Consider the following 109,665-nt stretch of genomic DNA (forward strand, 5'->3'; position numbering starts at 1 on the left):
CTGCGGTGGAGATCCTGCACATTCTGGGATTCTGCGCGCTGGTGGGAGCGGCGGCCCTGTTCGATCTACGGCTGTTGGGGGTCTCCAGACAGATTCCCGTACAGCAGATGGCCGCTCACCTGCTGCCGGTGGCCTGGGTGGGCTTTGCCCTGGCCGCGCCCAGCGGTTTTTTGCTGCTTCTGTCCGACGCCCCCAGCATTGGGGTCAGCCCGATCTTCCTGAGCAAGCTGGCCCTGATCGGGCTGGCGGGGATCAACGCGTGGATCTTTCATTTCCGCACCGCACGAAGCCTGCCAGCCTGGAATCAGCACACCCACCCCCCGCCGGCGGCCAAGCTGGGGGCGCTGGTTTCGCTAGGGGTTTGGATAAGCGTTATTGCCCTGGGCCGATTAATCGCCTATTACGGATAAAAAGACGGCTCCCCTCGAGCCGCCCAGATTGCCCCGGAAGGTGTGCTTTGAACGGTGCGGTTCGGAAACACCTCCCCTCGAGGCTACCCGACCCAAACACCTCCGAAGGATGCCTCCAGCCTAGCAAGAGAAACACCTGGGGATTGGTAATTTGACACTTTACCCACCTCCTAGCTGTGTCCTCGCGGATTTGTCACCGCATAGCAACAAGACAACCCGGCATACCAGGCCATCTGTTCCCACCTACTCCCAACAAACGCGTTCCATAGGTGGTTTGCGCAGGGGCTATTGCATTTCAGAACCGAATGTGCTAGAACTATGGTCACAATAATTGCAAACGATTGCAAAAAAGTGCGCCCGCAACCCTTCTTGTAATCGCTTGTTCCTGGCATGGAGCGGCTTTTTTGTAAATCCTGCACTGCAAACGATTGCATATGGTCAACCTTGATGACGTCGCCAAACTCGCGCAGGTCTCCCCCGCCACTGTGTCGCGGGCGCTATCCCGCCCAGAGATGGTGGCCGAAGCCACCCGCAAACGCATCCTGCAGGCGGCCCAGGAGCTGGGCTACCAGCCCAATCAGCTCGCCCGCAGTTTGCGCCAGCGCAGCAGCCAGACCCTGGGGCTGATCATCACCGATATCCTCAACCCCTTCCACGCCACGCTAGCCAAGGGCGTACAGGACGCCGCCGAAAAACACAACTACACGGTCTTCCTCTTCAATACCGACGAAGATCCAGAAAAAGAGCGACGCGCCCTTAACGTGCTGCGCGGGCACCAACCTCGAGGCCTCCTAATTGTGCCCAGCCCCCAGGCCAAAGAGAACCTCAAGCTCGTAACCAAGCTACCCATCGTAGAGCTGGATCGCACCAGCGGAACCCCTGGCATCCGCACGGTCATGGTCGATAACGTGGGTGGGGCCCGTAAAGCCGTGCAGCACCTGATCGATCTGGGCCATCGGCGCATCGGCATGATCGTAGGGCGCCTGGACATCTCCACCGCGGTCGAGCGCCTGCAAGGTTACCGTGAGGCCTTGCAGGCCGCCGGCATCCCCTACGACGAGACCCTGGTGCGGCTTGGCAATCACCGCGAAGCCGATGGCCGCGCGGCAGCCCAGGCCCTGCTGTCCATGCCCCCCGACAAACGGCCCACAGCCTTATTCGTGGGCAACAACGAGATGACCGTGGGCGCGGTGCTGGCCTTGCGCGAGATGGGCATCCGCATCCCCCAGGAGCTATCGGTGGTCGGATTTGACGATTCCCGCTGGGCTGCAACCATCGAACCAGCCCTCACCGTGGTGGCCCAGCCCACCTACGAGCTGGGGTTCTTGGCCTGCGAAACCCTGCTGAGTTCGCTTAGTCGCGGCCAGGACACCCTGCCCACCAGCATCCGGCTGGACACCAGCTTCATTCTTCGGGAGTCCACCGCCCCTCCGGGCGGTCGCAAAAATGGGCTCAAAAAAAGGAGGCAGAGCTAGAAAAAAACAAGTCGGGTTGAGGTTGCGTTTTAGTCAAGGAGGAGAAGCTATGCGTAGAGTGCTCGTTATTACAGGTTTGTTGGCAGCAGGCATCGCCGCGCTTGGACTGGTAACCGCCCAGGACAAGACCCCTTACATCGGACTCATCACCAAAACCGAGTCCAACCCCTTCTTCGTCAAGATGAAGGAAGGGGCCCAGAAGGAAGCCCAGCGGCTGGGCGCCAAGTTCATCAGCGCCGCAGGAAAAACCGACGGTGACAACGCCGGACAGGTGGCTGCCATCGAAAACATGGTGGCCGCCGGGGTCAACACCATCCTGATTACCCCCAGCGATGCCAAAGCCATCGTGCCCGCCATTCAAAAGGCTCGAGCCGCCGGGGTGCAGGTCATCGCCCTGGATAGCCCCACCGATCCCGAAGATGCGGTAGACGCCCTCTTCGCCACCAACAACTACCAGGCCGGGGTGCTGATCGGTGAGTATGCCGCCGCGGTCATGAAGGGCAAAAAGCCGGTCATCGCCACCCTCGACCTCTTCCCCGGGCACCCCGTGGGCGCACAGCGTCACAACGGCTTCCTGGCCGGCTTTGGGCTGCCAAGCCTGCCGCAGGAAAGCAACGAGCTGGCCAAGCCCGCCGAGGTGGTCTGCATGGCCGATACCTATGGCGACCGGGCCAAGGCCCAGACCGCCATGGAAAACTGCCTGCAGAAAAACCCCAACATCAACCTGGTCTACACCATCAACGAACCGGCCGCCGCAGGGGCCTATCAGGCGCTCAGGGCAGCCGGTAAAGAGAAGAACGTCATCATCGTCTCGGTGGACGGCGGGTGCGAGGGGGTGCGCAACGTCGAGCGGGGCATTATTGCAGCCACCTCGCAGCAGTACCCCTTGAAGATGGCCGCGCTGGGTGTGGCGGCTGGGGTCAAGTACGCCAAAACCGGCCAGAAGGCCCGCGGCTATGTGGACACCGGCGTCACCCTGATCGCCAAGAACCCCGTGCCGGGCGTCGGCAGCAAGGATGTGAAGTTCGGTCTGGCCAATTGCTGGGGCCAGTAAGCGGAGCCGGGGAGGGGGTGCTGGCCTCCTCCCCATCTCCTACAAGCTCGAGCGGGCGTGCACACCAGACCGCTTTTCAAAAAAACCCTACCCAATAACACCAAACCAAGCCGGACTTTGAGACCAGGCGCTTGATACAATAAACCAGAGCAAACAATCAAAGCGAGGAGAGCATGTCGGAGCAGTCAGGTACCACCCAAAAGCCTCGCAGCCTTCTGGACAGGCTGCCCAGCCTGACCATCATGGGGCCGCTGGTGGCGCTTTTGCTGGCGGTGGTGTTTTTTAGCTTCCAGTCCGAGCGGTTCTTAACCGGTCAGAACTTTTCCCTGATTTTGCAGCAAATTTCGGTGGTCGCGGTGCTGGCCATCGGCCAGACCCTGATCATCCTCACCGCGGGCATTGACCTATCGGTTGGGTTTGTGATGGCCCTGGGCACCATGGTCATGGCCAAGTTTGCTGTTGAGCTGGGCATGCCACCCCTGCTAGCCATCCTGTGCGGTATGGCCGTGACCACTGCTTTCGGCTTTTTGAACGGCTTTTTGATTACCCGTTTTAAGCTGCCCCCTTTCATCGTCACCCTGGGCACCATGAACATCGCCTTCGCCCTGACCCAGATCTACTCCAGGGCCCAGACCGTGAGCGGTCTGCCGGAGGCCCATCTCTTCTGGGGCAATACCTTCAAAATCGGCGAGACGGTCTTCACCTATGGCGTTGTGCTGATGATTGTGCTGTACCTGCTGGTCTGGTTTTTCCTGAGCGAGACCGCCCCCGGCCGCCATCTATACGCGGTCGGCAACAACCCCGAAGCCGCTCGTCTGATGGGGATTCCCACCCAGCGGGTGCTGCTGCTTACCTACACCATCGCCGGCTTCTTCTATGGCATCGCCGGATGGCTGCTGATCTCCCGCACCAGCGTGGCCGACCCCAACGCTGGGCAGACCGAGAACCTCGAGACCATCACCGCAGTGGTGCTGGGCGGCACCAGCCTGTTCGGCGGGCGGGGGATGATCCTGGGCACCCTCCTGGGGGCCATCATCGTGGGGGTCTTCCGCAACGGCCTGACCCTGACCGGGGTCTCCTCGGTTTACCAGGTTTTGATCACTGGCATTCTGGTAATTCTGGCCGTGACCGCCGATCAACTTTCCAAACGCAGGAGCTAGGTCTATGGAAACCAATGTCAACCCCACCCCAGTTCAGCCAGCGCCGGGCTTCCATCCCGGCCCCAACACCACAAAGCCCCGCATCGTGCTGGAGGCCCGCAACCTGGTCAAGCGCTACGGCCATGTGACCGCCCTGGACGGCACCGACTTCGAGCTGCGCGCAGGCGAGATTCTGGCCGTCATCGGCGACAACGGCGCGGGCAAATCCACCCTGATCAAAGCCCTCTCGGGCGCGATCATCCCCGACTCGGGCGAGATCTACCTGGACGGCCAGCGGGTGCATTTCCGCAGCCCCATTGACGCCCGCCGGAACGGCATCGAGACCGTTTACCAGGATCTGGCCGTGGCCCCGGCCATGACCATCGCCGAGAACCTTTTCCTGGGGCGGGAGATCCTGCGCCCCGGCTGGTTTGCCCGGCTGATCCGCTGGATTGACAAGAAAAAGATGCTCGAGGAAGCCATCGCCGACATGAAAGACCTTAAGATCGGCATCCGCTCCATGACCCAGGCCGTGGAGACCCTTTCCGGTGGGCAGCGCCAGGGGGTCGCAGTAGCCCGCAGCGCGGCCTTTGCCCGGCACGTGGTCATCATGGACGAGCCCACCGCCGCGCTGGGAGTAAAGGAAGGCAATATGGTGCTCGAGCTCATCCGTAGGGTGCGCGATAATGGTCTGCCGGTGATTATCATCAGCCACAACATGCCCCACGTCTTCGAGATCGCCGACCGCATCCACATCCAGCGGCTGGGTAAGCGAGCTGCGGTGGTCAACCCCAAAACCATCAGCATGTCCGATGCGGTGGCGGTGATGACCGGGGCCAAAAGCGCAGCCGAGCTGAGCCCCGAGGCGCTGGCCCTGTAGGGCCTGGCGTCTTGTGGGGTGGATCGGTATGCTGCTGGGCCTCGACCTGGGCACCGGATCGCTCAAAGCCCTCCTGCTGGATTTCAACGGACAGGTGCGCGGGGAAGCCAGCCGCCCCTACCCGGTAGCGGCCCCCCATCCCGGCTGGGCCGAGTCCGACCCCGAGGACTGGTGGCGGGCTGCCGCCGAGGCCACCCAAGCCGCTGTCGGGCCGCTGGCCTCACAGGTGGTGGCGGTTGGCCTGTCCGGTCAGATGCATGGGGTGGTGCTATCGGATCCAGCGGGCCAGCCCCTACGCCCGGCCATCCTCTGGGCCGACGGCCGGGCGGTGCGGGAACTCAGTGCGCTCAAGGCCCTCCCCGAATCGCTGCAGCACAGGCTGGCCAACCCGCTGGTGGTGGGCATGGCGGCTCCCAGCCTGCTCTGGCTCGAGCGCAACGAACCCCGGCCCTACGCCGAGGCCCGCTGGGCCTTGCAGCCCAAGGACTGGCTGCGCCTGCGCCTTACCGGCCAGGCCGCCAGCGAGCCCTCCGATGCCTCCGGTACCCTGCTGTACGACCTACTGGCCGATACCTGGGCCTGGGAGGCGCTCGAGCGGCTGGGCCTGCGCGCAGAACTCCTCCCCCCGCTCCTGCCCTCCGGCACCGTTGCCGGACACCTTACCCGCGCCGCCGCCCGCTGGCTGGGCCTGCCGGAAGGCCTGCCGGTGGCCGCCGGAGCCGCTGACACCGCCGCAGCGCTCCTGGGCAGCGGCCTGGCAGTCGGCCAGGTGCAGCTTACGGTGGGTTCCGGCGCGCAAATTGCGGTTCTGCTGGACACCCTTCAGATAGACCCCACGCTGCGCACCCACCGCTACCGAGCCACCCGGCCTCAGCAGTGGTACGCCCTGGCGGCTATGCAGAATGCCGGACTGGCGCTGGAATGGGTGCGCAACATGCTGCACCTGAGCTGGGAGGAAGCCTACCGGGAGGCTCAGCAAGCACCCGCAGGCTGCGAGGGGCTTTGTTTCCTCCCCTATCTGACCGGCGAGCGCACCCCCCACCTGAACCCCCAGGCCCGCGGGGTCTGGGCCGGACTCAGGCTAAACCACCAGCGCGGCCACTTAATGCGCGCGGCTCTGGAAGGAGTCGCCTACAGCCTCCGTGAAGGCCTCGAGGCCTTAGGTGCGGTGATCCCCCCCCAGGCTCCGCTGCGCCTGTCGGGGGGTGGCAGCCAGGAACCCTTCTGGCAACAGATGCTCTCCGACGTGCTGGGCCGCCCCCTGGTGAGCACCCCCACCCCCTCGGCCTCGGCCAGAGGAGCGGCCCTGTTGGCCGGCATGGCGGTGGGTATAACCCTCGAGGTCGCCAGAAGCGAAACTCCTGTCGCCGAACCACAAAGCTCCGTCTACGAGGAGGGCTACCAGCGGTATAAGCAGTTGTACCGCCAGCTCTCGAGCTGGTTTTGAACTGGGATAAAATCCTACCGATGGAGCTACTGAGCGAGGCCGAGGTGCGGGTGCTGGGCACCCTGATTGAGAAGCAATACGCCACCCCCGACCACTACCCCCTGACCGAGAACGCCGTCCGGCTGGGAGCCAACCAGAAAAACAACCGTCAGCCCGTTACCAACCTGAGCGAAGCTGAGGTGCGCGAGGCCCTGGACGCCCTCCAGCGCAAACGGCTGTGCGGCATGTTCCGCGAGTACAACGCCCGGGCTCCCAAGTACCGGCAGTTTCTGGATCGGGAGTTTAAGCTCGAGCCCCCCGCCACCATCCTGATGGCCCTGCTGATGCTGCGCGGCCCTCAGACCTTAGGCGAGCTGCGGGCCCGGGCCGAGAGCATGAACCACAAGTTCGCCTCGCTGCAAGAAGTGGAGGCGGTGCTAAAGGAGCTTATCAACCTGGCCCCCCACCCCCTGGTGGCCCCGCTCGAGCGCCAGCCCGGTGAACGCGAGGTACGCTATGCCCATCTGCTGGCCGGAAAGCCAGCCCCCTTTGTGCGCACAGAGGCCAGAAGCGAACTCGAGCAGCGTTTAGAGGCCCTAGAAGCCGAAGTACACGACCTGCGAACCCAGTTAGAAGAGCTCAAAAGGATGCTGAGCTGATACCAACGCCTGTTCAGGGAAGATCCTGTGGGCGGTTGGCGTTTAGGAATAAATAAGAACCAAAGCGGGCCTCGAGCGCACGTTTATCCAGGGCCATCAGGGGAATGTCATGTAGCAGCGCCTGCATCTTGAGGTTCCCCGTCTCAAGGCGACGCAGAACCTCACCCTCCAGCGATTTGTGATACAGCGCCCCCAACGGTTCATATAAATCGTTCAATACCGCTACCACCGCCTGGATATCGGCCCGGGTGTGCTCGAGCATAAAGCACCAGAAATCCCGGCTCAGGAAAGGTTGATCGCAGCCTGCCACCGCCACCCAGTCCTGCTGGGCGTGCGCGAGCGCTGCGTGCAACCCCGACAGGGTATCCCCCCCGCGCCAGAGGTCGGGATAGACCTCGAGGCCTGGGTAGGGGCGGTTGGCAATCACCAGGCGCTCAGAGGCCCCGGCCATCGAGTCCAGCACCCAGGCAATAAGGGGCTTGCCTTTGTATATGTAGAGCGCCTTGTCCTGACCAAACCGGCTGGATGACCCGCCGGCCAAAACCGCTCCACTCCATTGCATAACCACCAGCATAGCTGGCAGTAGAAACTCCCGCAGCACATACCAAAATTCCGCTCATCATCAGTTTTTTATGGTTCTTCTGACAATACCCTGACATAAGGCTGACAAGCTATTCGGCGGAGCGCGGCACCAGGCTTGTGCCGCAGAGTCCAACACCAAGGAGGCCCTTGATGAAGAAATTCCTGATTGCAACTACCGCCCTGCTAGGCTTGGCCGGCCACGGTCTAGCCCAGGTTAGCCTTACGGGGGCTGGAGCCACTTTTCCCTTCCCAGTCCTGTCGAAGTACTTCGACGAATACCTGAAAGTGACCAACAACCAGGTTCGCGTTAACTACCAGTCCATCGGCTCGGGTGGGGGTCAGCGCCAGTTCATCGAGCAAACCGTACACTTTGGCGCCTCCGATAACCCCTTCAACGACCAGCAAATGGCCGAGATTCGCAGGAACACCGGCTCCCCTGCGCTCAACATTCCCTTTGTGCTGGGTGCGGTCGTACCCACCTACAACCTGCCCGGCGTAACCCAACGCCTGAACTTTACCGGTGAGGTGCTGGCCGATATCTTCCTGGGGAACATCAAAACCTGGAACGACCCCGCCATCGCCAGGCTGAACGAGGGGGTTCGCCTGCCCCCGCTGCCGATCACCGTGGTGCACCGCTCTGACGGCTCGGGTACCACCTATGTCTGGACCGACTACCTGACCAAAGTATCGCCCGAATGGGCACAGAAGGTGGGCCGGGGCAACAGCGTCAACTGGCTGGCTCCTAACAAAGTGGGCGGCCGTGGCAACGAAGGTGTTGCCGGCGTGGTGCGCAATACCCCTGGCGCCATTGGTTACAACGAAGTAACCTACGCGGTGCAGAACCGCATCCTCTTTGGGGCCGTACAAAACCGCGCAGGCCGCTTTATGGTGGCCGATCTGCCCGCCATCGCTGCGGCTGCCAATGTGGTGCTGCCAGGGGACGCCCGGGTTTCGCTGACCAATACCCAAGCGCCCGACGGGTATCCGATTGCCAGCTTCTCCTACCTGCTGGTCTACGAACAACTTGACAAAAACAAGGCTTTCAAGAGCGAAGCCGAGGCCAGGGCTTTCGTACAACTGCTCAAGTGGATCGTAACCGAAGGGCAGAAGTACAACGAGCCGCTCACCTATGGCCGCCTGACCGAAACCGCGCAGGCCCGTGCCCTGGCCCTGATCTCGCGCATCACCTATCAAGGAAAACCCATCGGCCGGGAGATTGTTGGCCGCTAAGCTTATTTAGAGGCGGGGGCCTCGAGGCTCCCGCCTCTTTTGTAAACTAGAGGCGTGCGCATGCAACAAGCCCCCGTACAACCCTCCATTATCAAACATCAGCCCTCCGCGATTTACCGTGTGTTGGGCGATCGCATTTTCCTAGGCGTAGTTTTGCTGCTGGCGCTCAGCATCATCGCCCTGACCGTGGGGCTGGGTTACTACCTGTACCTGGGCGGCTCGCAGGCTATTAACAAAGAAGGTTTTTTTGGCTTTCTGACCGGAACTACCTGGGATCCGGCCTTGAAGCTCGAGTTTGGCATCTGGCCATACGTTCTTGGAACCATCATCACCAGTCTGGCCGCCCTGGTTTTATCGGTTCCGGTGGCCCTGGCAGCGGCTATTTTTACCGCTGAGTACGCCCCTCGCTGGCTGGCCGGGTTCATCAACTACCTGGTAGACTTGATGGCCGCGGTGCCAAGCGTGGTCTACGGCATCTGGGGCATTTTTGTGCTGGCTCCGTTTTTGCGAGAGGTCTTTTATATGCCCTTCTTTTTGTGGGCCGCAGAAAACGCGCCCTGGTTGTCTCGCTATCTGGGAAACCCAGCCGGATACGGTATGTTCACGGCCATTGTGATTCTCTCCAGTATGGTGATCCCCTTCACGGCTGCACTTTCGCGCGATGCCATTGCGCTGGTTCCGGTCGCCCAGCGCGAGGGGGCCTATGCGCTGGGAGCAACCCGCTGGGAAGTCATGCAAACGGTCATTCTGCCCTACGCCAGAGGCGGCATATTTGCCGGGGCTATGCTGGCGCTGGGCCGCGCACTGGGTGAAACCATGGCGGTAGCGATGGTTATCGGCAACGGCAACATTCTGCCTTACACCCTCTTTGGCCCTGCTTCCACAATGCCCGCAGTGATTGCGCTCGAGCTCAAAGAGGCCGTGGAAGACCTGCACTACTCAGCCATTATCGGGGTGGGCTTTTACCTGTTCTTGATTGCCTTCATCGTCAACGCGGCGGCCAGCTACCTGCTCAACAAACTCAAGGTAGGAGGCCAACGGGCTTAGAGGAGAAACCATGCGCAATCTTCGAGCACGTTACACCCGCGATCGTCTAATCCTCATCGTGGTAATTATCGGCACCATCCTGGCAGCCCTGCCGCTTACGCTGGTGCTTGGTTACGCTTTGGTCAACGGCTTCTCTTCACTTAACTGGGACTTCCTTACCCAGGGCCCCAAGCCTCCGGGCGAACTGGGCGGGGGCATGGCTCCGGCCATTGTGGGCACACTCATCATCACCGGGGCTGGCTTGCTAATGGCAACCCCCTTCGGAATCGGAGCCGGTATTTTGCTGGCCGAGTACCCCGATAACAAACTAAACCCTACCCTGCGCCTGCTCTCCGACACCCTCAACGGAATGCCCGCTATCCTAAAGGGACTGCTGGCCTACGTGCTGGTTGTGAAGGCCCAGGGTTCTTTCTCAGGCTTGTCGGGGGCGCTGGCCATGGCTTTTATCATGATTCCCATCATCGCCAAGACCACCGAGAGCGTGCTCAAGCTGGTGCCCTGGAACATTCGTGAAGCCGGACTGGCCCTGGGCCTACCACGCTGGCGGGTCATCATGTCGCTGGTTTTGCCGGCGGCTAGGGCAGGGGTGGTCACTGGGCTGCTACTGGCAACGGCCAGGGCCGCCGGCGAAGCAGCGCCGCTCATCTTTACTGCCTTTGGGAACTCCTTGCTCACCTACAACCTTTTGCAGCCCATGGATGCCCTGCCGCTGCGCCTGTATGCCTATGCAATCAGCCCGTACGAAGACTGGCACCGGCAGGCTTGGGCCGCAGCGCTGGTGCTGCTGGCTTTAATTGTGCTAACCAGCCTGGTGGCCCGCTGGGTAACCCGTGGGCGTTAAGGGAGTTGATGATGAGCGAACTGAGACCTACAGCCAATTCCGCACAGAGCGAGGTCATGACCCTCGATCCCAGCCTTAAAACCCGCATTGAAGCCCGGCGCGTGACCGTAATGTACGGTCAAAAAGCAGGTGTTAAAGACGTAGATATGCCGATCTACGCCAACAAGGTAACCGCGCTGATTGGCCCCTCCGGTTGCGGGAAAACCACTTTTCTACGCGCCTTAAACCGGATGCACGACCTAACCCCCAGCGCCCGCGTAACCGGTGAGGTTTTGCTGGACGGCATTAACGTCTATGCCCCTGGGGTAGACCCGGTGGAGGTGCGGCGTAAGATCGGGATGGTTTTTCAAAAGCCCAACCCCTTTCCGACCCTCTCCATCTACGGCAACGTGGTAGCAGGCCTGCGCCTGGTGGGAATTCGCAAAAAGTCCATTTTGGACGAGGCGGTTGAGCGGGCCTTGAGTCAGGCTGCTCTATGGGATGAGGTCAAAGACCGTCTCAATGCGCCCAGCATGAGCCTTTCAGGGGGGCAGCAGCAACGTCTGTGCATTGCCAGGGCGCTTGCAGTGGAGCCCGAGGTCTTGTTGATGGACGAGCCCACCAGCGCACTGGATCCCATCTCAACCCAGTCCATAGAAGACTTGCTGAACGAGCTGAAAAACCACGTCACTATCGTTATTGTCACCCATAACATGCAGCAAGCTGGCCGGGTATCGGACTTCACTGGCTACTTCCTGAACGGCGAGATGGTGGAATTTGGCCCCACCAGCCTTTTGTTCACCACCCCCAAAGACAAGCGCACCGAGGCCTATATTACAGGGCGCTTCGGTTAGGCCAGGTCGAGCTTCAGGCCGTTGTACTTTTTCTGGGCGGCCTCGAGGCCCTCGGTCGCCCAGAGCTTTGCCGCTTCGGCAGCGGTAGAAATCACCTTGTCCATAATCGGCACCACCTCGGGATGAAACCCCGAGAGCACCCAGCCCGCCCCCGCCTCGGGCGAAGGGGGCTTGCCGATACCAATGCGCAAGCGGTGGAAATCCCGTGTACCCAGGTGGGCGGTAATGGATTCCAGGCCGTAGTTGCCCGCGTTGCTCCCACCGGCTTTGAAGCGCAGCCGGCCAGGGGGCAGATCCAGCTCGTCGTGAACCACCAGGATGCGCTCAGGGGGCACCCTGTAGTAGCGGGCCAGCGGGGCTACTGCCTCGCCGGTGGCGTTGTAGAAGGTGGTGGGTTTGACCAGCAAACCCGAAACCCACTCACCCGACGGCCCCTGAAGCTTTATTTCGGTTACCAGGGCATGGCCTTTGGGGCGGAAATCTGAGCCAAGCCGATCCAGCACCCAGAAGCCCACGTTGTGTTTGGTGCGGGCGTATTGCAGGCCGGGGTTTCCCTGTCCCACAATCAAAAACATATCAATGCCTGGAATTCAGCCTCTGAAACCTCAAAAACTAAAGGCCGAGAGACCCCCTTGGCTCCCGGCCCATTAGCCCACCACCGGAGGGGGCTACTTCTCTTCCTCGGTCTTGCCCTTCTTGATGACCTCAACCTCAGCCGGGGCTTCTGCAGCCTGGGCTTCCAGCTTCTCAACGTCCTCCGGTGGCACAATGGCCACGATGGTATCGCTGGGGTTCATGGCCAGGGTTACGCCCGGCGGAAGCCTGAGCTCATTGGCATGGATGCTATCACCAATGCGCAGATGACTTACGTCAACCTCGATGTGTGGGGGAATGGCCTTGGGTGAGACCTTGACCTGAACATCGTTGTTAACGAGTTGCAGCACACCCCCCTCGCGCACGCCCTGCGCGGTGCCCTCAATCTTGATTGGAATCCACATCAGCACGGGCTCATCAGAAAGAGCGTAAAAGTCGACGTGGTCAGGGCGGCGGCGGCGCTTATCGAGGTTGACCTGGCGCACCAGGGTATCTACGGTCTTTCCGTTCTCGAGCTCGAGGGTAATCACGTGGTGAATCCCCGCCGCCAAAAAGACCTTGTTGAACTCTTTAAGATCCACCACAACCTTATAGTTCTCCTGGCGGTTGTAGACCACGCCAGGCAGCTTGCCAGCGTCGCGCAAGGCCGCGGGCTTTTCGTTCCCGCGGGTTTGGGCTTTGATGCGGTATTCCATTCCCTTCCTCCGAAACTTTTCCTTTGCCAGATGCTCATTGGCGCCGGATTTTTACTGACTCACACCACCCCAGCCGTGCGGGGTTTAAAACACAAGCCTTCAAAGTCTACCATAACCATGGCCCACCCGAAAAGCCTATCCTCCCAGCATTTGCCAAAAACCACCCCATACGCCGCAGACATAATCCAGGCGCTGTCGAGGGAAGCGAGCCAGCACCTGATAAAGTCCTGGTTTACAAAAAGCTTCGTTTGAATTGGGCTTTACTTGATTGTTTGTGAGCACTGGACAAAACCCGCATTATGTTGTAGCCTTAACCTATCCGATTTGGTACAACCAAACGGGGGAAGGAACAAAACGTAAAAGAACCGAAGAACTGACCGCAACGCACCCAAGACGAGCCGACCGAAACCCCAAGCCCCTACCCAGCGCGCCCCTGTGGCGCAGACCGTAACGGACGTGAAAGATGAATACGCTCGAGAATCCCCCACCCCCCTGCCAGGCCTAACCCCCCTAGGTTCTTATGACCTGGCAACAAGTCTGCATCTCAAACCCCAAACCCCCAGCATCTGACCGTAACGTACAAGGAGAAGCAACCATGTCCACCAACCGAGTCTTTATCAGCGGTGTTCTGAACAAACACGAGCTGCGCTATACCCCCAAAGGCACCCCGGTGCTCGAGGTCACCCTCGTCGGCAAGCGGGCCGTGGGCGACAACCACCTCTTCTTCCGCGGTGATCTGAGCTTCTATGGCAAGCAGGCCGAAAACTGGGCTCAGCAACTGGTAGACGGGCAGGCTTACCAAGCCATGGGCCGCCTGGTCTACGAGGCCTGGGAGGCCAACGGGCAGAAGGCCTCGCGCTTGCGCATCGTGGGCGAGGAGCTGTTCAGGCTGGAAAAAGCCGATGTGCGTGAGGAGGAACAAGGCCCCATCCTCTATGGTGCGGAGAACCGGGTGATCCTGTCTGGCGGCCTGACCGCCGACCCCGAGATCCGCCAGACCCCACGCAAGACCCCGGTAGCCAGGGCCAGACTGGGCTTCTCGAGCTGGGACGCTTCGACCAAGCAAGCCAAGAATCACTACATCGAGCTGGAAGCCTGGCGCGAGCAGGCCGCACCGTTCGCCAGCCTTAAGAAGGGCTCAGCGGTGCTGCTAGAAGGTGCGCTCAAAACCGAGGTTTGGGAAGACAGGGAAACCAAAACCAGGCGCTACAAGCGGGTGCTGGAAGTCCAGCGCGTGACCCCGCTGGCCCGCCTTTGCCCTGCCGAGCGGGATCAAGAGGCCCCCACACAGGCTGAGCCCCGCACCAAGTCCAAGCAAAAGACCAGGGCTGCATAACGCAAGGGGATGGCGAATCCCCCACGCCTGTTTGGTGGCCTCATACGCATTTCGTCACTGTGGTAAGCCTAAACGATACTACTCCCTTCGGTCGGCTTGAATCCTTCACCTCTGACTACACAGGGCGGTGAAGGATTCAAGCAAAAATGGTATCAGGGCCCAGTTTTCAAGGGTAGTGTTGGTCGGGGTGGCCACCCCCATTTTCAAGCAGCGCAGCGTTGTGCCCAGGGCCGTCATCAGGGTGGCAGGGCTGGGTTGAACGCCATGAAGGGGCGCTCATCGAGATATCGCCTTACAGCACAGCTCACCCGCCTCGAGCGGCCCTGGGCGGGTGGCTATGCGGGTGCTGAATTTTAGGCCAGCCGCTCGTAGGCCGGCAGGGTCAGGAACTCCTTGAACTCCGGCTGCAACACCAGCTCGTCCAGGAGCTGGGCGGCCTCTTCCAGGTTCCTCAGGCCGGCCAGCTTGGCCATTTCTTCTTGCTTGAGCTGGGCGTATAGCTCCCTAGTAAAGGTGCGGCCATCGTCCAGCCGGGCCCCTTTACGCAGCCACTGCCACAGTTGCGAGCGGGAAATCTCGGCGGTGGCGGCGTCCTCCATCAGGTTGAAAATAGCCACCGCCCCGCTTCCACCCAGCCAGGCCGCCATGTACTGCAGCTCCACGCTGATGTTGTTGCGAATCCCCGCCTCGGTAATCTTGCCACCCGGCACCTCGAAGTTAATCAGATCTTCGGCCTTAATCTTGCCGTCCACATCCTCGCGCAGGCGGTCTTTCTGGTTGGGTTTATCACCCAGCACCTTATCGAAGACCGCCATGGCCACCGGCACCAGGTCGGGGTGGGCCACCCAGGTGCCGTCGAAGCCGTCGCCCGATTCCCGCTCCTTATCTTTGGTAACCTGCTCGATGGCCTTGGCGTTCACCTCGGGGTCTTTGCGGCTGGGGATGAAGGCCGACATCCCCCCAATGGCGTGGGCCCCACGCTTGTGGCAGGTGCGCACCAGCAGCTCGGTGTAGGCCCGCATGAAGGGTACAGTCATGGTGACCTGGGCCCGGTCGGGGAAGAGCACCTCGTGGGTGGCGAACTTTTTGATGCAGCTAAAGATGTAGTCCCAGCGCCCGGCGTTGAGGCCGGCGGCGTGTTCGCGCAATTCGTAGAGGATTTCCTCCATCTCGAAAGCGGCCAGGATGGTCTCGATGAGCACCGTGGCCCGGATGGTGCCCTGGGGAATGCCCATATAGCTCTGGGCAAACTTGAAGACGTCGTTCCAGAGGCGGGCCTCGAGGTGGTTCTCCAGCTTGGGCAGGTAGAAGTAGGGGCCGCTACCGCGCTTTAGTAGCTCGTGGGCGTTGTGGAAAAAATAAAGCCCGAAGTCGAAGAGGCTTCCGGACATGGGTTCGCCATCCACCAACACGTGCCGCTCATTCAGATGCCAGCCCCTAGGGCGCACCACCAACGTGGCAATTTTCTCGTTCAGCCGGTACTCCTTCTCGGGGGTGCTCAGGTGAATGGTACGGCGTACCGCATCCATCAGGTTTTGCTGACCCTGCACCACGTTTTCCCAGGTGGGTGAGAGCGCGTCCTCGCAGTCAGCCATGAAAACCTTGGCCCCGGAGTTGAGGGCATTGATCATCATTTTGCGTTCGGTGGGGCCGGTAATCTCGACCCGGCGGTCGTTGAGGTCGGGGGGGGCGGGGGCCACCTTCCAGTCCCCTTCCCGAATAAACCGGGTGTGCTCGAGGAAAGCCGGCTTCTCACCAGCCTGAATGCGCTGGGCCACCTCGGCGCGGCGCTGCAACAAACCCTTGCGCACCGCGTTGAACTCGCGCTGAAGCCCAGCCAGAAAAGCCAGGGCCTCAGGGGTCAGCACCGTATCGGAAGCGGGGAGTTTGGGGCCTATAATTTGCACGCCTTTGGGCATTTCGCTCATAGCAGTCTCCTGTAAAACCACCGGGTGCACGGCTTGCTCAAAGCCTAGCCGCAGTCGAATCATTTTGTCAATCTACGAGATTATTTTCCATTTATTGAAAAAATACCCCGGCTCCCCTATGCTGAGGCCATGAACACCAAACGCCGCCCAGGACGCAGCCGTTCCACCGAGGTGGGCGAGGTGCGGACGCTCGAGCGCGGTCTGCACCTGCTGGAAGTTCTCTCTGAGGCCGAGACCCTCTCCCTTTCAGAACTAGCCCGCAGAACCGACCTCTCACCCAGCACCGCCTACCGGCTCCTAGAGACCCTGCGCCGCCGGGGTTTTGCCGACTGGGATGAGTCCAAGGGCCTATGGAAGGTGGGGCTGCGGGCTTATCAGGTGGGTTCGGCCTTCCTGACGCGGGGTGGACTGATTGATGCTGCCATGCCCGAGATGGAAAAGTTGGTGGACGAGCTGAACGAAACCGTCAATCTGGCTGTGCTAGACGGCAACGAGGTTATCTATATCGCGCAGGTCGAGGGGCGACAGCTCATTCGCATGTTCACCCGCATCGGCGCCAGAGCCCCCATCTACTGCACCGGGGTGGGCAAAGCTCTACTCATGGAACACAGTGAGCCGGAGATCCGCCGGATTGTGGGCACGGGGCCCTTCAAACCCTACACCGCCAAGACCATCACCACCCTGGAAGGCTTCTTGCAAACCCTCCAGGAAGCCCGCCAACAACGTTATGTGCTGGATGACGAAGAGCGCGAAGACGGGGTGCGTTGCATCGCGGCCCCCATCCACGACAACCGGGGCAAGGTGGTCGCCTCCATGTCGCTTTCGGCCCCCACCACCCGCGTTCCCAACGAACGCCTACCCGAGCTCGGCGCGCGGGTGCGCCAGGCCGCCGATGCCGTCTCAGCCCGGCTGGGCTGGTCGGGTTAATTCCGCCAGCTAGCCGATGCGGGCCTCTATATACTCCCGCTCCCCGGCCGCAATCTGCCGGGCCAGCTCGAGGTCCTTGGGGTACTCCTTACCCCGGTTAATCAGGTAGGTCTCGTAGCGTCCAATCTCGAAGTACTCCACCACCCGCCTGAGGGCTTTGCCGAGATCGAATTCCTTACAGGAAAAAATGTCCACGCTAATAAAACGCTCGCTGGGGAAGGTGTGGATGGCAATGTGGCTCTCGGCGATGATCACCACCCCCGTAATCCCCTCCGCATGACCGGGAAGCGCCGGGTAGCGCTGTACCACCGGCGGCAACACCTTGGTCATCTCCATCTCTTCAGGAAGCTGATCCAGAACCTGCCGAACAAGTTCAAAATCAGCCAGTTTTTCAGGGTTTGCATGGTAGCCGTCAATCATTAGGTGCGGGCCAAAACCAAACAGTTCCAACCTCGTATCCTCCATAAGCTTGCGGCTTTCAAACACACCGCAGCGCTTTGTCAGACGGCCACCCAAGGGGCGTCTTAACAGCCCACAATTATGGGCTCGAGGGCCCAGAATGTCAATCCAGCGCCCCAAAGCCCGCCCTGGTGCTATCCAGCAAAGGGTGCTAGCGGCATAACTTGGAATGAGTGTTATTAATTACACCAGTGCAGCTCCACGACCAATGTGGCCTACCGAGGTTTCCATACCTGCTCATAAACCGTTATAGTTTAGTAGAAATGAGTACGAAACCTGTTACAGGTATAGAATCTCGGAAAACGGATCGGCAGGACGCCTGGTGGATCGAGCCCCTCTTCACGGTGTTGAGCCTGGGCTTGTTTGGCCTCTACGCCTTTTGGGTCGCTTTAAACCGGCAACACTATGAGTATGGGCCTTACCTATCACCGTTCTACTCCATACCCATCCCTGGCGTGCACGCCAAAGACCTGGACTGGCTGGCCATTTCACCAGCCTTCTTAGTGCTCTGGATTCCGCTGGGCTTCCGCGCGACCTGCTACTACTACCGCAAAGCCTACTACCGGGCTTTCTTCTGGGATCCCCCGGCCTGCGCCGTGCCGGAGCTGCGCAAAGCCTATACCGGCGAGCGGGCTTTCCCCTTTGTGCTAAACAACCTGCACCGCTACTTCTGGTATCTCTCGGTGCCGGTGGTGGCCTTCCTCTGGTACGACGCCATCAAGGCCTTTTTCTTCGAGGATGGCTTTGGGATTGGCGTCGGGAGCCTGATCATGCTGGGCAACGTGATTCTGCTCTCGTACTACACCTTCTCCTGCCACGCCTGGCGGCACCTGGCGGGCGGCTGCCTCAACTGCATGTCCAAACACAAGACCCGCTACACCCTGTGGCAGCGCATCAGCCGCATCAACGAGAGCCACGGCTTCTGGGGCGTGGTTAGCATGCTCTCGGTGTGGTTCACCGACGTCTACATCCGCCTGTGCTCCATGGGCACCATCACCGACATTCGCCTGTTCTAAAGGGAGCCAAGTATGGAATCCTATACAATCCACGATTATGACGTACTGGTAATTGGCGCCGGCGGCGCCGGTCTGCGGGCTGCCATCGCAGCCATCGAGCAAGGGGCCAAGGTAGGGGTGGTTACCAAGAGCCTGCTGGGCAAGGCCCACACTGTGATGGCCGAAGGGGGCATGGCCGCTGCCATGGGCAACGTGCGCCCCGAAGACAACTGGAAAGTGCATTTCCGCGACACCCTCAAGGGTGGGGGCATGCTCAACAACTGGAAGATGGTGGAGAACTACACCAAAGAAGCCCCCGACCGGGTACGTGAGCTCGAGCAGTGGGGCGCCGTCTTCGACCGTACCCCCGATGGCCGGATTAACCAGCGCAACTTCGGGGGGCACTCCTACCCCCGGCTGGCCCACGTCGGCGACCGCACCGGCCTCGAGCTCATCCGCACCCTACAGGATCACGCGGTAAAAATGGGCATCCACGCCCACATGGAAACCACCATCTACCGCCTCCTGACCGATGCCGGTCGGGTGGTGGGGGCCCTGGGCTTTAACCGCCAGACCGGGGACTTCCTGGTCTTCCGGGCCAAGGCGGTGGTGCTGGCTACGGGCGGGCTGGGCCGCATCTACCAGGTCACCTCCAACTCCTGGGAGTGCACCGGCGACGGCTTCTCGCTGGCCAGCATGGTGGGCGCCGACCTGATCGATATGGAGTTCATCCAGTTCCACCCCACCGGAATGGTCTGGCCGCCCAGCGTGATGGGCATCCTGGTCACCGAAGGCGTGCGGGGTGAGGGAGGTGTTCTCAAGAACAGCGAGGGCCGGCGCTTCATGTTCGACAACGTGCCCGAGCGCTACAAAGGCGAGTTTGCCGAAACCGAGGAGGAGGCCGAGCGCTGGCTCCAGGGTGACCGCAACGCCCGCCGCCCGCCGGAGCTGCTGACCCGCGACGTGGTGGCCAGGGCCATCCGCAAAGAGGTCAACGAAGGCCGGGGCAGTCCCCACGGCGGCGTTTTCCTGGATATCGCCAGCCGCCGCCCCGCCGACTACATCAAAAAGAAACTGCCCAGCATGTACCACCAGTTCATGAAGCTGGGCAACCTGGACATCACCAAAGAACCCATGGAGGTGGGCCCCACCTGCCACTACGTGATGGGCGGGGTGCGGGTCGACCCGGACACCCAGGCCACCAACGTACCGGGGCTGTACGCCGCAGGCGAGGTGGCGGGCGGTCTCCACGGGGCCAACCGCCTGGGGGGCAACTCCCTGTCCGACCTGGTGGTGTTTGGGCGGCGGGCCGGCCTGGCTGCCGCCGAGTACGCCGCCAAACAGACCGGCTCCTACCAGGTGGATGAGGCCCAGGTGCGGGCCTACATCGCCGAGGCCCTGCAACCCTTCAACAACCCCCAGGGCGAAAACCCCTTTGCCCTCATGAAAGAGCTTCGCGCCACCATGCAGAAAAACGCTGGCATCATGCGCGAAGAAAGCGAACTCAAAGCCCAGCTCGAGATTCTAGCCAACCTCAAAAAGCGGGCCTGGAACACCTCGGTCTCAGGCAGCCGGGCCTACAACCCCGGCTGGCACACGGCTTTGGATATGCGCCTGATGGTGGAGATTTCCGAGGCCGTGGTGCTGGCCGCCCTGGCCCGCAAGGAAAGCCGGGGGGGCCACGCGCGCCTCGACTACCCCGACCCCGACCCCACCTTTGCTAAAATCAACCACATCATCCGGCGCAAAAGCGATGGAACCCTTACAGTGGTGGCCGAGCCGCTACCCGAGATGCCCGAGGAGCTGCGCAAGATAGCCGAGGCCAAAGACCTCAAAGAGCTCAGTGACAAGGTAGGTGCCTGAGATGTCGACCGTCACCTTCAGAATTTTCCGGGGGGATCGCAACGGTGGTGAGTTGAAAGACTACACCATCGAGGTGCAAGAAGGCATGGTGGTGCTGGACGCCATCCACCAGATCCAGGCCGAGCAGGCCCCTGACCTGGCCTGCCGCTGGAACTGCAAGGCCGGCAAGTGCGGCTCCTGCGGGGCCGAGGTCAACGGCAAGCCCACCCTAATGTGCATGACCCGGCTGGACACCATCGACACCAGCAAGCCGGTCACGGTGCGGCCCATGAAAACCTTCCCGGTGATCCGTGACCTGGCCACCGATGTGAAGTGGAACTACGAAGCCAACAAAAAAATCAAGCCCTTCACCCCAGCGCCCAACACCGACTGGATTATGTTCCAGGAGGACGTGGATCGGGTGCAGGAATTCAGGAAGTGCATCGAGTGCTTCCTGTGCCAGAACGTTTGCCACGTGCTGCGCGAGCACGACGAAAAAACCGGCTTTATTGGGCCGCGCTTGCTGGTACGCACCGCCAGCCTCGAGATGCACCCCCTGGACGTGGAAAACCGCCTGGATATGCTCAAAAACGAAGGCGGCATCGGCTACTGCAACATCACCAAGTGCTGCACCGAGGTCTGCCCCGAGCACATCCACATCACCGACAACGCCATCATCCCGCTTAAAGAACGGGTGGTGGACGAGTATTACGACCCAATCCTGGGCTTCTTCCGGCGGTTGTTCGGTAGCAAAAAGCAGGCACAGACCCCTTCCTCCGGCCAGGCAGCCGACGACTAAATTCATACCAGGTCACACCAAAACACCAGCCGCCAGCGGCTGGTGTTTCTGGTATCCAGCCGATGAACCCTTCCAGGCCGGCCGCCCGCTCCCCTCACAAATCCTGTCCTGGTAGACTTACGCCGTGCAAATGCTTCGTGGGTCTGCGCTCAAAAACTCACTCGGCCATCGCCCCACCCTGGTGCTCGGCCTGGCGGTGCTGCTGGCCCTGGTTCGGCTGGCGGTGGCGCTCGAGCTGCTCCCCCCCGGGGCCTATGGGATGGGAGCCATCCTGCTCTTTGGGGTGACCCTCGAGGCCATGCTTAGAAGCTTCCGACCGGCCCTGCTACCAGGCCTGGGGCTCCTGCTGGCGGGGCTCGGACTGGGGTACAGCACCGCCCCCGCTGTGCTGCTAGCCCTGCTTGGGGTGGGCGCTCTTTACTGGGCCTGGGCGCCCCGGATGAGCGAGCGCGAACAGGCCAGCTTCTGGGGCTGGGTGCTGGTCTGGCCTGCAGTGGGGCTGCTCTTGGTCTGGCAGATCATCCCCAGCCTGTACGCCCTGTGGCTTTCGTTTTTGGATCGGTTTAACTTCATCGGCCAGAGCAGGTTCGCGGGGCTCCTTAACTACGAAATCCTGCTCACACGCGATCCTCTGTTCTGGAAAGCGATGGGCAACACTTTCTGGTTTGTGATTTTTACAGTTCCCCTGGGGATTCTGCTGGCGACGCTGGTGGCCATTTTACTCAACGAAAGGGTGCGCCTGCTGGGCTTCTTCCGCACGCTCTACTTCCTGCCCTACATTACGGCGCTCACCGCTGCCGCTGCGGTATGGGACTGGATCTATCACCCCGAGTTTGGCTTTCTCAACTGGGTGCTGGGCACGCCGGGCCTGGACTGGCTCTCTACCCCGCAGGGCATCTTTGCCCTGGCCTTGGCGCCCCTGGGCCTCGAGCTCAAGGGCTTCTGGGCCGGGCCCAGCGTGGCTTTTGTGGCGATTATGGTGATGAGCCTGTGGCACCTGCTGGGCTATCAGGTGGTGGTCATTCTGGCCGGGCTGCAAAACATCCCCAAAGAGTACTACGAGGCAGCCCAGCTCGATGGCGCAAGCTGGTGGCAGCAGCAGCGCTATATCACCTGGCCCCTGCTCTCCCCTACCACCTTCTTCCTCTCGACGCTGGGGCTGATCGGTGGCTTTCAGGTCTTCACCCAGGTGCTGATCATGACCCCCACCGGCGGGGTCTTGCAAGACACCCTGACCATCACCCTATACCTGTACAACAAGGGCTTCCGCGACTCGGATTTCTCCTATGCCAGCGCCATCGCGGTGGTGGTGTTCGCCGTTATTTTGGTGCTCACGCTGGTGCAGCAGCGGGTGCTCGAGCGCAAGGTGACCTATGAAGCTTAGAACTGGTTCTGCAGCAGATCTTATGCCCCCAGGTGGGCTGGTAGCCCGAAGGCCTGGGTTTGTGCGGGTTGTCAGAAAGCTGAAGGCCCAAGACGTGGCCCTGAGTACCCCGGAGGGCGCCCGATGACCCTTGGCTCTATTCTGGGCCGCTTGCTCATCTACCTGGTTTTGAGTCTGGGGGCCGTTGCGATGGCCTTTCCCTTTTACTGGATGCTGGCCACCAGCCTGAAAAGCCCCCAGGAAGCCCAGCAGGCCCAGCCTGTCTGGATTCCCGAGCGGCTCAAGCCCGTCAACTGGATGGCCGCGGCCCGGCTGGGCGCCCAGGGCGGAAGCCCCCTGTGGGGCGGCTACGAGGATGGCCGCACCATCACCCTGCGAATCCATACGGGCGAGATGGGGCCGGAGCCCCAGGTCTTTATTCCTACGGCCGTGGGCGCTTTCAGCGACCCCGGGCCGAGGGCACCCAGATTCGCACCCGTTACCAGGAGGATCACTGGGAGATCACTTTCACCAACGCCTCGGGCGAGTCTTTCCGGCTGCTCCCAGTGGTGGTGCTGCTCTCCAAAAGCTACCCAAGCCACCAGCCCGAGCTGCCACCCGATGCGGTGCGCTCGAGCGGCGATGACTGGCGGCTGGAGTGGGTCAACCTGGCCCCCGGCGTGCTGGGGTATGTGTTCCACAACTACCGCGAGGCCTGGCTGGCCGCCCCCTTTGGGCGGTATTTCTTCAACAGCTTCTTTACCGCGGGAACCCAGGTGCTGGTGGGCCTGCTGCTGGCTGCCATGGCCGCCTTTGCCCTGGCCCGCATCGAGTTCCCCGGTAAGAACCTGGTCTGGCTCGTGATCCTGGCGACTCTGATGATTCCCGGCGAGGTGCTGCTGATTCCCAGCTACATCCTGCTCTCGAGGCTCGAGTGGATCAACACCTACTACGCCCTGGTGGTGCCCTGGCTGGCCTCGGTGTTCGGGATTTTCCTGCTGCGGCAGTTTTACCTCTCGCTGCCCAGGGATCTGTTCGATGCAGCCCGGATTGACGGGGCCAGCTACTGGACGCAGCTCGTGCGCATTGCCCTGCCGCTCTCGATACCAGGGCTGGTCACCTATGGCATCTTTACTTTTTTAGGCGCCTACAACGCCCTGCTGTGGCCCTTGATCGTGACCGACCGGCCCGAGATGTACACCATCCAGCGGGGCCTGCAGGTGTTCATCGGAGAGGCCGGCAGCGACTACGGGGCTCTGATGGCCGCCTCAACGCTGGCTATTTTGCCCATTGTGCTGGGATATTTTTTGGCTCAGCGGCAGTTTATCCAGGGGGTGGCCCGCAGCGGAATCAAGTAGGCCTACCATAAGGTAATGTAGTAGGTGACCTGACCCTTAGCTGACGTTGTTGTGGGTATAAACAAACGAGAAGGAGACGTGAGATGAGATATCTAACCATCGCTTTTTTTGCTTTCCTGAGCCTGTCCCTAGCGCAGCAGCGGCCCGAGGAGATCATCAAGAGCCAGTGTGAGAAGGCCGGCGTGGTGGCCGAGCTGTGGCACGGCTTTACCGGTGGTGCCCCCAAGACCGCCCTGGAAAACCTGGTGGTGGAGTTCAACCGAACCCAGAACGGCCAGGTGTGCGTGCGCCCCATTGCACAGGGCAACTACCGCGATCTCTCCACCAAGATCAAAGCTGCCTTCGCCAGCGGCAAGGTGCCGGTGATGGCCCAGGCCTTCGAGAACAACATGGCGCTGTACCTCGAGTCCGACGCCCTGACGCCCATGTCCGCGCTGGGTATAGACCTGAAGGGGGTCAACCCCCTTTTTGTCAACGCAGTGACCTTTAACAAGCAGATCTACGGGGTTCCCTTCAACAAGAGCATCCAAATTCTGTACTACAACCGCGACCTGCTCAAGAAATACAACGCCAAGGTACCCACCACCATCAGCGCGTTCATAGCCACCGCCAAGCAAATTTCCCAGGGGGAAAAAGCCCCGGTCTACTTCTTCCAGCCCGACACCTCGACCTTCTCGTACTGGTTCTTCACCCTGGGCGGAAGCTACCTGCAAAACGGCAAGCTGGTGCTTAACTCGCCTAAGGCTGTCGAGGCGCTCGAGCTCTTGGTGCAGGGGGTCAAGGAGGGCTGGGCCCGGCCCATTACCAGCGGCTTCATCAACGCCAACTTCGGTGTGGGGCCCTACGCCTTCTCCACCGACACTTCGGCGGGTTACAGCTTCTATCTGCAGGCTGCTAAGTTCGACCTGGGTGTGGCCCCGCTGCCGGGCCGCACCGACAAGCAGCCCGGTTTTGGACTGGTGCAGGGCACCAACCTGGTGGTCTTTAAGCGGGCCGACGAAAAAGAGAAAAAGGTCGCCGCCGACTTCCTAAAGTTCGTGATCTCGCCCAGGGTGCAGGCGGTTTTCGGGGTCGCCACCAACTACGTGCCGGTCAACCTGGGCTCGGGTGCCGATCCCGTGGTAACCCGCTACATCAAGCAGAACCCGGGCTTTGGCGTGGCCATCACCCAGGCCCGCTACGCCAAGTTCGAGCCGGCCCTTTCCGACTGGGAGCAGATCCGCTTCGACATCCTGGGGCAGGCCATCAAAGAGGCCGTGCTGGGCCAGGCCACCCCCAAAGCTGCATTGGACAAGGCCCAGAAAGCCGCTGAGGACTTGCTGGCCGGTCGCACCCGCTAAACCTTCCGCGGCTGGGCTCAACCAGGGGTTTTATGCTGCGCCTCACAGCAGTGAGGCGCGCTTTTTATACGCATTTCGGTAGCATCGTTCACTTTAACAAGCCTAAACGATACGACCGAAATGCTTTTCTGCTCCCGGTGAAGGATTCAAACGGAAACGGTATTATTGCATTTCGCAAGCAGTGTCCATCCAGCCTCACAGCCATATACCTCTATACCTCTGTGAAACCAGATCGCGCTAAAAACTAAGCTTAGCCAAAACACCCGGTGCTACAACCTCGAGGATCGCGTTTAGTCTGGTTGAGGTATAACCAGGCTGAAGCTGCGAAAAGACCACCAGCGCGGTGTGAGCGTAATGCTGGGCCATGCACGCAATGGTTCGCTCTACATCGCGGCCTACAGCAGCATCCAGCATCGCTCGGTGTTCAGCTTGGCGCAGATAGCCTCGCTCAGGACGTGCGCGGAAAAAAGCAACCCGGTAGCGTTCAGCGTGATCGAAGAGCTGCCCGATCTCCTCGAGCCAGCGGGGCCCTGCGGCGCGAACCAGACCCAGGTGGAAGGCCCGGTGCGGCACATCCATGCGCTCAAAGTCCTGGGTGCGCATGTAATGCTCCATCTGGGCGTAGAGGCCCTCGAGTTCGGCCAGGTCTTCTGGGGTCAGGGTAGGTACGGTCATGCGGATGGCGGCAGCCTCGAGGGCAATGCGCATGGTATAGATCTGCTCGGCATCCGATATTGATAGCTCGGCAATCCGCACCCGCCGGTTGGGTTCCTGTACCACCAAGCCCTCCCGCTGCAGCAGCCGCAGCGCCTCGCGCAAGGGGGTGCGGCCCACCCCAAGGTCGCGGGCCAGCTCGAGCTGGCTGGTGACCTGACCCGGAGCCAGACTTCCTCGCAGAATCGAGTGCCGCAGCAGGTCATGGATCAGTAGCACGTTTTGTCCATCGCGGCTGGCTTCTTCCTTCATCATATCGCCTCAAACTGTGGACAATATACCTCTATTGACATTAAAAGACAAAAGTGTATATAGTTTGCTCATCTGTAGACATAAGTGCGGCTGGGCTCGAGGCTCAGGAGTCGAGTTGGGTCGCCCGCAAGGAGGAGGTATGAGGAGAATCGGCTTGTTTGGCGCTTTTGTTCTGGGGGTTGTGGTGCTGGGATCGGCCCTGGCCCAGAGTCCCATCAAGGTGGGGTTCATCGGGGGGATGAGTGGGGGGTTCATCCAGCCCGAGCCGGCCAAAATACTCAAGGCCTACTTCGATAGGCTGAATGCCCAAGGGGGCATTGGGGGGCGGAAAATTGAGTTCTACGCCGAGGACGATAGAACCAACCCGGCTGCCGCCAGCCAGGCCGCCCGTCGGCTGGTAGACGACATCGGCGTGGTGGCCCTTGTGGGCAGCGCCAGCGCTCTGGAGTGCAGCGTCAATGCCGCTTATTACGTACAAAAGGGCGTGGTCTCGATCCAGGGAACCGGGGTGGATCCGGTCTGCTTTAACAGCCCCAACATCTCACCGGTGAACACCGGGCCGTTTACCGCCAGCACCCTGGTCTTACAGTACGCGGCGCTCAACCTGAAGAAGGAGAAAATCTGCGCCTTTTTCGCCCAGCTACCCGGCCTCGAGCCCGCCTACCGTCAAGCCGTGGCCGACTTTGAGCAGATCACCGGGAAAAAAATACTGATACAAGACTACAGCTACAAGCCCGGCGACGACCCTACACCGTTGGTTTTGCGGGCCCGTCAGGCTGGTTGTGAAGCCACGTTGTTTGCTGGCAGCGATGCTTTTGCCATCTCCTGGATGAACGCGGTCAAGACCCAGGGGCTTCTGAAGGCCAGCCAGTGGCTGTTCCTCCCTTCAACCTACACCGAAGCCTTTGCCAAGGCCATGGGCTCGAGCGCCAATGGGGTGCTGGTATCCTCTGAACTAGAACCCTACTTAGGCAACAACCCCATCCTCAACGACTGGCGCGAACTTTCTCGCCAGAACAACATCCCCCTCACCGCCTTCAGCCTGGCCAGCTACCTGGCTGCTCAGATCTTTGTGGATACCGTCAAAACCATCAGGGGTGAGATCACCCGTGAAAGCGTGACCGCAGCGTTCAAAAGCATGCGTCCCTATCGCACCCCGCTGATGGGCAATGCCTATACCTTTGGCAACGCCCAGGCCCACCGCTCCAACCAGAGCATCAAAGTGCTCGAGCTGCGGGACGGGCAGTACTTCCTGGCCTATCCGGGCTGGATCCGGCTGCAAGCACCCCAGCGCTAACCCGCCCAGGAGCCCGCGATGATCCAAGCCGCGATCGCCGGTCTGGTCTCTGGTGGTGTATACGCGCTGCTAGGGGTCTGCGTGGTGCTGCTATACCGCATGGTGGGGGTGCTCAACCTGGCCCAGGCGGCCATTGGGGTGTTCGGAATGTTTGTGGTGCTGGTCTGCTACGAAAACCACTGGCCGCTGGGGCTTGCGGTGGCCAGCGGGCTGCTAACCTCAACAGCCCTGGGGGGTTTGTTGGGCGGGGTGATGGCCCACTGGTTCTCCGAGGCCTCTTTACAGGTGCGTTCGTCGGTGACCATTGCTTTTCTGATCGGCATCCTTACGGTGGGCCTGTGGATTTTTGGTAGCGATCCCAGGCCGGTGCCAAATCTGGTGGGCACCGGCAGCCTGTGGGTGGGCGGTCTGGTGATTCCTCACCTGGCGCTGGTCATCCTTGGCACAGCACTGCTGCTGGCTGGGGGCATCTCACTTCTCTTGCAGCGCACCTTGCTGGGGGTCTGGCTGCGGGCCCTGGCCGAGCGGCCCACCGCTGCTGAGCTGCTGGGGGTTCCAGCCCAGGCCCTTACCGTGGGAGTCTGGGCAGTGGCCGGGGCGATCTCCTGCCTGGCAATTCTGCTCATCGCCCCCAGCCGTTCACCGGAGTTTCCAGTGTTATCGCTGCTGGTGCTTCCGGGAATGGCCGCGGCTTTGCTGGGACTTTTCAAAAGCTTCCCCCTTACCATTCTGGGCGGCTTGGGTATCGGGCTCATCGAGGGACTGGCCTCGAGCCTCCCCGCCGTGGCCCCTTACCGACAGGCCCTGTGGTTCCTGGTAATGCTGGCCGCGTTGCTGTGGATACAGCGCAAGGAGGTCTGGGATGCTGCGCGCTAGCCCCTGGTTCCTTCTGGCGTTGGTTGCGCTGGCCCTTCTGCCCCTGCTGCTGCCCAACTACTGGCTTTTTTTGCTAACCAGCATGCTGATCTCAAGCATGGTCACCCTGAGTGTGGGGCTGGTAAGCGGTATGGCCGGGATGATCTCGCTGGGGCAGCTTTCTTTTGCCGGGGTGGGGGGGTGGATGGTGGCCTACTTTAACGCCAACAATCTACCCATTCCCTTTGTCCTACAGGTTTTGATTGGTGCGCTGGTAGCCGTGCCGCTGGGCATCGTCATCGGCTTACCGGCTCTGCGGGTGCGGGGGGTGCATCTGGCAGTGGTCACTTTTGGCTTTGCAGCGGTGGCCGATCTGTTCTTTACCATCCTGAACTTTCCCGGTGGGGTGATGGGAAAGCCGGTGCTGCGGCCCGATTTTTTGTCCCACGACCGCAGTTATTACTGGTTTTGCCTGTTCCTTTTTGTACTTCTGGTGCTGGGGGTAAACGCCCTGTACCGCAGCCGCCTCGGCAGCGCCTGGCTGGCGGTCAAGCACAGTGAGCGCGCCGCAGCAGCTATGGGTCTGAACGTGGCCGCTACCAAGCTGTGGGCCTTCGCCATGAGCGCTTTTATAGCCGGTCTGAGCGGAGGGCTTCTGGCCGGGCAGGTGGGCTTGCTGAGCGCCACCAACTTTTCACCCACCGCTTCACTGATTCTGTTCGCCAGCGCGATTATGGTGGGGGCGCGCTACCCCGCCGGGGCCGTGCTGGCCGGGGTGATGGCCTGGCTGGTGCCCGAGGTGCTGGGCCGCTTGCATCTTTCGCAGAACCTGGGCAACCTCATTTTTGCCCTGGGCACGATTGCTGCTCTAAAAGCCGGAGGGGGCATTTTCGAGGTGGCAGCCCGGCAAAAAAAGCCCGCTGCGACACCACCGCTTCCACCGCCAGCGGCCCCGGCACCCGCCGCCCACACCCCCAGCGACCAGGTGGTGCTCGAGGTTCAAAACCTTTGCGTAGCCTACGGGCAGGTGCTGGCCCTCAACAAGGTGAGCTTCAGCCTTAAGGAAGGCCAGGTGCTGGGGCTAATAGGGCCCAATGGTGCAGGCAAATCGAGTCTGGTAGATGCCCTTAGCGGCTTCACGCCCTACCAGGGACGCGTGCAGCTCGAGGGGCGAAGCCTGGAAGGGTGGAGCGCCGCACAGCGGGCCCGCGCCGGGCTGCGCCGTAGCTTCCAGCAGGATCGCACCATCCCCGAGCTGAGTGTGCAGGCCTACCTGGAGCTCTCTGCCGGGCGTGCCCTGCCGAAGGAAGAGCTGGCCTGGGCCCTGGAATTTGCCGGGTTGACCGAGTTGGGCCTGGAGTTGCACAGCCTAAACATGGGTACCCGGCGCAGGCTCGAGGTGGCCGGCATCCTGCTGTCTCGACCCAAGGTGGTACTGCTGGACGAACCAGCCGCGGGGCTCTCGAGCGAAGAAAGCCTACAACTGGCCCGGCAAATTGCCGGTATACCAGCCCGCTACGGCTGTTCGGTGATTCTCATCGAACACGACATGGAAGTGGTACGGGCCGCTTGCAGCGAGGTGGTGGTGCTGGACTTCGGTTGCTTGATCGAAGCAGGCCCCACCACCAGGGTGCTATCGAGCCCGCGGGTGGCCGCGGCCTATCTGGGCGAGGAGGTGCTGGCATGAGCTTGCGGGTTGAGGGGCTCTGTGTAGCCCGTGGGGAAGCAGTGGTGGTGCGCGGGGTGAGTTTTAGCGTGCCACTGGGTGAGGTAACCGTGCTACTGGGCCCCAACGGAGCCGGCAAGACCAGCCTGCTCGAGGCCCTTTCTGGCATTCTTCCCATCCAAGCAGGCCGCTTAGAGCTCTGCGGTCGGGAGATGAGCCGGGCCTCCAGGGTGGTTCGCGCACGAGCCGGGCTATCCCATGTGCAGCAAGGTCGGGTGGTCTTCCCTACCTTGAGCGTGGAGGAGAACCTGCGGGTGGGCGCGCGGGATGGCCTCGAGGAGGCCTTTCGCCTCTTCCCTGAGCTAGAAAAACGCCGCCATACCCCCGCCGGTCAGCTTTCTGGAGGTGAGCAGCAGATGGTGGTGCTGGCCCGGGCCATTCTGAGCAGGCCGCAGGTGCTCTTGGTAGACGAGATGTCGCTGGGACTGGCACCGCTGGTGGTCAAGCGACTGCTGCCGGTGCTCAAGGGTCTGGCCGAAGGGGGGGTGGGGGTCTTGCTGGTGGAACAGTTTGCCAGGCTGGCCCTCTCCCTGGGCCACCAGGCCCTGGTGATGAACCAGGGGCGGCTGGTGTACAGCGGCCCGGCCTCGGCTTTGCTACGCCAGCCAGAGCTGCTGCAATGGGCCTATCTAGGAAGGAGTGCTTGATGACCCGCGACCGCTACGACGAGTACATCCGCCGTTTCAACGCGCAAGACCCAACGGTTTTCGAGGAATTTCTAACCCCCAACGTCTACGTGCTCAACGGCACCCTCGAGCTCCGCGGCATCGAGAGCATGCAGAAACACTACGCCCGCATCTGGCGCACCTTTCGCGAGACGCTGCACATCAGGCGCTTTGTGGCCAACTCGACTGGGCTGGCTGTGCAGATGTGGGCCCAGTTCATGGCCCTCCAGGAAGATCCTGTTTCACCCTTCGGCGCGGTGCGCGCAGGTGAGCGCTTCGATTTCCACGGCCTGATTTTGTACACCCTGGAACAGGGCCGCTTCCGCGAGATCTGGGTAGCCTACAACCGCTTCGTGCGCACCGACCTGGAGGGCCAGCAGACCGAGCTGGGCATACCCCATTAAAGGAGGACTGAGATTGAACGAGGTTCTGCACAAAAGTCGTTCTCAACGTCTGGCCGGTAAAGTGGCCCTGGTCAGCGGGATTGGCAGCGGCATTGGTCAGGCCTGCGCCTTGATGTTTGCCCGGCATGGGGCCTGGGTGGTGGGTTGCGATCTGGATGCCTCCGCAACCCAGGCCACCCTCGAGGCAGCCCGCTCCGAAGGCCTCGAGCTGGCCAGCCTCCACCCCTGCGACCTAACCCGCCCGGCCGAGGTACAGCGTTGGGTCGCGTATGCCCTGGGTCTGCACCAGCGCCTCGATGTGCTGGTAAACGCCGCCGCTGCCGCTGTTTTCAAACCCATCGAGGCGCTGAGCTTTGCCGAGTGGAAGCGCACCCTGGAGGCCGAGCTGGACACAGTCTTCCTGGTCTGCCAGGCAGCCTGGCCCTACCTCAAGCAAAACGGCGGCTCTATCATCAATTTTGCTTCAGCCAACGCTTACGGCGTGCTCGAGCGGAGTCCGGCCCTGGCCCACTGCGCAGGCAAAGGGGGGGTGCTGGCCATGACCCGGCAGCTAGCCCTCGAGGGAGCACCCTATGGCATCCGGGCCAATACCATCTCGCCGGGCCTGGTGGTAACGGGGGCTACCGCTCCGGTCATCGCTGACCCAGAGATCCGTGCACTGTGGCTCAAGAAGCACATGCTGGGCCGCTTCGGCCAGCCAGAGGACGTGGCCTGGATGGCGGTGTTTTTGGCGTCGGACGAGTCCAACTGGATCACCGCCTCCGATTTTGCGGTGGATGGAGGAACTCGAGCTTTATGAAATTCAAAGGTGAGATCTTCTGGCAAGGGGATGCAGGCTACGAAGAAGCCCGTGTGGGGCGCATCTTCAACGGACGCAGACCCGCGCGCTACCCAAAAGCAGTCCTCTTTGCCGAGGACGAGCAGGATGTGGTGGCCGCGGTGCGGCTGGCCAAGGAACAAGGGCTTAAGGTGGCGGTGCGCTCCGGAGGACATAGCTGGGCGGCCTGGGGCCTGCGTGATCAGGCAATCTTGCTTGATTTATCGCGGATGCAGACGATGGCCTACGACGAGGCCACAGGCATTGTGCAGGTGAGTCCAGCGGTTAAGGGGGGCCAGACCCTAGCCCCTTACCTCGAAGCCCGGGGCCGCATGTTCCACGGGGGGCACTGTCCAACGGTAGGCCTGGGCGGCTTTCTCTTACAGGGCGGGATGGGCTGGAACTGCCGGGGCTGGGGCTGGGCCGCTGAAGCCATTGTAGCGATGGATGTGGTGACCGCCCAGGGTGAGCTGGTGCGGGCCGATGCCCAGCACAACCCCGACCTCTTCTGGGCCGCTCGCGGGGCAGGGCCGGGGTTTTTTGGGGTGGTGACCCGGTTTTACCTGCAAACCCGGCCTCTGCCCAAAGCCCTCACCCAGAGCACCCAGATCTACCCGCTGGACTGCTGGCAAGAGGTGCTCACCTGGCTTCAGGAAACCCACGCAGCGGTGGACACCCGGGTGGAGCTGGTAGCGCTCAGCCTGGTACCCCCGGGCATGGATCGCCATGCCCTGGTGGTGCACGGCCTGGCCATGGTGGACACCCCGGAGGAAGGGCGCGAAGCCCTGGCCCTGCTCGAAACCTGTCCGGTGCTGGAGCGGGCCCTGGTGCACCAGGTGGCCCAGCCCACCAGCTTTGCCCAGGAGCGCCAGGAGCAGCTACGACAAAACCCCGAGGGCTGCCGTTATGCGGTGGACAACGCCTGGCTGCAAGGAAGCCCAGCGGAGGTGGTGCCCCGCTTGCACGAGGCTTTCACCCAACCACCGACCGCCAAAACCTTCACCCTCTGGTTTAGCATGGCCCCCTTGCGACCCCTGCCCGATATGGCCCTTTCGCTCCAAAGCGAGATTTATCTGGCCATCTACACCATCTGGGAGGATGAGGCCGATGATGCGCGCTGCCGTAGCTGGCTGGCTCGGCAGATGGCCACCCTCGAGCCCGTCACGTTGGGGCAGTACCTGGGCGACTCCGACTTCACCACCCGCTCGCTCAAGTTTATGAGCGATGCGAACTGGGCCCGGTTACAGGCCATCCGAGCCCAGCGCGACCCCGAAGGGCTGTTCGTCTCCTACCTAACAAGCAACCCCCTCACCCTCAACCAAAACCCCTGGGAGGTGCACCGTGTTTGAGCTGCGCCCGCACCATGTGGGCCTGAGCGTGCCCGACCTCGAGGCCAGCCGCCGCTGGTACAGCGAGATGCTGGGCTTCGAGCCAGAAAAAGAGCTGTTCATTGAACAGATTCCAGCCCGGGTGGCCTTTTTGCGGCGGGGGGCTTTCCGCCTCGAGCTTTTCGAGGTCGTGGGGGCCCAGGCCCTGCCTGAGGAGCGGCGGCAGCCCCATACCGATTTGCGCACCCACGGTACCAAGCACCTGGCCTTTGCCGTGCCCGATGTGGATCAGGCCGTGGAGGCCCTGCGCGCACGGGGGGTGCGGGTGCTGCTGCACCAGCGCATCGGAGGCGAACCCATGGCCTTTATCTGCGACAACGCAGGCATCCTGCTCGAGCTCGTACAGGCTGCATCTTTTGGCGAATAGGAGGTTGTATGGCAAAAATCATCAAATCGGGTTTATCCCAGCAAGCACGCTTCCAGGCCGATCTGGAGATACAGCGCACCGTCGAGCAGATACTGCGCGAGGTGGAAGCCCAGGGCGATGCTGCGGTGCGGGCCTACTCCGAGCAGTTCGACCATTGGTCACCCCCTTCCTTCCAGCTCTCTGCTGAGGAAATTGAAAGGGCCATGGCCAGTCTGCCCCCGCAAGTGCTGGAGGATATCGCCTTCGCCCAGGAGCAGATTCGCAACTTTGCCCGCCACCAGCGCCAGACCTTGCAAGACCTCGAGGTCGAGACCCTGCCGGGGGTGGTGCTGGGGCACAAGCATATACCGGTAGATAGCGTGGGCTGCTATGTGCCCGGCGGGCGCTACGCCATGGTGGCCTCGGCCCATATGAGCATCGTGACCGCCCGAGAGGCTGGGGTGCGGCGCATCGTGGCCTGCACACCTCCTCTCAAAGGTCAGCTCCCCGCGGCCACCGTCGCGGCCATGGCCATGGCCGGGGCCGACGAGATCTACTTGCTGGGCGGGGTGCAGGCCGTGGCCGCCATGGCCCTGGGCACACAGAGCATGGCCCCGGTGGACATGCTCTGTGGCCCCGGCAACGCTTATATCGCCGAGGCCAAACGCCAGCTTTTTGGTCGGGTAGGCATTGACCTCCTGGCCGGCCCCACCGAGGTACTGGTCATAGCCGACGACAGCGCCGATGCCGAGATGGTGGCCACCGACCTGCTGGGCCAGGCCGAGCACGGCCCCACCTCCCCGGCGGTGCTCATCACCACCAGCAAGGCCTTGGCCCAGGAAACCCTCCAGGAGATCGAGCGGCAGCTACAAACCCTCCCCACCGCCGACGTGGCCGGGGCAGCCTGGCGCGACTACGGCGAAATTATCTTGGTCGAAAACGAGGAAGAGGCGGTGCTTGAGGCCGACCGCATCGCCAGCGAGCACGTGGAGGTACTGACGCGCAACCCCGAATACTTTTTGCAGCGCTTGCGCAACTACGGGGCTTTGTTCTTAGGGCCGCAAACCAACGTGGCCTATGGCGATAAGGTAATTGGCACCAACCATACCTTACCCACCCGCAAAGCCGCGCGCTACAGCGGTGGCCTCTGGGTGGGTAAGTTCCTCAAAACCGTAACCTATCAGAAAGTAAGCCCCGAAGCCAGCGCCCTTATTGGCACCTATGGCTCCCGCCTGTGCGCGCTGGAGGGCTTCTGGGGGCACAAGGCCCAGTGCGACCTGCGGGTACGCCGCTACGGAAAGGAGGTGGCCATCCACTAATGCAGGGGCAGGTGGTGGTGATCACCGGGGGCACTGGCGGCATTGGCAGCGCCATCTGCCACCGCCTGGCCCAAGCCGGGGCCCAGGTGGTGGTGCTCTATCGCAGCGACCCCCAAAAAGCAGCCCGCCTGCTCGAAAGCCTGCCCGGCGGAGGCCACCTCAGCCTGCAGGCCGATGTGACCCAGAGCCCGACCCTTGAGCAGGCGGCTCGGCGCGTGGCCGAGCAGTACGGCCGCCTCGACCTGCTGGTCAACAACGCCGGTATCACCCGGCCTGTCCCCCACGACGACCTCGAGGCCCTGGATGACGAGCTGATCGACCAAATTTTTCGCACCAACTGGCGGGGGGCCTTTGCCACAGTACGGGCCTTCCGAGGCCTGCTCGAACAAAGCCCCGCGCCGCTGATCGTCAACATCTCCTCGGTAGCGGCCCAGACCGGCCTGGGCAGCAACATCGCCTACTGTGCCAGCAAGGCCGCCCTCGACTCCCTGACCCGCTCGCTGGCCCGTGCCCTGGCCCCCCGCATCCGGGTGGTCTCGGTCTCACCGGGCTGGGTGCTGGGGGAGTACGCCAGCCGGATGGATCCGGCCTTGCTCGAGGCCCAGCGTACCCGCACCCCCCTGGGCCGCCTGGCCACTGCCGAGGACGTAGCGCAAGCGGTGTACGCCGCTGCAGTCCACCTGCCCCACACCACCGGGGCTGTTCTACCGGTGGACGGGGGCCGGCCCTTAGGATAGCGCACCTGCGCGGAAAGGAAGCACCATGCCCAAGTGTTTGTTAGCCCAACTCATCCACGTGGAACTCATCACCCCTAGGCTCGAGGAGTCCCTGCGCTTTTTCACCGGTATCGGTGGGTTGTACCTGGTGCATCGAGAAGAGCAGCGCGCGTACCTGCGCTGCTGGGGGGACTACTACACCTACAGCGTCATTCTGAGCGAGGGCCCCCATGCCGCCCTGGGCCATGCGGCCTGGCGTACCTGGAGCGCCGAAGACCTCGAGCAGGCTGTACAAAACATCGAACGAAGCGGTATCCAGGGCGAGTGGATCCCGCACAGCTTCGGCCATGGGCCGGCCTACCGCTTCCGCTCGCCCGGCGGGCACCTCATCGAGCTGGTCTGGGAGGTTGAGCGCTACAAAGCCCCGCCCCATCTGGCCTCCACCTTTCCCGAACGGCCCCAGCGCTTTGCCGGAGGGGGTTTGGAGCCGCGCCAACTTGACCATGTGACCGTAGCCACCGCCGACGTGATGCGCGATGCCCAGTGGTTCCGTGAGGTGCTGGGCTTCCGCTTTATGTGCTACAACGGCCTGGAGGAAAACCCCGATTTCGTAGTCTTCGCCATGGTCACCACCAACGAGAAAAACCACGACCTGGCCTTTGCTAAAGATATGTCCCCCATCCCGGGCCGGCTCCACCACCTGGCCTTCTGGGTAGACACCCGCGAGGCACACCAGCGGGCCGCCGACCTGCTTCTAGAGGCCGGGATTCCCCTCGAGTACGGCCCAGGCATTCACGGCATGGGCGAGCAGACCTACCTCTACTTCCGCGAACCCGGCAGCGGCCTGCGCCTCGAGGTCAATACCGGCGGGGTGCGCAACTACGTGCCCGACTGGGAACCGGTGCGCTGGCGGCCTTCCCAGGGCTCCAACACCTTCTTCCGCAACACCGCCATGCCCGACTCGATGCTGGAGTCCTTCCCCCTCATCGGGCCGGAGCTGGCCGCGGCCGCCGACATCGACCTGGTGCCCGACACCCAGCAGCACAACCCCTGGGGCAAGCGGGGGCAGGGTTAGGAGGCACGGGTGGCACGCTTCATTGACCTATCGGCCCCGATCCAAAACAGCCACCCCGAGGTTCCGGAGTTTCAGCGTATCCGTATCGAGTTCTCCGATCATACCCAGGGGTTAGAGGAGGTGAAGCGGCTTTTTGGAATTGGCCCCGAGCTGCTGCGTAACGGCGAAGCCTGGGCGGTGGAAACCATCGCCCAGCTCGGCACCCACAGCTCCACCCACCTCGACGCCCCCTACCACTACAACTCCCAGATTGGCGGGCGGCCTGCCCAGCGGATCGACGAGCTTCCCCTGGAGTGGTGCTTTGCGCCAGGGGTGGTGCTGGAGTTCCGCCACAAGGCCGACGGCGACGCAGTGCGGCTTGAAGAGGTTCAGTCCGAACTGGCGCGCATCGGCCACTCTCTGAGACCGCTGGACATTGTACTTATCCGCACCGGACGGGATGCCTTCTACGGCCAGCCCGACTACTGGAAACGGGGGCCGGGGGTGACGGTGGAGGCCACCCGCTGGCTCTTTGAGCAGGGGGTGCGGGTGATGGGAATTGACGCCTGGGGCTGGGATCGCCCGCTGTACCTGCAGGCCCAGGAAGCCCTGGAGCAGCAGCGTCCCGGCATTTTCTGGGCCGCCCATCAGGCCGATCTGCCCTACGCGCAGATCGAACGACTGTGCAACCTGGGAGCCCTGCCTCAGACCGGCTTCAAGCTTTGTTGCTTTCCCTTGCGCATCGTGGGAGCCAGCGCCGCCCCAGCCCGGGTAGTAGCCATCTTGGAGTGAACATGCCTCGACTGGATCTCCATGGACACCTCGAGCCGCCTGCCTACAGCACCCAGGTGGCTCAGGCTCTTGGCCCGGCCCCTGTGCCCCCCTGGACAGTGGAGGCGCAGCTCGAGATGATGGCGCAGTACCAAATTGCAGCCACAGTGGTTTCGCTGCCCCCGCCGGGGGTATTTCTGGGTGATCAGGCCCAGGCCAACGAGCTGGCCCACCAGGTCAACGAGTTCTACGCTGCTTTGGTACGGGAGCACCCAAAGCGGTATGCCGCGCTGGCTGCCCTACCACTGCCCGATGTGGAGGCTGCCCTTGCCGAGCTGGCCCATGCCCTGGATGTGCTCCGGCTGGACGGGGTGGCGCTTTTCACCCAGACCGCTGGCCTTTACCTGGGCGATCCCCGGTGGGAACCCCTAATGGCTGAACTCGATCGGCGGGGGGCTTACGTTTTTGTGCACCCCACCCTTCCCCCTTATACCAACCCGTTAGCGCAAACCCCGGTCTGGGTACTGGAGTTTCCCTTCGAAACCACCCGGGCCATCACCCACCTGCTCTACTCGGGTGTCTTCCATCGCTACCCCCGGATCCGCTTCCAGTTTGCCCATCTGGGGGGGGCTGTTCCCTTTTTAGCCCACCGGCTGGCCTCCCTGGTCGAGCGGGCCCCAGGGCTCAAGCTCACGGGGCAGGTGCCCGAGGGGCCGCTGGCCTATCTGCGCCGGCTATACTACGACACCGGCCTTTCTAACCACGCCCCGGCCCTGGCCGCCACCCTCGAGGTAGCCGACTGCAGACAGGTGGTTTTTGGCACGGACTGGCCCTACGCCCTGCTACCCCCCGGCCACGACCCGGCCCCTGGTCTGACCTATCTGGGCGACCGGCGCCACCAGGTGGAGTTTGAGAACGCTCGAGCCCTTGTCCCACGTTTGTTTGCAAAGGAGATCGCATGAAAATTGCCCGACTTCGCTACCCCAGTCCAGATGGCCCCGAGGTTCGCATTGTGGTCGAGGCCCTGGGCCATCCGGGCCGTTGGGTGGACGTGCGCACCACAGCCCGCCGGGCCTTCGAGCGACGGGGGGCCACCGCCGGTGCTGCCCTGCAACTGGCCTGCACCCTGGTTCCCGGCAGCCTGAGCCGGGCCCTCGAGAACGGCGAGGCCTTCCTGGAGGCCCTGGCCCAGGCTGCCGCCGATACCAGCGGGGAAACCCTGGCAGCGGAAGGAGGCCAGTTCGTCGCTCCCATTGACCCCAGTCTCTACCGTGACTTTCTTTCCTTTGAGGTGCACTTCACCAACGCCGCCCGCCTGAATAACCACGGGGTGAGTCCGGTGCTCTACGAGATCCCCATCGGTTATATGGGCAACGCGCTGTCATTCATCGGCCCCGATGAGGAGGTGCCCTGGCCCTTTTATGCCCAGGAGCGCATGGACTACGAGCTCGAGCTGGGTATCGTCATTGCCCGTGGAGGACGGGACATCCAGCCCGAACGGGCCCGGGAGCACATCCTAGGCCTGACCATCCTCAACGACTTCAGCGCCCGCGACATCCAGCTCCGCGAGATGCAGGGTCGGCTGGGCCCCTCCAAAGGCAAGCACTTCTGCAATGCGGTGGGGCCGGTGATCGTAACCCTGGACGAACTGCCCGCCGGAGGATTACAGATGAGCGCACGGGTCAACGGCGAGGTCTGGTCGAGCGGCAACAGCGGCAGCATGTTGTGGTCGCTGGAAGAGTTGGTGGCCTGGGCCTCGGCCGGTGAGCCCTTACCGGCGGGCGCCCTGTTGGGCTCGGGCACGGTGGGTTTCGGCTGCGGGATGGAGTTGCAAAAGTACCCTCAGCCCGGTGACTTGATCGAACTCGAGGTCGAAGGCATCGGGGTGCTGCGCAACCGTCTGGGTCAGCGACCTGCCCAGGGCTGGCTACCCAGCCCCAAGACCCCCACCATTCAGGTTTGAAGGAGGCAGTGCATGAAGCCTTTTCATCTGGGAACCTTTAGCGCCGGGGGCGGCCCTGCCTTTGCAGGGGTGGTGATCGAAGGGCAGGTGATCGCTGCTGCGGCCCTGGCCCCGCTGTGCGCCCGGCTGGGGTATGAGCTGCGTCAGCCCGAGCAGGTGCTGGGCTTGCTGGAAGACTGGCCGCGCAACTTTGCCGCCTTGGCCGCAGCAGTAGAGGCCATCCGCAACGGACAGGCAACCGGCCTGCCCTTCATCGCAGAGTCGCAGCTCCAGGTGTTACCCCCGGTGCTACCCCGGCAGATCTTCTGCTCCGGTGCCAACTACAAAAAGCATGTGGTGGACTTGATTGTGGCCCAGGGAGGGCCCCACCTCGAGGGCAAAACCCCAGAGGAACGGCGGGTTTGGGGCGTACAGCGCATGGACGAGCGGGCCCAGCGAGGCAAACCCTTCGTCTTCACCAAGCTGCCCTCCAGCATCATTGGCCCCTTCGACCCCATCACGCTGCCCCCAGAGATCCAGCAGGCCGACTGGGAGCTGGAACTAGGGGTCATTATGGGCCGACCAGCCCGCCGCGTACCGCGCGCCGCTGCTCTCGAGTACGTGGCCGGCTATGTGGTGGTCAACGACATTACCGCCCGCGAACTGGTCTACCGGCCCGATATCCCCGAGATGGGCATGGACTGGCTCATCTCAAAAAGCGCCCCAGGGTTTTTGCCGGTGGGCCCCTACCTGACCCCAGCCGCTTTCGTCCCCGATCCACAAAGCCTCACCGTCACCCTCAAGCTCAACGGCCAGGTGATGCAGCATGAGTCCACTGCCGACATGATCTTTGGGGTGGCCCATCTGATCGAGTACATCTCGGCGTATGTGCAGCTCTGGCCCGGCGATCTGATCTGCACCGGCTCGCCCGCAGGCAATGGGATGCACTACAACCGCTTCTTGCGGGAAGGGGATGTGCTCGAGGGCAGCATCGACGGGCTGGGCACCCAGCGCAATCGTTGTCAGTTAGAGACCCTGAGCCCTGCGGCCTTCGGAAGGGGGGTCAGGGTCTAGGTTGGGGGGAACCATGCCAAGCGTAGAAAAGATACTGATTGTAGGGGGCGGCATCGCAGGCTTATGCACCGCCGTGGGTCTCAAGAATAGCGGCATCAAGGCCGAGATCGTCGAGCTCAACCCCAAGTGGGATGTCTACGGGGTGGGCATCATTCAGTTAGCCAACGCGCTGCGGGCCCTGGCTGCTCTGGGCTTAGCCAAAGAAGCCATCGCGGAGGGGTTCCCCATGTCCTCGCTGGTAATGTGGCGGCCGGATGGCGAGCCAATCGCCACCCTTCCCCAGCCGCAGATTGCGGGGCCGGATTTTCCTCCTCAGAACGGCATTGCTCGGCCAAAGCTGCACAGTATTCTACAGAAAGCGGCGCAGGCTGCTGGGGCCAGGGTGCGCCTGGGGCTTACGGTAGCGCACCTCGAGCCCACCCCTCATTCGGTCAAGGTTAGCTTCACCGACGGCAGCCACGGCGAGTACGACCTGGTGGTAGGGGCCGACGGCCTGCGCTCCAGGGTACGCCGATTGGCTTTCCCCGGCGCACCCGAGCCCCAGTACGAGGGTCAGGTGGTCTGGCGCTACAACCTGCCCCGCCCAGCGGAGGTGGACAATATCTGGATGTGGATGGGAGATCCCAAGGTGGGCATCGTGCCGCTGGGCCCCAACCTGATGTACATGTTCATCACCGACGCCGCACCCGGCTCTCCTCCGCGCTTCCCGGAAGCAGCCCTGGCCCAGGAGATGCAAAAGCGCCTGGACGGCTACCGCCATATCCCTTTGCTGGCCCAGCTACGCGCACAAATTACCGACCCCAGCAAGGTGGTTCTGCGTCCCTTCGAAACGATTTTGGTTCCCGCTCCCTGGAACCAGGGCCGGGTGGTGCTGATAGGTGATGCCGCCCACGCCATGACTGCCCACATCGCCCAGGGAGCCGCTATGGCCATCGAGGATGCAGTGGTGCTCACCGAAGAGCTGCGCCGCCAGACCAGCCTGGAAGCAGCCCTGCAGGCGTACAACCACCGGCGTTTTGACCGGGTACGCCAGATGGTCGAGATGTCACGTCAACTTTGCATCTGGGAACGCACCCACGACCCTAAAGCCGACCCCGTGGGGGTGACCATGGCCTCCGTGCAGCTAGCTGCCCAACCAATATGAGCAGGAATCCCCTTCATGGCTTTCGGGTCGAACGCACCCAGATCGGTTTTATCGGCCACGACCTGCAGCGCCCTGAGTGCATCCTGGCCGAACCCGACGGCACCCTGTGGGTGGCCGATGCCCGGGGGGGCGTGGTGCGGATTGCCCCCGACGGAAGCCAGCAGATCATCACCCCGCTGACCCAGGAAAAGGCCCTGGATGCCTCCTTTGAAGCGCGCTATGTGGAGGCCAAAGGTTCGTTGCCCAACGGGCTTTGCTTTGCCGAGAACGGCGACTTTATCATCGCCAACTGGGGCACCAACGCCCTGGAGCGCATGACCCGCGCAGGCCACCTGCGTACCCTTTATACCGAAATCGAGGGCCGGCCGCTGGGCAAGGTCAACTTCCCTTTACGCGACTCTAAGGGGCGTATCTGGTTTAGCGTGACAACCCGTGAGGAGCCCTGGACCAAGCAGGTCAACAGCAAGGTTAGCGATGGCTACATTGGGTTGATAGACCAGAAAGGCATCCGCATTGTGGCTGAGGGTTTTTGTGGCACCAACGAGATTCGCTTCGATGCGCGTGAAGAGTGGCTTTATGTGGTGGAGAGCACTGCCCGCCGCATCACCCGCCTGCGCCATCGCAACGGCGAGCTGTACGAGCGCGAGATTTACGGGCCCAGCGAACTCGAGGGTCACCCCGACGGCTTCGCCTTCGATGCGTTTGGCAACCTCTGGATCACGCTGATTTTCCTGGACAAGCTGATCGCCATCACCCCCGAGGGTGAGGTGCTCGAGCTGCTCGACGACAGCAACCCTGTTGCCAACACCGTCTACGAGCAACACTTCCGGGCCGGAACCCTCACCCCAGAGATCATGGCCGCCAACCACGGCACCCTCTGCCCCTGGATGGCCAGCCTGACCTTCGGGGGGCCGGATCTGCGCACGGTCTATCTGGGCAGCCTACGCGGCAACCGTATTCCCTACTTTCGCAGCCCGGTGCCGGGCCAGCCCATGATCCACTGGAGGCGTTGATGCACCCCCTGTTCGACCTGAGCGGCACGGTGGCGCTGGTGACCGGCGGCAGCCGGGGCATCGGGCTGGCCAGCGCCCGACTGTTGGCCGAGCTGGGAGCTCAGGTAGTGCTCTCGAGCGAAGACCCCAAAGCCTGCGCCGCTGCCGAGGCCGAGTTGCGCGCGCGCGGGATGGCAGCCTGGGGTCTTCCTTGTGACGTGGGGGAAAAACCACAGATTGAGCGGCTGGTGGAGCAGACCCTGGAACGCTTCGGACGGATTGATGCCCTGGTGGCCGCCGCAGGGGTGGCTCCGCATTTCGGCCCCGTGCTGAGCGCTTCCGAGGCCGACTGGGCAACTACCATGCGGATTAACTTGCAAAGCAACCTCTGGTTAGCTGGTCTGGTGATCCCCCAGATGCTGGGCCGCGGGGGTAGCCTGGTGTTTATCACCAGCTTATCGGGTTTGCGAGGCAACCAGGAGATAGGTTTGTATGCTATTTCTAAAGCCGGATTGGCCCAACTGGTGCGTGATCTGGCTGTGCAGTATGGCCCCCAGGGGGTGCGGGCCAACGCGGTGGCACCGGGGCTAATTCGCACTGCGTTTGCCCGACGCTTATTAGAAAACCCGACCTTCATGGAGCGCCGGATCGCCCATACCCCTCTACGCCGGGTGGGCGAGCCCGAGGATGTTGCCGGGGCCGTGGCTTTTCTGGTGAGCCGAGCCGGAGCCTTCGTAACCGGCCAGACCCTGGTGGTGGATGGGGGCACCCTGATCTCCGATGGGAGCGGAGCATGAGAGTTCTAGTTACCGGAGCCAACGGCTTTGTGGGGCGCTGGCTGGTACGCCTGCTGCTGACCAACAATTCCCTCGAGCCCACCCAGCTCCTCCTGCTTGACCGAAAGTTCAACATCGCCCATACAGATCCTCGGATCCAGACCCTAGAGGGCGACTTCTTCCAGCCACAGGTGCTCGAGGCAGCCTTAGCCAAGCCAGTGGGGGTGGTGTTTCACCTAGCCAGCATCCCTGGCGGCCTGGCCGAGCAGGCCCTCGAGCTGGGCCTGGAGGTTAACCTGAAGGGCACCCTGGCCCTCTTCGAAGCCCTGCGTAAGCAGCCCAGAGCACCGGTGGTGGTCTTTGCCAGCAGCATCGCCGTGTACGGCTCGCCCCTACCGGAGCGGGTGGATGCCCAGACCCCTCCCAACCCCAGCAGCAGCTACGGTACCCAGAAGCTCCTCGGAGAGTATCTCCTGCTGGACTATTCGCGGCGGGGCGAGCTCGATGGCCGGGCCCTGCGCCTGCCGGGCATCGTGGCCCGCCCAGCCGAGCCTTCGGGGCTGGTCTCAGCCTTTATGAGCGAGGTCATGCACCGCCTCAAAGCAGGCCAGCCCTGCACCGCACCGGTTTCCCCCCAGGCCACCATGTGGTGGATGTCGGCTCACTGCTGCGCAATAAACCTGATTCACGCAGCCACTTTGCCCAGCCAAGCGGTCTATCCGCGGGTCACCCTGCTACCTGCATTGCGGGCCAGCCTGCAAGAGGTGGTGGATGGGCTGGCAGCGTGCTATGGCTCCAACCGGCGCCACCTGATCCGCTATCAGCCCGATGAGGCCATTGAGAGCCGGTTTGGCCGCTTTCCCAGCCTTGATGCCAGCGTGGCCGAAGCAATGGGATTCCGCCACGATGGCGATGTAAACTCGCTCATCTTCAACGCCCTGGAAAGGGCATAAAGACCTCTACTACACGCGTGCACACGCCTCAAGCCAGGCCGCTGACCTCGAGCACAAACAACCCGTACATCACCAAAAACAGCATCCCCTCCCAACTCGAGATGCGCCGATCCTGCACCAGCAAATAGAACAAAAGCGAAGCCCCCACCGCAAAGGGCAGGGCGAATCCGGTTAGTTCGGGCGTCGCTTTGACGGTGCCGTAGATCGCGCTGACCCCCACCACCACCAGCGCATTGAAAACGCACGAGCCCAGGATGTTGCCCACCGCCATGGAAGCCTTCCCCTGGCGCGCGGCGGTGAGGCTCACCACCAGCTCGGGCAGGGTTGTGCCCAAAGCCAGCAGCGTAACCGCCACGATGGCATTTGGCACACCCAGGCTGGCTGCCAGTCCTTGCAGACTGCGCACCGTCCAGTCGGCCCCAACGTAGACACCCACCGCGCCCAGTCCCACAATCAGGAGGTCGCGCAGGGCCAGGGGGGCTCGAGCCTGCCCGGTCGCTTTACTGCTGCCTTCCCTGAGAAGATAAACCACATACACCCCATACACCGCCAGCAGGCACAGGCCCTCCACCCGGCCCACCTGCCCGTCGAACATCACCACCCCCAGCACAAACGCCGAGCCCACCAGAAAGTGCAGGTCAATGGCGATATACGCCTCGCCCAGATACACCGGGCGCAGCACCGAAAACACCGCGCTCACCCCCAAAATGAGCAGCAGGTTGGATACGTTGGCCCCCAGCACATTGCCGCCCACAATCTCCGAAACCCCCTGGTGCACCGAAAAAAGCCCGGTCACCAGCTCGGGCAGTGAGGTGCCCACCCCCACGATGACCACGCCCACCATAAAGCTGGACAGCCCCAGGGCGAGGCCTATGCGCTCCGATGACTGGGTGAGTAAGCGGGCTGCCCCCAGCAACACAGCCAAGCTGGCAAGCAGGGTCAGAAGCGGAACCGTCATTTTAGCTTAGCTTCCACGGATACCCAGCGCAGCGGTCGGGTAAGCTGAACGATTATGGGAAGCGTGAACAACGCAATTCCCGGACTTTACCCACTCATACCCGCTGCCACAAGCATACCAGACTCAAGGTAGGGGGGTTTTGGGTGGGGCGGTCGATCCCCGCACCACCAGCCGGCTGGGAAATTCCAGCAGTTGGTCTCGCACCGGGTTGCCCTCGATGGCCTCGAGCAACAAGCGCACCGAGGCCTCGGCGATATCGCCAATCGGATGGGCCACCGTGGTAAGCCCTGGTGGGATCAGGCTGGCCAGCGGGCTATCGTCGAAACCGGCAATGGAAAGATCCGCCGGTACCTGCAACCCGCGCTCCTGTGCAGCTTCCATCACCCCAAAGGCCATCAGGTCGCTACCGGCAAAAATGGCCGTGGGCGGTGAGGGCAGCCCAAGCAGCGCTCGAGCCCCCTCCAGGCCCTTTCTTCGGGTAAAGTCGCCCGGCTGTACCAGGGCCTCATCCCATAGACCCGCCGCCCGCATCACCTCCCGGTAGGCTCGGTAGCGCTCCTTCGCCTGCCCTGAGTGCTCCGCCCCACCAATAAAGCCAATCCGCCGGTGGCCCAGCGCAAGCAGGTGGTGCAGGAGCGCCACGGTGCCCTCGTAGTTCTCACCCCGCACCACCGGAAGGTGGGTGGCTCCGCCAAAGTAGTTGATCAGCACAATGGGCACCTGGCTTTGCTCGAGCGTACTTAGAAATTCACCAGCGCCAACCGGCACCACCAGCAACAACCCGTCGGCCATACCACCCAGCAAACTCTGAATGCGCTCACGCTCCCGCTGTGGGTCTCGAGATGTGGTGAACAAGCCCAGGTCGTAGCCGCACCGGCCCGCCGCATCGGCGGCGGCTCGAGCCAGTTCTGCAAAGTAGGGGCTGACCAGCTCTGGCACCACCATTCCCAAGATGCGGGTGGCCCCCCCCCTGAGCCGGCGCGCCGCGGTGTTGGCCACATACCCCAGCAAGGCCGCCGCCCGCTGCACCTTTTCCTGGGTCTCCGGGGAAATGTGCCCTTTGCCGTTCAAAACCTTCGAGACTGTAACGGCAGAAACCCCTGCCAGCCGGGCAACATCCACAAGGGTGGTTCGGGCGCGACGTCTCATAAACGCTAACTCAATATATTTTTACTTTTCTGTATTGACAAGTTTTTTATATTTAGGTTATCGTTTACCTAACTACATCAAACAGGAAGTCGGCATGGCTTGACTACCCGGTCATCTACGGCTCGAGCTGGTTCTTGCAAGCAAAGGAGGCACCATGAAGAAGCTGGCTTGGTTTTTCCTCGTGTTACTGGTCACAGGCGGTCTGGCCCAGGGAAGCAACCCCACCTACACCCTTCGCTACAACCACGTTCTGGCCCCCACCCATCCGTTCCACGCCGCGTTTCAAAAGTGGGCCCAGCGGGTGGCGGCCCGCACCAAAGGCGATCTGCAGATTTTGGTTTTCCACAGCGCCCAGCTAGGGGTTGAAGAAGACATCATCGAGCAGCTCCGGCGGGGCATTCCGGTCGGACAGAACACCGATGCTGCGCGGATGGGCAACTACATCCGGGAAATGGCGGTGATCAACGCCCCCTACTTTTTACAGGATCCTGCCCAGGTAGAACGCCTTAGCAAGACCCCGTCGGTTCAGCGCTGGATCGATCAGCTCGCCTCGCAGTACGGCATCCGGGTGCTCTGTATGAACTGGGTGCAGGGGGCGCGGCACTTTATGACCAACCGACCCATCCGAACCCCACAGGATCTAAGGGGCCTGCGCATCCGCACCCCTCCCGCCCCCATCTGGCAGGAATCGGTGCGGGCCCTGGGGGCCACCCCGGTTGCCCTGGCCTTTGGTGAGATTTACAGTGGGCTACAACAGCGGGCCATCGACGGCGTGGAGCTGGTCTACCAGAACATCCTGGACATGAGCCTGAACGAGGTGCTGCGTTATGTGAACGAGACGCAGCACATCCTGCTGGTCAACTTCCAGGTGGTGGGGGAAGCCTGGTTCCAGCGCCTGCCCAAAAACTATCAGCAAATCCTGGTAGAAGAATGCGAGAGCGCTGGCCGGGGCGTCACCCTGGACATCCAGGTGCAGACCGCTAAAGCCCAGCGGGAGGTGCAGCGCAGGGGTATGACCATCGTAACCAATACCAACCTCGAGGCCTTCCGGCAGGCCGGCCAGGCCGCCTACGAGCGCCTGGGCCTGCTGGATGCCCGCCGCAGACTCTACGAGGAGATGGGCTTGCGGTAAAGCCAATCGCCCGGGCCGGCAGCGGCCCGGGTAAGCTTTGGGGGCTGTTGTGAGCACAGTACATCGACTCGAAGAATCGCTGGCCCTGGTCTTCCTGACCATCGCCACCTCGATGGTCTTCCTCAGCGGCATCAGCCGCTTTCTGGGCCAGCCCCTCGGATGGAGTATCGACCTGGCGACCTTTTGTTTTGCCTGGGCGGTTTTTTTAGGGGCCGATGTGGCCTTCCGCCAGGATCGGCATGTGAGCGTGGAAATTTTTGTGCAGCGGCTCTCCAAACCCTGGCAGCGGGCCATCAAACTGTTCAACCTGTGCCTGATCGCTTTGTTCTTGTCGGCGCTGCTGGTCTACGGTAGCGAGATGGCCTATGCCACCCGCTTTCGCACCTTCCAGGGCATCCCAGAACTCAGCTACGCCTGGGTCACCCTGAGCGTACCGGTTGGCAGCCTGCTTTTACTGGCGACAACCGTAGGCAAAATTAGGCAGCTTCTCAAGGAGAATCCAGCGTGATCGTGTCGCTTCTTATTTTCCTTGGGCTGTTGCTGCTTGGCATGCCGGTGGTGTTTGCTATTGGCATTGCGGGCTTCGTTTTTTTCCTTCTCACGCCCGGCCTGCAGCCGGTTATGCCGGTTCAACTCGCGCTCTCGGAAACCCAGAATTTCGCCCTCCTGGCCATCCCCACCTTCATCCTGGCCGGCAATCTGATGAACGAAGCCGGGGTCACCCGACGACTGGTGCAGTTCGCCACCCTGCTCACCGGCCACCTGGCCGGCGGCCTGGGGCAGGTCAGCGTGCTGGCCAGCACCTTGATGGGAGGGGTCTCGGGGTCGGCCATCGCCGACGCCAGCATGCAGGCCCGGGTGCTGGGGCCCGAGATGCAAAAAAGAGGCTACACACCTGGCTTTATTGCCGCGTTGCAGGGGTTTACCGGCCTTTTAGCCGTAATGATTCCCCCCAGCATAGCCCTTATCTTGTACGGCAGCATTGGGCAGGTTTCCATTGGCCGCCTGTTTGCCGGCGGGATCGGCATAGGGCTTTTGTTGGCTTTGGTATTTATGCTGGTGGTGGCTTTTCTAGCCAAAAAACGCCGGTACCCCCGCGAACGGGCCAGCCCAGCCCCCACGCGCGAGATTGCCTCGGCTTTTCTGGCCAGCTTTTGGGCGCTGATCTTCCCCCTGATTCTGCTCATCACACTGCGGGGCGGGGTTTTCGTGCCGTCGGAGGTGGGCGCGGCTGCCTGCGTTTATGCGCTCATACTGGGCAGCGTGGTCTACAGGGAGCTGGGAAAAGCCGGCCTGGTACGCGCCCTGAAGCAATCGGTGGCCGATATTGGCATGGTCTCCTTCCTGATCGCCTGCTCGGCCTTGATCGGCTATGCCATGAAGTGGGAGATGTGGCCCCAAAAGCTGGGGCAGTTTCTGGCGGGGCTGCAGCTCGAGACCACCCTGGTCGTTCTGGCGGTATTACTGGCCCTGCTGGTGCTGGGAACCGTGCTGGACTCCACCGTGATGATTATTTTGACCACCCCCATACTGGTGCCGGCCATGAAGGCCCTGGGGGTCGATCTGGTGCACTTTGGGGTGCTGATGGCCCTAACCTGTGCCATCGGCCTGCTAACCCCGCCCGTGGGTCTTTCGATGTACGCCGTCTGCTCGATTATGCGCTGTTCGGTTGCCGAGTACCTGCGCGAGGGCTGGCCGCTGCTGGTTGCAGTACTGGCGACCATCCTCGTCGCCCTCTTGTTTCCCCCCTTGGTGACCACGTTACCCAACTTGCTTTTTCACAGGTGAGGTATGTCGCGTAGAATCGCCCTTGTCACCGGAGCCGCCAGAGGCATCGGGAAGGCCATCGCCGAAAGGCTCGCAGCCATGGGCCACCACGTAATTGTGGCCGACCTGAACCTCGAGGCCGCCCAACAAACCGCCCAGGCCATTGGCGGCAGCGCAGGCCGCCTGGATGTTTCTAACTACCTCGAGGTGGAAGCCTTTATGGCCCAGGCCCAGGCCCAGCACGGGCGGCTGGATATCCTGGTTAACAACGCCGGCATCATCCGCCGTGGCAATCTGCTCAGCGTCAGCGAGGATGACTGGGATAGGGTTATTGCCGTAAACCTCAAGGGCGCTTTCAACTGCGCCAAGCACGCCGCGCCGTACATGATCAAAGGGGGCTGGGGGCGCATCGTAAACATCGTTTCGATCGCGGCCAAAACGGGGGACATCACCTCCGCACCGGGCTATGGCTCCTCCAAGGCGGGGGTGGTCAACCTCACCAAAACCCTGGCCCGGGAGCTGGCCCCCTACGGCATTACCGCCAATGCCGTGGCCCCCCACGCCATCGAAACCGAGATGAGCGCCCAGTGGAGCGAAGAAACCCGCCAGCGGGTGCTATCCGGAATTCCGCTGGGAAGGCTGGGCAAACCCCAGGAGGTCGCGGCGGCCGTGGCCTTTTTAGTCTCCGAAGAAGCAGGTTTTATCACCGGAGCCACACTGGATATCAACGGTGGGGCGCTTATGGACTGAGGAAGCAACATGAAAGAACTGTTTGAACTCAACCAACGGGTGGCTCTGGTGACCGGCGGTACCGGGGGGTTGGGCCTGGAGATGGCTCGAGCCCTAAGGGAAGCCGGTGCCCAGGTCGCCCTTTTAGGCCGCAACCAAGAGAGCCTGCGCTGCTGCGCCCGCGAGCTCGGGGCGCTGCCCGTGGTGGCCGATGTCACCTCTGCCCAGGAGGCTCAGGGTGCGGTGAAGCAGGTTTTGCACGAGCTCGGGCGGGTGGACATCCTGGTTAACGCCGCGGGCACCCATGTGATTAAGCCCTCCCTCGAGCTAAGCCCTGCCGAATGGCAGCGGGTGCTCGAGGTCAACCTGAGCGGCAGTTTCTTCATGGCCCAGGCGGTGGCCGAGCCCATGCGCGCCCAGGGGTATGGCCGCATTATCAACATCGGCTCGGTAATGAGCGGACGTGGGCTACCCCGCAGGGCCGCCTATGCCGCCAGCAAGGGCGGGCTGGTTACCCTCACCTACACCCTGGCCCAGGAATGGGGGGCGTGGGGCATCCGGGTCAACGCAATTGCCCCCGGCTTCTTCCACACCCATATGACCGATGCACTTTTTCAAGATGCCCTCTGGGTCGAGCGCCTGGAACAGCGCGTCGCCGTAAGGCGGGCCGGACAGCCTCGAGACCTGGCTGGTGCGGTTGTGTTCCTGGCCTCTCCAGCCTCCGAATACGTTAACGGGCACGTGCTGTACGTGGACGGTGGCTTCACCACAGGAGAACCCTGGTAATGCAAGGCATTCCTGTGCAACAACTGCGCGAGCGGGTGGAGCAGATTCTAATAAACCGGGGCTTTACGCTGGAGAATGCTCTACCCATCGCAGAATCCCTGGTGCTGGCCGAGATGCGGGGGGTTGCCTCGCACGGCCTGATCCGACTGCCCATCTACCTCGAGCGCGCCCGACTGGGTTCGGTAAAACCCCAGGCCCGGCCCGTGCTGCTGGCGGATTATCCAGCCCTGGCCCTGCTGGATGCCCAGGATGGTCACGGCATCCCCTCCGGCTTGAAAGCGATGGAGCTGGCCATTGAAAAAGCCCAGAAGGTGGGCCTGGCCGCTGTGGGGGTGCGGCGCTCGAGCCACTTTGGCCTGGCCTGGTACTTCGTGCGCAGCGCAGTGGAAAAGGGGCTGGTCGGCGTGGCACTCTCCAACGCCGATGCGCTGGTGGCCCCCTGGGGCGCCCGCAGCCGCTTTCTGGGCACCAACCCCCTGGCTGTGGGCATCCCGGCCATGGAGGAACCCCCCATCGCCCTGGACATGGCCACCAGCGAGGCCGCCCACGGCAAAATTTTGCTGGCCAAGTCCAGCGGGAAAACCATCCCCCTCAACTGGGCCCTCGATGCGGAGGGGCGGCCCACCGACGACCCCGACCGGGCCCTGGCCGGCGCCCTGCTGCCTTTTGGGGGGCCCAAGGGATCGGCCATCAGCCTGCTCATTGATGTGCTGTGCGGCCCACTCGTGGGCGCTCTGATTGGCCCCGAGATCGCCCCGCTCTACACCGAGCCCGAACGGCCCCAGGGCCTGGGCCATTTTTTTATGGCCCTGAACCCGGGTGTTTTTGGCGACGCCGAACAGTTTAGAAAGCAGGTCGACGCGTACATTCGCAGGGTTCGCGCGCTGCCTCCCGCCGAAAACGTCGATCGGGTTCTACTGCCAGGCGAACGCGAGTGGCGCCTCGAGCAAAAAGCGCTACAGGAGGGGGTGTCTCTAAGCCCAGAGGCCGCTAAAGCGGTGGGCCTTTAAGGTAGGTTGCTGCCGAACCCAGGAGATTGGGAAAAGGGTGTGTCAAGGTCTCTAGCTGGCCGTGAGGGCTCGAGGCTGGAACTGATTGTAGAGGGCCCGGGTGATAAAACCCCCGCCCAAGAGCCGCTCCCCCTGGTAGAGGACCGCCGACTGGCCTGGAGTCACGGCGAACTGGGGCTCCGCGAGCCGGATGACCATCCGCCCAGCTTCCATGGCCTCCACCCGGGCCGGCACCGGCCTGGTGCGGTAGCGCACCTGCACCTCGAGGCGCTCGGGTAAGTCCTGCGCCTCAACCAGCAGGTTGACCTCACGAATCTCGAGGCCCCCCCACATACAGGCCTCCCTGGGCCCCACGATCACCTCGTTGGTGGTGGTGTTCACCTGCACCACGTAGCGCTCGAGGTGGCTCTTCCACAGGCCCAGGCCCTTTTTCTGGCCCACCGTGTAGAACTGCGCCCCGTTGTGTTCGCCAATCTGCTGGCCGGTCTCGAGGTCAATCAGCGGCCCCGGACGGGCCGAGAGGTGCTGGGCCAGGAAGTCCTTCAGGTCGCCCTGCACAAAACAGATGTTCTGGCTCTCGGGCTTTTTGGCGGTGGGCAGACCAAACTGCTCGGCCAGGGCCCGCACCTGGGGCTTTTCCAGGTGGCCCACCGGAAAGAGCATATGGGGAATGGCCTCCTTGGGCGTGCCCCACAAAAAGTAGGTCTGGTCTTTCTTGGGGTCGCCCCGGTACAGCCCCCCATCGCGGTTTATGACGTAGTGCCCGGTTGCCACATAATCACAGCCCAGCATCCGGGCCTTCTTTAAAAGCGAGTCAAACTTGACCCGGGTGTTGCAGTTCACGCAAGGGTTGGGGGTCTCCCCTTGCTGGTAGCCTGCAATAAATGGGTCAATGATCTTTTCCTGAAACTCCTCGCGGTAGTCGAGCAGGTAAAAAGGAATACCGATAATATCGGCGACCCGCCGGGCCTCGTAGGCTGCGTCAGGCGAGCAGCAGGTCTCGAAGCAGTCGTCCTTTTTGTTGTCGGGCCAGAAGCGCATCATGGCCCCGATGACCTCGTAGCCCTGCTGTTTAAGCAAAGCGGCGCTCACGGAGGAGTCCACCCCCCCGCTCATGGCCGCCAGTACACGCTTACCCATATCAAAGGAGCCTCGAGGCTCCTACACCAGTGTACCCCATGACTTTAGGAGTTAAAGCACACTTCCCCTGGCCTTGTTGACAGCTTGCAGCGCCTATGTTAACCTACAGGACGCATTTGGTGGTGTTCACCGGTGCACAGGGGCGCGTAGCTCAGTTGGATAGAGCGACTGACTACGGATCAGTAGGTCGTGGGTTCGAATCCTGCCGCGCCCGCCAATCCAGACACGGGGCTCGCCGCCCCGTGTTTTTATTTTCGCCACTCCTCCAGCCGCTCGCGCAGCTCGCGGGCGTAACGGGGGTTGCGCCCACCCCCCAGGGCCGCCAGTGCGCCAATTAGCACAAAGGCCAGGCTTACCGGGATGGGCTTGATCAGGAGCGCCGCCAGCACCGCACCCACCAGCAACCCCAGGCCCACACGGGTGCGCCCGGCCAGCAGGCTGCGCACCGACAGGAAGGCCAGCGCACCGGGGAGCAACCACAGCAATAGCCGTAGCAACAGCACCGCGCCTTCGGTCATGGGTCAATGGTAACAGGCTTTAGGAGCTAATGCCCCAGACCAGCAACGCCCCCAGATCTTCTGCGGGAACCGGCCAGCCCAGGATGTGACCCTGACCGTAGTCGGCCCCCAGTTCTTTCATGCGGGTAAGCTGGGACTGTTCCTCCAAACCTTTGGCCACCGCCTTGGCGCCTATGGCGTGCACCATATCGATGACCGCTTTAGCCAGCATGGCGTTTTCCGAAACCGATAGCACCGGGTTGAGCTTGATCCAGTCGATGGGCAGGTGCTTGAGCTGGGTGAGCGGGAGGGGGTTGGAGCCAAAGTTATCGAGGGCGATGAGAACACCCAGGTGCTTGAGGATCTCAAGGCCACGGCTGGTGGTCTCGAGGTCACTCAGAATGGCCTCCTCGCGCAACTCCACAATAAGGGCATCGGCTGGGAGGCGCTTGGCCGAGAGCATCTCTTGCAGCAGACTGGGGAAGTTTGGATCAATGAGGGTCTCGGTGGAGACGTTGATGCTGAAGCGGGCGTTCACCCCGGAAGGCCTCCACAAGGCGGCCTGCTCAAGCACCTTCTCCAGCGCCCAGCGGTCTTGCATGCTCATCAAGCCCACCTGCTCGGCCAGGGGTAAAAACTCCCCAGCCTGGTGTAGGCCTTTGGGTCTGGGCCAGCGGGCCAGCGCTTCCACCGCCACCAGCTCGAGGTCGCTCAGGTTGAACACCGGCTGAAAGTGTAGGGTTAGGCCGTCTTGCGAAATGGCTTCTTGCAATTCGGTGACCCCAGGGGTCAGCAGCCGAATGCCCCCCCCGGCCTCAACGGCCAGCTGGCAGGCCTGCTCAGCCTGATTCCAGAGCCCCTCCACGGTGGTGGCGTCTTGTGGGTACATGGCAATGCCAATGCCCACTTTTAGGCCCGATAGCGCGGCCCGTAGACGGCCCAGCAGGCGGTGCGCCACCCGGCTGGCCCCAGCCGTCCAACGCACCTCGGAAAGCAGCAAGGCAAAACCCTGCTCCCCCAGGTAGGCCAGCGAGTCGCTCTGGCGTAGGGTGTAGGCAATCTCCCGGGCCGCCCGTTCGGTCTGGGCTTTGTTCATGCCGTCGATCCGGATGCGCATCAAGGCCAGTGAACGCTCATACCGCTGGGCCATCAAGAGGGCCTGGGCCAGATTGAGCTCGAACTCGCTGCGCTTAACCGCCAGCGATTTGCGCTCGGGGATCTGGATTTTGACCTCGTCTTTAAGGGGGCGCAGAATACGCTCGAGCACCTGGGTTACAGCCAGGGCCAGGGTCTCGTCGGCATTGCTCCACTTGCGGGGCTGAAGGCTTTCGATCCACATCACCCCCCGCACCCCCCCTTCCCCATGCAAGACCGCCTGCAAAACCGCCCCCAGACCACGCCCGATCAGGATGTCGCGCAGCTCGTTCATGCGAGCATCCTGCCGAGCATCGTCGGCTGCGATCAGCAGGTTGCGCTCGAGCACCTGAAAATAAACCGGGTGGCGCTCGGGCTGCAGCTCTTCGGGCGGAGCGGCTTCGGGGTACTGCCCCGCCGGTTTGAGGGTTCGCTCATTCCCATCGCGCAACCACAGGCAGATACCCTTAAAGCCCAGCGAGATCAGCATATCACCCAGCTTGGGCAGGGCCTCCTCTACGCTGGCAAATCGCTGCTGGGTGATCTCGAGCAGCGAGCGCTGCCAGGTTTCCTTGGGCATGGGGTTGACGGCCACCCCCTGGGACTCCACCAGCAGCGACTGAAGGGCTTCAATTAAGGCCAGCTTGGCACGTTCGTTTAAGTTGTAGCCCTTTTGCCCAATGTGCAGGCGGGGCGCAGCCCAGACCAAACGGCTGCTCACCCAGGACTCCCCGGTGAGCAGGTTGAGCAAAAGCTCCTGGGCTTCCTGGGGTTTGAGCACCACGCCCCCCGCCCCCCCCAGGCGAATGGCCATACCGGAGGGCAAATCCTGGTGCTCAATCAGAAGCGTGGCCCCTTCGATTGAGAGCGGTGCGAATAGTTTCCAGCTAACCTCGTTCACCAATTCCAATCCTTTCTTTGGGGGCTCTGAGAAGCCGCAATTCTAATGTACCAAGGGGTGTGCGGGGGCGTATGGTTATTCGTCACCAAAACGGCCGTTAACAAGCCCGTGCAGATTACGCCCCAGACTGAACCACCCGGAGTCCGCCCGGAATCATCTGCACCCGGTACTCGTGGCTGGGCTCGAGCAATTCCCCGTCGGAGTGGGCCGGAACCGGTCGGTCGAAGCGAACCACGAACTCGGTGCCATGAAAGAAGTGCAGCCGGGGGTGGTGCACGTGCTTGCCCATCAGCAACTGGGGTAGAATCCCCACCACCCCCAGGCGGCTGAAAGAGCCGGCCACCGCTGCTGAAATCAGTCCATCGGTGGGCAGCGCATCCGGTACGATGGGTATACCCCCGCCGTAGGTCGAGCCGTTCATGAGCGCCACCAGCAGGCTGGGCCCCTGGTAGAGAACCTGGTTGCCCTGGATGAGCTCGAGGTTGGGGAGCTCGAGTTCCCTCAGCACGGCAAAAATCGAGTACAGGTAACGGGGCATTCCTCGCAAAAAGGTGGGCGCGGAAAGCGCTTTTCGGGCCACCGCCGCGTCGAAGCCGATACCCAGGCTGGCTCCGAAAGGCCGGTGATTGACCACCCCCAGATCCACGCTGCGAACCGCGCCATACAGGGCCGTGCGCAGGGCCGCCTCGAGGGGCAGTTTGTGTAGCCCCACCATGCGGGCAAAATCGTTGCCGCTGCCAATGGGCACCACCCCAATGGCCTTGTCCGATCCGGCGATGCCGCGCAGCACCTCGTGCACGGTGCCATCCCCTCCCACCGCAACCACCCGGCTGCCGGGCGCGGCGCGCTGGGCGATCTGGGTTGCATGGCCCGGGGCCTGCGTAACCACGATTTCTGCATCGGAGGACTGGGCGTGCCGGACAATAGCGGCCTCGAGCTGCCGCAACATCCGGCCCACCCGCCCCCGCCCTGCCGCTGGATTGATGACAAAGGTCGTATGGTTCTTCATTGTGTTTCCCCTGATTCTAGCAGAGGCCGGCGTTGTACAATACGGGTATTCGAAGGAGGTTTTCAGGCAGCGGCCCCCACGCTGCTCGCAAAGGAAGGTTCTATGAACCGGCCCGTGGCACAATCCCATCTATCGCAGCTCGCCGAGTTGCTCTGCTGGATGGACGAGGCGCCCGAGCGCCGTTCGCTGGCCCCCGAGGCCCGCACCCCCGAAGGCTTGTGGTGGGAGGTGCTGGCCGGTGAGGACGAAAAAGCCTGGGTCTGGCTTGAGGCCGGCCGGGTGCAGGGGTACGGTGCCCTGGTTCCCTTCTGGGAAGGGGCGGCCCTGGAAGGGCCCATCATCCGCGGGGGCGACGGCAGGGCACTGCTGGAGCATCTGGTCAAAAAAGCTCGTCAGGAAGGTTTTTCGACCCTCTACGCCTTTCCCGAGGCCTGCAACCGCCAGGCTCGAGCCCTGCTGGAACAGGTGGGATTTTCCGCCGAGCACACCACCTACTTCTACTGCATCCAACGCACCGATCTGGCCTATCCCGTTCCGGTCGGCTACAAAATCGAGCGGGCCGAGCCCTGTGACCCCCAGGTCTACCGCGACCTGTACAGCCGCGCCGAGGATGGTTGGAGCCTGCGGCTGCACTGGACCGATGAGGAGCTGCGGCAGCACTTTATTGGTTCGGAGGTCGAGCTGTTCATGGCCTACACCGACGCCACCGGAGAACCTGTGGGTATGGCCGAGCTCGAGCTCGACGATGCCCGGGCCGAGATCGCCTATATCGGGGTGGTGCCGGAGGCCCGGGGCAAGGGGCTCGGACGGGCCCTGCTGGGCGCAGCCGCCGAATGGGCCTTTGCCAATCCGCACATCGAGACCCTGCAGGTGCGCGCCCACGACCACGAAAAAGCCGCCCAGGCCCTTTACGAGCACTTGGGCTTCAAACAGACCAGCACCGTTGTCACCTATGCCCTCGAGCTCGATTGATCCGGATCCTCGCCCAGAGCTCTGAGCCGGGCCTCAACCAGGGCCGCCCGGCCCGGGCGCTGGAGCTGGTTGTACAGCGCCAGCAGAAACCCCAGCGAAACCACCGGGATGCTAAAGGCCCAGGTAATCAACCACGGTGCGCTGGTGCCGGAAATCGGGGGCAGGGCTCCAGCGCCCCTCCGGGCTCTGGAACTCCAGGCCGCCCATAACCTCAACCTCGAGGCCTTGAATTCTGAACTGGGCCAGGTACGAGCGCACCAGGCGCACCCCCAGGTGCAGGCCCGGCGGATGGGTGAGGTACTCGGACAGCAACAGGGCTATCTGCTCGGCCCCCAGGCGGTCGGTCTGGAGGTCTATATCCTTGGGCACCACTGGCAGGCCGTGCAGGGCCAGGGCCAGGCTGCCGCTCACTGCCCACTCCACGCCAGCATCGTTCAAAATGGGGCAGACCAGCCGCAGGGCCTGGACGATCCGTTCGGGAAGCAAAATGGTCGTCATCACCGTCGCGAGTTCAGAGCAAAGCGCTCAAAAGCCTGCGGGTCAAAGCGGCACTGGGCCAGGTCTTCCCAATATAACCAGCCTTCCTTGAGCGGGGGAAAGCTACAAAAACCCCCTTCGGCCTTGAGGTGGAAGGCCAGCTCACAAGGCTCGCTCACCCCTTCCTGAAAAGCCATCAGAGCGGTCTGGTAGGCCCCAAAGCTGGAAAGGGCCTGTGAGCCCACCATGGCCTTTTTACCTTCGGCGCGGTTCAGGGCCAGCATCTGCAGGGTCTGGGTGTAGCCGGTGCGGGCGGGTTTGAGGTTCAGGATATCGAAGGTATCGAGCTGAACCTCGCGCCACAGATCGCGCGGCGTGAAGGCCGAGTCGTCGGCGATCAGGGGCAGGATGGCCGCTCGGCGCAGGCGCTGACGGGCCTGCACCTCGGCAATGGGCAGGGGTTCCTCCACGTACAGAAGCCCGACCTCGGCCCACCTTTGCAGATAGGCCGGGGCCTCCTCAGGGGAGAGGGTCTCGTTGGCATCGGCGTACAGGGCCACATCGGGGAAACGTTCCTTGAGGGTCGCTATACGCAGCAGATCGCCTTGCAAATCGCGCCCCACCTTGACCTTAAGCACCCGAACCCCAGCCGCGTAGGCAGCGTGGGCATCGGCCAGCATCTCAGCCTCGTCGGCAATGCCCAGGATGTAGCTGACCCGCACCCTGGGGTGGTGCGGCTCGAAGACCTGCCACAGGGTCTGCCCCTCGCTATGAGCCCAGGCCTCCCACAACGCGATGTCCAGCCCCGCTTTGGCGGTGGGGTTGTTGGGGAAATTGCCCAACACCTGCTGGATGGCCTCGGTATCCTCGACCTCGAGGCCCACCAGCCGCGGCGACAGGTAGTCCAGCGCCGCCAGTACCGTGCCCAGGGTTTCGCCGTAAATGGTGGGCCGGGGTGGAATCTCCGCGCGGCCTATCGAGCCGTCGGAAAGCTCGACCTCGAGCAAAACGTGCTCCAAAGCCGCCAGCTCCGAGGCCCGGCCCCAGCGCAAAGCCCCCCTCAAGGGCAGGCGAAACGGACGGGGAAGTATTCGCCGTATGCTAGGCATGGATCTGCTCCACAAAGGCCCGGATGGCCGCTGCTTCTTCGGCCAGGCTAAGGGTTTCGGTGTTCAGAAACAGGGCCCTTGGCGAGCCCTGGAGTGCCCGGCGAACGCCGTCTGGGTTGTAGTTTTTGCGCTCCTCGACCACAATCTTGAGCTTGGCGGTCAATTCTGACACAGGCACGTTCCAGCTCAAAGCCTCTTCCAGCTCATCCTCGTTCAGCACCCCCCGGGCCAGCTCACGCAGGTTGGTCAGGTCATCCCGCTCAACCCGCACCCGGTCGAAGGCATCCCCCCTTGTCAGGAGGCGTGAAAGACGGGTCAGGTCGCGGGCCTCCAGCACCACAAAGCGGCTTTGGGGTAGGTGGCTCAAGGCAAAGCTGACCTCCGCTTCACCACGCAAGCCATCGAACAACAGGGGCCAGGCGGGCAAAGCACGGCTGCCCAACAGAATCTCCGCCACCCCGCCGGGGTGCTCCTGGCGAAAGCGCCGGGTAAGGGCAAAGCGTTCACTGCGGTCAAGCTGCTTTTCCGCATAGCCGTACAGAGGAAACACGTAGCGGTCAACCAGCTCTCTTCGGTCGGGCAGGGTGGGGTAACCCAGGTGCTCGAGCAGGCTGGTTTTGCCCACGCCGGTCAGACCCACCAGGATCAGCAGGGGCATCTCGGCCAGTCGGCGACTCTGTTCAGGCGCGTCCTGGCCCGGCAGGTATAGGTTGGCTCTGGGGATGCTCTTGCTCATGCTGTTCTAGTCTAAGCCGAGTCGGGTAGCATGGAGCGGTGGATGTTCTTAACCTTTACAAAGAAACCGGGGCTTTATTGGAAGGCCACTTTCTGTTACGTTCGGGCCGGCACTCCCCCAAATTCCTTCAATCCACCACCCTGCTCCAGCACCCCCTATACGCCGAGGCGGTGGGGCAGGCGATGGGTGAGCTTTTCGACACCCTCGAGCTCGACTTTGTAATAGGCCCCGCCATGGGGGGCGTCGTTCTGGCCTTTGTAACCGCCAAGGCCCTGGGCGTGCGGGCCCTTTTCGCCGAGAAGGACGGCCAGGGGGGTATGCGGGTGCGCGAAGGGCTGACCATCCACCCCGGTGAACGCTTCCTGGCTGTAGAGGACGTGGTCACCACCGGGGGCTCGGTACAGCAGGCCATCCGGGCTGCCGAGGCCAAAGGCGCACGCTGTGTGGCCGTAGGGGCCATCGTAGACCGCAGCGCGGGCCGGGCCGAGTTTAGTGCGCCCTACCGCTCCTTGGTACAGCTCGACTTTCCCACCTATGCCCCCGAAACCTGCCCGCTGTGCCAGCGGGGTGAGCCTTTACAGGAAGTCTAGGCAGACTTGGTAGGCTAAGGCATATGCTGCGACGCGTTGCTTTTCTTGTATCACCCCCCATTGGCAGATGGCTGCTGGCAGCCGGGCTGTTGTTGGGGCTAGCTATGGCTCAGTCCAATCTGGAGCTGGCCCGTCAGGCCGTGCAGGACTGGCAGGCGGGCAAATACCAGGTAGACCCCTCGCAAGCCCTGGGCAAACCCGCCGAGGAGGCCATCCGGTTGCTCGAGCGGAGCCTGGCCTTTCCTCCTGCCCCCCAAGAGCTATTGGTAAACCTCAACGAACCCATCGAGGAGCCCATTCCCAGCGGCAGCATCGTTAAGTTCCCCGCTACCGTGGCTGGGCGCGGCGGCGAGGTGCGGGTCACCATCCGCGAAGGGGTGGTAACCCGAATTGGGTTTGCCCCTGAAGGCGGGCTGCTGCCGGGCTGGCTCAAAAGCCCCCTGGCCTGGGTGCTGTTCGTAGCCCTCTCGCTGGGCTGGTTGGCGGCCCTGCGCGGCAACAGCGCCCTGGCCCGCTGGTGGGCCGAAGGCTGGGCCCTGGTACGCCAGTACCGGGGGCTGTACCTGGGCACCAACATCGGCCTGTATGGCCTGTTTGCCCTGGGCGGGCTGGTGGCCTATACCAACCCCCAGATGGTGCGACTGATGCAGGAGCTGGTGGGTGGGGCGCTCGAGCAGATCGGCCTCGGCAGTGCCCTGGCTGGGGGTGTTTTGGGTCTTGCCATCGTGATCTTTTACTGGAACTTTACCAACGGCCTGCTGCTGACCACGGCCGTACCGGGCTTGTTCCTGGGCATTCCGGCGCTGTTATTCAACGCGTTGCGCTATTTTGTACTGGGCTTTGCCCTGAGCCCGGTGGCCCTGCCCACGGTCAACTACCTGCTGCACCTGCCCACCATTGTGGTGGAGCTACAGGCCTATATTCTGGTCACTTTTGGTGGGCTGGTGTTGATGCTCAAAACCCTGCGGGGTGAGGGCTACCGGGCTGGGCTGCGGGCCCTGGGCCTCACGGTTTACCTGGGGGCCTTCTTCCTGCTGGTAGGGGCCTGGTACGAGGCCTTCTCGATCCTGGTTCTAATGCGCCCATAGAGCAATCACGGGCCCCACCCCCTACCTGGCCTAAAAGCAATTGGACAGATACAGAATTGGCGCAGTGTTATGTCCATCTCGTCTGGTGCATCACACCCGCAAAACCACCACACCCACCCAATCGCCGTGCTGGGTGCCGGGGCTTGGGGCACGGCCTTGGCTTTGCTGGCCTCGTCCAAAGGGGTTCCGGTTTATCTCTGGGCCCGCCGACCCGAGCACGCCCAGGCGATGCGGCTCGAGCGGCAAAACCGCGAGTACCTACCCGGCGCGGCCTTCCCTGAACGGCTTTACCCAACCGCCGACCCCGAGGAAGCCTTACACAAAGCCCAATTCGCGGTTGTGGCCGTCCCCTCCAAGGCCCTGCGGGAAACCCTGGCCCAGTTGCCCAGGGCCAGAGCCTATGTTTCGGTCATCAAGGGGTTGCAGTTTACTGACCAGCACCTGCTGCGTATGAGCCAGGTCATCGAGGAGGTGACCGGGGTTTCGCAGGTGGCTGTGTTGTCGGGGCCCAATCTGGCCGAGGAGATCGCCCAGTTTTTGCCCGCTGCCGCGGTGGTGGCGGCCCAGGAACCGGGGCTGGCCCAGCGGGTGCAGCAGGTCTTCTCGGGGAAGAGCTTCCGGGTCTACACCTCAACCGACCGGGTGGGGGTGGAGCTGGGTGGGGCGCTCAAAAACGTGATTGCGCTGGCTGCAGGCATGGTGGATGGTTTGAAGCTAGGCGACAACGCCAAAGCCGCCCTGATTACCAGGGGGCTGCGCGAAATCATCCGGTTTGGGGTGGCCCAGGGGGCTCAAGAAGCCACTTTCATGGGTCTTTCAGGCCTGGGCGATCTGATTGCCACCGCCAGCAGCCCTTATTCGCGCAACCGCACCGCCGGGGAGCAGATCGTTAAAGGCCTGAGCCTGGCCCAGCTCGAGGCCCAGAAAACCGTGGTAGAGGGCATCTACACGGTCAAAGCCCTGCATGCCTGGGATCAGGCCACCGGGGCCGACCTACCAATTACCGAAGCTGTGTACCGGGTCGTCTACCAGGGAGCCGATCCCATGCAGGAGCTTATCCGCCTGATGAGCCGCGAGGCCAAACCGGAGTAATCACAATTCGTGGTACCTGAAAAACACCCTCATCCGATGCACATTATGTGAAGTCAGATCAGTGGGAATAAATGAGGCGACCCTCCCGCTGAACATACCGCAGTGGAATTTTTGGGTTGTTGATGTCTTTGCCTCCTTGAGCCCGCCACTTCCGCTCCCAATCACTGAAAAAGCGCTCAAGCTGCTGGGGCTCTAGGCAATATATCTCTTGTAGCTCTATGTTACGGTAAACGGCAAATATCCATCTAACTCGCCGATATTTGTCTAAAATGCTTGGGTTCAGGTGATGGTGTGTCGAAAAACTGCGGGTAAGTTCCACATTTACTGACTTGATTTCGTACTCCTGACCTTGCTCATCCACTGCATCATTACCTTCACGCCCAGGCACAATCTTGAGCCCTGTACGTATGAGAATTTCCAGCAACTTACCCCCATTGTCCTGAAAAATATCAGCAATTCCATAACGGCTGGCAAGTATCTGATACCGTCGAATATAGGGAAACAGAGCCTCAAGAATTGCGATATCCGTTGTAGAAAAGCTGTTAGGCGAGACAAGCTTCGCTGCTTCAACTTGGAGAGCATTAGCCAGACGTTCCAAATTATCCAAGCTCAGATTGCGCTTGCCTCGCTCAACTTCGCTAACATAGGTACGGTGAAGACCTGCTAGGTCAGCTAAATCTTCTTGGGAGAGTCCTCGCTGATAGCGCAAAGTCCTGAGATTTTGCGCTAGTAGAGTGCGCAGTGTAGACATGGCACAAAAAGTTTGATAACAATGTAGATTAAACGTCTACAGACTATGAGTGACATCTGCTATACTTTTGACCGTGCTGACCTCTTCTATACCGGCCTACCATACTCGATTAGGCGCAATGTATTGCGGCGATGCGCTCGAGCTTCTACCTCAGCTTGAAGACCAGAGCGTACACCTGCTCCTAACCAGCCCTCCTTTTGCCCTGCAGCGGCCTAAGGTTTATGGGAATAAGCCACAAGTTGAGTATGTGGATTGGTTATTGGAATTCATGCGCATAGCCTATGATAAATTACATCCCTCAGGCAGCCTTGTGTTGGACTTAGGGGGTGCCTACGAGCAAGGTGTGCCGGTGCGTAGCCTATACAATTTCCGCCTACTGGTGCGCCTATGTGATGATATAGGTTATTTCCTGGCTCAAGACTTCTACTGGCATAACCCTTCAAAACTGCCAAGCCCTATCGAGTGGGTCAATAAACGCAAAATTCGTGCCAAAGATGCAGTTAATACAGTCTGGTGGTTGAGCAAAAATCCCTGGCCTCAGGCTGATTTAAGTCAGGTTCTAACGCCATATAGTGAGCGTATGAAGAAACTCCTGCGCAATCCAGAAAAGTATTACCAGCCTAAGGAACGTCCCTCAGGGCACCAAATAAGCCGCGCTTTCGCCAAAGATAACGGCGGTGCACTACCCTCCAATCTGCTCTCCATTCCCAACTCCGGGTCGAACGACCCCTACCAACGGCGCTGTAAAGCTCTAGGACTCAAACCTCATCCAGCCCGCTTTCCTGCACAGTTACCTGAGTTTTTCATTCGCTTACTAACTAAACCCAACGACTTAGTACTAGATATTTTTGCAGGTTCGAATACAACCGGATTTGTAGCCGAAGGGCTAGGCCGCCGCTGGATCGCTTTTGAGTTAGATGCTCACTTCACAGCCACCTCAGCGCTGCGCTTCCTACCGGAGGAAGCAAGCGGCGCTTGGCAAGAGGTATATAAGGACATTTACGCAGGAAAAACAAAGAACCTGTCCTATCTGCGAGAACCCTTATTTACGGCTGGTTAGGGCTGCAGCGCCACTGGGTTTTTCTCAGCCAGATACAGCCAGGTTTCCAGCACGCTGTCGGGGTTAAGCGAGATGCTCTCAATGCCCTGCTGCACGAGCCACAGGGCAAACTCGGGGTGGTCGGAGGGGCCCTGGCCGCAGATGCCGATGTATTTGCCCATGCGCTTGGCGGTGCCAATGGCCCGCTCGAGCAGGAACTTCACCGCCTCGTCCTGTTCGCTAAACAGATCGGCCACCAGCCCCGAGTCGCGATCCAGCGCGAGGGTGAGCTGGGTCAGGTCGTTGGAGCCAATCGAGAAGCCATCGAACAACTCCAGGAACTGCTCAGCCAGAATGGCGTTGGAAGGCACCTCGCACATCATGATCAGCTTGAGGCCCTCCCGGCCGCGCTCGAGGCCATTGGCTTTCAGAATTTCGATAACCGCCCTGGCCTCCCCTACCGTACGCACGAAGGGTATCATCACCCAGACGTTGGTAAGCCCTTTCTCTTCGCGCACCTCCCGGATGGCCCGGCACTCCAGCGCAAAGGCCTCGGCGAACTCCGGGCTGCGGTAGCGCGAGGCCCCGCGGAAGCCAATCATGGGGTTTTCTTCCTTGGGCTCATAGCGGCTGCCCCCCAGCAGATGGGCGTACTCGTTGGATTTGAAGTCCGACATCCGCACGATGACTGGATTGGGCGCAAAAGCTGCCGCAATCATGCTGATGCCCTCGGCCAGCTTTTCGCGGTAGAAGTCCACCGGGCTTTGGTAGCCCGCGCTGCGCCGAATGATTTCGGCTTTGAGGTCTTCGGGCTGCTGCTCGAGCTGCAAAAGGGCTTTGGGGTGGACGCCAATGGTGTTGTTGATGATGAACTCGAGCCGCGCCAGACCCACCCCAGCGTTGGGCAGGTTGGCAAAGCTGAAGGCCCGCTCGGGCGAGGCCACGTTCATCATGATCTTGGTGGGGATGGGCGGCATGTTGTCCAGCTCAACCCGCTTCACCGCGAAGCGCGGACTGCCGGCATACACCCGACCGGTATCCCCCTCGGCACAGGAGACCGTCACCGTATCCCCATCGCGCAATACCTCGGTGGCGTTGCCAGTCCCCACCACCGCCGGGATGTTCAGTTCACGGGCTACGATGGCCGCGTGGCAGGTACGCCCGCCCCGGTTGGTCACGATGGCCGCGGCTTTTTTCATCACCGGCTCCCAGTCGGGGTCGGTCATATCGGCCACCAGCACATCGCCGGGCTGCACCCGGTTCATCTCGCGGGGGTGGTTGATGATGCGCACCGGGCCCACCCCGATGCGCTGTCCCACCGCCCGTCCGGTCACCAGCACCGGTGCGCGCTCGAGCATCTCGAAGCGTTCCAGCACCCGTCCCGAACGGCTCTGCACGGTCTCGGGCCGGGCCTGCAGGATGTAAATCTGCCCGTCCAACCCGTCCTTGGCCCACTCGATGTCCATGGGCCGGCCATAGTGCTGCTCGATCAGGAGGGCTTGTTTGGCCAGTTCTAGCACCTCGGTATCAGACAGCGAGAAGCTGCGGCGCTCCTCTGCGGAAGTCTCCACAGCCTGCACCCCCCGGCCCTCCGGGGCGTACACCATCTTCTGTAGTTTGGTGCCCAGGGTGCGCTGCAGGATGGTGTTGCGCCCCTCGGCCAGGCCTTTCTTGTACACATAAAACTCGTCGGGATTGACCGCGCCCTGCACCAGCAACTCCCCCAGGCCATAGGTTGAGGTGATGAAGATGGCGTCACGAAAGCCTGACTCGGTATCCAGGGTAAAGGCCACCCCCGAGGCCCCCAGGTCGCTGCGCACCATGCGTTGCACGCCCGCCGAGAGGGCCACCTCCTCGTGGGCGAACCCGTGGTGGACGCGGTAGGCGATGGCCCGGTCGTTGTACAGTGAGGCAAAGACTTTCTTGATGTGCTGCAGCACGCTATCTATCCCACGCACATTCAAAAAGGTCTCCTGTTGACCGGCGAAGCTGGCCTCGGGCAGGTCTTCGGCGGTGGCGCTCGAGCGCACCGCAACAGAAAGCCCGCCCTTGGAGGCGGACTCGAGGCGGATATAGGCGTCTACGATGGCGACCTCTAGGGCCTTGGGTAGCTCGGCGTTCTCTACCCAGCCGCGAATCTCCGCCCCCACTCGAGCCAGCTCGTCTACGTCGTCAACGTCCAGGCCTTGCAGAGCCCCGGCAATGCGTTGATCTAGGTGATTATGATGCAAAAACTCACGGAAAGCCGCTGCGGTGGTGGCAAACCCACCCGGCACCCGCACCCCGGCCTGTGAGAGATTGGCCATCATCTCGCCAATGGAGGCATTTTTTCCTCCTACCACCTCGAGGTCTTTCATCCCCAGCGTCTCGAACCAACGAACGTATGTCATACGCGCACTCCGTTGAAGTCGATGGTAGTTTGTGCGGGGGTTGAAATGGAGTAGGCCGTTTCGGTGTAGGTATAGCCCGGATTTCGGTGTAGTAGATGCTACACACATAAACTACACTGTTATCTGAAGGATTCGCGGGAGCACACCATGCAACGAACGGTTTTTATCGTCTCAGACCATACCGGCCTCACGGCTGAATCGGTGGCCAGGAGTTTGCTGGCCCAGTTCGAATCGGTCTCGTTTCGTTATGTAACGCGGCCCTTCACCGACACCGAAGAAGAGGTACACAACCTTGTATACGAGATCAATTCGACATTTGAGCGCGAGCAGATACGGCCCATCGTGTTCTCCACCCTAGCCAATCGGGCGCTGTATAACCAGCTCAAAACAGCGCCCGCCCTGCACTTCGACCTTTTTAGCACCTACCTTGGGGCGCTCGAGCGCGAGCTCGGCCAGCCCCCCACCGGCCGGGTGGGCCGGCTGCACAGCATAAACGACAACGGCTATTTCACCCGCATCGATGCGGTCGACTTCGTGCTGGCCACCGACGATGGCATCGGTGAGCGGCATTACCAGATGGCCGACGTGATTCTGATTGGGGTCAGCCGGGCCGGCAAAACCCCTACCTGCTTGTTTTTGGGCCTGCAGTATGGCTTGCGGGCCGCCAACTACCCCCTGGCCGAGGGCGACTTCGAGCGCGACGCGCTGCCCGAGCCAGTCAGGGCCTATAAAGATAAGGTGTTTGGCCTGACCATTGCCCCAGGCCGGCTACACCAGATTCGCACCCAGCGCAGGCCCAACAGCCGGTATGCCTCGCTCGAGCAGTGCGAGTACGAGGTACGCCGGGCTGAGCAGCTATTCAGACGGGTGGGGGTGCCGTACTTCGACACCACCAGCGCCTCCATCGAGGAAATTGCCACCAACATCGTACAGAGCGCCGGCCTACAGCGCCGCATCGGCTGATAGGAGCCGTCCCCTCTACGCTTTGACCAGCTCGATGGCCCGCTCGAGCCTTTTCAGCACCCGTTCCTTGCCCAGCAGCTGCAGGATATCGAACATACCGGGGGTCTCGAGGCTCCCCGTAAGGGCCGCGCGCAAAGGCTGCATCACCGCGGCGGCCTTGACGCCCCTGGCCTCGGCAAAGGACTTGAGCAGGGGCTCGGTGCTATCTGGCAGCATATCCGGCAGCCTGGATAGCTGCTCGTAAAGCTCGGGTAGAAAAGCCGCCCCCTCGCGCAGCTTGGCCAGGGCTTTTTCCTGCATGGGGTAGGCCTCGGAGAAAAAGTACAGGGACTTGTCCACAAACTCCTGCAGGGTCTCGAAACGGGCCCGCATGGCCTCGAGCACCTGCTTGAGGTAGGTTTCGGAGGGGTAGGCAAGCCCGGCCCGCTCGAGGAAGGGCTTGACCCGCTCGGCCAGGTCGTCCAGGGTCAGAACCTCGCGAATGTACTTGCCGTTCATCCATTTGAGCTTGTTCAGGTCGAAGACCGGCCCGCCCAGGCTGATGCGCTCGAGGCTAAAGTGCTCGATCATGTCTTGCAGGCTGAAAATTTCCCGCCCGTCGGGCATGCTCCAGGCCATGGTGCCCAGGTAGTTGAGCAGAGCCTCGGGTAAATAGCCCTGGGCCCGGTAGCTGTCTACACTGGTGTCCATTTTGCGCTTGGAAAGCTTGGACTTATCGGGGTTGCGCAACAGGGGGGTATGGCACCAGACCGGCTCGGCCCAGCCAAAAGCCCGCAAAATCAGGATGTGAAAGGGGGTGCTGGTAATCCACTCCTCGGCCCGGATCACGTGGGTCACGCCCATCAGGTGGTCGTCTACCATGGCGGCCAGGTGGTAGGTAGGGTAGCCATCGGCCTTCAGAATCACCTTGTCGTCCAGGGCGGCGTTATCGAACTCGATGGGGCCGCGTAGTAAGTCGTGGACGATGGTCTTGCCCTCGAGGGGCACCTTGAGCCGCACCACATGGGGCTCCCCCGCCGCGGCCCGGCGCTCGGCCTCCTCGACCGGGTAGTCGCGGTAGCGCCGGTTGTAGCCCTGCTCTTTGTGGCCGGCTCTTTGCGCGGCCTCGCGGGCGGCGGCCAGCTCTTCTGGGGTGTCAAAAGCACGATAAGCAGCCCCTTTTTCCAGCAGTATCTGCACGTGCTGCCGGTAGATGTGCAGGCGCTGCGACTGCACATAAGGGCCGTTGGGGCCGCCTTTGATGGGCGACTCGTCGGGGGAAAGCCCCAGCCAGTCCAGCATCTCCAGGATGCGCCGCTCGGAGGTGGGGTTGTAGCGGGTGCGGTCGGTATCCTCGATGCGAACAATAAACTTGCCGCCGTGCTGTTTGGCGAAAACGTAGTTGAACAGGGCCTGGTAGGCCGTCCCCACATGGGGGTCGCCAGTTGGACTGGGTGCAATACGGGTCACAACCATAACCGATAGCTTATACCAACTCTGCGCGTGGGTGGCGCGCCAGGTTACCTCTCACAGCCGCCTAAGTGGGGGGTGCTACCCTAGAGTGGTAAATGGAAGCTGCATTGCAAACAGACCCCAGCCCTATCACCGGTTCCACCACCCGCCTCGAGGCCATCGGTTTGGTCAAGCGCTACGGCAGGCGGGAGGTGGTGCGGGGGGTGAGCCTCGAGCTCTCCCGCGGCGAGATTGTGGCCCTATTTGGCCCCAACGGGGCCGGCAAAACCACCACTTTTTACATGCTGGTCGGATTCATCGAACCCAACGCGGGGCAGATCCGCCTGGGTGGGCGGGACGTCTCCCGGCTGCCCATGTACAAGCGGGCCCGGCTGGGGCTGGGCTACCTGCCCCAGGAGCCCTCGGCCTTTCGCCGCATGACCGCCCTGGAGAACCTGCTGGCGGTGCTGGAGTTTCAGCCCCTTTCCAAAACCGAGCGAGCCCAGCGGGCGGCCGAGCTTCTGGAGGAGCTGGGCATTAGCCACCTGCGCGACAAGTACGCCTACACCCTTTCGGGCGGCGAGCGGCGGCGGCTGGAAATTGCCCGCGCCCTCTGCACCAACCCCGATTTCATCCTGCTGGACGAACCCTTCACCGGCGTAGACCCTAAAAACGTCCACGACATCCAGAAGCTCATCTCCGAACTGCGCGAACGGCGCGGGGTGGGCATCTTCATCACCGACCACTCGGTGCGGGAGACCCTGGCTATTGCCGACCGCATCTACCTGATGTACGACGGCCAGGTGGCCTTCCAGGGTTCACCTGAGGAATTCGCTCGAGACGCAGGGGTGCGAACCCACTACCTGGGCGACGCGTACGAGCTTTGACTTTTTCGCCGCCTCCATCCATTCCCTATGACATTCTGGGCCATTCTCATCCTCCTGGTGCTGGTGGCCGGTCTGGTCGCCTACGTGGGCGATCTGGTCGCCAAACGGGTGGGCAAGCGCCACTGGCGTTTTCTGGGCCTGCGTCCCAGAACCACCGCCGCCCTGGTGGCGATTGGAACCGGGGTGCTGATTGCCCTGGGGGCCTTTGGAACCTTCTTCCTGTTGGTGCGGGACGCCCGCGAAACCATACTGCAGGCCGAGGCGGTGCGGCAGGAGCGCGACCGCCTGCGCACCGAAGTGGAACGACTGGAAAACCGCGCAGCCAGCATTTTTAGCCAGTACGAGCAGCTCAAGCTCGAGCGCGACGAATTTGAGAAAAACAACACCCTGCTGGCCCGGCAGCTTGCACAAAACGCCGAACTCCAGCGTCAAACCCGCCAGGATCTCGAGGATGCCCTGGTCGAGCGGGAAAAGCTGCGCCAGGAAGTTGAAGAACTCCAGGCCGCCAGCGCCGCTCAGCGCGAAGCCCTCGAGCAGCTCAAGCAGATTCGCCTCAGCCTGTTGCAAGAGAAAGAGCAGCTCCAGAAGGAAAAAACGCAACTGCTGGCCGACCGCGCGACGCTGGTGGCCCAGGCCCACAAGGCCGAGCAGCAGCTACAAGCCTTTGAAAGGGCAAGCCGCGAGGCCAGAACCCGCTTGAAAGCCCTGCAGACCCGCACTGCAGAGCTCGAGGCCCGCCTGCGCCAGCTCGAGGCCGACAAGCGCAACCTCGAGGGGGATATCGCCGTGCTGGTAAGCCCTCAAGCCTCAGCCAGTGATAACAGCCACCAGCTCGAGGCCCTCCAGCGCGAAAACAGCGAACTTAAAAGCAGCCTCGCCGAGGCCCAGCGCGAACTCCAGTTGCTGCGTGAGCGCAATCAGATGCTTGCCGCTAGCCTGGATAAAAGCCTGCGCATGAGCCTCCTGACCGAGGAACCGGTAGAGCCGGGCAACGAACAGCCCGCCCTGAGCGAGATCACCCGACGGGTTGATAACCGCATCCGCCTGCTTGGATTGCGGGGGGTGGATGTGCTGATCAAACCCATCCCCACCAGCCCCAAACCAGGCCTGTTACTGGCCCGCATCCAGGGCATTGGCGCCGATGGGCGGGTGCGGGTGGTGATCGAGTACCGGGCCCGTGAACAGGCCTTTTCTCAGGGCGATGTCCTGGCCTCCACCTACCTGATTCTGCCGGCCAGCCAGGCCGAGCTGCGCCGGCGCCTCGATACCCTTAGCCAGAGCGCCGAAAATCGGCTTAGCGAGGCGGGCTGGGTGCCCGAAAAGCTGGCCAAGGGGGGGATCGCCCTCGAGGAGTTCGTCACCCTGGCTACCCAGCTTTCGGGTAGGCGGGGCGGGGCGCGGATCGTGGTGGTGGCGCTGGATAACCTCTACCCCACCGAGCCGCCCCGGCTGGGCCTCAGGCTGCTGCCGTGACACCGCGCCTGGCAGAATTGCTCCAGGCCCTGGGGCATATTAAGGTTTCTTGAATGCTCCCCCAAAACCTCTCTTGCACGGTTTCCTCCGCCTGCTTGGGCAAAAGCGTTTTTTGTACTGGCCAGGGATAGCTATTGATAACTCCACACCGGCATATGAGAATGGAGAAGGTTTGTTGACGATGCGCATGGTCATTCTATTGGTTCTGCTTACCCTCTCACAGGCCCTGGCCCAGGCCCCCCGCCTCACCACCCCCGAGGAGGTGGCCCGGGTAGAAGTCATCCGCCGGGCTTTGCCCGCGGTGGTCAAAATTTCCGGCATTTTGCGCGACCCCCAGACTGGCAACGAAGGCCCCACCAACGGCTCCGGCTTTTTTTACGCCCCCAGCCGTATCATCACCAACTACCACGTGGTGCAGGATCTGCGCGATATCAGCGTGGAGTTGTTCGACGGGCGCTCGTTCCCGGCCCAGGTATTTGCAGTGGATAAAGGCATTGATATCGCCATCCTGACCGTGCAGGGCGTGACCGCCCCGGCCCAGCTTTCCTTTGGCAGTTCGCAGAACCTACCGGTGGGCATGGGGTTGGTGGTGATCGGAAGTCCTTTCGGGCAGCGCAACCTGGCCTCGTATGGCATCCTGGCCGGCGTTGGCCCCACCTCGGCCGAGAAAAACGACCTCGACCCCGAGATTGGCGCGGAAATTGGCGACCTGCTCTTTACCGATGCTCGAATCGTGCAGGGCAACTCCGGTGGCCCGGTGCTCGATTTGCAGGGCCGGGTGGTGGGGGTGGCCAACGCCACCCTGGGCGACCTGAGCGGCGTGGGCGGGGTGGGGGTGGCCATTCCGGGCGACCTGGTGCGGCAGAGCGTGAGCGACCTCGAGCGCTTCGGTGTCCCGCAGCGCGGCAACCTGGGGGCCACCCTGCTCGACCTAGGGGAGCTCGACCCCATCCTGCTGGGGCGGGTGGGTCTGCTCTCCACCCGTGGAGCCATGATCGAAAAGGTGCAGCCCGGCAGCCCCGCCGCCCGGGCCGGCCTGCGCCCGGCCCAGCGCGACCAGCGCGGCAAACTGGTCAGCCTAGGTGACATCATCCTGGCCGTTAATGGCCGCACCATGCGCAACGCCAGCGAGGTCACCCAGACCATTGCCCGCTACCGCCCCGGCGACCGGGTGAACCTGACCATCTGGCGCAACGGGCGGCGGCTGGATGTGGCCGTGACCATGATCGCCCGGCGCTAACCTGCCCCCCACCACCCGCCGGCGCACACCTGTTCCGGCGGTCTAAACGGTTTTTGCCCCAGTTTGTCAAGACTTCCGCTTTGGGAGTTTAGCTCTTAGCCTAAGGCAGATGTATATCGCGATTGAAGGGGTCATTGGCGTAGGCAAAACCACCCTGGCCCGGCTGCTGGCCGAGCGGCTGGGGGCCGAAAGCCTGCTCGAGGTGGTGGAAGAAAACCCTTTTTTACCGCTTTTCTATCAAGACCCCGTCCGCTACGGCTTCAAGGTGCAGGTCTTCTTCCTGCTCTCAAGGTACAAGCAACTGCTACCCCTGGCCCAGCCCAGCCTGTTTACCGGTGGGGTGGTGGCCGACTACCTCTTCGATAAGGATGCCATTTTCGCGGCCATGAACCTCTCCGGGGCCGAGTGGGATCTGTACAACGACCTCTACCGCAGCCTGGCCCCCAAGATCCCCACCCCCGATCTGACCATCTACCTGCGGGCACCCCTGCCGGTGATTCTGGAGCGCATCCGCCGCCGGGGGCGGGTCTTCGAAAAGCAGATGGAACCGGAGTACCTGGCCCGGCTCCACGAGTTCTACGAGCACCACTTCGCCACCTACCCCCATGCGCTTTGGACCCTCGAGACCCAGGATCTCAACTTTGCCGAGCTCGAGGCTGACCAGGACTGGGTGGTGCGGCAGGTACAGGAACGGCTCGCCCAGAAAACCGCCACCCCGTCCGCATCCTAGGATCGCCTCGAAGACACAAGCACTATGTACATCGCAATTGCAGGCAACATCGGCTCCGGCAAGTCTACCCTGACCGGGCTGCTGGCCCAACGCTACGGGCTTTTGCCGGTCTACGAGACCGTGGACGAAAACCCCTACTTAGCCGACTTCTACGCCGACATGGGGCGCTGGGCCTTTCAGTCCCAGGTGTTTTTTCTGGCCAAGCGGCTCCGGCAACACCTCGAGCAGATCAACCCCGCCCAGCACGTGGTGCAGGATCGCACCATCTACGAGGACGCCTTTATTTTTGCCCAGAACCTGCGGATCTCCGGCCACCTGGCCGAGCGCGACTGGCAGACCTACCTGGCCCTCTACGAGGGCATTGCACCGGCCCTGCGCAAGCCCGACCTGCTCATCTACGTGCGGGCCTCGGTCGAGACCCTGCAAGCCCACATCGCCCGGCGGGGGCGGGCCTACGAGCAGCGCATCCCCCCCGCCTACCTGGCCTCACTCAACCGCCTCTACGAGGCCTGGATTGGGGCCTATAACCTCTCACCGGTGCTGGTGATCTCCAGCGACAACATCAACTACGCCGACGACGCAGAGGCCCGCGAGCTGATGTTCAGGATGCTCGAGGCCTACGGTCTGAGCAGGCCGCTGGTCTAGTCGGCCGCCACCCCCACCTTCTGCGCGATCTCGGGGATGCGGGCCAGGAAGGCGCCGGTGGGGCTGTTGGCCTGGGCCACCTCCTCCGGGGTGCCTTCGGCCACAATCTGGCCGCCCCGCGCGCCGCCCTCGGGCCCCAGGTCAATCACCCAGTCGGCGGTCTTGACCACATCCATGTTGTGCTCGATCACCACCACGGTATTGCCGCCGTCTACCAGGCGGTGCAGCACCGCGAGCAGCTTGGCGGTGTCCTCGAAGTGCAAGCCGGTGGTGGGCTCGTCCAGGATGTAGAGGGTGCGCCCGGTGGAGCGGCGGCCCAGCTCGGTGGAGAGCTTGATGCGCTGGGCCTCGCCGCCCGAGAGGGTGGGCGAGGGCTGGCCCAGCTTCATGTAGCCCAGGCCCACATCCACCATCAGCTGCAGTTTGCGGGCGATGGTGGGGATGTTCTCAAAAAAGCCCAGGGCCTCCTCCACCGTCATATCCAGCACATCGGCGATGTTTTTGCCCCGGAGTTTGACCTCGAGGGTCTCCTTGTTGTAGCGCTTGCCCTTGCAGACCTCGCACTGCACGTACAGGTCGGGTAGAAAGAGCATCTCGATCTTCTTGGTGCCGTCGCCGCTACAAGCCTCGCACCGCCCACCTTTAACGTTGAAGCTGAAGCGCCCGGCCTCGTAGCCGCGCTTGCGGGCCTCGGGGGTCTTGGCGAACAAGTCGCGGATCTCGTCAAAGATGCCGGTGTAGGTGGCCGGGTTGGAGCGGGGGGTGCGCCCGATGGGCGACTGGTCAATCTCGATCACCTTGTCGAGGTGCTCGAGGCCCTCGAGGCCCTCAAAGCGCCCCGGAATGGTCTTGGCCCGCATCAGGTCGCGGGCCAGCGCCGCATAGAGGATGTCGTGCACCAGCGTGGACTTACCCGAGCCCGAGGGCCCGGTGATGGCTACAAACTTACCCAGGGGGATTCGCAGGTTGACGCCTTTTAGGTTATGCTCGCGGGCCCCCTTGACCACCAGCCACTTCCCGTTGCCCTTGCGCCGGGCCTTGGGAACCGCGATGTGCTTGCTGCCCCGCAGGTAAGCCCCGGTCAGGCTCTCGGGGTGGGCCAGGATGTCCTCGAGCCGGCCCTGGGCCACCACCTCACCCCCATGCACCCCGGCCCCCGGCCCCATGTCCACAATCCAGTCGGCCTCACGCATGGTCTCCTCGTCGTGTTCCACCACCAACAGGGTGTTGCCCAGGTCGCGCAGCTTCTTGAGGGTGGATAGCAAGCGCTGGTTGTCGCGGGGGTGCAGACCGATGGAAGGCTCGTCCAGCACGTAGAGCACCCCGGTCAGGCCGGAGCCCACCTGGGTGGCCAGGCGGATGCGCTGGGCCTCCCCGCCCGAGAGGGTGTTGGCCGAGCGATCCAGGGTCAGATAGTCCAGGCCCACATCCTCCAAAAAGCCCAGGCGGCTATGAATCTCGCGCCAGATGGGGGCGGCCACCTGCATCTGGAACTCGTTCAGGTTACGGTACTCGGTCGGCTCGGCCAGGCCCTCGAGGCGGATGCGGTAGGCCTCGAGCGCCTCCCCCACCTCCACCACCCGGTTCTGGGCCAGCGCCTCGAAAAACAGCTTGGCCTCGCGCACCGGCAGGTTGGAGACCTCGGCGATGTTGAACCGCCCCACCCGCACCGAGAGCACCTCGCGCTTGTAGCGCGTACCCCCGCAGGCCGGGCAGGCCTTGAGGGTCATGTAGGCCTCCAGGGCCTCGCGCAAGCCTTCCGACTCGGTCTCGTTGTAGCGGTTCTCCAGCCAGGGAATCACCCCCTCGTAGCTCACCATAAAGCGCATGGTCTCGCGCCCGTTGCGGCGGAAGACCACCTCGAAGGGCTCGGGCAGGCCATACAGCACCGCCCGCTGGGCCTCCGGCGAGAGCTGCTTGAAAGGGGTTTTCATGTCGAAGCCCAGGTGCTCCGAGAGGGCCCGCAGCCGGTCCCACAGGTAGCCCTTGCCGTTGTCGCGACCCTTGCTCCAGGGGATGATGGCCCCTTCGGCCAGCGAAAGCTCGGGGTTCACAATCAGCTCGGGGTCGAAGACCTGGTTGTAGCCCAGGCCCGAGCAGTCCGGGCAGGCCCCGTAGGGGGCGTTGAAGGAGAAGAGGCGGGGCTCGAGCTCCTCGAGCACACTCCCATGCTCCGGGCAGGCAAACTTCTCCGAAAAAAGCTCCTCGGCGCCGCTGTCGGGGTAGAGCACCCGCATCAGACCCTCCCCCCGCAACAGCGCCAGCTCCACCGACTCGGCAATGCGCGCGCGCTCCTCCGGCTTCAAAACCACCCGGTCTACCACCAGGTCAATGTCGTGCTTCTCGTACTTCTCCAGCTTCAGGCCCAGGGCCTCCTCGAGGGTGTAGATCACCCCGTCCACCCGCACGCGGGCATAGCCCTCCTTCTGGAGCTGCAAGAACTCCTTGCGGTACTCACCTTTGCGCCCGCGCACCAGAGGGGCCATCAGGATGGCCCGGGTGCCCTCGGGCTGCCGGAAGAGCCGGTCGGTGATCTCCGTGGCCGACTGCCGCTCGATGGGCCGCCCGCAGTGCGGGCAGTAGGCCGTGCCCACGCGGGCAAACAGCAGGCGCAGGTAGTCGTGCACCTCGGTCACGGTGCCCACTGTGGAGCGCGGGTTGTGCGAGGTGGTTTTCTGGTCGATGGAGATGGCCGGTGAAAGCCCTTCGATGCTCTCCACGTCGGGCTTTTCCATCACCCCCAGAAACTGCCGCGCATACGACGACAAAGACTCCACATACCGCCGCTGCCCCTCGGCGTAAATGGTGTCGAAGGCCAGGGTGCTCTTGCCTGAGCCCGAGACCCCCGTAATAACGATGAACTGCCCCCGGGGCAGTTCAACGGTAATGTTCTTCAGGTTGTGCTCTTTGGCACCGCGGACGATAATCCTGTCCATCCGTGGAGTATAACACCGGCCCTTGGCTTATGTAAATAACATATCCACACGCCGCAAATGGTGTATGATTGAGGTTTTATCGCACAATCAAATCCGCCACCCAGACGATCTCACAGGCCCCGTTGCCGGTGTCGGTACGAACGGTGGAGGTGCGCCAGAAAAAGCCGTTGGGGCCGGTTACGTTAACCAGGTACCCCTTGATCCAGACCAGGTGACCGGGTTTGAGCCGCTTTAAGCGCAGCTCAATGTTGGGGTTGGCGGGAATCAGGTGCATGTTGGCGCTGTTTGTAACAATTTCGCCCAGCGGGATGGGGGGCTCGCGGAACCAGGCGTAGAAGTAGAAGCGATCCGACTGCCAGATTTTGAGTTTCCGAAGCACATCGGTATCGGACATGCGGCCCCAGCCCAGGGCCAGATCCACCGGCGAAATGACCGAGGCCGCATCGTAGCGGTAGAGGCGCTTGGAAAGCACCCGGGCCTCGAGCTCAAAGGAGGCCACTGGCTGAAAGCGGTAACCGGGCTTTTCCAGGTGCGGCGCATCGGCGGGTGCCAGCGGCTGCTGGAGGGGTGCGCGGGCCACCAGCACCCCCGGCGGGCGTTCGATGGGCCGGGTTTGCACATAGCGGATCAGCCCAAAAGCCCCCCCAAACAGCAGCAAAATCAGCCAGAACAACCGCACCTTTGCAGTTTAAGCGGCGGCGGCCTCGAGGCCGGTTCAAATCTCATCCTTGGCCAGGTCGTTGAAGCGCACGTGCTGGGCGTGGAACTGTAGCTCCACCGTGCCGGTGGGGCCGTTGCGCTGCTTGCCCACGATAATCTCGGCAATGCCAGCTTTTTCGGAGTGGGGGTTGTAGTACTCGTCGCGGTAAATGAACATCACCAGGTCGGCGTCCTGCTCAATGGAGTTGTGCACGATGATGTTGTTGGCTATGAAGTTGTGTGGGCCGGGAACCGTAAGGTCGAAAACCTCCTCCTGGCCCGCGGCCTCGATGGAGCGCACCGTATCCCAGTAAATATCGCTATCGGCCAGGCGCTCGAGCGCCTCCGAGCCCAAAGCGCCCGCCATGCGCCGGGTGCGTTCACGGCTCAGGTTCTGCCCGAAAAGGGTCGCGCCGGAATAAGCCATCCCCAAAGCCCGGTGCAGCTCGCGATGGCTCATGCCGATAACGGCCAGGCTGGCTCTGGCTGGCTGAAGCCACAGCTCGAGCGGTATTACATCGCGGTTGGTATTCTCCTGGCGGCCCGTCAGATAGGCTTCCACTACGGCCAGCGCGCTTTGCTTTGAGCGTCCCACAGCCCCTACCTCCCGCACAAAACGCAGCAGGTCAGACTGGCCGCTCAGCACCACGTGGAACTGATCCCGCCCCTTGCCTTTTTGCGGTACACGCTTAAGCCTGGCGTTGATACCCAGATACAGCAGCAGGGTTTGCACATCCTGCGCCAAGCCCTCGCTGCTACTGGCGTAGTACACGGCAGGGTAAGGGGCCTTGCCCTGGCGCAGGGCAACACAGCCATCGGTAGACCACAGATGCCGTAGAAACCGGGCAACCGCCGGGGCTGGCTGGGCAAACACCTGCCTGGGGATGCGTTTTTCATGCGAACGTAAACCCCAGACCCCCAGACCCTCGAGCCACACAGCCACCGGGTTGCGCTTGCCCCAGCCCAGCCGGTGCGCCGCACTGAGGTAAACCTGCAACCATCCGCGCTCGGACTTGATTTTGGGAGCGATGGATTCGCCAAACACCACCCTGGCCAGATCAACCACAGTTTGCGCCAGATCGGGGTCGCGTGTGGTGTACTGCAAGCTGTGCCGGGGCAGGGTACAGCCATCGCCGATGAGGTGGCCCAGCAGGGCCAACTCCTCGTCGCCGAGGCTCTGTTGCTGGGGCGAAGCCAGCCGCCTTGGCAGGGCCAGGTAATCCCCCACGGTCAGTTCGTCCAGCCGCTTCCAGCCTCGAGCAGTGAGGAACTTGTGGTTGGCCGTGGCACGAATGCTGCGCCCCAGCCGGGTGGTGAGGGTAAACACCGGCTTCACCCCCGTCGAGAAGGCACGGCTAACCCTGGCAGGCACCAGCTTTTGTGTGGCCTCGTCTAAAGCCAGGACTGCAAAACCGCTTTTTCCAACCAATCCGCGGATGGGCTGCCTCGAGCCATCCGCCATCTGTACCAGGCTATCGCCGGTCAGGCAGCCTGACTCCCTCAGGTCGGAGAGCATGGGCCGCTTGTTGGGACGCGACTCCACCGCCCGCGAAAGCTGCGAAAGCGCGATCACCGGCACGTCCAGCTCGCGGGCCAGGCCCTTGAGGCCGCGGGAGATCTGGGCAATCTCCTGCTGGCGGTTCTCGCCGCCGTTCTTGCCCCCCCCAGGGCCGGACATGAGCTGCAGATAGTCAATCACGATCAGGCCCAGCCGGTGCTGGGCGTGCAGGCGACGGGCTCGAGCCCGGAGTTCCATCAGGGTCAGGTCGGAGGTGTCATCGATCAGGATGGCCGCCTCGGAGATGCGGCCCGCCACGTCCACCAGGCGCGAGAAGTCGCGGTCGGTAAGCTGGCCCTGCCGCAGGCGGTTCATGTCGATGCGGGCCTCGGAGCAGAGCATCCGGGTAACCAACTGCACCGCTGGCATCTCCAGCGAAAAGATGGCCACCGCTGCGCCCTCGCCCCGCAAGGCCACGTTTTGCGCAATGGTCAGGGCGAAGCTGGTTTTGCCCATGCTGGGCCGGGCCGCAATGATGTTGAGCGAGCCGCTAGTCAGGCCCCCAATCATGCTGTCGAGTTCGCGGAAACCGCTCTTGACCCCGTCTACCTGGCCCTTGTTCTCGTAGAGCATCTGGATGTGTTCGAAGGTCTCGTGTACGAGCTCCTTCATGCTCTGGAACTCAGAGCGGGCCCCCTGGGTGGAGACCTCGAGCACCTTGCGCCCGGCAGTATCGAGGATGTCCTCGAGGCTCCCCTCCTCGTCGTAGGCCATCTTCATGGCCTCGCCCGCCGCGGCAATCAGCTTGCGCAGCGTCCACTTCTCGGCCACAATGCGCCCGTAGTAGTCGGCGTAGGCCGCCGTGGGGGTCTGCTCCGAGAGGCCCACCAGGTACGAGAGGCCTCCCACGTTCTCGAGCTCCCCGTTCTGGCGCAGCTCCTCCGAGAGCGTCACCAGGTCAACCGGGTCGCGCCGGGCCCGCAGCGCCACCATGGCCTCCCAGATTTTGCGGTGGGCTTCCTTGTAAAAAGCATCAGCGGCCAGCAGGCCCTCGAGCCGGTCTAGCACCTCGCTGTCCAGCAGCACCGAGCCCAGCACACTGGCCTCGGCATCCAGGTTATGGGGGGGTACGCGGCCCTCGAGCGGTGTGGTTGCCATAGCTACATCTCCTAAATCCAAAAGCCTTATTCAGCAAGTTCCTACTCTATTCAATCCCGAAAAGTTTGGCAAAGCGCTTGCCAAGTCGGCCATGCTCTGTTATATTCTTACCTGCCAAGAGCGCTTCGTTCCGCGATAGCTCAGTTGGTAGAGCGCTCGACTGTTAATCGAGTGGTCGCAGGTTCGAGCCCTGCTCGCGGAGCCAAAAAAACCCAGGTTTCCCTGGGTTTTTGCTGTTTTACAGCCGCCCCGCCTCGATAATGCTGGACAAAAACTGCTGGGTGCGCTCGTGCTGGGGGTTGGAAAAAATCTGCTCTGGGGGGCCTTCCTCATGCACCACCCCACCGTACATAAAGCAGACCTTGCTGGCCACCTCCCTGGCAAAGCCCATCTCGTGGGTAGCCAGAATCATGGTCATGCCCTCGCGGGCCAGCTCACGCAGCAGGTTGAGCACTTCCGAGACCAGCTCGGGGTCGAGGGCCGAGGTGATCTCATCCAGAAGCAAAAGCATGGGCTCCATGGCCAGCGCCCGCGCAATGGCTACGCGCTGCTGCTGCCCGCCCGAGAGCTGGTCGGGGTAGGCCTTGGCCTTGTGCTCGAGGCCAATCCGCTTCAAAAGGGAAAGGGCCTTGGCCTGGGCTTCAGCCTCGGGCATCCGCAGCACCTGGATGGGGGCCAGGGTGATGTTTTGCAGCACGGTCATGTGGGGAAACAGGTTAAAGCTCTGGAAGACAATCCCCACATCGCGGCGCAGGGCGTTGAGGTCTACCCCCGGCCCGGTGATGCGGTCGCCGTGCAGGCGAATCTCACCCGCCTGGATTTCCTCGAGGCCATTGATGCAGCGCAGCAGCGTGGACTTGCCACAGCCCGAAGGCCCAATCAAGCAGACCACCTGGTGCTCCTCCACCGTCAGGTTGATGCCGCGCAGCACCTCATTGGCGCCAAAGCGCTTGTGCACGTTGCGGATTTCCAAAAAGCTCATAGGTCTTCTCCCTGGGCCCATGCTACGACCCCTGCCGGAAGCGGGCCCGGTCGCGCTCGACCAGCCGGTCTACCAGGCGGGTCTGGGGGATGGTAATCAGGATAAATAGAATCGCCACGGTGGTCACCGCCGACAGGTTGAAGTCGTTGGAGGCGATGATGCGGGCCTGGTTGAAGGCGTCAATCACCCCCACCACGTTCACCAGGGCGGTGTCTTTCTGCATCCCGATAAAGTTGTTGAGCAGGGGCGGGATGATGCGCCGCACCGCCTGGGGCACCACCACGAAGCGCAGGGTCTGCCCATAGGACAAACCCAGGCTGCGGGCCGCAGCCCACTGGCTAGGGTGAATGCTCTCGAGGCCCGCGCGGTAGACCTCGGCCATGTAGGCCCCGTAGGTCAGGGTCAGGGCCAGCACCGCCAGGGCCTCCAGGGGCAGGTTGCGGAAAAAGCCAATGCCGGTGAGGGGCAGGCCAAACCCGATCAGATAGATCACAATGATGGAGGGCAGGCTCAAAAAAGCATCGGTGTAGAAGGTCGCAATAAAACGGATGGGCTGGGCCGGTTTGCCAGGCAGCAGCTTGGCAATGGCCACCACCAGGCCCCAGATGAGGGAAAAAACCCCGGCGAACAGAAAAATGACCACATTTACCCAGAAGGCCTGCAAAATGAGGCCAAAGGAGTTGCGGATGAGCTCGAGCTGAAAAAAGGTACGCCCAACCGCCACATTGTTGGCGATAAAGAACAGCACAAACAGCAAAAACAAGACCAGCGCCCCGGCATAGCCCAGGGTAAACCAGGCCCAGGTGTGGGCTTCCGCGCTGTGCACCCTGGCTGCAATCAGGTTTTCGCTCTGCAAAGCCTGCCGGGCCAGACGCGCCTGACCCAGGCCTCGCACCGCCGGCCATAGAAGCCCAGCGGGTAGCAACGTAAACAGCACCAGTAAAGCATCGGCCCAGAAGGCCTGGAAGCCGTTGGCCGTCATGGTCTGCTTTACCAGCCACATCACCCAGGCCGTTGCCAGCCACAGGGCCACCGCCAGGATCAGGGCCAGCAAGGCAAACCCCAAACCATCCTTGGGAGGGATGGGCTGACGACGTCGCAGCGCTTTTGAGTTTGGTTCGGTCATGGGTAAGTGATTTTACACAAAGCCAACACCGGGAGTTTGCACCCCCGGTGTGAGCACAGCACAGGACAGCGCCGGGTTATACCTCAACAATTGAGCTACTTCACCAGCTCAACCACGGCCAGTTGGGTTCCATCCCCCCGGCGGCGCTCCGCCAATTTGAGCACGCGGGTATAGCCCCCCGGCCGATCCGCATAGCGCGGGGCAATCTCCTCGAAAAGCTTCTTGACCAGCTTGGGATCGTGCAGGTCACGCAGCACCAGGCGACGCAGGTGGTTGCGCTGGGCATAGGCGGCCAGCTCCTCCGGGGTGGCCATGCGCTCGCCTTCTTTGAGGGGGCGCACCTGACCGTTTTTGTCCTTGGGTTTGGTAAAACGCACACCCTCGGGTACGGTCAGGGTAGGTGCTTTCTTCGCCGTGGTGATGAGGCTGTCCATGTAGCCCGCCAGCTCCTTGGCCTTGGGAATGGTGGTCACGATCCGGCCATTCTCCGAGAGCAGCAGGCTTTTAGCCAGGTTACGGAACAAGGCCACGCGGTGCGAGGAGTTCCGGTTGAGTTTTCTTCCAGCTTTTTGGTGACGCATGAATCTCTCCTTGGCAGAGGTCTCAGGTCTTGGGTCTGCTCAAACCTGCGACTTGCGACCTGCAACCTCAGTCTTTCATTACCAGCCCGTGCTGGGCCAGGCAGTCCTTGATCTCCTGTAGGCTGCGATCGCCAATACCAGGCACGCGCCTGAGCTCTTTTTCTGACAGGGCTAGCAGGCTCTCCACGCTTTCAATGCCCTCTTCCTTGAGGTTATGCAAAACACGGGTGGTCAGACCCAGATCATCCAAGGTTAAGCCCACCCCCGGGGATGCTGGCGCAGCAGGCGCAGTGGTTGCCGGTGCAGCAGGTGCAGGTGCAGGGGTACTTTTGGGTTCAACCCGCATAACCGGCGACTGGTCAAAGTAACCGAGCTGTTCCCGCAAGATGGCTACAGCTTGCTGCAGCGCATCCATGGGCGAGACCGCGCCGTTGGTCCAGATACGCAGGGTCAGCTTATCCAGGTCGGTGCGCTGACCCAGGCGGGTATCCTCAACCTGGTAGGCCACCCGCCGCACAGGCGAGTACAGAGCATCCACCGGAATCGAGGAGATACGGTCTTTGATGCCATGCTTTTCAGCCGGCACGTAGCCCACTCCTTCGTCCACACGAATTTCCATCACCAGCTTGCCCTTTTCCTCCAGGGTAGCGATGTACTGATCGGGGTTAACCACCTCGGCATCGGGGGGGCACTCCAGGTCGCGAGCGTAGATTACCTTGGGGCCGCTGGCGCGTAGGGTGAGGGTTTTGGGGCCGGTGCCGGGGTTGGCAAAACGCACAACCAGCTCCTTGAGGTTGAGGATGAGCTGAATGGCGTCCTCCTTAACGCCCGGAATGGTGGAGAACTCGTGTAGAACGTCTTCGATGTAAACGCTGGTAACGGCGGTACCGGGAATCGAGGAGAGCAAAATGCGGCGCAAGGGGTTACCCAGGGTTACACCGAAACCCCGCTCGAGCGGCTCGAGCACGAACTCGCCATAATTGCCGTCAATGCGGGCGTTAAAAACAGGGGCTTTGGTCTTGGTGGTTTCCAAACTAGAACCTCCTCAGAGGTGCTGATAGCGCGGCGCGCTATAAACTATCGGGAATAGAACTCGATCACGAGCTGCTCATTTACAGGCAACGAGAGCATTTCCCGTTCCGGCAGACGCAAGAAGCGCCCGGTCATAGTATCGGCGTTGAATTCCAACCAAGGGAAGCTCTTGCGGTTCTTGAAGCGCTCGACATTTTGCACAATAAAGTCAATCTTCTTGGCTTTCTCCGATACCTTGATCTCGTCACCAGGGCGCACGCGGTAGCCAGGAATATTCACCCGCTTGCCATTGACCAGAATGTGCCCGTGCCGCACAAACTGCCGGGCCTGGCGGCGGGTAGAGGCAATACCCATGCGGAAGACCACATTGTCCAGACGGCTCTCGAGCAATTGCAAAAACACCGTACCGGTCACGCCCTTCTTGCGGCTGGCCTCCTCGAAGAGGTTGCGGAACTGCGTTTCCGACACATCGTAGATAAAGCGCAGCTTCTGCTTCTCGCGCAAACGCACCGCAAAGTCGGAGGGTCGACCCTTGCGCTTCTGGCCGTGCTGGCCCGGCGCATAGGGACGGCGATCTAGGTACTTTTGAACTTTTTCGGTCTCGGCGATGTTCACCCCGAGGTGACGCGCCACTTTTACGATTGGCCCTCTATAACGACCCATTCTTTATCTCCTCCATCGGTCAGAAACGTGCTTTGTAGCCATATTCCCAACCGGGTTCCCGGGATCTGGGGGTGAAGCAGGGAACCAAAGTTTCACCCCGGCCAAACAACTAAACAGCCTTACGAAACTTTTTACGAGGACGGCAGCCGTTATGCGGCGTAGGGGTATCGTCCACAATGGAACGCACCTGAAGCCCACTGGCCTGCAAGGCCCGGATGGCTTGTTCGCGGCCCGCCCCGGTTCCCCGTACCACCACTTCAACGCTGCTCATCCCATAGCCCTGGGCCTTCTTTGCTGCATCCATGGCTGCCAGTTGGGCAGCATAGGGCGTACCTTTGCGGCTGCCTTTGTAGCCAATAACCCCCCCGGACGACCAGGTCACGGGGTGTCCATCGTTATCGGTGATGGTTACGATGGTGTTGTTGTAGGAGGCGTGAATAAACGCCTTACCCGTCGTAACCTGGCGCTTGATTTTTTTCTTGCGACTTGTAGCAGACTTTTTCTCAGCCATACTCTCCTCGTGCTCGCTCCACCATAAATTAGGGGCGGAGGTCTATCAGGAGTCTCAACTGGCGTGTACACGATGCAGATAGTGCATCTGCGTTCCAGCTTTGTTCAACTGCGTCAAAACATTGCCCTCGAAGGCAATAAACCCTTACTTGCGGGGTGCCTTCTTCTTACCGGCCACGGTTTTGCGGGGGCCTTTGCGGGTACGGGCGTTGGTACGGGTGCGCTGTCCACGCACGGGTAGCCCACGGCGGTGGCGGAGCCCCCGGTAACAACCAATGTCCATCAGGCGCTTAATATTGGCCGCCACCTCAGCACGCAATTCGCCCTCGAGCTTGTAGGTGTTTTCCACAAACTCGCGCAAGCGGGCCACTTCCGCCTCGGTCAGGTCCTTGACCCGGGTCGCCGGATCAACGTTGGTGGCTGCCAGGGCTTCTTTCGCGCGAGCAGGGCCCACCCCATAGATGTAGGTCAGAGCAACATCCACGCGCTTATTACGGGGGATTTCTACACCAGAAATACGAGCCATTCATTCACCTCCTTTCCAGTCTTCCATCAGCCTTGACGCTGCTTGTGGGTGGGGTCTTCACAAATCACATAGACGCGACCGTGGCGCTTGATCACCTTGCACTTGTCGCACATTTTCTTGACTGAGGTACGCACTTTCATGGTTTCTCCTTAAGAAAAATGGGGATGGGCCTTGCGCATTTGCAAAAGCGTTGGCCGGATGGATCACTTCCTGTACACAATCCGGCCCCGGCTGGGATCATAAGGGGTAATCTCGACCACCACCCGGTCACCGGGCAGTATACGGATGTAATTCATCCGCATCTTGCCGGAGATGTAGCAGAGGATCTCGGGGCCGTTATCGAGCTGCACCCGGAAAGTGGTATTGGGTAAAGCCTCGCTGATGACGCCTTCGGCACGAATTGTATCTTTTTCCTTGGCCAAGCCTCTCCTCCTAGCGCGAATCCTGGCTACCGTTCTACCGGCACGGCTTTCTGGCTCCCCGTCAAAAGGCGAGGGCCAGAATCGGTAATCAGCACCGTGTTTTCGTAGTGGGCCGCCAGGTTGCCTTTTCCAACCGTGGCCGTCCAACCATCCGCCAATATTACCATCTTGGCAGGGTATAAAGCAACCATTGGCTCAAAAGCCAGGGTCATGCCGGGCCGGAGCTTGGGGCCTTTGCCGGGCTCACCGTAGTTGGGCACCTGGGGGTCTTCGTGCAATTCACGGCCCACGCCGTGCCCCACCATCTCCCGGATGCACCAAAGCCCGTGCTGCCGTTCGACAAAGTCCTGCACAGCCGCTGCCACGTCGCCAATGCGGCGGCCGGGCTGCAACAACTTAAAGCCCACCCAGAAGGCCTCCTCGGTCACACGCATCAGGCGTTCGGCCTCGGGCGAGACCTTGCCAATGGCGTATGTGCGGGCCATATCAGTGGTGTAGCCCTCGTAGGTGAACAGGAAGTCGATCTTCAAGAGTTCGCCTTCCCGCAAAGGACGTTTGGAAGGCAAACCGTGCACCACCACATCATCAATGGACATGCAGGTAGCGCTAGGGAAGGGCACGGTGCCGCCCGCACGGTAACCGATTTGCGGGGCCTGGCCCCCCGCTTTTTGGATCGCCCGCAGGATGATCTGGTCGAGCTCGAGGGTGCTTACCCCGGGGCGAATGTGGGGCTCCACCTCGGCAAAGATAGCGGTGTGAAGTTGACCCGTTTTGGTCATCTTCTCGATTTCCCAGGGCGACTTAATGTGAATGGCCATGGCTCAGCTCACTACAAACTACCAATCCGCAGCTCAGGAGACTCCCAAACCCAGGGCCTTTTGAATGGCTTGGTACACCTCGTCCACCTTGCCCAAGCCGTTGATTTCTTTGAGGTGGCCGGTCTTTTTGTAGTAGTCCACCAGGGGCTGGGTTTTCTGACGGTATTCCACCATCCGGGCCCGGATGGTGTGTTCATTGTCGTCCGAGCGGCCCTCTTCCAGGGCCCGCCCCAGCAGCCGGCGAACCAGTTCTTCTTCGGGGGCAGTCACCAGCAGCACACCCAGCAGGCGGATCTGGCGCTCGGAAAGCAAGCGGTCGAGGGCCTCAGCCTGGGCCAGCGTGCGCGGGAAGCCATCGAAAATAACCTTGGGATCGGACATCTCAGCCAGCTCCTGGCCGATCAGTCCCAGAATAATTTCGTCGGGCACCAGCTTACCCGCTTCCATTAGAGGTTTGGCTTGCTGGCCCAGTTCGGTACCTCGTGCCACGTGGCTACGGAGGATGTCACCGGTGGAAAGTTGCCGAAAACCCAGCTCGAGGGCCAGGCGCTTGGCCTGGGTGCCTTTGCCCGCCCCCGGGGGGCCCAAGAAAATTACCGCCTCTGCCACCTCCGACCTCCTTAACGGGTGCGGCCCCGCAAACGCCCTTTGGACAAAAAGCCCTCGTAGTTGCGCATCTGTAGCTGGGCCTCAATCTGGCGCAGGGTATCGAGTGCAACCCCCACCACGATCAGCAGGCTGATGCCTGAGAAGTGGAAGGTCAGGGTGGTCACACCGGTTACGTTTTGCATGATGGTTGGCAAAGCCGCCACGATCCCCAAAAAGATGGCCCCCCAAAGGGTCAAACGGGAGACGATGTGCTCGAGGAACTTCACGGTGGGCTCGCCGGGGCGGATACCAGGGATAAACCCACCGTACTCACGCAGGTTTTCGGAGATGCGGCGCGGGTCGAACTGCACTGCAGTATAAACGTAGGTAAACCCGATGATCAGCAGCACCTCAATCAGCAAGCCAGGGAAACGGTTGGGCGTGAAAAAGTTGGCGATACCCTGCGCTAGCGTGGATTCGGGAAACACCCCGGTAATAAAGAGGGGAAGCTGCAGCAAGGCCGCGGCAAAGATAATGGGGATGACCCCGGCAGCGTTGAGCTTGATGGGGATGTAGGTGGCTTGCCCACCAAACATCTTGCGGCCAACCTGCTTCCGTGCATACTGCACAGGGATGCGACGCTCGGCCTGCTGAACCGCAGCCATAACCCCAAAAGCCAGCACAATAAAGGCCAGGAAGATCAAAAGGGCGATCAGGTTGACCTCACCGGTGCGCACCAGGCCAAAGGTGCGGCCCAGTTGCGGCAGCCAGGCCGCCACAATGCCGGCGAAGATCACCATGCTGGTGCCGTTGCCAATCCCATACTCGGTGATGCGCTCAGCCATCCAGAGCAGCAGAGCAATGCCGGCCACCTGGGTCACCACCACCACAAAATAGAAGAAGAAACCCGGTTCCCAGCCAGGGAGCAGGAAGGCCCCGTTGTTTGAGCCCAAAAAGGCGGTAGCCAGGAACAACCCCTGCACCGCCCCCAGTGCGATGCCCGCAATACGGGTGTACTGCGTGATGATGCGGCGGCCTTCTTCGCCCTCCTTTTGCAGCTTTTCCAGGGCAGGAATAACCGTAACCAAAAGCTGCATGATGATGGCGGCTGTGATATAGGGCATGATACCCAGGGCGAAAATAGAGAACTGTTCGAAGTTGCCCCCGGAAAACAGGTTGACCAGCCCCAGCGCACTGCCCGCCTGGGTACCTAAAAACTCGCGGATTTTACCGATATCCACCCCAGGGGTCGGGATGAACGTACCCAGCCGATACAACGCCAGCACCAACAGCGTAAACAAAATGCGCTTACGCAGTTCAGGGATGATGATGGCGGAGCGGAAGGCCGCAAGCATCTTAGGCCCCCTCGATCACAATGGCTTCCCCACCCGCCGCTTTGAGTTTTTCCACAGCAGCCTGGGAAAATTTGTGAGCCCGCACCTTCACTCCATTGGCATCACCTAGAGCCAGCACCTTCACCGGGTAGCCAGGGCGCACCAGGCCGGCCTGAACCAGGGCCTCCGGGCCCACCTCGCCAGAAGCAAAGTGCTTGGCAATGGCGCCCACATTGACCACCTGGTACTCCACTCGCTTGAGTTCCCCGTGGGAAGCGCCTTTCATACCCCGTTTGGGCAAACGCATAATCAGGGTGGAGCGCCCACCTTCAAAACGCGCCGGGTTCTTCACGCCGCCGGAACGGGATTTCTGACCTTTGTGGCCCCGCCCAGCCGTCTTGCCGTGGCCGGAACCGGGGCCCCGACCCACACGTTTGCGCTGCTTGTTGGCCCCTTGGTTGGGACGAATATCAGTAAGTTTCACTCCAGCACCTCCACCAGGTGGGCCACCTTGCGAATTTGACCGCGCATTGCAGGGTTATCCTGTATCTCGCGCACGCGGTTCATCTTGGTCAAGCCCAGCACCTTGAGAGCCACCTTTTGATCCTTGGGGTAGCCGATGGGGCTCTTGACCAAACGCACCTTCAGGGTCGCCATCAGGCCACCTCCTCCGGCTTAGCCGGGGTCTTACGTAAGCGCTTCACATCATCCCAGGTCTGGAGCTGCCGCAGCGCCTCCATGGTGGCATAAGCGATGTTTACCGGGTTGCGGGAGCCCAGCTCCTTGGTAAGGATATCGGTAATACCAGCCAGCTCGAGGATGGCGCGCGGCACCTGGCCCGCGATAACCCCTGTACCTGGCGCTGCGGGGCGCAGCAGGATGGTAGAAGAACCCCAGGTCACGCTGATTTCGTGGGGAATGGTGCCGTTGTGCAAGGGCACCTCGATCATATCGCGCTTGGCGTAGTTGTTGGCCTTCTGGACAGCCATGGGCACTTCTTTGGCTTTACCCAGGCCCAGGCCCACCCGGCCCTGCCGGTCGCCCACAGCCACCAGCGCTCCGAAGCGGAAGCGGCGTCCTCCTTGGTAGGTTTTGGAGGTACGGCGCACCAGGATCATCTTTTCTTCAAAATCGGTTTCAGGCATATGCAACCTCGCTCGAGGCAGAAGATGGGCAACCTGCGGCTCTGGCTCTATCTGGCAGGTTAGGCTTCAGGCTGCCGATCTTCAGCTTAGAACTCCAACCCACCCTCACGGGCTCCTTCGGCTAGGGCTTTCACACGCCCATGGTATTTGAACGCACCCCGGTCGAACACTACCTGAGATATACCCTTGGCTTTGGCGGCCTCCGCGATAGCCAGGCCCACCTTTCTAGCCACCTCGGTCTTGTTACCCGAAAGCTTGAGGGATTTGCTCGAGGTGGCCACCAGGGTGTGTCCTTTGCTATCGTCAATGATTTGAGCGTAAATGTGCTGCAAGCTGCGGTGTACGCTCAAACGCAGGCGCCCAGAAGCCTTTACGGCGTTGCGAACCCGAAACTTGCGGCGATCTTCAGTGGTCAAACGGGCCACAGTATCTCCTCCCTCTACTTGCCAGCGGTCTTACCGGGCTTGGTCTTGACTACCTCATCGGCATAGCGGATGCCCTTGGCATGGTAGGCATCGGGCGGCCGCACAGCCCGCACATTGGCCGCTACCTGGCCCACAAGCTGCTTATCGATGCCAATTACCCGAATCCTGGTCGGTTCAGGCACCTCAAAGGTAATGCCGTTGGGCGGAGTGACGATGTCCTTATGGCTGTGACCCACGGTGAGCTCGAGGTTCTTGCCCTGCATAGCGGCACGGTAACCGGTGCCACTAATCAGCATCTCCTTAACGAACCCAACCGAAACACCCTGAACCGCATTGGCAATCAGGGTGCGGGTCAGGCCGTGCAGGCTTTTGTGGGTGCGGCTGTCCGAAGGACGGCTAACGGTAACCGTGCCCCCTTCGTTCTTGATGATCAAGTCGGGGTGTACGGGTACGGTCAACTCGCCTTTGGCTCCCTTGACCTTGACCAAGCCCGGGGCCACTTCTACGGTCACGCCCTTGGGTAGGGTGATGGGTTGTTTCCCGATGCGGCTCATTACCACACCTCGCAAATTACTTCCCCGCCAACACCCAGCTTGCGGGCTTCACGGTCGGGCAGCAGGCCTTTGGAAGTGGAGACAATTGCCAGCCCCAGGCCGCGGCGCACGTTGGGCACGTTCTCGGCGGTCACATACACCCGGCGCCCTGGACGGCTCACCCGGCGGATGTGCTTGATGACCTGTTCACGGCGGGGGCCATACTTGAGGGTAAGACGGAGAAAAGGCTTACCCCCTACCTCAATACGCTCCATCCCTTTGAGAAAACCTTCTTTCACAAGGATGCTGGCGATCTGCTCCTTAAACTTGGAAGCAGGCACATCCACGCTCTCCTTGTAGACCTGGACTCCGTTACGAATCCGGGTCAGCATATCAGCGATCGGATCACTAAGCATTACAGCATCTCCTTCTTCTGGGGTGGCTCCGCTTAATCTGGAGGTTTGCAGAGCCCGGTCTTGGCTAAATAAGCCAACCTGTCAGCTCAGAACATCCACAGAGGACACCCTCGGTTTGGCCTTGCGGTATCGGCGAAAGCTCGCCGACCTACAAAGCAACCTTTACCAGCTGGCTTTCTTGACACCGGGTAGCTGACCCTTATGGGCCATCTCGCGGAACTGAAGGCGCGAAAGACCAAAGTAACGCATATAGGCCTTGGAGCGACCCGTCACCGCACAGCGGTTCTTGTGGCGGGTAGGACTGGCATCGCGCGGCAGTTCGGCCAGCGCGGCATAGTCGCCCGCTGCTTTGAGGGCGGCCCGCTTGGCGGCGTACTTGGCGATGGTCTTGAGTTTGCGCTTCATCTTCTCGACCTGAGATTTCTTAGCCATGCTTCACCTCCTTTCTGGCGCAGTTAAGCAACTTACCAATGATAGCAAATAAGGCGCTACTTGCGGAACGGGAAGCCGAGCAGCTCGAGCAGGGCTTTGGCTTCCTCATCGGTTTTAGCCGTGGTAACCACCGCGATATCCATACCGCGCACGGCATCCACCATATCGTAGGTGATCTCAGGAAAGATGGACTGCTCCCGAAGGCCCAGGTTGTAGTTCCCACGACCATCAAAAGCACCGGGGTTGACGCCGCGGAAGTCGCGGATGCGGGGCAGGGCAATGTGAATTAGCTTTTCGGCGAAAATCCACATACGGTCACCCCGCAGCGTAACCCGCAAACCGATGGGCATGCCCTGGCGCAATTTGAAGTTCGAGATCGACTTTTTGGCACGGGTGATGGCCGGTTGCTGTCCGGTGATGGCGGCCAGTTCCTTACCAGCTTTTTCCAGAATTCGACTATCTTCCTTGGCCTCGCCCAGACCTTGGTTGACCACGATTTTCACCAGGCGGGGCACCGCCATGATGTTGTCGTAGCCAAAGCGCTTCATCAGCTCGGGGCGAATTTCTTCCAGATAACGTTTCTTGAGGGCAACTTCCAGTGGCATATACAACCCCCTTACTTGGTATCCAGCACGCCATCGCATTTAGCGCAGGCGCGCACCTTGGTGCCGTCGGGCAGCACTTTCTTGCGGATACGGGTCGGCTTCTCGCAGCTTGGACAAATCGGCATGACCTTGGAGGCATGGATGGGCGCCTCGGTCTCGATAAAGCCCCCCTGGGGGTTGCGGGGGTTGGGCCGCACTGCGCGCTTGATGAGGTTCAGCCCCTCGACCACGACCAGCCCTTCTTTGGGCATAACAGCCTTGACTTTTCCGGTTTCACCGCGAAGTCCTTCCTTGCCGGAAAGAACAATCACCGTGTCCCCTTTCTTAACATGTACCTTCATTCAATTCCTCCGATTTTGCTTTAGGGCCGGAACTGCCAATTTCTCGACACCAAATGCCAAGTTTAGCAGAAACCATCCCAAAAAGCATCCTGTTCAAGCGCCTGCCAAGGGCAGGCTGGGTGCGGGACGAGGAACCCAGGAAGCCCCTCGTGTATCGGAACAACTTGCCTACGGCAAGAACCCGCAAACCCATTCAAGGCTTAGAGCACCTCAGGGGCTAGTGAAACAATCTTCATAAAGCCGCGCTCGCGCAGCTCGCGGGCCACCGGCCCAAAAACACGGGTGCCTCGAGGCTCGTTTTGCTGGTTGATGATCACCGCGGCGTTGGTATCGAAGCGGATGGAGGAACCGTCCTGCCGGCGGATCTCCTTGGCCGTACGCACCACCACCGCCTTAACCACATCACCTTCCTTGACCATGCCCCGGGGGATGGCTTCCTTCACCGAGGCCACAATTACATCACCCACACTGGCGTACTTGCGGTAGTGCCCGCCCATCACCCGGATACAGGCAATCTTACGAGCGCCGGTATTGTCGGCGACTTCCAGCACGGTTTCCTGCTGTATCACGCTTTACCACGCTCCTTGCGCAAGAGGTAGCGCTCGACAAGATCCATACGACCTTCCTCGATACGCCCAACCACCACAAACTTCTTGTTTTTGGAGATGGGGGTGGCTTCCCGAATCTCCACGATGTCCCCTAGCTTGTACTGATCGTTTTCATCGTGGGCAAGGTATTTCTTGGACTGCTTGATCACCTTGCCATACAGCGGGTGCTGCATCTGGCGCTCGACCAGAACCGTAACGGTCTTCTGCGCCTTATCGCTCACCACCACGCCGGTAAGAACTTTTTTAGGCATTGCGCACTCCTTCCTCAGGCTTTCTTGGCGCGGGGCGCTTGTGCTTTGACTTTTTCGCCCAGCACAGTCATCATGCGGGCAATTTCCCGCCTGGCTTCCGAAACCCGATGGTTTTTATCTAGCTGGCCGATGCTAGCCTGGAAGCGCAATTCCATCAGCTCCTTCTTGGTGTCCTGGATGCGCTTTTGTAGCTCGGCCACCGAAAGTTTGCGCAGCTCACTGGGCTTCGTCGTAGGCATCGCGTCTCACCACCTTGGTCTTAATGGGCAGCTTGTGGCCAGCCAGGCGCAGGGCCTCACGGGCCTGTTCTTCCGTCACGCCGGACACCTCGAACATCACGCGCCCCGGCTTTACCACAGCCACATACCCTTCTACGTTCCCTTTACCTTTACCCATCCGCACTTCCAGCGGCTTCTTGGTGTAGGGCTTATCCGGGAAGATACGGATAAAAATTTTACCGCCGCGGCGGAAGTGGCGCACCATGGCCACACGGGCCGCCTCGATCTGCTGGCTGGTAACCCAGGAGGGCTCCATCGCCACCAAACCCCAATCGCCAAAGGCCACGTAGTCACCGCCCTTGGCCGTACCCCGCATACGACCCCGGTGGGCCTTGCGGTACTTCATGCGCTTGGGCATCAGCATGCTTATTCGCCCCCTTCTTTGCCCGTCGCCCCAGCCTTGCGAACCGCCGAGCGGCGACGAGGTTTACCGTCCTGGTCGCGTTTTGGCGCCGCCGGACGAGCTGCAGGCGCAGCGCCCGGCACCACCTTCTTACCGCCGATCACTTCACCCATGAAAACATAGGCCTTGACCCCAAGCGAGCCGTAGGTGGTCTCGGCCCTGGCTGTTCCATAGTCGATGTTGGCCCGCAGGGTATGCAGGGGAACCCGCCCCTCGGCAGCCCATTCGACCCGGGCCTGCTCAGCGCCGCCGATGCGGCCCGAAACCACAATTTTGGCCCCCAGCGCACCCGACTCCCGCACCCGCTGCACCGCTTGCTTGATGCTGCGGCGCACCGCGAAGCGGCGTTCGATCTGCTCGGCCACACGCTGGGCCACCAAGGGCGCAGAGAGGTTGGGGTTACCCACTTCCTGCACGTTGAGGGCCACGGTCTTACCAGGGAACCGGCTTTGCAAGGTCTCACGCAGGCGCTTGATGGTCTCGCCCCCGCGCCCAATTACCACACCGGGCTTGGCCGCATACACCATGACGGTGACGTTGTCGGCCGCGCGCTCGATATCGATGCGGGCCAGGCCAGCCTGGTGCAGCTCCTTCTCGATAAGGGCACGGATCAGGCGATCTTCTTCCAGGGTTTTAGCGTAGGCTTTTTTGCCAGCGTACCAGCGCGACTCAAAATCGCGGGTGATACCCAGGCGCAGCCCCACGGGATTGATCTTGTTACCCATTTTTCTCCCCCACGATGATGGTGATGTGGCTGGTACGTTTCTTAATCATGTTGGCACTACCGCGGGCTCGAGGCAGCACCCGCTTGATGGCCGGGCCCTCGTCCACATAGGCCGCCTTGACATAGATCTGGTCTTCGATCATGTTTTTGCGGTCGTCGTTCATGCCATTGGCCGCGGCCGACTCGAGCACCTTGGCTACCACTTCCGAAGCCCGGTGGGGGGTGTATTTGAGGATGGCCCGGGCTTCCTCGAGCTTCTTACCCCGGATCAGGTCTACCACCAGGCGCACTTTTCGCGGCGACATGCGGACGTAGCGGGCTGTGGCCATAGCATAGGTGTGGGGCTTCTCTTCCTTGAGGGCCTCCGCACGTTTGCGCAACGAGAGCTTGGCGTAGCGCTGCAAGCCCGCCGAGCTGGGGTAGTGCACGTCGCGCAGGTCTTTGCGGATATCGCTGCGCTCGCCTTTCTTAAGACGTTTTCTAGCTTCCATTCTCCACCCCTTACTTCTTGGCGGTCTTGGCCTCTTTGCTGTGGCCGCGGTAGGTACGGGTAGGCGAGAACTCGCCCAGCTTGTGCCCGACCATCTGCTCAGTTATATAAACCGGCACGTGCTGCTTGCCGTTGTAAACCGCCAGGGTATGGCCGATCATCTCGGGCACAATGGTGCTCCGACGGCTCCAGGTCTTGATCACCCGCTTTTCGCCTTTGGCGTTCATCGCCTCGACTTTTTCCAGCAGGTGGCTTTCCACAAAAACTCCTTTTTTCAAGCTACGTGGCATAGTTCACCTCTACTTGCGACGAGACACGATGAGTGCGCTCGAGGGCTTCTTCTTTTTGCGGGTCTTGAGACCTTTGGCCTGCTGGCCCCAGGGCGAGACTGGCGGACGGCCCCGCGGCGCGCGGCCTTCACCACCACCGTGCGGGTGGTCTACCGGGTTCATGGCGGTACCGCGCACATGGCCCTTGCGGCCCAGGTGGCGCTTGCGGCCGGCTTTACCCAGCACGATGTTCTTGTGATCGGCGTTGGATACCACCCCAATGGTGGCATAGCACTCGCCGTGCACCTTGCGCAGCTCACCGGAGGGCAGGCGCAAAATCACGTAATCGCCTTCGCGGCCCTGCACCTGCACGCTGGTACCAGCGCTGCGGGCCATCTTGGCGCCCTTACCGGGCTCGAGCTCCACCGCGTGAATCACCGTACCCACCGGAATAAAGCGCAGCGGCAGGGCATTGCCCACCGAGATGGGCGCCTCGGGGCCGCTGGTGACGATGGTATCGACCTTCAGGGCATCGGGGGCCAGGATATAGCGCTTTTCACCGTCGCGGTAGAACAGCAGGGCGATACGGGCGGTGCGGTTGGGGTCGTACTCGATGGCCGCTACCCGGGCAGGAATACCAGCTTTATCCCGCCGGCGGAAGTCAATGATGCGGTAAAGCTGCTTGTGACCACCAGAGATGAAGCGGCTGGTGGTGCGGCCTTGGTTGTTGCGCCCCCCGGTTTTCTTCATCGGGGCGGTCAGGCTCTTCTCGGGGCGCTTTTTAGTCAGCTCAGAGAAGTCGGCCACCGTCATAAAGCGGCGCGATGGGGTATAGGGTCTGAATTTCTTTACTGCCATTTTGCTCTTCCTCTCACTTGATACGGGCTAACCGAGTCACCCTGCTGCCAAGTGGATTTTTGCCCCGTCATCGTCCAGCGCCGTGAGATGCGCATGTACGCTCGGTCTCGAGGCGATTGGAGGGCATAAGAATCTTGCTCCAAAACCTCTGCCCTCCTCGATCAAAAGCCCTTACAATCGGAGCAAACCAGCTCAGATCAGTCCTTCCAGGGCTTCAATCTTCTGACCAGGTGCCACCGTCACGATGGCTTTCTTGCGGTCGGGGCGCTTACCCATAAAGCGGCCCAGGCGCTTGTGCTTGCCCAGTACGTTCTGGGTATTGACCCGCACCACCTTAACTTTGAAGGCGGCCTCCACAGCGTTGGCAATCTCGGTCTTGTTGGCCTTGGGGTGTACCCAGAAGGTATAGACCCCATCAGCAAACCGGCTATAGGCCTTCTCCGACAAAACGGGTTGAATGATCACATCGTGGGGCGTTTTCATCAGGCCTCACCCCCCTCGCCCTGGCCTAGCTTGGCCTGTACGCCTTCCCAGGCTGAGGCTTCCATGACCAACGCCTCCTGGCGCATGATGTCGTAGACGTTGAGCCCCTCGGGGGCCAGCACCCGCACCTTGGGCAGGTTACGGGCGGCGCGGGCCACCTTCTCATCGCTGGTGACCAGCAGGATGGAAGGGCCCTCGAGGTTGTGGGCTTTGAGCCAGGCCACAAACTCTTTGGTTTTACCGTTCACGCCCTTAAAGTCTTCCACCAGGAAGAACTTGCCCTCTTTAGCGCGGTCAGCCAGGGCCATCGCAAGACCCAGCTTGCGCACTTTCTTGGGCAGGGTGTAGCTGTAGTCGCGGGGCTGCGGCCCAAAAACCGTACCACCCCCTACGAAGATGGGGGCGCCGTAGTCACCGTGGCGGGCCCGGCCGGTGTGTTTTTGCGCGTACATTTTTTTGGTGGTGAAGTTCACCATGCCGCGGGTCTTGGTGGCCGCGGTACCCCGGCGGCGCGAGGCCAGTTGCCAGCGCACCACCTCGTAGAGCACATGGCTCTTTACTTTTTCGGGAAGCGCCGCTTCCACAGTCTTGTTGCTTCCGAGCACCGGAAGGTTGTACATCACTTACCTCCCTTTCCGGCCTTGACGGCGGGCACCTTACTGGTCTGGCGCACCACCACCAGGCTGCCATTGGCCCCCGGCACCGAACCCTTGACCAGAATCAGGTTTTCGTTCTCGAGCACATCCACGACCTCGAGGCCCTGGATCGTCACCCGCTCGTTGCCCCAGCGTCCGGCCATCTTCTTACCCTTAAAAACCCGGCCTGGGGTCTTGCGGTTACCGATCGAACCCCCGTGGCGGTGAATCTTGTGAGCACCGTGCGAGTCGTTACCACCGGCAAAGTTCCACTTCTTCATCACGCCGGTAAAGCCGTGGCCCTTAGAGGTGCCGGTTACATCCACCACTTCCCCTACGTTGAAAATACTCACCGTCACGGTGTCGCCCTCGGGGTTGAAGCCGCGCAGCTCGCGCAGGTACTTCACGGGCTCCACGCCCGCCTTGGCAAAATGGCCCTTGGCCGGCTTGTTAACCCGCTGCGGCTTCTGGCTCTGGAAGCCGAGCTGCACCGCTTCATACCCATCTTTCTCGATGGTTTTACGCTGTACCACCGGGCAGGGGCCGGCCAGGATTACCGTTACAGGCACAGCCTTATCGCCCTTCCAGATCTGGGTCATGCCCACTTTAGTCCCAAGAATGCCCTTCATTAGCGGCCTCCTAGCATCTTGAGCTCAATCTCGACACCGGTGGGCAGGTCGAGGTTGCGCAACCCCTCGATGGTCTTGGGGGTGGGATCGGAAATATCCACCAGTCGGTTATGGGTGCGCAGTTCAAAATGTTCTCGGCTGTCTTTGTGCTTAAAGGGGCTCCGCAGCACGGTAAAACGACGGATACGGGTTGGCAGCGGCACCGGGCCGGAAACCTGCGCCCCGCTGCGGCGGGCCGTCTCCACGATCTTGGCCGCCGAAGCATCCAGGCTCTTGTGGTCGAAGCCCCGAAGTTTGATGCGAATCTTTGGCATTCAGGGCCTCCCTTACTCGATAATTTTTGCCACCACACCGGCGCCCACGGTACGGCCGCCTTCACGGATGGCGAAGCGCAGACCTTCTTCCATGGCGATGGGCTTGATGAGTTCGACGGTGAAGGTGACGTTGTCACCGGGCATGACCATCTCCACCCCTTTGGGCAGCTCCACCACCCCGGTCACATCGGTGGTGCGGAAGTAGAACTGCGGGCGGTAGTTGGTGAAGAAGCCGGTGTGCCGTCCCCCTTCTTCCTTCTTCAGAATGTAGACCGAGGCCTCGAACTTGGTGTGGGGGGTGACGCTCCCCGGCTTGGCCAGCACCTGGCCCCGCTCCACATCTTCGCGGCTCACGCCCCGCAAGAGCAGCCCCACGTTGTCCCCAGCAATCCCTTCGCTCAGGGTCTTGCGGTGCATCTCCACCCCGGTCACCACGGTCTTCTGGGTCTCCCGCAGCCCCACGATCTCCACCTCATCACCGGTCTTGATCTTCCCGCGCTCAATCCGGCCGGTGGCCACGGTACCACGCCCGGTGATGGTGAACACGTCCTCCACCGGCATCAGGAAGGGCTTGTCCACGTCCCGCTGGGGGGTGGGAATGTAGGAGTCGATGGCATCCAGCAGCTCCCAGATCTTATCCACCCACTCGTTCTCGCCCCGCTGGGTCTTGGGGTGGGCCATCATGTGCTCCAGCGCCTTCAGGCCCGAGCCCCGGATGATGGGGGTGTCGTCGCCGGGGAACTCGTACTGGTTCAGCAGGTCGCGAATCTCCATCTCCACCAGATCCAGCAGCTCGGGGTCGTCCACCATGTCGATCTTGTTCAGGAAGACGATGATGTACGGCACCCCCACCTGGCGCGAGAGCAGGATGTGCTCGCGGGTCTGGGGCATGGGGCCGTCGGTACCCGAAACCACCAGAATGGCCCCGTCCATCTGGGCCGCACCGGTGATCATGTTCTTGACGTAGTCGGCGTGGCCCGGGCAGTCCACGTGCGAGTAGTGGCGTTTCTCGGTCTCGTACTCCACGTGGGCCGTGTTGATGGTAATCCCGCGAGCCTTCTCCTCGGGGGCCTTATCGATCTGGTCGTAGGCCTGTACCTCCACGTTGGGGTTGGCCGCCGCCGCCACAAAGGTAATCGCCGCCGTCAGGGTGGTCTTCCCGTGGTCTACGTGTCCGATCGTCCCCACGTTCACGTGGGGTTTGGTGCGCTCAAATACGCCTTTCGCCATAGCAGTTTCACTCCTTCTGCAGTAATCAGGGGCTGGGGCTCAACCTGTGCCCCAACCCCGGTTGTTCATTGCCCCTTAATCAGCTTCTGCGCGATGTTTTGGGGCACTTGCTCGTAGTGGTCGAAGAACATCGAGAACTGGGCCCGCCCTTGGCTCATCGAGCGCATATCGTTGGCGTAACCGAACATCTCGGCCAGAGGGACGAAGGCCCGCACCAGCCGGGCGTTGCCCCGCTCCTCCATACCTTGAATCTGCCCACGGCGGGAGTTAAGGTCGCCAATGATGGAGCCCAGGAACTCCTCAGGGGTGATGACCTCAACGCGCATGATGGGCTCGAGGATGGCCGCACCGCCCTTCTCGATGGCCTCTTTAATGGCCATTGAACCGGCAATCTTGAAGGCCATTTCGGAGGAGTCCACCTCGTGGTAGCTACCGTCGTAGAGGGTGACCTTAATGTCCACAATGGGGAAACCGGTGAGGGGCCCCGACTGCATGGCTTCCTCGATGCCTTTTTGCACCGCCGGGATGTACTCGCGCGGAATCACGCCGCCCACAATGGCGTTGACGAACTCGAAGCCCGAGCCACGGCCCAGGGGTTCGGCCTTGATCTTGACGTGACCATATTGACCACGCCCACCCGACTGGCGCACGAACTTACCCTCGACATCCACCGGGCGGGTGATGGTCTCGCGGTAGGCCACCTGGGGCTTGCCCACGTTGGCGTCCACCTTGAACTCGCGCTTGAGGCGATCCACGATGATTTCCAGGTGCAGCTCACCCATCCCCGAGATAATGGTCTGGCCGGTCTCGGGGTCGGTGGAGACGCGGAAGGTGAGGTCTTCCTCACCCAGCCGCGCCAGGGCCACGCCGAGCTTGTCCTGGTCGGCTTTGGTCTTGGGCTCGATGGCCAGGTCGATCACGGGCTCGGGTACTTCGATGGACTCGAGGATAATCGCCTCGTCCCCATCTCCTACCAGCGAGTCGCCGGTGATGGTTTCCTTGAGACCCACCACCGCACCCAGCTCGCCCGCGCGCAGCTCTTCCACCTCTTCGCGGTGGTTGGCGTGCATCTGGAGCAGCCGGGCCACACGCTCTTTCTTGCCCTTGGTGGTGTTCTGCACGTAAGAACCCGACCTTAAGGTACCGGAGTACACCCGCACAAAGGTCAGCCGGCCCACGTAGGGATCCGCCATAATTTTGAAGGCCAGGGCCGCCAGGGGGCCGTTGGGATCGGCCGGGCGCTCGACCTCCTCACCGTTCTCGGTTTTACCCCGAATGGGGGGAATATCCAGCGGCGAAGGCAGGTAGTCCACCACCCCGTCCAGGAGCAGTTGGACGCCCTTGTTCTTGAGGGCCGAACCCAGGAAAACCGGGAAGATCTCCATGGCAATGGTGCCCTTGCGGATGGCCCGGACGAGCTCCTCTTCGGTGGGCTTTTCGCCCTCGAGGAACTTCATCATGATGTTCTCGTCGTAATCGGCGGCGGCTTCCACCAGTTTCTCGTAGTACTCCGCAGCCTGGGCCTTCAGTTCCTCGGGGATCTCAACCACTTTAATGTCGGTGCCCAGGTCGTTGCCGTAGATGTAGGCCTTCTGGCGCAGCACATCCACGATGCCCTTGAAGGTATCCTCGCGGCCGATGGGCAGTTGCATCACCACCGGCCGGGCCCCCAGGCGCTCTTTCATGGTGTTGACCACCAACCAGAGGTCGGCCCCGGTCTTGTCCATCTTGTTGGCGAAGGCGATGCGGGGCACCCGGTATTTGTCGGCCTGGCGCCAGACCGTCTCGGACTGGGGCTCCACCCCTTGCGAAGCATCGAACACCGCCACCGCACCGTCCAGCACCCGCATGGAGCGCTCCACCTCGATGGTGAAGTCCACGTGGCCGGGGGTGTCGATGATGTTGATGCGGTGCTCAATACCGGTGCCGCTGTGCTTCCAGTTGGCCGTGGTTACGGCAGCGGTAATGGTGATGCCCCGTTCGCGCTCCTGCTCCATCCAGTCCATGGTGGCAGCGCCTTCGTGCACCTCACCGATTTTGTGGATGCGGCCGGTGTAGTAGAGGATGCGCTCGGTGGTGGTGGTCTTACCAGCGTCAATGTGGGCCGCAATCCCGATGTTGCGGAAGAGTTTCAGGTCAAAACCAGTCTTGACGGACATACTTACCACCGGTAGTGGGCGTAGGCTCGGTTGGCTTCGGCCATACGCTCAACATCTTCTTTCTTTTTGACGGCTCCGCCCTTGCCCTCAGCGGCTTCCAGCAGCTCGGCCGCCAGACGCTGGTGGGCTTCACGCTCACTCCGGCTGTTGAAGGCGTTCACAATCCAGCGGATGGCCAGGGTCTGCTGACGGCGGGGCGATACCTCGACGGGCACCTGGTAGTTGGCCCCCCCCACCCGACGGCTGCGCACCTCCACACGGGGCCGCACATTGTCCAGGGCCGCTTTGAATACCTTGAGGGGCTCCTGCCCGCTTTTCTCCTGAATAATCTCACAGGCCTGCTTAAAGATGCGAGCAGCCAGGTTCTTCTTGCCGCCGCGCATCATCCGGTTGATGAGCGCGGTGACCACCACGTCGCCGTACAGGTGGTCGGGCTCGAGTTGGCGAATTTCTGCTTGTCTTCTCCGCGACATACTTCAAACCTCACTCATGCCGCCCTAGAGGGCTGCACGTGGAAGAGTTACTTCTTGCCCTTGGCCGCCGCGCCTTTAGCATCGGCTTTGGGCCGCTTGGTGCCGTACTTGGAGCGGCTCTTCTTGCGATCCTTCACGCCCTGGGTGTCGTAGATACCACGCACGATGTGGTAGCGCACACCCGGCAGGTCTTTCACACGGCCCCCGCGGATCAGCACCACCGAGTGCTCTTGCAAGTTATGACCTTCGCCAGGAATGTAGGCGGTAACCTCGTACTGGCTCGAAAGCCGCACCTTGGCTACTTTGCGCAGCGCCGAGTTGGGCTTCTTGGGGGTGACGGTGCGCACCACGGTGCAGACCCCTTTGCGGAAGGGGCTTCCTTTGAGGGCAGGCACCTTGCTCTTCTTGACTACCGGCGTACGGCCCTTACGGAGGAGTTGGTTGATGGTTGGCAGTGTAATCACATCCTTTCGTTTGACTCGACTTCTCTCAAAAACCGAAACCCCACACGGAGTTCTGCGTTCTTGCGCTGCGCTCGGTGCGGGGTTCCCGTCGAGAAGCGAACCAGGCCAGCAGCCCGTGTTTCGCCCCTAGATTCTCAAGAATCGCCGTGCGCGACGGTCTTCCCGTGAGCGCAACCGATGTTGCCTCAGGGCCGGGGCTGGCCTGAGGCGACGCAACCCTAGAAGTATATACGGGCACAAAAAGTTAATCAAGGGGCAGAATATGGCTTGGGGAGCGGCTACAAGGACGGTGCTGCCGCGCTCGATCGTGAGCGTAGCATTGGAAAAGGAAAGGCTGGGGAAGCGTGCGGTCTGCCCTGGAAGAATGGGGCTCAGCGCAACAGCCAGCGCACGTCCTGCACCACCCGTTCGGTTTCGGCGGCTTTACCGTTGCCGTATATCAGGCGCAGTTGTCCTTTGGGGTCAAGGGCGAAGACGGTAGCGGTATGGTCTACGTTGTACTCGGTGGCCGATTTGATCTGGGATTTTTGATAAAACACCCCGTAGCGTTTGGCCACCTCGGCGATCTGCTCGGGGGTTCCGGTCAGACCGATAAAGCTGGGGCTAAAGAAGGTGACGTAGTTCCTCAGCTTTTCCAGGGTGTCTCGCTCGGGGTCTACCGAGATGAGCAGAACCTGCACCCGCGCCTGCTCGGCGGGGGTCAGGGCTTTGTAGACTTTGCTGAGCTCGAGCAAGGTGGTGGGGCAGACATCCGGGCAGTTCACAAAGCCAAAGAAAATCAGAACCACCTTACCCTGAAAATCGGAAAGGCTTTTACGCGAGCCGTCGTGGGCGGTGAGGGTAAACTGGTTGGCTTCTGGTGGGCGGGCGTTCAACAGGCGGGTTCCATAGGGCTGGTAGGTATCGCGCGATACCAGAAAGGCCGCCGCTGCCAGCAACAGAGGCAGGCCAGCCAACAGGGTGATCCATATTGCTCGACGCGGCATCTGCACACTCCTGGGCTCGAGGGGTTCATCGGTTGCCTGCGAGCCCTCTGTAAACCGTACTTAACCCTAGACAACCCAGCCCCTGGCAAATGTCCCGCAACAGACAGTTTGGCGATCCTTGATTCCGACGGGTCTGAACGTGGCTGTTTTCGGTTTTGTCAGACGCAGGCTGGAGCATCTACCCAGGCTTCATGGCAAGCCAATATACATTGGCCCCGCAGCTTTAGGGCAAGATGGGGTTGGCATGGATGGTCGGACTGTCGCTTTTTCTCACCCCCTGGTTCGCTGGGCGGGGGCCCTCTTCGTGGCCCCTTTCTTTTTACAGCTGCTGGGCCTGGGTAACACCTTGCTGGGGGGTGGGTTGTGTGGTGAGTTGTTCGGCAACGACACCCCGCTGGGGCTTCAGGGGGCGGGGTTCTGGTATGCGGTCTTGTTCATGATGCTGCTGGGATTTCAGCTCATGTACGGGGGTTTCTTGCTGCTGGCGCGTTTGCTCGAGATGCCTGCCAGCATGGAGCGCGGAGCCTACCAGGGGGGAATCTGGTTGGTGGGGCTGATCACCCTGCTGTTTGTCCTGACCCGCACCACCGGCCTGCCCTACCCCAGCCCCCAGGGCCTGGCCTTGGGGGATACTGCCCCGGTAGATTTATTGAGCCTGATTCTGATGGGCTGTTCGTGGGCGGCCGGCTTCCTGCTGTGGCGCCTGCTAAGACCTGGTGAACCTTCCAAAACCCGCTAGGCTGTAAGCATGGAGCGTCTACTGGAGATTATGCGGCGTTTGCGGGGCCCGGATGGCTGCCCCTGGGACAAGGAGCAAACCCACCAAAGCCTGCGTCCCTACCTGCTCGAGGAGGCCGCCGAGGCCGTGGATGCCATTAGCAAAGGCCACCCCAACGAAATCGCCGAGGAGCTGGGGGATGTGTTGTTACAGGTGGCTTTTCATTCGGTGATTGCCGAGCAGGAGGGCAGCTTTACTTATTCACAGGTGGAGCAGCACATTGTGGATAAGCTCATCCGGCGGCATCCGCACGTGTTTGGCAACGTACAGGCCGATACCCCCGAGGCCGTTACTGCCAACTGGAAGGCCATTAAGGCCCAGGAGGGCAAAACCGCCCAGTCCATTTGCGATCAGGTGCCGAAAAGCCTGGGGGCTTTGGCCCGGGCCGCCGAAATTCAGAAAAAGATGGGGTACACCTTCCCCGGGAAAGACCAGCTAATAGGGGCCATCGAAGAGGGCCGCCTGGCCGAGGCGCTGTGGCTGATGGTGGCCTGGTGCCGAGAGGAAAAAATCAATCCGGAGATTCTGCTGCGCGAGCGATGCGAGGAAAGCTGTTCCTAAAAGGTCAGATGCCACAAACCACAGCGCCAACCTGGTTCACCCATGAAATCGGACTTGCTCAAGGCCATCGTTGCCCGCCCTCCTGAAGCGCTCTCGAGGCCGGAGGGCTTCGTGGACGCCGCCGTGCTGCTGCCGGTCTGGGAAGGGCAACTGCTGTTTACCGTGCGCAGTGCCCACCTCCCCCACCACGCCGCACAGATTAGCTTTCCCGGGGGCCGCTTTGACGATGGCGAGAGTGCAGAGCAGGCCGCCTTGCGCGAGGCCTGGGAAGAGGTGGGGTTGAACCCGGAGCACGTGGAAATCCTGGGACACCTCAACCCCACCCTCTCCCCTTTTGGGTACCGGGTCTTTCCCTTGCTGGGCCGGATCACCCAGGAACCCCAGCTTACCCCCAACCCCGCAGAAGTAGACGCACTGCTCTGGGTACCCATTGAGGAGCTGCTGGCCGCCCCCGCTTACGCTGAAGAGCGCACGCCCCCACCGGGCAACCGCCTTCCCAACAGCCTGGGCGGGGAGTTCTCCGAGATGGAAGGCCAGCTCCGGCGCAAGGTCTGGCATTATCCCTGGCGGGGCTACGATATCTGGGGTGTGACCGGGAACATTGTGCACGACTTCCTCGAGCGCATCCGTGCGGTGCGTCTGTAGCACCAGCAGCACCCATCGGGTGTTAGTCGGCGGCCACCAAACCCTGCTCAAACACCGGGCGGGCCTGCCTGGAGAGCTGATTGTACAGCTCGAGGAATTGCGCTTTGGCCTGTTGGCCCAGAAAGCCGGGTGGGGTCAGCTCGGGGGGCAGGCCGGGGTCTAAGAAAAGGTTCTTGCGGGCCTGGTGAATCATGTGGGTCAGGCGCACAAAGGCCTCCTCGGCGCTTTGGGCCCTTGGTGGCTTCTGGGCCAGAAAAGCCCGGTAGCGGGTCTGGGCTGCCTTCAGGTTGAAGGATTTTTCGATGAGCTCGAGGGGGGGTGTGCTGGAAAAACGCTCGGCCTGGAACAACTCGACATAGTTTTGCAGGCCGTAAAAGCCCACCAAGTCGCGGGCGGCCTCGAGCGAGCCGTTGGGGCTGATCCACACACCCGGCGCCGGCGTACCGAAGCCGAGGAGGATGAGCTCGTTGCGAAAGCGATCCCGCACGGTGCGCTTGGTTTCCGGCACGGCATAGACCAAAATGCGCCACTTGCCATCCCATGGCGCACCATAGCTATACAGGCGCTCCCGTACCTTCTCGACCTGCCAGGACACCCTGGGCGAAAGCCGATAGTAAGCCCGTCGCCCCTCTTTTTCGGGGATAATCCAGCCCCGTTTGACGCTGCGCGAAACCGCAGCCCGTACCGCAGGCTCGCTGAAATTCAACAGTTCCATCCAGCGGATCAAGTCCCCCACCCAGGCCCGGTTTTCGGGGTACAGATACTCCATATAAAGCGTAAACAAGTAAGAGCGCGCCCGCATTGAGGTTCAGTATAATACGGGTTTTTGCATCTTCAGCAAAAAAGCGTTGGTATAGACGATTAATCAGAGGCCGCTGGCCGGGCCTCGAGCCGGAACCACCGCCCACTTCGATAGCGCCACAAGAACAGGGCCAACCGCACGGCCTCCTCTCCCAGGAGCCGCCCCAGGAATATCCCCCACAAGCCCAGTCCCAGCGGGAAGGCCAGCAGCCAGGCCAGCGGCAAGCCCACCACAAACACCGTCACCACATCGGAGAGCAGTAAAAAGCGGGTATCCCCCCCGCTGGCCAGGGTGCCAAAAAAGATGAAGTTGGAAACCTTGGCCGGCTGGAACAGCGCGTTGAGCAGTATGGCCCAGAAGGCCCATTCCTGCACCTGCGGGGTGGTGTTGGGGTAGAGAACAGGCAGCAGAAAAGCGAACAAAGCAAAAGCCAGGCCGAAGATGGCAGCCGAGGTGAGTCCAACCCGCCAGACCAGGCGCGAAACCAGCCAAACACCGGGCGAGTCGGCCCGTCCAATGGCCTGGGCCACCAGCACCGTGGCCGCGTAGTGCAGGCCCGCCGAGGCGGTGATGAAGACCGACTCGAGGTTGCTCACTATCTGGAACACCGCCAGCTCCTGGGTGCCCAGACGCTCGAACAGCAGGGCGAACAAGAACACCCCTCCGCTAAAAACCACCTCGGTGATGAACAGCGGCAACACCAGCGGCACCACCTCGCGGAGCAAATCCCGCCCTTGTCCCAGGCTGGGCCAGGCCCAGCGCAACCCCCAGCGGCTTCCCACCAAGAGCCCAAACAGCACCACAGCCCGGATGCCCTGGGCTACCAGGGTTGCCAGCGCCGCCCCAACCACGCCCATCCCCAGCGGGTGCACAAACAGCCAGGACAGCAGCGGTATCAGGGCTATGGCCGGAATGGTCACAATCATTGGTATGCGCGCCCTTCCGATGCTGCGAAAAGCCGCGCTGCTCACCACGCTTAGGGTAATGAGGGGTAAAGAGAAAGCCACCAGGGTGAGAAAAGGCCCACCAATGGCAGCAATCTCCGGATTCGACCCAATCAGCCTCAAAAAAGGAGTGGCCCCCAGCCCCAGCGGTAGAGCCAGCACCAGTGATATAAGTGCAGAAAATCCGATAAAAAAGCTTACGATGCGCCGCACCGCGATCTCGTCACCCCGCCCCCGGGCCCGGCTAGCCAGGATGGCGCACCCCGCACCCAGGGTATTGAGGCACAGGATGCCAATGAACAGAACGTTGTTGGCCAGACCCACTGCGGCAATGGTGGCGGTACCCAGGGTTCCTACAATTACCTGATTGGCAAAACCCAGGGCTAGCTGCACGGTGGACTCGAGGCTCACTGGCAGGGCAATTCTGAATATTTCGCGCTGGGTATCCACAGCCACAAAGGCCAGCATACTACGCAGCAGGGAGGCGCCGCGCCTGGCCCACAACCGCCCAGCAGAAGGTAGAATCGGGGGCATTATGAACCCCCTTGTCTGGAACACCGAGCAGCTCATCGAGCAGGATATCGCCCACCACCTGCACCCCGTCACCAACCTGCACCGCCACAAGCAACAGGGCCCGCTGGTGCTGGTGGAGGGCAAAGGCTCTAAGGTACGCGATAGCCAGGGCAAGTGGTACCTCGACGGCTTCGCCGGTCTCTGGAACGTGAACGTGGGGTACGGGCGCCAGGAGCTGGTGGAGGCCGCGCGCCAGCAGATGGCCCGGCTGGCCTTTCAACCCACCTTCTTTGGGCTGGCCACCCCCCCGGTCATCGAGCTGGCCGCCAAGATGCACCAGCTTCTGCCGCACCACTCTCACTTCCAGTTCACCTCAGGCGGGGCCGAGTCCAACGAGACCGCCATCAAGATTGCCCGCTACTACTGGGCCCTGTCGGGTCGGCCCCAAAAAACCAAGATCATCTCGCGGCGCATGGCCTACCACGGGATTGCCATGGGGGCGCTGGCCGCCACCGGTGTTCCGGCCTACCACGCCGATTTCGGGCCGCTGCCGCCAGGGTTTTTGTATCTGAGCGCGCCGCTGGCCTACCGCAACAATCCGGGGCTTTCCGAGGCCGGGTTTGTGGCCATGCTGGCCCAGGAGCTCGAGGACTTAATCCTTCGGGAAGGCCCCGAAACCATCGCGGCCTTTATCGGGGAGCCGGTGCAGGGGGCGGGGGGCGTGGTGCCACCCCCCGAGGGCTACTGGCAGGCCATCGTCCCCATTCTGAAGAAGTACGAGATTCTGCTAATTGCCGACGAGGTGATTACCGGCTTTGGCCGCACCGGCGAGATGTTCGCCCAGACCACCTATGGCTTCCAGGCCGACATCACCAGCTTTGCCAAGGGCATCACCTCGGGGTATGTGCCGCTGGGCGGGGTGGGCATCAGCCCGCAAATTTTCGAGCGCATCTCGGCCCCCGACCGCATGTTCATGCACGGTTTCACCTATTCGGGGCATCCGGTGGCCTGTGCGGTGGCCCTGGCCAACATCGAGATTATCGAGCGCGAGCAGCTCTGGGTGAATGCCCATAAGCGGGGTGAGCAGCTTTTGCAGCGGCTAAAGGCGCTCGAGGCCCACCCCCACGTGGGCAACGTACGCGGCAAAGGGCTGATG

Annotated in this window: 120 protein-coding genes, 2 tRNA genes and 1 pseudogene (2 of these 123 running past the window's edge); 61 read left to right on the top strand and 62 right to left on the bottom strand. The window is 61.8% G+C overall.

Translation table 11 applies throughout. The features are described from left to right. The 7 genes from MRUB_RS12635 to MRUB_RS12665 form a co-directional block, all read left to right on the top strand. Window positions 1-410 carry the 3' portion of a hypothetical protein gene (locus MRUB_RS12635; protein ID WP_013014759.1) on the top strand. It extends 85 nt beyond the left edge of the window, so 410 of the gene's 495 nt are visible here — the last part of the coding sequence; its start codon lies beyond the left edge, outside the window; it ends in the stop codon at window positions 408-410. 434 nt (window positions 411-844) lie between these two features. Next, window positions 845-1,885, top strand: coding sequence for a LacI family DNA-binding transcriptional regulator (locus MRUB_RS12640; protein ID WP_013014760.1), 1,041 nt, complete (start codon window positions 845-847; stop codon window positions 1,883-1,885). Between the two features lie 49 nt (window positions 1,886-1,934). Further along, complete coding sequence (locus MRUB_RS12645; protein ID WP_013014761.1) at window positions 1,935-2,939, top strand: sugar ABC transporter substrate-binding protein; 1,005 nt, start codon at window positions 1,935-1,937, stop codon at window positions 2,937-2,939. Window positions 2,940-3,112: 173 nt separating this feature from the next. Next, window positions 3,113-4,099: an ABC transporter permease gene (locus MRUB_RS12650; protein ID WP_013014762.1), complete on the top strand. Its 987-nt coding sequence runs from the start codon at window positions 3,113-3,115 to the stop codon at window positions 4,097-4,099. Between the two features lie 4 nt (window positions 4,100-4,103). Continuing rightward, window positions 4,104-4,958 carry an ATP-binding cassette domain-containing protein gene (locus MRUB_RS12655; RefSeq protein WP_013014763.1) on the top strand — a complete coding sequence of 285 codons (855 nt, stop codon included), beginning with the start codon at window positions 4,104-4,106 and terminating at the stop codon, window positions 4,956-4,958. Window positions 4,959-4,971: 13 nt separating this feature from the next. Beyond that, a complete protein-coding gene (gene xylB / locus MRUB_RS12660) occupies window positions 4,972-6,405 on the top strand; it encodes a xylulokinase (protein ID WP_241476951.1) in 1,434 nt (477 codons plus the stop codon). 20 nt (window positions 6,406-6,425) lie between these two features. Next, window positions 6,426-7,043 carry a YceH family protein gene (locus tag MRUB_RS12665; protein ID WP_013014765.1) on the top strand — a complete coding sequence of 206 codons (618 nt, stop codon included), beginning with the start codon at window positions 6,426-6,428 and terminating at the stop codon, window positions 7,041-7,043. Between the two features lie 13 nt (window positions 7,044-7,056). On the opposite strand, the gene mobA is transcribed toward MRUB_RS12665, so the two are convergent. Continuing rightward, the gene (mobA, locus tag MRUB_RS12670; RefSeq protein ID WP_013014766.1) at window positions 7,057-7,617 is read right to left on the bottom strand and encodes a molybdenum cofactor guanylyltransferase; all 561 of its coding nucleotides are present in this window, start codon (window positions 7,615-7,617) and stop codon (window positions 7,057-7,059) included. A gap of 158 nt (window positions 7,618-7,775) precedes the next feature. Between mobA and pstS the strand changes: the two genes are divergently transcribed. Genes pstS through pstB form a run of 4 tightly spaced genes read left to right on the top strand, consistent with a single transcriptional unit; the run spans window position 7,776 to window position 11,576 of the window. Next, window positions 7,776-8,855: a phosphate ABC transporter substrate-binding protein PstS gene (gene pstS, locus MRUB_RS12675; protein ID WP_013014767.1), complete on the top strand. Its 1,080-nt coding sequence runs from the start codon at window positions 7,776-7,778 to the stop codon at window positions 8,853-8,855. A gap of 60 nt (window positions 8,856-8,915) precedes the next feature. Next, a complete protein-coding gene (pstC, locus tag MRUB_RS12680) occupies window positions 8,916-9,902 on the top strand; it encodes a phosphate ABC transporter permease subunit PstC (RefSeq protein ID WP_013014768.1) in 987 nt (328 codons plus the stop codon). Window positions 9,903-9,912: 10 nt separating this feature from the next. Next, window positions 9,913-10,743 (top strand): phosphate ABC transporter permease PstA, encoded by an 831-nt coding sequence (gene pstA, locus MRUB_RS12685; RefSeq protein WP_013014769.1) that lies wholly within the window; start codon window positions 9,913-9,915, stop codon window positions 10,741-10,743. Between the two features lie 56 nt (window positions 10,744-10,799). Next, the gene (gene pstB / locus MRUB_RS12690) at window positions 10,800-11,576 is read left to right on the top strand and encodes a phosphate ABC transporter ATP-binding protein PstB (protein WP_015586728.1); all 777 of its coding nucleotides are present in this window, start codon (window positions 10,800-10,802) and stop codon (window positions 11,574-11,576) included. On the opposite strand, the gene pth is transcribed toward pstB, so the two are convergent. Then, window positions 11,573-12,151: an aminoacyl-tRNA hydrolase gene (pth, locus tag MRUB_RS12695; RefSeq protein ID WP_013014771.1), complete on the bottom strand. Its 579-nt coding sequence runs from the start codon at window positions 12,149-12,151 to the stop codon at window positions 11,573-11,575. The genes pstB and pth overlap by 4 nt on opposite strands. Before the next feature lie 93 nt (window positions 12,152-12,244). After that, the gene (locus tag MRUB_RS12700) at window positions 12,245-12,865 is read right to left on the bottom strand and encodes a 50S ribosomal protein L25 (RefSeq protein WP_013014772.1); all 621 of its coding nucleotides are present in this window, start codon (window positions 12,863-12,865) and stop codon (window positions 12,245-12,247) included. A gap of 595 nt (window positions 12,866-13,460) precedes the next feature. On the opposite strand from MRUB_RS12700, the gene ssb reads away from it, so the two are divergent. After that, entirely contained in the window at window positions 13,461-14,201 is a 741-nt protein-coding gene (gene ssb, locus MRUB_RS12705; protein ID WP_013014773.1) for a single-stranded DNA-binding protein, read from the top strand. 353 nt (window positions 14,202-14,554) lie between these two features. Here the strand turns inward: ssb and aceB are convergent, their stop codons facing one another. Further along, window positions 14,555-16,129 (bottom strand): malate synthase A, encoded by a 1,575-nt coding sequence (gene aceB / locus MRUB_RS12710; RefSeq protein WP_013014775.1) that lies wholly within the window; start codon window positions 16,127-16,129, stop codon window positions 14,555-14,557. A gap of 129 nt (window positions 16,130-16,258) precedes the next feature. On the opposite strand from aceB, the gene MRUB_RS12715 reads away from it, so the two are divergent. Further along, on the top strand, window positions 16,259-17,056 hold the full coding sequence (locus MRUB_RS12715; protein ID WP_013014776.1) for an IclR family transcriptional regulator: 798 nt from the start codon (window positions 16,259-16,261) through the stop codon (window positions 17,054-17,056). A gap of 9 nt (window positions 17,057-17,065) precedes the next feature. Here the strand turns inward: MRUB_RS12715 and speD are convergent, their stop codons facing one another. Further along, a complete protein-coding gene (gene speD, locus MRUB_RS12720) occupies window positions 17,066-17,506 on the bottom strand; it encodes an adenosylmethionine decarboxylase (RefSeq protein ID WP_024050517.1) in 441 nt (146 codons plus the stop codon). Window positions 17,507-17,778: 272 nt separating this feature from the next. On the opposite strand from speD, the gene MRUB_RS12725 reads away from it, so the two are divergent. From MRUB_RS12725 to MRUB_RS12750, 6 genes and pseudogenes are all read left to right on the top strand, one after another. Beyond that, complete coding sequence (locus tag MRUB_RS12725; protein ID WP_013014778.1) at window positions 17,779-18,531, top strand: hypothetical protein; 753 nt, start codon at window positions 17,779-17,781, stop codon at window positions 18,529-18,531. Between the two features lie 12 nt (window positions 18,532-18,543). Continuing rightward, a complete protein-coding gene (locus MRUB_RS12730; protein WP_013014779.1) occupies window positions 18,544-20,373 on the top strand; it encodes a fumarate reductase/succinate dehydrogenase flavoprotein subunit in 1,830 nt (609 codons plus the stop codon). 1 nt (window position 20,374) lies between these two features. Continuing rightward, window positions 20,375-21,151: a succinate dehydrogenase/fumarate reductase iron-sulfur subunit gene (locus tag MRUB_RS12735; protein ID WP_013014780.1), complete on the top strand. Its 777-nt coding sequence runs from the start codon at window positions 20,375-20,377 to the stop codon at window positions 21,149-21,151. Window positions 21,152-21,281: 130 nt separating this feature from the next. Then, a complete protein-coding gene (locus MRUB_RS12740) occupies window positions 21,282-22,535 on the top strand; it encodes a carbohydrate ABC transporter permease (protein ID WP_013014781.1) in 1,254 nt (417 codons plus the stop codon). Between the two features lie 189 nt (window positions 22,536-22,724). Beyond that, window positions 22,725-23,872: pseudogene (locus tag MRUB_RS12745) on the top strand (carbohydrate ABC transporter permease). An 83-nt stretch (window positions 23,873-23,955) separates the two neighbouring features. Further along, window positions 23,956-25,212 carry an ABC transporter substrate-binding protein gene (locus MRUB_RS12750; protein ID WP_013014783.1) on the top strand — a complete coding sequence of 419 codons (1,257 nt, stop codon included), beginning with the start codon at window positions 23,956-23,958 and terminating at the stop codon, window positions 25,210-25,212. 237 nt (window positions 25,213-25,449) lie between these two features. On the opposite strand, the gene MRUB_RS12755 is transcribed toward MRUB_RS12750, so the two are convergent. Beyond that, window positions 25,450-26,181 carry a GntR family transcriptional regulator gene (locus MRUB_RS12755; RefSeq protein ID WP_015586723.1) on the bottom strand — a complete coding sequence of 244 codons (732 nt, stop codon included), beginning with the start codon at window positions 26,179-26,181 and terminating at the stop codon, window positions 25,450-25,452. A 136-nt stretch (window positions 26,182-26,317) separates the two neighbouring features. On the opposite strand from MRUB_RS12755, the gene MRUB_RS12760 reads away from it, so the two are divergent. From MRUB_RS12760 to MRUB_RS12850, 19 genes are read left to right on the top strand one after another with little or no spacing between them, the layout of a single operon-like run. Then, a complete protein-coding gene (locus MRUB_RS12760) occupies window positions 26,318-27,475 on the top strand; it encodes an ABC transporter substrate-binding protein (RefSeq protein WP_013014785.1) in 1,158 nt (385 codons plus the stop codon). 18 nt (window positions 27,476-27,493) lie between these two features. Continuing rightward, a complete protein-coding gene (locus MRUB_RS12765) occupies window positions 27,494-28,351 on the top strand; it encodes a branched-chain amino acid ABC transporter permease (RefSeq protein WP_013014786.1) in 858 nt (285 codons plus the stop codon). Beyond that, a complete protein-coding gene (locus tag MRUB_RS12770; RefSeq protein WP_013014787.1) occupies window positions 28,338-30,017 on the top strand; it encodes a branched-chain amino acid ABC transporter ATP-binding protein/permease in 1,680 nt (559 codons plus the stop codon). Before MRUB_RS12765 ends, MRUB_RS12770 begins: the two co-directional genes overlap by 14 nt. Further along, window positions 30,014-30,703, top strand: a complete 690-nt coding sequence (locus tag MRUB_RS12775) for an ABC transporter ATP-binding protein (RefSeq protein ID WP_013014788.1) — start codon at window positions 30,014-30,016, stop codon at window positions 30,701-30,703. The genes MRUB_RS12770 and MRUB_RS12775 overlap by 4 nt, the downstream gene beginning before the upstream one ends. Next, window positions 30,703-31,125, top strand: coding sequence for a nuclear transport factor 2 family protein (locus MRUB_RS12780; protein ID WP_013014789.1), 423 nt, complete (start codon window positions 30,703-30,705; stop codon window positions 31,123-31,125). The genes MRUB_RS12775 and MRUB_RS12780 overlap by 1 nt, the downstream gene beginning before the upstream one ends. A gap of 13 nt (window positions 31,126-31,138) precedes the next feature. Further along, window positions 31,139-31,924 (top strand): SDR family NAD(P)-dependent oxidoreductase, encoded by a 786-nt coding sequence (locus tag MRUB_RS12785; protein WP_013014790.1) that lies wholly within the window; start codon window positions 31,139-31,141, stop codon window positions 31,922-31,924. Next, window positions 31,921-33,291 carry an FAD-binding oxidoreductase gene (locus MRUB_RS12790; protein WP_013014791.1) on the top strand — a complete coding sequence of 457 codons (1,371 nt, stop codon included), beginning with the start codon at window positions 31,921-31,923 and terminating at the stop codon, window positions 33,289-33,291. Before MRUB_RS12785 ends, MRUB_RS12790 begins: the two co-directional genes overlap by 4 nt. After that, the gene (locus MRUB_RS12795) at window positions 33,284-33,697 is read left to right on the top strand and encodes a VOC family protein (protein ID WP_013014792.1); all 414 of its coding nucleotides are present in this window, start codon (window positions 33,284-33,286) and stop codon (window positions 33,695-33,697) included. The genes MRUB_RS12790 and MRUB_RS12795 overlap by 8 nt, the downstream gene beginning before the upstream one ends. 8 nt (window positions 33,698-33,705) lie before the next feature. Next, window positions 33,706-34,995, top strand: coding sequence for a histidinol dehydrogenase (gene hisD / locus MRUB_RS12800; RefSeq protein WP_013014793.1), 1,290 nt, complete (start codon window positions 33,706-33,708; stop codon window positions 34,993-34,995). Continuing rightward, the gene (locus MRUB_RS12805; RefSeq protein WP_013014794.1) at window positions 34,995-35,732 is read left to right on the top strand and encodes an SDR family NAD(P)-dependent oxidoreductase; all 738 of its coding nucleotides are present in this window, start codon (window positions 34,995-34,997) and stop codon (window positions 35,730-35,732) included. The genes hisD and MRUB_RS12805 overlap by 1 nt, the downstream gene beginning before the upstream one ends. Before the next feature lie 25 nt (window positions 35,733-35,757). Next, the gene (locus MRUB_RS12810) at window positions 35,758-36,786 is read left to right on the top strand and encodes a VOC family protein (protein WP_013014795.1); all 1,029 of its coding nucleotides are present in this window, start codon (window positions 35,758-35,760) and stop codon (window positions 36,784-36,786) included. A gap of 9 nt (window positions 36,787-36,795) precedes the next feature. After that, the gene (locus MRUB_RS12815; protein ID WP_013014796.1) at window positions 36,796-37,557 is read left to right on the top strand and encodes a cyclase family protein; all 762 of its coding nucleotides are present in this window, start codon (window positions 36,796-36,798) and stop codon (window positions 37,555-37,557) included. Window positions 37,558-37,559: 2 nt separating this feature from the next. Next, window positions 37,560-38,498 carry an amidohydrolase family protein gene (locus tag MRUB_RS12820; protein WP_013014797.1) on the top strand — a complete coding sequence of 313 codons (939 nt, stop codon included), beginning with the start codon at window positions 37,560-37,562 and terminating at the stop codon, window positions 38,496-38,498. Next, complete coding sequence (locus MRUB_RS12825; protein ID WP_013014798.1) at window positions 38,495-39,499, top strand: fumarylacetoacetate hydrolase family protein; 1,005 nt, start codon at window positions 38,495-38,497, stop codon at window positions 39,497-39,499. The genes MRUB_RS12820 and MRUB_RS12825 overlap by 4 nt, the downstream gene beginning before the upstream one ends. 12 nt (window positions 39,500-39,511) lie before the next feature. Further along, window positions 39,512-40,552 (top strand): fumarylacetoacetate hydrolase family protein, encoded by a 1,041-nt coding sequence (locus MRUB_RS12830; protein WP_013014799.1) that lies wholly within the window; start codon window positions 39,512-39,514, stop codon window positions 40,550-40,552. A gap of 13 nt (window positions 40,553-40,565) precedes the next feature. After that, window positions 40,566-41,696, top strand: a complete 1,131-nt coding sequence (locus MRUB_RS12835) for an FAD-dependent oxidoreductase (RefSeq protein ID WP_013014800.1) — start codon at window positions 40,566-40,568, stop codon at window positions 41,694-41,696. Next, window positions 41,693-42,709, top strand: a complete 1,017-nt coding sequence (locus tag MRUB_RS12840) for an SMP-30/gluconolactonase/LRE family protein (RefSeq protein WP_013014801.1) — start codon at window positions 41,693-41,695, stop codon at window positions 42,707-42,709. The genes MRUB_RS12835 and MRUB_RS12840 overlap by 4 nt, the downstream gene beginning before the upstream one ends. Next, window positions 42,709-43,485, top strand: coding sequence for an SDR family NAD(P)-dependent oxidoreductase (locus tag MRUB_RS12845; protein WP_013014802.1), 777 nt, complete (start codon window positions 42,709-42,711; stop codon window positions 43,483-43,485). The genes MRUB_RS12840 and MRUB_RS12845 overlap by 1 nt, the downstream gene beginning before the upstream one ends. Further along, the gene (locus MRUB_RS12850) at window positions 43,482-44,417 is read left to right on the top strand and encodes an NAD-dependent epimerase/dehydratase family protein (protein ID WP_013014803.1); all 936 of its coding nucleotides are present in this window, start codon (window positions 43,482-43,484) and stop codon (window positions 44,415-44,417) included. The genes MRUB_RS12845 and MRUB_RS12850 overlap by 4 nt, the downstream gene beginning before the upstream one ends. Window positions 44,418-44,445: 28 nt before the next feature. Here the strand turns inward: MRUB_RS12850 and MRUB_RS12855 are convergent, their stop codons facing one another. Continuing rightward, the gene (locus MRUB_RS12855; protein ID WP_013014804.1) at window positions 44,446-45,375 is read right to left on the bottom strand and encodes a sodium:calcium antiporter; all 930 of its coding nucleotides are present in this window, start codon (window positions 45,373-45,375) and stop codon (window positions 44,446-44,448) included. A 123-nt stretch (window positions 45,376-45,498) separates the two neighbouring features. After that, the gene (locus tag MRUB_RS12860) at window positions 45,499-46,524 is read right to left on the bottom strand and encodes a LacI family DNA-binding transcriptional regulator (protein ID WP_013014805.1); all 1,026 of its coding nucleotides are present in this window, start codon (window positions 46,522-46,524) and stop codon (window positions 45,499-45,501) included. A gap of 154 nt (window positions 46,525-46,678) precedes the next feature. Between MRUB_RS12860 and MRUB_RS12865 the strand changes: the two genes are divergently transcribed. Genes MRUB_RS12865 through MRUB_RS12890 form a run of 6 tightly spaced genes read left to right on the top strand, consistent with a single transcriptional unit; the run spans window position 46,679 to window position 51,948 of the window. Further along, complete coding sequence (locus tag MRUB_RS12865) at window positions 46,679-47,656, top strand: C4-dicarboxylate TRAP transporter substrate-binding protein (RefSeq protein ID WP_013014806.1); 978 nt, start codon at window positions 46,679-46,681, stop codon at window positions 47,654-47,656. Window positions 47,657-47,705: 49 nt separating this feature from the next. Beyond that, complete coding sequence (locus MRUB_RS12870; protein ID WP_013014807.1) at window positions 47,706-48,164, top strand: TRAP transporter small permease; 459 nt, start codon at window positions 47,706-47,708, stop codon at window positions 48,162-48,164. Then, window positions 48,161-49,444, top strand: coding sequence for a TRAP transporter large permease (locus MRUB_RS12875; RefSeq protein WP_013014808.1), 1,284 nt, complete (start codon window positions 48,161-48,163; stop codon window positions 49,442-49,444). The genes MRUB_RS12870 and MRUB_RS12875 overlap by 4 nt, the downstream gene beginning before the upstream one ends. A 3-nt stretch (window positions 49,445-49,447) precedes the next feature. Next, window positions 49,448-50,173: an SDR family NAD(P)-dependent oxidoreductase gene (locus tag MRUB_RS12880; protein WP_013014809.1), complete on the top strand. Its 726-nt coding sequence runs from the start codon at window positions 49,448-49,450 to the stop codon at window positions 50,171-50,173. Between the two features lie 9 nt (window positions 50,174-50,182). Further along, window positions 50,183-50,938, top strand: a complete 756-nt coding sequence (locus tag MRUB_RS12885) for an SDR family NAD(P)-dependent oxidoreductase (RefSeq protein ID WP_013014810.1) — start codon at window positions 50,183-50,185, stop codon at window positions 50,936-50,938. After that, window positions 50,938-51,948, top strand: a complete 1,011-nt coding sequence (locus MRUB_RS12890; RefSeq protein WP_013014811.1) for an Ldh family oxidoreductase — start codon at window positions 50,938-50,940, stop codon at window positions 51,946-51,948. Before MRUB_RS12885 ends, MRUB_RS12890 begins: the two co-directional genes overlap by 1 nt. Window positions 51,949-51,999: 51 nt before the next feature. Here the strand turns inward: MRUB_RS12890 and mnmA are convergent, their stop codons facing one another. Next, a complete protein-coding gene (gene mnmA, locus MRUB_RS12895; RefSeq protein WP_013014812.1) occupies window positions 52,000-53,088 on the bottom strand; it encodes a tRNA 2-thiouridine(34) synthase MnmA in 1,089 nt (362 codons plus the stop codon). 140 nt (window positions 53,089-53,228) lie between these two features. On the opposite strand from mnmA, the gene MRUB_RS12900 reads away from it, so the two are divergent. Then, window positions 53,229-53,305: transfer RNA gene (locus tag MRUB_RS12900), tRNA-Arg, on the top strand. Window positions 53,306-53,336: 31 nt separating this feature from the next. On the opposite strand, the gene MRUB_RS12905 is transcribed toward MRUB_RS12900, so the two are convergent. The 3 genes from MRUB_RS12905 to MRUB_RS12915 all read right to left on the bottom strand — a co-directional run bounded on the left by MRUB_RS12905 (window position 53,337) and on the right by MRUB_RS12915 (window position 56,629). Continuing rightward, complete coding sequence (locus MRUB_RS12905) at window positions 53,337-53,606, bottom strand: hypothetical protein (RefSeq protein WP_013014813.1); 270 nt, start codon at window positions 53,604-53,606, stop codon at window positions 53,337-53,339. 19 nt (window positions 53,607-53,625) lie between these two features. Next, a complete protein-coding gene (locus tag MRUB_RS12910; protein WP_013014814.1) occupies window positions 53,626-55,620 on the bottom strand; it encodes a GGDEF domain-containing phosphodiesterase in 1,995 nt (664 codons plus the stop codon). 115 nt (window positions 55,621-55,735) lie between these two features. Next, complete coding sequence (locus MRUB_RS12915; RefSeq protein WP_013014815.1) at window positions 55,736-56,629, bottom strand: diacylglycerol/lipid kinase family protein; 894 nt, start codon at window positions 56,627-56,629, stop codon at window positions 55,736-55,738. 102 nt (window positions 56,630-56,731) lie between these two features. On the opposite strand from MRUB_RS12915, the gene MRUB_RS12920 reads away from it, so the two are divergent. Continuing rightward, window positions 56,732-57,601, top strand: coding sequence for a GNAT family N-acetyltransferase (locus tag MRUB_RS12920; RefSeq protein ID WP_013014816.1), 870 nt, complete (start codon window positions 56,732-56,734; stop codon window positions 57,599-57,601). Here the strand turns inward: MRUB_RS12920 and MRUB_RS16245 are convergent. The 4 genes from MRUB_RS16245 to MRUB_RS12935 are packed head-to-tail and all read right to left on the bottom strand — an operon-like array spanning window position 57,580 to window position 59,923. After that, the gene (locus MRUB_RS16245; protein WP_280109455.1) at window positions 57,580-57,705 is read right to left on the bottom strand and encodes a hypothetical protein; all 126 of its coding nucleotides are present in this window, start codon (window positions 57,703-57,705) and stop codon (window positions 57,580-57,582) included. The two genes, MRUB_RS12920 and MRUB_RS16245, sit on opposite strands and share 22 nt — an antisense overlap. Before the next feature lie 7 nt (window positions 57,706-57,712). Next, window positions 57,713-58,099 carry a nucleotidyltransferase domain-containing protein gene (locus MRUB_RS12925; RefSeq protein ID WP_013014817.1) on the bottom strand — a complete coding sequence of 129 codons (387 nt, stop codon included), beginning with the start codon at window positions 58,097-58,099 and terminating at the stop codon, window positions 57,713-57,715. Next, complete coding sequence (locus tag MRUB_RS12930) at window positions 58,099-59,187, bottom strand: enolase C-terminal domain-like protein (protein WP_013014818.1); 1,089 nt, start codon at window positions 59,185-59,187, stop codon at window positions 58,099-58,101. The genes MRUB_RS12925 and MRUB_RS12930 overlap by 1 nt, the downstream gene beginning before the upstream one ends. After that, window positions 59,180-59,923, bottom strand: a complete 744-nt coding sequence (locus tag MRUB_RS12935; RefSeq protein WP_013014819.1) for a DEAD/DEAH box helicase family protein — start codon at window positions 59,921-59,923, stop codon at window positions 59,180-59,182. The genes MRUB_RS12930 and MRUB_RS12935 overlap by 8 nt, the downstream gene beginning before the upstream one ends. 38 nt (window positions 59,924-59,961) lie before the next feature. Between MRUB_RS12935 and pyrE the strand changes: the two genes are divergently transcribed. The 3 genes from pyrE (at window position 59,962) to MRUB_RS12950 (ending at window position 62,693) form a co-directional block, all read left to right on the top strand. Continuing rightward, window positions 59,962-60,513: an orotate phosphoribosyltransferase gene (pyrE, locus tag MRUB_RS12940; RefSeq protein ID WP_013014820.1), complete on the top strand. Its 552-nt coding sequence runs from the start codon at window positions 59,962-59,964 to the stop codon at window positions 60,511-60,513. 23 nt (window positions 60,514-60,536) lie between these two features. Next, on the top strand, window positions 60,537-61,601 hold the full coding sequence (locus tag MRUB_RS12945) for a stage II sporulation protein M (RefSeq protein WP_013014821.1): 1,065 nt from the start codon (window positions 60,537-60,539) through the stop codon (window positions 61,599-61,601). Window positions 61,602-61,670: 69 nt separating this feature from the next. Next, complete coding sequence (locus MRUB_RS12950) at window positions 61,671-62,693, top strand: NAD(P)H-dependent glycerol-3-phosphate dehydrogenase (protein ID WP_013014822.1); 1,023 nt, start codon at window positions 61,671-61,673, stop codon at window positions 62,691-62,693. A gap of 58 nt (window positions 62,694-62,751) precedes the next feature. Here MRUB_RS12950 and MRUB_RS15635 read toward each other — a convergent pair whose 3' ends face one another. Continuing rightward, a complete protein-coding gene (locus MRUB_RS15635) occupies window positions 62,752-63,444 on the bottom strand; it encodes a helix-turn-helix domain-containing protein (RefSeq protein ID WP_013014823.1) in 693 nt (230 codons plus the stop codon). A 73-nt stretch (window positions 63,445-63,517) separates the two neighbouring features. On the opposite strand from MRUB_RS15635, the gene MRUB_RS15640 reads away from it, so the two are divergent. Beyond that, window positions 63,518-64,504: a DNA-methyltransferase gene (locus MRUB_RS15640; RefSeq protein WP_235438229.1), complete on the top strand. Its 987-nt coding sequence runs from the start codon at window positions 63,518-63,520 to the stop codon at window positions 64,502-64,504. Here MRUB_RS15640 and ppsA read toward each other — a convergent pair. Beyond that, the gene (ppsA, locus tag MRUB_RS12960; protein ID WP_013014825.1) at window positions 64,501-66,873 is read right to left on the bottom strand and encodes a phosphoenolpyruvate synthase; all 2,373 of its coding nucleotides are present in this window, start codon (window positions 66,871-66,873) and stop codon (window positions 64,501-64,503) included. The genes MRUB_RS15640 and ppsA overlap by 4 nt on opposite strands. A 147-nt stretch (window positions 66,874-67,020) precedes the next feature. Between ppsA and MRUB_RS12965 the strand changes: the two genes are divergently transcribed. Next, complete coding sequence (locus MRUB_RS12965; RefSeq protein WP_013014826.1) at window positions 67,021-67,836, top strand: pyruvate, water dikinase regulatory protein; 816 nt, start codon at window positions 67,021-67,023, stop codon at window positions 67,834-67,836. 15 nt (window positions 67,837-67,851) lie between these two features. Here MRUB_RS12965 and gltX read toward each other — a convergent pair whose 3' ends face one another. Then, window positions 67,852-69,291, bottom strand: a complete 1,440-nt coding sequence (gene gltX / locus MRUB_RS12970; RefSeq protein WP_013014827.1) for a glutamate--tRNA ligase — start codon at window positions 69,289-69,291, stop codon at window positions 67,852-67,854. A gap of 92 nt (window positions 69,292-69,383) precedes the next feature. On the opposite strand from gltX, the gene lptB reads away from it, so the two are divergent. From lptB to MRUB_RS12995, 5 genes are all read left to right on the top strand, one after another. Next, entirely contained in the window at window positions 69,384-70,154 is a 771-nt protein-coding gene (lptB, locus tag MRUB_RS12975) for an LPS export ABC transporter ATP-binding protein (protein WP_013014828.1), read from the top strand. A 27-nt stretch (window positions 70,155-70,181) separates the two neighbouring features. Next, on the top strand, window positions 70,182-71,627 hold the full coding sequence (locus tag MRUB_RS12980) for a DUF3084 domain-containing protein (RefSeq protein ID WP_013014829.1): 1,446 nt from the start codon (window positions 70,182-70,184) through the stop codon (window positions 71,625-71,627). A gap of 181 nt (window positions 71,628-71,808) precedes the next feature. Beyond that, window positions 71,809-72,867, top strand: a complete 1,059-nt coding sequence (locus MRUB_RS12985; protein ID WP_013014830.1) for a S1C family serine protease — start codon at window positions 71,809-71,811, stop codon at window positions 72,865-72,867. 109 nt (window positions 72,868-72,976) lie between these two features. Continuing rightward, window positions 72,977-73,597: a deoxynucleoside kinase gene (locus MRUB_RS12990; protein WP_013014831.1), complete on the top strand. Its 621-nt coding sequence runs from the start codon at window positions 72,977-72,979 to the stop codon at window positions 73,595-73,597. A 24-nt stretch (window positions 73,598-73,621) separates the two neighbouring features. Next, a complete protein-coding gene (locus MRUB_RS12995) occupies window positions 73,622-74,242 on the top strand; it encodes a deoxynucleoside kinase (RefSeq protein WP_013014832.1) in 621 nt (206 codons plus the stop codon). On the opposite strand, the gene uvrA is transcribed toward MRUB_RS12995, so the two are convergent. The 3 genes from uvrA to MRUB_RS13010 all read right to left on the bottom strand — a co-directional run bounded on the left by uvrA (window position 74,239) and on the right by MRUB_RS13010 (window position 80,533). Beyond that, window positions 74,239-77,178, bottom strand: coding sequence for an excinuclease ABC subunit UvrA (gene uvrA, locus MRUB_RS13000; RefSeq protein WP_013014833.1), 2,940 nt, complete (start codon window positions 77,176-77,178; stop codon window positions 74,239-74,241). The genes MRUB_RS12995 and uvrA overlap by 4 nt on opposite strands. A gap of 76 nt (window positions 77,179-77,254) precedes the next feature. Next, window positions 77,255-77,857 (bottom strand): hypothetical protein, encoded by a 603-nt coding sequence (locus tag MRUB_RS13005; protein WP_013014834.1) that lies wholly within the window; start codon window positions 77,855-77,857, stop codon window positions 77,255-77,257. 36 nt (window positions 77,858-77,893) lie between these two features. Then, window positions 77,894-80,533: a replicative DNA helicase gene (locus MRUB_RS13010; protein ID WP_013014835.1), complete on the bottom strand. Its 2,640-nt coding sequence runs from the start codon at window positions 80,531-80,533 to the stop codon at window positions 77,894-77,896. Between the two features lie 129 nt (window positions 80,534-80,662). Here MRUB_RS13010 and MRUB_RS13015 point away from each other — a divergent pair. Beyond that, window positions 80,663-80,738: transfer RNA gene (locus tag MRUB_RS13015), tRNA-Asn, on the top strand. 33 nt (window positions 80,739-80,771) lie between these two features. On the opposite strand, the gene MRUB_RS13020 is transcribed toward MRUB_RS13015, so the two are convergent. The 38 genes from MRUB_RS13020 to MRUB_RS13200 form a co-directional block, all read right to left on the bottom strand. Continuing rightward, window positions 80,772-81,515: an amino acid ABC transporter ATP-binding protein gene (locus MRUB_RS13020; protein ID WP_013014836.1), complete on the bottom strand. Its 744-nt coding sequence runs from the start codon at window positions 81,513-81,515 to the stop codon at window positions 80,772-80,774. Window positions 81,516-81,537: 22 nt separating this feature from the next. After that, complete coding sequence (locus MRUB_RS13025) at window positions 81,538-82,641, bottom strand: amino acid ABC transporter permease (RefSeq protein ID WP_013014837.1); 1,104 nt, start codon at window positions 82,639-82,641, stop codon at window positions 81,538-81,540. 95 nt (window positions 82,642-82,736) lie between these two features. Beyond that, the gene (locus MRUB_RS13030) at window positions 82,737-83,222 is read right to left on the bottom strand and encodes a bL17 family ribosomal protein (protein WP_013014838.1); all 486 of its coding nucleotides are present in this window, start codon (window positions 83,220-83,222) and stop codon (window positions 82,737-82,739) included. Between the two features lie 67 nt (window positions 83,223-83,289). Continuing rightward, a complete protein-coding gene (locus MRUB_RS13035; protein WP_013014839.1) occupies window positions 83,290-84,255 on the bottom strand; it encodes a DNA-directed RNA polymerase subunit alpha in 966 nt (321 codons plus the stop codon). Window positions 84,256-84,299: 44 nt separating this feature from the next. Further along, a complete protein-coding gene (gene rpsD / locus MRUB_RS13040) occupies window positions 84,300-84,917 on the bottom strand; it encodes a 30S ribosomal protein S4 (RefSeq protein ID WP_013014840.1) in 618 nt (205 codons plus the stop codon). A 109-nt stretch (window positions 84,918-85,026) separates the two neighbouring features. Further along, complete coding sequence (rpsK, locus tag MRUB_RS13045; RefSeq protein ID WP_013014841.1) at window positions 85,027-85,428, bottom strand: 30S ribosomal protein S11; 402 nt, start codon at window positions 85,426-85,428, stop codon at window positions 85,027-85,029. A 144-nt stretch (window positions 85,429-85,572) separates the two neighbouring features. Further along, window positions 85,573-85,953, bottom strand: coding sequence for a 30S ribosomal protein S13 (gene rpsM / locus MRUB_RS13050; protein ID WP_013014842.1), 381 nt, complete (start codon window positions 85,951-85,953; stop codon window positions 85,573-85,575). Window positions 85,954-85,979: 26 nt separating this feature from the next. Then, the gene (gene rpmJ / locus MRUB_RS15645) at window positions 85,980-86,093 is read right to left on the bottom strand and encodes a 50S ribosomal protein L36 (RefSeq protein ID WP_013014843.1); all 114 of its coding nucleotides are present in this window, start codon (window positions 86,091-86,093) and stop codon (window positions 85,980-85,982) included. 63 nt (window positions 86,094-86,156) lie between these two features. Continuing rightward, on the bottom strand, window positions 86,157-86,375 hold the full coding sequence (gene infA / locus MRUB_RS13055) for a translation initiation factor IF-1 (protein WP_013014844.1): 219 nt from the start codon (window positions 86,373-86,375) through the stop codon (window positions 86,157-86,159). Between the two features lie 26 nt (window positions 86,376-86,401). Beyond that, complete coding sequence (map, locus tag MRUB_RS13060) at window positions 86,402-87,193, bottom strand: type I methionyl aminopeptidase (RefSeq protein WP_013014845.1); 792 nt, start codon at window positions 87,191-87,193, stop codon at window positions 86,402-86,404. Window positions 87,194-87,226: 33 nt separating this feature from the next. Beyond that, entirely contained in the window at window positions 87,227-87,802 is a 576-nt protein-coding gene (locus MRUB_RS13065) for an adenylate kinase (protein WP_013014846.1), read from the bottom strand. Window positions 87,803-87,813: 11 nt separating this feature from the next. Further along, on the bottom strand, window positions 87,814-89,136 hold the full coding sequence (gene secY, locus MRUB_RS13070; RefSeq protein WP_013014847.1) for a preprotein translocase subunit SecY: 1,323 nt from the start codon (window positions 89,134-89,136) through the stop codon (window positions 87,814-87,816). 1 nt (window position 89,137) lies between these two features. Then, window positions 89,138-89,599 (bottom strand): 50S ribosomal protein L15, encoded by a 462-nt coding sequence (gene rplO / locus MRUB_RS13075; protein WP_013014848.1) that lies wholly within the window; start codon window positions 89,597-89,599, stop codon window positions 89,138-89,140. Continuing rightward, window positions 89,596-89,772 carry a 50S ribosomal protein L30 gene (gene rpmD / locus MRUB_RS13080; RefSeq protein ID WP_013014849.1) on the bottom strand — a complete coding sequence of 59 codons (177 nt, stop codon included), beginning with the start codon at window positions 89,770-89,772 and terminating at the stop codon, window positions 89,596-89,598. The genes rplO and rpmD overlap by 4 nt, the downstream gene beginning before the upstream one ends. After that, window positions 89,772-90,260 carry a 30S ribosomal protein S5 gene (rpsE, locus tag MRUB_RS13085; protein ID WP_013014850.1) on the bottom strand — a complete coding sequence of 163 codons (489 nt, stop codon included), beginning with the start codon at window positions 90,258-90,260 and terminating at the stop codon, window positions 89,772-89,774. Before rpsE ends, rpmD begins: the two co-directional genes overlap by 1 nt. Window positions 90,261-90,346: 86 nt before the next feature. Next, window positions 90,347-90,685, bottom strand: coding sequence for a 50S ribosomal protein L18 (gene rplR, locus MRUB_RS13090; RefSeq protein WP_013014851.1), 339 nt, complete (start codon window positions 90,683-90,685; stop codon window positions 90,347-90,349). 14 nt (window positions 90,686-90,699) lie between these two features. Then, complete coding sequence (gene rplF, locus MRUB_RS13095; protein ID WP_013014852.1) at window positions 90,700-91,239, bottom strand: 50S ribosomal protein L6; 540 nt, start codon at window positions 91,237-91,239, stop codon at window positions 90,700-90,702. Beyond that, entirely contained in the window at window positions 91,239-91,634 is a 396-nt protein-coding gene (gene rpsH / locus MRUB_RS13100) for a 30S ribosomal protein S8 (RefSeq protein WP_013014853.1), read from the bottom strand. Before rpsH ends, rplF begins: the two co-directional genes overlap by 1 nt. A gap of 162 nt (window positions 91,635-91,796) precedes the next feature. Beyond that, window positions 91,797-92,066 (bottom strand): 30S ribosomal protein S14, encoded by a 270-nt coding sequence (rpsN, locus tag MRUB_RS13105; RefSeq protein ID WP_013014854.1) that lies wholly within the window; start codon window positions 92,064-92,066, stop codon window positions 91,797-91,799. Window positions 92,067-92,122: 56 nt separating this feature from the next. Beyond that, window positions 92,123-92,671: a 50S ribosomal protein L5 gene (rplE, locus tag MRUB_RS13110; RefSeq protein ID WP_013014855.1), complete on the bottom strand. Its 549-nt coding sequence runs from the start codon at window positions 92,669-92,671 to the stop codon at window positions 92,123-92,125. 11 nt (window positions 92,672-92,682) lie between these two features. Further along, complete coding sequence (gene rplX, locus MRUB_RS13115) at window positions 92,683-93,012, bottom strand: 50S ribosomal protein L24 (protein WP_013014856.1); 330 nt, start codon at window positions 93,010-93,012, stop codon at window positions 92,683-92,685. A gap of 200 nt (window positions 93,013-93,212) precedes the next feature. After that, complete coding sequence (gene rplN, locus MRUB_RS13120; RefSeq protein WP_013014857.1) at window positions 93,213-93,581, bottom strand: 50S ribosomal protein L14; 369 nt, start codon at window positions 93,579-93,581, stop codon at window positions 93,213-93,215. Continuing rightward, window positions 93,578-93,871 (bottom strand): 30S ribosomal protein S17, encoded by a 294-nt coding sequence (rpsQ, locus tag MRUB_RS13125; RefSeq protein ID WP_013014858.1) that lies wholly within the window; start codon window positions 93,869-93,871, stop codon window positions 93,578-93,580. Before rpsQ ends, rplN begins: the two co-directional genes overlap by 4 nt. 14 nt (window positions 93,872-93,885) lie before the next feature. After that, window positions 93,886-94,110 (bottom strand): 50S ribosomal protein L29, encoded by a 225-nt coding sequence (gene rpmC / locus MRUB_RS13130; RefSeq protein ID WP_013014859.1) that lies wholly within the window; start codon window positions 94,108-94,110, stop codon window positions 93,886-93,888. Then, window positions 94,088-94,513 (bottom strand): 50S ribosomal protein L16, encoded by a 426-nt coding sequence (gene rplP / locus MRUB_RS13135; protein ID WP_013014860.1) that lies wholly within the window; start codon window positions 94,511-94,513, stop codon window positions 94,088-94,090. Before rplP ends, rpmC begins: the two co-directional genes overlap by 23 nt. 2 nt (window positions 94,514-94,515) lie before the next feature. After that, window positions 94,516-95,277 carry a 30S ribosomal protein S3 gene (gene rpsC, locus MRUB_RS13140; RefSeq protein ID WP_013014861.1) on the bottom strand — a complete coding sequence of 254 codons (762 nt, stop codon included), beginning with the start codon at window positions 95,275-95,277 and terminating at the stop codon, window positions 94,516-94,518. Then, a complete protein-coding gene (gene rplV / locus MRUB_RS13145; protein WP_041654122.1) occupies window positions 95,270-95,605 on the bottom strand; it encodes a 50S ribosomal protein L22 in 336 nt (111 codons plus the stop codon). The genes rpsC and rplV overlap by 8 nt, the downstream gene beginning before the upstream one ends. Window positions 95,606-95,777: 172 nt before the next feature. Continuing rightward, window positions 95,778-96,056 (bottom strand): 30S ribosomal protein S19, encoded by a 279-nt coding sequence (gene rpsS / locus MRUB_RS13150; protein ID WP_013014863.1) that lies wholly within the window; start codon window positions 96,054-96,056, stop codon window positions 95,778-95,780. Window positions 96,057-96,065: 9 nt separating this feature from the next. Next, window positions 96,066-96,893 carry a 50S ribosomal protein L2 gene (rplB, locus tag MRUB_RS13155; protein ID WP_013014864.1) on the bottom strand — a complete coding sequence of 276 codons (828 nt, stop codon included), beginning with the start codon at window positions 96,891-96,893 and terminating at the stop codon, window positions 96,066-96,068. Window positions 96,894-97,085: 192 nt separating this feature from the next. Further along, window positions 97,086-97,376, bottom strand: a complete 291-nt coding sequence (locus tag MRUB_RS13160) for a 50S ribosomal protein L23 (protein WP_013014865.1) — start codon at window positions 97,374-97,376, stop codon at window positions 97,086-97,088. Further along, complete coding sequence (rplD, locus tag MRUB_RS13165; RefSeq protein ID WP_013014866.1) at window positions 97,376-97,996, bottom strand: 50S ribosomal protein L4; 621 nt, start codon at window positions 97,994-97,996, stop codon at window positions 97,376-97,378. The genes MRUB_RS13160 and rplD overlap by 1 nt, the downstream gene beginning before the upstream one ends. After that, on the bottom strand, window positions 97,996-98,640 hold the full coding sequence (gene rplC, locus MRUB_RS13170; RefSeq protein WP_013014867.1) for a 50S ribosomal protein L3: 645 nt from the start codon (window positions 98,638-98,640) through the stop codon (window positions 97,996-97,998). Before rplC ends, rplD begins: the two co-directional genes overlap by 1 nt. Continuing rightward, window positions 98,640-98,954 carry a 30S ribosomal protein S10 gene (rpsJ, locus tag MRUB_RS13175; protein WP_013014868.1) on the bottom strand — a complete coding sequence of 105 codons (315 nt, stop codon included), beginning with the start codon at window positions 98,952-98,954 and terminating at the stop codon, window positions 98,640-98,642. The genes rplC and rpsJ overlap by 1 nt, the downstream gene beginning before the upstream one ends. A 12-nt stretch (window positions 98,955-98,966) precedes the next feature. Then, window positions 98,967-100,184, bottom strand: a complete 1,218-nt coding sequence (tuf, locus tag MRUB_RS13180) for an elongation factor Tu (RefSeq protein WP_013014869.1) — start codon at window positions 100,182-100,184, stop codon at window positions 98,967-98,969. A 65-nt stretch (window positions 100,185-100,249) separates the two neighbouring features. Next, window positions 100,250-102,343: an elongation factor G gene (gene fusA / locus MRUB_RS13185; protein WP_013014870.1), complete on the bottom strand. Its 2,094-nt coding sequence runs from the start codon at window positions 102,341-102,343 to the stop codon at window positions 100,250-100,252. Between the two features lie 2 nt (window positions 102,344-102,345). After that, entirely contained in the window at window positions 102,346-102,816 is a 471-nt protein-coding gene (gene rpsG, locus MRUB_RS13190; RefSeq protein WP_013014871.1) for a 30S ribosomal protein S7, read from the bottom strand. 47 nt (window positions 102,817-102,863) lie between these two features. Beyond that, entirely contained in the window at window positions 102,864-103,280 is a 417-nt protein-coding gene (gene rpsL / locus MRUB_RS13195) for a 30S ribosomal protein S12 (RefSeq protein ID WP_013014872.1), read from the bottom strand. A 371-nt stretch (window positions 103,281-103,651) separates the two neighbouring features. Then, a complete protein-coding gene (locus tag MRUB_RS13200; protein ID WP_013014873.1) occupies window positions 103,652-104,266 on the bottom strand; it encodes an SCO family protein in 615 nt (204 codons plus the stop codon). Between the two features lie 244 nt (window positions 104,267-104,510). Between MRUB_RS13200 and MRUB_RS13205 the strand changes: the two genes are divergently transcribed. From MRUB_RS13205 to MRUB_RS13215, 3 genes are read left to right on the top strand one after another with little or no spacing between them, the layout of a single operon-like run. Further along, window positions 104,511-105,005: a hypothetical protein gene (locus MRUB_RS13205; RefSeq protein WP_013014874.1), complete on the top strand. Its 495-nt coding sequence runs from the start codon at window positions 104,511-104,513 to the stop codon at window positions 105,003-105,005. 9 nt (window positions 105,006-105,014) lie between these two features. After that, entirely contained in the window at window positions 105,015-105,605 is a 591-nt protein-coding gene (locus tag MRUB_RS13210; protein ID WP_013014875.1) for a MazG family protein, read from the top strand. A gap of 42 nt (window positions 105,606-105,647) precedes the next feature. Continuing rightward, entirely contained in the window at window positions 105,648-106,250 is a 603-nt protein-coding gene (locus MRUB_RS13215; protein WP_013014876.1) for an NUDIX hydrolase, read from the top strand. Between the two features lie 22 nt (window positions 106,251-106,272). Here the strand turns inward: MRUB_RS13215 and MRUB_RS13220 are convergent, their stop codons facing one another. Continuing rightward, window positions 106,273-107,052 (bottom strand): PaaX family transcriptional regulator, encoded by a 780-nt coding sequence (locus tag MRUB_RS13220; protein ID WP_013014877.1) that lies wholly within the window; start codon window positions 107,050-107,052, stop codon window positions 106,273-106,275. A 59-nt stretch (window positions 107,053-107,111) separates the two neighbouring features. Continuing rightward, a complete protein-coding gene (locus tag MRUB_RS13225) occupies window positions 107,112-108,530 on the bottom strand; it encodes an MATE family efflux transporter (protein WP_013014878.1) in 1,419 nt (472 codons plus the stop codon). A 1-nt stretch (window position 108,531) separates the two neighbouring features. Between MRUB_RS13225 and MRUB_RS13230 the strand changes: the two genes are divergently transcribed. Then, a protein-coding gene (locus MRUB_RS13230; RefSeq protein WP_013014879.1) for an aminotransferase family protein crosses the window boundary here: on the top strand, window positions 108,532-109,665 show its 5' portion. It continues 222 nt past the right edge of the window; the window shows 1,134 of its 1,356 coding nt (coding positions 1-1,134); it begins with the start codon at window positions 108,532-108,534; its stop codon lies beyond the right edge, outside the window.

This window comes from Meiothermus ruber DSM 1279 (assembly GCF_000024425.1).
GTDB lineage: Bacteria > Deinococcota > Deinococci > Deinococcales > Thermaceae > Meiothermus > Meiothermus ruber.

Excerpts from the sequence above, each read along its gene's own strand:
- MRUB_RS12640 (WP_013014760.1), top strand. The coding sequence starts at position 845 with ATGGTCAACCTTGATGACGTCGCCAAACTCGCGCAGGTCTCCCCCGCC.
- MRUB_RS12645 (WP_013014761.1), top strand. The coding sequence starts at position 1,935 with ATGCGTAGAGTGCTCGTTATTACAGGTTTGTTGGCAGCAGGCATCGCC.
- MRUB_RS12650 (WP_013014762.1), top strand. The coding sequence starts at position 3,113 with ATGTCGGAGCAGTCAGGTACCACCCAAAAGCCTCGCAGCCTTCTGGAC.
- MRUB_RS12655 (WP_013014763.1), top strand. The coding sequence starts at position 4,104 with ATGGAAACCAATGTCAACCCCACCCCAGTTCAGCCAGCGCCGGGCTTC.
- MRUB_RS12665 (WP_013014765.1), top strand. The coding sequence starts at position 6,426 with ATGGAGCTACTGAGCGAGGCCGAGGTGCGGGTGCTGGGCACCCTGATT.
- mobA (WP_013014766.1), bottom strand. The coding sequence starts at position 7,617 with ATGCTGGTGGTTATGCAATGGAGTGGAGCGGTTTTGGCCGGCGGGTCA.
- pstS (WP_013014767.1), top strand. The coding sequence starts at position 7,776 with ATGAAGAAATTCCTGATTGCAACTACCGCCCTGCTAGGCTTGGCCGGC.
- pstC (WP_013014768.1), top strand. The coding sequence starts at position 8,916 with ATGCAACAAGCCCCCGTACAACCCTCCATTATCAAACATCAGCCCTCC.
- pstA (WP_013014769.1), top strand. The coding sequence starts at position 9,913 with ATGCGCAATCTTCGAGCACGTTACACCCGCGATCGTCTAATCCTCATC.
- pstB (WP_015586728.1), top strand. The coding sequence starts at position 10,800 with ATGACCCTCGATCCCAGCCTTAAAACCCGCATTGAAGCCCGGCGCGTG.
- pth (WP_013014771.1), bottom strand. The coding sequence starts at position 12,151 with ATGTTTTTGATTGTGGGACAGGGAAACCCCGGCCTGCAATACGCCCGC.
- MRUB_RS12700 (WP_013014772.1), bottom strand. The coding sequence starts at position 12,865 with ATGGAATACCGCATCAAAGCCCAAACCCGCGGGAACGAAAAGCCCGCG.
- ssb (WP_013014773.1), top strand. The coding sequence starts at position 13,461 with ATGTCCACCAACCGAGTCTTTATCAGCGGTGTTCTGAACAAACACGAG.
- aceB (WP_013014775.1), bottom strand. The coding sequence starts at position 16,129 with ATGAGCGAAATGCCCAAAGGCGTGCAAATTATAGGCCCCAAACTCCCC.
- MRUB_RS12715 (WP_013014776.1), top strand. The coding sequence starts at position 16,259 with ATGAACACCAAACGCCGCCCAGGACGCAGCCGTTCCACCGAGGTGGGC.
- MRUB_RS12725 (WP_013014778.1), top strand. The coding sequence starts at position 17,779 with ATGAGTACGAAACCTGTTACAGGTATAGAATCTCGGAAAACGGATCGG.
- MRUB_RS12730 (WP_013014779.1), top strand. The coding sequence starts at position 18,544 with ATGGAATCCTATACAATCCACGATTATGACGTACTGGTAATTGGCGCC.
- MRUB_RS12735 (WP_013014780.1), top strand. The coding sequence starts at position 20,375 with ATGTCGACCGTCACCTTCAGAATTTTCCGGGGGGATCGCAACGGTGGT.
- MRUB_RS12740 (WP_013014781.1), top strand. The coding sequence starts at position 21,282 with ATGCTTCGTGGGTCTGCGCTCAAAAACTCACTCGGCCATCGCCCCACC.
- MRUB_RS12750 (WP_013014783.1), top strand. The coding sequence starts at position 23,956 with ATGAGATATCTAACCATCGCTTTTTTTGCTTTCCTGAGCCTGTCCCTA.
- MRUB_RS12755 (WP_015586723.1), bottom strand. The coding sequence starts at position 26,181 with ATGATGAAGGAAGAAGCCAGCCGCGATGGACAAAACGTGCTACTGATC.
- MRUB_RS12760 (WP_013014785.1), top strand. The coding sequence starts at position 26,318 with ATGAGGAGAATCGGCTTGTTTGGCGCTTTTGTTCTGGGGGTTGTGGTG.
- MRUB_RS12765 (WP_013014786.1), top strand. The coding sequence starts at position 27,494 with ATGATCCAAGCCGCGATCGCCGGTCTGGTCTCTGGTGGTGTATACGCG.
- MRUB_RS12770 (WP_013014787.1), top strand. The coding sequence starts at position 28,338 with ATGCTGCGCGCTAGCCCCTGGTTCCTTCTGGCGTTGGTTGCGCTGGCC.
- MRUB_RS12775 (WP_013014788.1), top strand. The coding sequence starts at position 30,014 with ATGAGCTTGCGGGTTGAGGGGCTCTGTGTAGCCCGTGGGGAAGCAGTG.
- MRUB_RS12780 (WP_013014789.1), top strand. The coding sequence starts at position 30,703 with ATGACCCGCGACCGCTACGACGAGTACATCCGCCGTTTCAACGCGCAA.
- MRUB_RS12790 (WP_013014791.1), top strand. The coding sequence starts at position 31,921 with ATGAAATTCAAAGGTGAGATCTTCTGGCAAGGGGATGCAGGCTACGAA.
- hisD (WP_013014793.1), top strand. The coding sequence starts at position 33,706 with ATGGCAAAAATCATCAAATCGGGTTTATCCCAGCAAGCACGCTTCCAG.
- MRUB_RS12805 (WP_013014794.1), top strand. The coding sequence starts at position 34,995 with ATGCAGGGGCAGGTGGTGGTGATCACCGGGGGCACTGGCGGCATTGGC.
- MRUB_RS12810 (WP_013014795.1), top strand. The coding sequence starts at position 35,758 with ATGCCCAAGTGTTTGTTAGCCCAACTCATCCACGTGGAACTCATCACC.
- MRUB_RS12820 (WP_013014797.1), top strand. The coding sequence starts at position 37,560 with ATGCCTCGACTGGATCTCCATGGACACCTCGAGCCGCCTGCCTACAGC.
- MRUB_RS12825 (WP_013014798.1), top strand. The coding sequence starts at position 38,495 with ATGAAAATTGCCCGACTTCGCTACCCCAGTCCAGATGGCCCCGAGGTT.
- MRUB_RS12830 (WP_013014799.1), top strand. The coding sequence starts at position 39,512 with ATGAAGCCTTTTCATCTGGGAACCTTTAGCGCCGGGGGCGGCCCTGCC.
- MRUB_RS12835 (WP_013014800.1), top strand. The coding sequence starts at position 40,566 with ATGCCAAGCGTAGAAAAGATACTGATTGTAGGGGGCGGCATCGCAGGC.
- MRUB_RS12840 (WP_013014801.1), top strand. The coding sequence starts at position 41,693 with ATGAGCAGGAATCCCCTTCATGGCTTTCGGGTCGAACGCACCCAGATC.
- MRUB_RS12845 (WP_013014802.1), top strand. The coding sequence starts at position 42,709 with ATGCACCCCCTGTTCGACCTGAGCGGCACGGTGGCGCTGGTGACCGGC.
- MRUB_RS12850 (WP_013014803.1), top strand. The coding sequence starts at position 43,482 with ATGAGAGTTCTAGTTACCGGAGCCAACGGCTTTGTGGGGCGCTGGCTG.
- MRUB_RS12855 (WP_013014804.1), bottom strand. The coding sequence starts at position 45,375 with ATGACGGTTCCGCTTCTGACCCTGCTTGCCAGCTTGGCTGTGTTGCTG.
- MRUB_RS12860 (WP_013014805.1), bottom strand. The coding sequence starts at position 46,524 with ATGAGACGTCGCGCCCGAACCACCCTTGTGGATGTTGCCCGGCTGGCA.
- MRUB_RS12865 (WP_013014806.1), top strand. The coding sequence starts at position 46,679 with ATGAAGAAGCTGGCTTGGTTTTTCCTCGTGTTACTGGTCACAGGCGGT.
- MRUB_RS12880 (WP_013014809.1), top strand. The coding sequence starts at position 49,448 with ATGTCGCGTAGAATCGCCCTTGTCACCGGAGCCGCCAGAGGCATCGGG.
- MRUB_RS12885 (WP_013014810.1), top strand. The coding sequence starts at position 50,183 with ATGAAAGAACTGTTTGAACTCAACCAACGGGTGGCTCTGGTGACCGGC.
- MRUB_RS12890 (WP_013014811.1), top strand. The coding sequence starts at position 50,938 with ATGCAAGGCATTCCTGTGCAACAACTGCGCGAGCGGGTGGAGCAGATT.
- mnmA (WP_013014812.1), bottom strand. The coding sequence starts at position 53,088 with ATGGGTAAGCGTGTACTGGCGGCCATGAGCGGGGGGGTGGACTCCTCC.
- MRUB_RS12905 (WP_013014813.1), bottom strand. The coding sequence starts at position 53,606 with ATGACCGAAGGCGCGGTGCTGTTGCTACGGCTATTGCTGTGGTTGCTC.
- MRUB_RS12915 (WP_013014815.1), bottom strand. The coding sequence starts at position 56,629 with ATGAAGAACCATACGACCTTTGTCATCAATCCAGCGGCAGGGCGGGGG.
- MRUB_RS12920 (WP_013014816.1), top strand. The coding sequence starts at position 56,732 with ATGAACCGGCCCGTGGCACAATCCCATCTATCGCAGCTCGCCGAGTTG.
- MRUB_RS12925 (WP_013014817.1), bottom strand. The coding sequence starts at position 58,099 with ATGACGACCATTTTGCTTCCCGAACGGATCGTCCAGGCCCTGCGGCTG.
- MRUB_RS12930 (WP_013014818.1), bottom strand. The coding sequence starts at position 59,187 with ATGCCTAGCATACGGCGAATACTTCCCCGTCCGTTTCGCCTGCCCTTG.
- MRUB_RS12935 (WP_013014819.1), bottom strand. The coding sequence starts at position 59,923 with ATGAGCAAGAGCATCCCCAGAGCCAACCTATACCTGCCGGGCCAGGAC.
- MRUB_RS12945 (WP_013014821.1), top strand. The coding sequence starts at position 60,537 with ATGCTGCGACGCGTTGCTTTTCTTGTATCACCCCCCATTGGCAGATGG.
- MRUB_RS12950 (WP_013014822.1), top strand. The coding sequence starts at position 61,671 with ATGTCCATCTCGTCTGGTGCATCACACCCGCAAAACCACCACACCCAC.
- MRUB_RS15635 (WP_013014823.1), bottom strand. The coding sequence starts at position 63,444 with ATGTCTACACTGCGCACTCTACTAGCGCAAAATCTCAGGACTTTGCGC.
- ppsA (WP_013014825.1), bottom strand. The coding sequence starts at position 66,873 with ATGACATACGTTCGTTGGTTCGAGACGCTGGGGATGAAAGACCTCGAG.
- MRUB_RS12965 (WP_013014826.1), top strand. The coding sequence starts at position 67,021 with ATGCAACGAACGGTTTTTATCGTCTCAGACCATACCGGCCTCACGGCT.
- gltX (WP_013014827.1), bottom strand. The coding sequence starts at position 69,291 with ATGGTTGTGACCCGTATTGCACCCAGTCCAACTGGCGACCCCCATGTG.
- lptB (WP_013014828.1), top strand. The coding sequence starts at position 69,384 with ATGGAAGCTGCATTGCAAACAGACCCCAGCCCTATCACCGGTTCCACC.
- MRUB_RS12980 (WP_013014829.1), top strand. The coding sequence starts at position 70,182 with ATGACATTCTGGGCCATTCTCATCCTCCTGGTGCTGGTGGCCGGTCTG.
- MRUB_RS12985 (WP_013014830.1), top strand. The coding sequence starts at position 71,809 with ATGCGCATGGTCATTCTATTGGTTCTGCTTACCCTCTCACAGGCCCTG.
- MRUB_RS12990 (WP_013014831.1), top strand. The coding sequence starts at position 72,977 with ATGTATATCGCGATTGAAGGGGTCATTGGCGTAGGCAAAACCACCCTG.
- MRUB_RS12995 (WP_013014832.1), top strand. The coding sequence starts at position 73,622 with ATGTACATCGCAATTGCAGGCAACATCGGCTCCGGCAAGTCTACCCTG.
- uvrA (WP_013014833.1), bottom strand. The coding sequence starts at position 77,178 with ATGGACAGGATTATCGTCCGCGGTGCCAAAGAGCACAACCTGAAGAAC.
- MRUB_RS13010 (WP_013014835.1), bottom strand. The coding sequence starts at position 80,533 with ATGGCAACCACACCGCTCGAGGGCCGCGTACCCCCCCATAACCTGGAT.
- MRUB_RS13020 (WP_013014836.1), bottom strand. The coding sequence starts at position 81,515 with ATGAGCTTTTTGGAAATCCGCAACGTGCACAAGCGCTTTGGCGCCAAT.
- MRUB_RS13025 (WP_013014837.1), bottom strand. The coding sequence starts at position 82,641 with ATGACCGAACCAAACTCAAAAGCGCTGCGACGTCGTCAGCCCATCCCT.
- MRUB_RS13030 (WP_013014838.1), bottom strand. The coding sequence starts at position 83,222 with ATGCGTCACCAAAAAGCTGGAAGAAAACTCAACCGGAACTCCTCGCAC.
- rpsD (WP_013014840.1), bottom strand. The coding sequence starts at position 84,917 with ATGGGTCGTTATAGAGGGCCAATCGTAAAAGTGGCGCGTCACCTCGGG.
- rpsK (WP_013014841.1), bottom strand. The coding sequence starts at position 85,428 with ATGGCTGAGAAAAAGTCTGCTACAAGTCGCAAGAAAAAAATCAAGCGC.
- rpsM (WP_013014842.1), bottom strand. The coding sequence starts at position 85,953 with ATGGCTCGTATTTCTGGTGTAGAAATCCCCCGTAATAAGCGCGTGGAT.
- rpmJ (WP_013014843.1), bottom strand. The coding sequence starts at position 86,093 with ATGAAAGTGCGTACCTCAGTCAAGAAAATGTGCGACAAGTGCAAGGTG.
- map (WP_013014845.1), bottom strand. The coding sequence starts at position 87,193 with ATGGCCATTCACATTAAGTCGCCCTGGGAAATCGAGAAGATGACCAAA.
- secY (WP_013014847.1), bottom strand. The coding sequence starts at position 89,136 with ATGCTTGCGGCCTTCCGCTCCGCCATCATCATCCCTGAACTGCGTAAG.
- rpmD (WP_013014849.1), bottom strand. The coding sequence starts at position 89,772 with ATGGCGACCCTGAAGGTGCGTTTGGTCAAGAGCCCCATCGGCTACCCC.
- rpsE (WP_013014850.1), bottom strand. The coding sequence starts at position 90,260 with ATGCCTGAAACCGATTTTGAAGAAAAGATGATCCTGGTGCGCCGTACC.
- rplF (WP_013014852.1), bottom strand. The coding sequence starts at position 91,239 with ATGAGCCGCATCGGGAAACAACCCATCACCCTACCCAAGGGCGTGACC.
- rpsH (WP_013014853.1), bottom strand. The coding sequence starts at position 91,634 with ATGCTTAGTGATCCGATCGCTGATATGCTGACCCGGATTCGTAACGGA.
- rpsN (WP_013014854.1), bottom strand. The coding sequence starts at position 92,066 with ATGGCTAAGAAATCTCAGGTCGAGAAGATGAAGCGCAAACTCAAGACC.
- rplE (WP_013014855.1), bottom strand. The coding sequence starts at position 92,671 with ATGCCACTGGAAGTTGCCCTCAAGAAACGTTATCTGGAAGAAATTCGC.
- rplX (WP_013014856.1), bottom strand. The coding sequence starts at position 93,012 with ATGAAGGTACATGTTAAGAAAGGGGACACGGTGATTGTTCTTTCCGGC.
- rpsQ (WP_013014858.1), bottom strand. The coding sequence starts at position 93,871 with ATGCCTAAAAAAGTTCTTACCGGCGTGGTGGTGAGCGATAAGGCGCAG.
- rpmC (WP_013014859.1), bottom strand. The coding sequence starts at position 94,110 with ATGCCTACGACGAAGCCCAGTGAGCTGCGCAAACTTTCGGTGGCCGAG.
- rplP (WP_013014860.1), bottom strand. The coding sequence starts at position 94,513 with ATGCTGATGCCCAAGCGCATGAAGTACCGCAAGGCCCACCGGGGTCGT.
- rpsC (WP_013014861.1), bottom strand. The coding sequence starts at position 95,277 with ATGGGTAACAAGATCAATCCCGTGGGGCTGCGCCTGGGTATCACCCGC.
- rplV (WP_041654122.1), bottom strand. The coding sequence starts at position 95,605 with ATGGCCACAGCCCGCTACGTCCGCATGTCGCCGCGAAAAGTGCGCCTG.
- rpsS (WP_013014863.1), bottom strand. The coding sequence starts at position 96,056 with ATGCCACGTAGCTTGAAAAAAGGAGTTTTTGTGGAAAGCCACCTGCTG.
- rplB (WP_013014864.1), bottom strand. The coding sequence starts at position 96,893 with ATGGCAGTAAAGAAATTCAGACCCTATACCCCATCGCGCCGCTTTATG.
- MRUB_RS13160 (WP_013014865.1), bottom strand. The coding sequence starts at position 97,376 with ATGAAAACGCCCCACGATGTGATCATTCAACCCGTTTTGTCGGAGAAG.
- rplD (WP_013014866.1), bottom strand. The coding sequence starts at position 97,996 with ATGTACAACCTTCCGGTGCTCGGAAGCAACAAGACTGTGGAAGCGGCG.
- rplC (WP_013014867.1), bottom strand. The coding sequence starts at position 98,640 with ATGAAGGGCATTCTTGGGACTAAAGTGGGCATGACCCAGATCTGGAAG.
- rpsJ (WP_013014868.1), bottom strand. The coding sequence starts at position 98,954 with ATGCCAAAGATTCGCATCAAACTTCGGGGCTTCGACCACAAGAGCCTG.
- tuf (WP_013014869.1), bottom strand. The coding sequence starts at position 100,184 with ATGGCGAAAGGCGTATTTGAGCGCACCAAACCCCACGTGAACGTGGGG.
- fusA (WP_013014870.1), bottom strand. The coding sequence starts at position 102,343 with ATGTCCGTCAAGACTGGTTTTGACCTGAAACTCTTCCGCAACATCGGG.
- rpsG (WP_013014871.1), bottom strand. The coding sequence starts at position 102,816 with ATGTCGCGGAGAAGACAAGCAGAAATTCGCCAACTCGAGCCCGACCAC.
- MRUB_RS13200 (WP_013014873.1), bottom strand. The coding sequence starts at position 104,266 with ATGCCGCGTCGAGCAATATGGATCACCCTGTTGGCTGGCCTGCCTCTG.
- MRUB_RS13205 (WP_013014874.1), top strand. The coding sequence starts at position 104,511 with ATGGATGGTCGGACTGTCGCTTTTTCTCACCCCCTGGTTCGCTGGGCG.
- MRUB_RS13210 (WP_013014875.1), top strand. The coding sequence starts at position 105,015 with ATGGAGCGTCTACTGGAGATTATGCGGCGTTTGCGGGGCCCGGATGGC.
- MRUB_RS13215 (WP_013014876.1), top strand. The coding sequence starts at position 105,648 with ATGAAATCGGACTTGCTCAAGGCCATCGTTGCCCGCCCTCCTGAAGCG.
- MRUB_RS13220 (WP_013014877.1), bottom strand. The coding sequence starts at position 107,052 with ATGCGGGCGCGCTCTTACTTGTTTACGCTTTATATGGAGTATCTGTAC.
- MRUB_RS13225 (WP_013014878.1), bottom strand. The coding sequence starts at position 108,530 with ATGCCCCCGATTCTACCTTCTGCTGGGCGGTTGTGGGCCAGGCGCGGC.